The sequence below is a fragment of the Pseudomonas sp. WC2401 genome (genome assembly GCF_041200115.1).
Classification (GTDB): domain Bacteria; phylum Pseudomonadota; class Gammaproteobacteria; order Pseudomonadales; family Pseudomonadaceae; genus Aquipseudomonas; species Aquipseudomonas fragi.
Genome location: NZ_CP165623.1, coordinates 2032768 through 2146033, shown reverse-complemented (window position 1 = coordinate 2146033; position 113266 = coordinate 2032768). Strand labels below are relative to the sequence as shown.

109 protein-coding genes, 1 tRNA gene and 2 pseudogenes (2 of these 112 running past the window's edge) are annotated in these 113266 nt (G+C 58.1%); 37 read left to right on the top strand and 75 right to left on the bottom strand.

Going from position 1 to position 113266, the window contains the following annotated elements:
* The 3 genes from fadA to AB3G35_RS09840 all read right to left on the bottom strand — a co-directional run.
* Positions 1-199 carry the 5' portion of an acetyl-CoA C-acyltransferase FadA gene (gene fadA, locus AB3G35_RS09850; protein WP_086796108.1) on the bottom strand. It extends 977 nt beyond the left edge of the window, so the window shows 199 of its 1176 coding nt (coding positions 1-199); it begins with the start codon at positions 197-199; the stop codon falls past the left edge of the window.
* Between the two features lie 27 nt (positions 200-226).
* On the bottom strand, positions 227-2374 hold the full coding sequence (gene fadB / locus AB3G35_RS09845; RefSeq protein ID WP_016780046.1) for a fatty acid oxidation complex subunit alpha FadB: 2148 nt from the start codon (positions 2372-2374) through the stop codon (positions 227-229).
* A 406-nt stretch (positions 2375-2780) separates the two neighbouring features.
* A complete protein-coding gene (locus tag AB3G35_RS09840) occupies positions 2781-3218 on the bottom strand; it encodes a hypothetical protein (protein WP_095041340.1) in 438 nt (145 codons plus the stop codon).
* Positions 3219-3321: 103 nt separating this feature from the next.
* On the opposite strand from AB3G35_RS09840, the gene AB3G35_RS09835 reads away from it, so the two are divergent.
* Positions 3322-3762, top strand: coding sequence for a universal stress protein (locus AB3G35_RS09835; protein ID WP_016780044.1), 441 nt, complete (start codon positions 3322-3324; stop codon positions 3760-3762).
* Between the two features lie 76 nt (positions 3763-3838).
* On the opposite strand, the gene AB3G35_RS09830 is transcribed toward AB3G35_RS09835, so the two are convergent.
* On the bottom strand, positions 3839-5755 hold the full coding sequence (locus tag AB3G35_RS09830; protein ID WP_016780043.1) for an ATP-binding cassette domain-containing protein: 1917 nt from the start codon (positions 5753-5755) through the stop codon (positions 3839-3841).
* A 215-nt stretch (positions 5756-5970) separates the two neighbouring features.
* Here AB3G35_RS09830 and AB3G35_RS09825 point away from each other — a divergent pair, with 215 nt between their 5' ends.
* Positions 5971-7899 (top strand): transglycosylase SLT domain-containing protein, encoded by a 1929-nt coding sequence (locus AB3G35_RS09825; RefSeq protein ID WP_086796106.1) that lies wholly within the window; start codon positions 5971-5973, stop codon positions 7897-7899.
* A 117-nt stretch (positions 7900-8016) separates the two neighbouring features.
* Here the strand turns inward: AB3G35_RS09825 and AB3G35_RS09820 are convergent, their stop codons facing one another.
* The 3 genes from AB3G35_RS09820 to yegS all read right to left on the bottom strand — a co-directional run bounded on the left by AB3G35_RS09820 (position 8017) and on the right by yegS (position 10818).
* On the bottom strand, positions 8017-8823 hold the full coding sequence (locus tag AB3G35_RS09820) for an MOSC domain-containing protein (protein ID WP_106117170.1): 807 nt from the start codon (positions 8821-8823) through the stop codon (positions 8017-8019).
* 70 nt (positions 8824-8893) lie between these two features.
* Positions 8894-9829 carry a chemotaxis protein CheV gene (locus tag AB3G35_RS09815; protein WP_016780041.1) on the bottom strand — a complete coding sequence of 312 codons (936 nt, stop codon included), beginning with the start codon at positions 9827-9829 and terminating at the stop codon, positions 8894-8896.
* 95 nt (positions 9830-9924) lie between these two features.
* Positions 9925-10818 carry a lipid kinase YegS gene (yegS, locus tag AB3G35_RS09810; RefSeq protein ID WP_086796104.1) on the bottom strand — a complete coding sequence of 298 codons (894 nt, stop codon included), beginning with the start codon at positions 10816-10818 and terminating at the stop codon, positions 9925-9927.
* 158 nt (positions 10819-10976) lie between these two features.
* On the opposite strand from yegS, the gene AB3G35_RS09805 reads away from it, so the two are divergent.
* Complete coding sequence (locus AB3G35_RS09805) at positions 10977-12419, top strand: mannose-1-phosphate guanylyltransferase/mannose-6-phosphate isomerase (protein ID WP_134051088.1); 1443 nt, start codon at positions 10977-10979, stop codon at positions 12417-12419.
* A 111-nt stretch (positions 12420-12530) separates the two neighbouring features.
* On the opposite strand, the gene glp is transcribed toward AB3G35_RS09805, so the two are convergent.
* Together glp and moaB are read right to left on the bottom strand one after the other, a co-directional pair.
* The gene (gene glp, locus AB3G35_RS09800) at positions 12531-13757 is read right to left on the bottom strand and encodes a gephyrin-like molybdotransferase Glp (protein ID WP_369782585.1); all 1227 of its coding nucleotides are present in this window, start codon (positions 13755-13757) and stop codon (positions 12531-12533) included.
* Positions 13741-14280, bottom strand: coding sequence for a molybdenum cofactor biosynthesis protein B (gene moaB / locus AB3G35_RS09795; protein ID WP_016780037.1), 540 nt, complete (start codon positions 14278-14280; stop codon positions 13741-13743). The genes glp and moaB overlap by 17 nt, the downstream gene beginning before the upstream one ends.
* Before the next feature lie 78 nt (positions 14281-14358).
* On the opposite strand from moaB, the gene mobA reads away from it, so the two are divergent.
* Both mobA and AB3G35_RS09785 read left to right on the top strand, forming a co-directional pair.
* A complete protein-coding gene (mobA, locus tag AB3G35_RS09790) occupies positions 14359-14928 on the top strand; it encodes a molybdenum cofactor guanylyltransferase MobA (protein WP_369782584.1) in 570 nt (189 codons plus the stop codon).
* 104 nt (positions 14929-15032) lie between these two features.
* Positions 15033-15254 (top strand): YgdI/YgdR family lipoprotein, encoded by a 222-nt coding sequence (locus AB3G35_RS09785; protein WP_016780035.1) that lies wholly within the window; start codon positions 15033-15035, stop codon positions 15252-15254.
* A gap of 134 nt (positions 15255-15388) precedes the next feature.
* On the opposite strand, the gene AB3G35_RS09780 is transcribed toward AB3G35_RS09785, so the two are convergent.
* The 3 genes from AB3G35_RS09780 to AB3G35_RS09770 form a co-directional block, all read right to left on the bottom strand.
* Positions 15389-16675 (bottom strand): OmpP1/FadL family transporter, encoded by a 1287-nt coding sequence (locus AB3G35_RS09780; RefSeq protein ID WP_106117174.1) that lies wholly within the window; start codon positions 16673-16675, stop codon positions 15389-15391.
* 191 nt (positions 16676-16866) lie between these two features.
* Positions 16867-17757 (bottom strand): pseudouridine synthase, encoded by an 891-nt coding sequence (locus tag AB3G35_RS09775; RefSeq protein WP_369782583.1) that lies wholly within the window; start codon positions 17755-17757, stop codon positions 16867-16869.
* 42 nt (positions 17758-17799) lie between these two features.
* Positions 17800-18036 (bottom strand): glutaredoxin family protein, encoded by a 237-nt coding sequence (locus AB3G35_RS09770; protein ID WP_016780032.1) that lies wholly within the window; start codon positions 18034-18036, stop codon positions 17800-17802.
* 196 nt (positions 18037-18232) lie between these two features.
* On the opposite strand from AB3G35_RS09770, the gene AB3G35_RS09765 reads away from it, so the two are divergent.
* The 8 genes from AB3G35_RS09765 (at position 18233) to AB3G35_RS09730 (ending at position 30351) form a co-directional block, all read left to right on the top strand.
* Positions 18233-19966: a monovalent cation:proton antiporter-2 (CPA2) family protein gene (locus AB3G35_RS09765; RefSeq protein WP_029611306.1), complete on the top strand. Its 1734-nt coding sequence runs from the start codon at positions 18233-18235 to the stop codon at positions 19964-19966.
* A 142-nt stretch (positions 19967-20108) separates the two neighbouring features.
* The gene (locus tag AB3G35_RS09760; RefSeq protein WP_016780030.1) at positions 20109-20423 is read left to right on the top strand and encodes a YqjD family protein; all 315 of its coding nucleotides are present in this window, start codon (positions 20109-20111) and stop codon (positions 20421-20423) included.
* Position 20424: 1 nt separating this feature from the next.
* A complete protein-coding gene (locus AB3G35_RS09755) occupies positions 20425-20799 on the top strand; it encodes a phage holin family protein (protein ID WP_016780029.1) in 375 nt (124 codons plus the stop codon).
* Positions 20796-21134: a hypothetical protein gene (locus AB3G35_RS09750; protein ID WP_016780028.1), complete on the top strand. Its 339-nt coding sequence runs from the start codon at positions 20796-20798 to the stop codon at positions 21132-21134. The genes AB3G35_RS09755 and AB3G35_RS09750 overlap by 4 nt, the downstream gene beginning before the upstream one ends.
* Positions 21135-21323: 189 nt before the next feature.
* The gene (locus AB3G35_RS09745; RefSeq protein ID WP_169846358.1) at positions 21324-22655 is read left to right on the top strand and encodes a deoxyguanosinetriphosphate triphosphohydrolase; all 1332 of its coding nucleotides are present in this window, start codon (positions 21324-21326) and stop codon (positions 22653-22655) included.
* A 385-nt stretch (positions 22656-23040) separates the two neighbouring features.
* Positions 23041-23667 (top strand): response regulator transcription factor, encoded by a 627-nt coding sequence (locus tag AB3G35_RS09740; protein ID WP_086796098.1) that lies wholly within the window; start codon positions 23041-23043, stop codon positions 23665-23667.
* Between the two features lie 8 nt (positions 23668-23675).
* A complete protein-coding gene (locus tag AB3G35_RS09735) occupies positions 23676-27299 on the top strand; it encodes a transporter substrate-binding domain-containing protein (RefSeq protein ID WP_369782582.1) in 3624 nt (1207 codons plus the stop codon).
* Positions 27300-27396: 97 nt separating this feature from the next.
* Positions 27397-30351, top strand: a complete 2955-nt coding sequence (locus tag AB3G35_RS09730; RefSeq protein ID WP_369782581.1) for an HD domain-containing phosphohydrolase — start codon at positions 27397-27399, stop codon at positions 30349-30351.
* Positions 30352-30356: 5 nt separating this feature from the next.
* Here the strand turns inward: AB3G35_RS09730 and AB3G35_RS09725 are convergent, their stop codons facing one another.
* Positions 30357-30839 (bottom strand): GAF domain-containing protein, encoded by a 483-nt coding sequence (locus AB3G35_RS09725; RefSeq protein ID WP_086796095.1) that lies wholly within the window; start codon positions 30837-30839, stop codon positions 30357-30359.
* Complete coding sequence (locus AB3G35_RS09720) at positions 30832-31761, bottom strand: ATP-binding protein (protein ID WP_186349443.1); 930 nt, start codon at positions 31759-31761, stop codon at positions 30832-30834. Before AB3G35_RS09720 ends, AB3G35_RS09725 begins: the two co-directional genes overlap by 8 nt.
* A 138-nt stretch (positions 31762-31899) precedes the next feature.
* Here AB3G35_RS09720 and AB3G35_RS09715 point away from each other — a divergent pair, with 138 nt between their 5' ends.
* Positions 31900-34215: a response regulator gene (locus AB3G35_RS09715; RefSeq protein WP_016780014.1), complete on the top strand. Its 2316-nt coding sequence runs from the start codon at positions 31900-31902 to the stop codon at positions 34213-34215.
* A gap of 173 nt (positions 34216-34388) precedes the next feature.
* Here the strand turns inward: AB3G35_RS09715 and AB3G35_RS09710 are convergent, their stop codons facing one another.
* Together AB3G35_RS09710 and msrB are read right to left on the bottom strand one after the other, a co-directional pair.
* Complete coding sequence (locus tag AB3G35_RS09710; RefSeq protein WP_315250498.1) at positions 34389-34886, bottom strand: glutathione peroxidase; 498 nt, start codon at positions 34884-34886, stop codon at positions 34389-34391.
* A 17-nt stretch (positions 34887-34903) separates the two neighbouring features.
* Positions 34904-35299 carry a peptide-methionine (R)-S-oxide reductase MsrB gene (msrB, locus tag AB3G35_RS09705; protein ID WP_016780012.1) on the bottom strand — a complete coding sequence of 132 codons (396 nt, stop codon included), beginning with the start codon at positions 35297-35299 and terminating at the stop codon, positions 34904-34906.
* 222 nt (positions 35300-35521) lie between these two features.
* Between msrB and AB3G35_RS09700 the strand changes: the two genes are divergently transcribed.
* Complete coding sequence (locus tag AB3G35_RS09700; RefSeq protein WP_016780011.1) at positions 35522-36733, top strand: pyridoxal phosphate-dependent aminotransferase; 1212 nt, start codon at positions 35522-35524, stop codon at positions 36731-36733.
* Positions 36734-37046: 313 nt separating this feature from the next.
* Positions 37047-37934, top strand: a complete 888-nt coding sequence (htpX, locus tag AB3G35_RS09695) for a protease HtpX (RefSeq protein WP_016780010.1) — start codon at positions 37047-37049, stop codon at positions 37932-37934.
* Between the two features lie 60 nt (positions 37935-37994).
* Here the strand turns inward: htpX and AB3G35_RS09690 are convergent, their stop codons facing one another.
* Positions 37995-38654 carry a thiopurine S-methyltransferase gene (locus AB3G35_RS09690; protein WP_016780009.1) on the bottom strand — a complete coding sequence of 220 codons (660 nt, stop codon included), beginning with the start codon at positions 38652-38654 and terminating at the stop codon, positions 37995-37997.
* Between the two features lie 101 nt (positions 38655-38755).
* Here AB3G35_RS09690 and AB3G35_RS09685 point away from each other — a divergent pair, with 101 nt between their 5' ends.
* Positions 38756-39523, top strand: coding sequence for a class III extradiol ring-cleavage dioxygenase (locus AB3G35_RS09685; RefSeq protein WP_315250493.1), 768 nt, complete (start codon positions 38756-38758; stop codon positions 39521-39523).
* A 183-nt stretch (positions 39524-39706) separates the two neighbouring features.
* Here the strand turns inward: AB3G35_RS09685 and AB3G35_RS09680 are convergent, their stop codons facing one another.
* Both AB3G35_RS09680 and AB3G35_RS09675 read right to left on the bottom strand, forming a co-directional pair.
* Positions 39707-41377, bottom strand: a complete 1671-nt coding sequence (locus tag AB3G35_RS09680) for a DEAD/DEAH box helicase (protein ID WP_016780007.1) — start codon at positions 41375-41377, stop codon at positions 39707-39709.
* Between the two features lie 371 nt (positions 41378-41748).
* Entirely contained in the window at positions 41749-42504 is a 756-nt protein-coding gene (locus tag AB3G35_RS09675; protein WP_016780006.1) for a spermidine synthase, read from the bottom strand.
* 157 nt (positions 42505-42661) lie between these two features.
* On the opposite strand from AB3G35_RS09675, the gene AB3G35_RS09670 reads away from it, so the two are divergent.
* Positions 42662-44008, top strand: coding sequence for a class II 3-deoxy-7-phosphoheptulonate synthase (locus tag AB3G35_RS09670; protein ID WP_016780005.1), 1347 nt, complete (start codon positions 42662-42664; stop codon positions 44006-44008).
* 135 nt (positions 44009-44143) lie between these two features.
* Here the strand turns inward: AB3G35_RS09670 and AB3G35_RS09665 are convergent, their stop codons facing one another.
* Positions 44144-44323 carry a DUF1127 domain-containing protein gene (locus tag AB3G35_RS09665; RefSeq protein WP_016780004.1) on the bottom strand — a complete coding sequence of 60 codons (180 nt, stop codon included), beginning with the start codon at positions 44321-44323 and terminating at the stop codon, positions 44144-44146.
* A gap of 95 nt (positions 44324-44418) precedes the next feature.
* Between AB3G35_RS09665 and AB3G35_RS09660 the strand changes: the two genes are divergently transcribed.
* Complete coding sequence (locus AB3G35_RS09660) at positions 44419-45276, top strand: LysR substrate-binding domain-containing protein (RefSeq protein WP_016780003.1); 858 nt, start codon at positions 44419-44421, stop codon at positions 45274-45276.
* Here AB3G35_RS09660 and AB3G35_RS09655 read toward each other — a convergent pair.
* The 3 genes from AB3G35_RS09655 to earP form a co-directional block, all read right to left on the bottom strand.
* Complete coding sequence (locus AB3G35_RS09655) at positions 45266-46018, bottom strand: sulfite exporter TauE/SafE family protein (RefSeq protein ID WP_095040366.1); 753 nt, start codon at positions 46016-46018, stop codon at positions 45266-45268. The two genes, AB3G35_RS09660 and AB3G35_RS09655, sit on opposite strands and share 11 nt — an antisense overlap.
* A gap of 133 nt (positions 46019-46151) precedes the next feature.
* Positions 46152-46724, bottom strand: coding sequence for an elongation factor P (locus AB3G35_RS09650; RefSeq protein WP_016780001.1), 573 nt, complete (start codon positions 46722-46724; stop codon positions 46152-46154).
* A gap of 49 nt (positions 46725-46773) precedes the next feature.
* Positions 46774-47907 (bottom strand): elongation factor P maturation arginine rhamnosyltransferase EarP, encoded by a 1134-nt coding sequence (gene earP, locus AB3G35_RS09645; protein ID WP_369782580.1) that lies wholly within the window; start codon positions 47905-47907, stop codon positions 46774-46776.
* Between the two features lie 125 nt (positions 47908-48032).
* Between earP and AB3G35_RS09640 the strand changes: the two genes are divergently transcribed.
* Positions 48033-48515 (top strand): transcription elongation factor GreAB, encoded by a 483-nt coding sequence (locus AB3G35_RS09640; protein WP_369782579.1) that lies wholly within the window; start codon positions 48033-48035, stop codon positions 48513-48515.
* Positions 48516-48629: 114 nt separating this feature from the next.
* On the opposite strand, the gene AB3G35_RS09635 is transcribed toward AB3G35_RS09640, so the two are convergent.
* Complete coding sequence (locus tag AB3G35_RS09635; protein ID WP_016779998.1) at positions 48630-48884, bottom strand: hypothetical protein; 255 nt, start codon at positions 48882-48884, stop codon at positions 48630-48632.
* 166 nt (positions 48885-49050) lie between these two features.
* Here AB3G35_RS09635 and AB3G35_RS09630 point away from each other — a divergent pair, with 166 nt between their 5' ends.
* From AB3G35_RS09630 to AB3G35_RS09620, 3 genes are all read left to right on the top strand, one after another.
* Positions 49051-49368 (top strand): YqjD family protein, encoded by a 318-nt coding sequence (locus AB3G35_RS09630; protein WP_016779997.1) that lies wholly within the window; start codon positions 49051-49053, stop codon positions 49366-49368.
* A gap of 149 nt (positions 49369-49517) precedes the next feature.
* A complete protein-coding gene (locus AB3G35_RS09625; protein WP_134051106.1) occupies positions 49518-50720 on the top strand; it encodes an MFS transporter in 1203 nt (400 codons plus the stop codon).
* 76 nt (positions 50721-50796) lie between these two features.
* Positions 50797-51093 (top strand): DUF6388 family protein, encoded by a 297-nt coding sequence (locus tag AB3G35_RS09620; protein WP_016779995.1) that lies wholly within the window; start codon positions 50797-50799, stop codon positions 51091-51093.
* A gap of 64 nt (positions 51094-51157) precedes the next feature.
* On the opposite strand, the gene AB3G35_RS09615 is transcribed toward AB3G35_RS09620, so the two are convergent.
* Positions 51158-51676 carry a DUF4142 domain-containing protein gene (locus AB3G35_RS09615; protein WP_169908734.1) on the bottom strand — a complete coding sequence of 173 codons (519 nt, stop codon included), beginning with the start codon at positions 51674-51676 and terminating at the stop codon, positions 51158-51160.
* A 169-nt stretch (positions 51677-51845) separates the two neighbouring features.
* On the opposite strand from AB3G35_RS09615, the gene AB3G35_RS09610 reads away from it, so the two are divergent.
* The 5 genes and pseudogenes from AB3G35_RS09610 to AB3G35_RS09590 all read left to right on the top strand — a co-directional run bounded on the left by AB3G35_RS09610 (position 51846) and on the right by AB3G35_RS09590 (position 59207).
* Positions 51846-52187: a hypothetical protein gene (locus AB3G35_RS09610; protein ID WP_095040362.1), complete on the top strand. Its 342-nt coding sequence runs from the start codon at positions 51846-51848 to the stop codon at positions 52185-52187.
* 327 nt (positions 52188-52514) lie between these two features.
* Positions 52515-53570 carry a fatty acid desaturase gene (locus AB3G35_RS09605; protein WP_369782577.1) on the top strand — a complete coding sequence of 352 codons (1056 nt, stop codon included), beginning with the start codon at positions 52515-52517 and terminating at the stop codon, positions 53568-53570.
* A gap of 182 nt (positions 53571-53752) precedes the next feature.
* Positions 53753-54899: pseudogene (locus tag AB3G35_RS09600) on the top strand (serine hydrolase domain-containing protein).
* Positions 54900-56172: 1273 nt separating this feature from the next.
* Positions 56173-57102: a DUF1837 domain-containing protein gene (locus AB3G35_RS09595; RefSeq protein WP_369782575.1), complete on the top strand. Its 930-nt coding sequence runs from the start codon at positions 56173-56175 to the stop codon at positions 57100-57102.
* A 2-nt stretch (positions 57103-57104) separates the two neighbouring features.
* Positions 57105-59207, top strand: a complete 2103-nt coding sequence (locus tag AB3G35_RS09590; RefSeq protein ID WP_369782574.1) for a DEAD/DEAH box helicase — start codon at positions 57105-57107, stop codon at positions 59205-59207.
* A 212-nt stretch (positions 59208-59419) separates the two neighbouring features.
* Here the strand turns inward: AB3G35_RS09590 and AB3G35_RS09585 are convergent, their stop codons facing one another.
* The 3 genes and pseudogenes from AB3G35_RS09585 to AB3G35_RS09575 all read right to left on the bottom strand — a co-directional run.
* Positions 59420-60214, bottom strand: coding sequence for a DNA adenine methylase (locus AB3G35_RS09585; RefSeq protein ID WP_369782573.1), 795 nt, complete (start codon positions 60212-60214; stop codon positions 59420-59422).
* Between the two features lie 156 nt (positions 60215-60370).
* Positions 60371-61372, bottom strand: coding sequence for a phage portal protein (locus tag AB3G35_RS09580; protein ID WP_369782572.1), 1002 nt, complete (start codon positions 61370-61372; stop codon positions 60371-60373).
* Positions 61372-62007, bottom strand: a pseudogene (locus AB3G35_RS09575) (terminase); the annotation flags it as partial. The pseudogene AB3G35_RS09575 and the gene AB3G35_RS09580, both read right to left, overlap by 1 nt.
* A 29-nt stretch (positions 62008-62036) precedes the next feature.
* Between AB3G35_RS09575 and AB3G35_RS09570 the strand changes: the two are divergent.
* Positions 62037-62186, top strand: coding sequence for a hypothetical protein (locus AB3G35_RS09570; protein WP_369782571.1), 150 nt, complete (start codon positions 62037-62039; stop codon positions 62184-62186).
* 101 nt (positions 62187-62287) lie between these two features.
* On the opposite strand, the gene moeB is transcribed toward AB3G35_RS09570, so the two are convergent.
* The 6 genes from moeB to AB3G35_RS09540 all read right to left on the bottom strand — a co-directional run bounded on the left by moeB (position 62288) and on the right by AB3G35_RS09540 (position 67009).
* On the bottom strand, positions 62288-63499 hold the full coding sequence (moeB, locus tag AB3G35_RS09565; protein ID WP_369782570.1) for a molybdopterin-synthase adenylyltransferase MoeB: 1212 nt from the start codon (positions 63497-63499) through the stop codon (positions 62288-62290).
* A 64-nt stretch (positions 63500-63563) separates the two neighbouring features.
* Positions 63564-64397, bottom strand: a complete 834-nt coding sequence (locus AB3G35_RS09560; protein WP_369782569.1) for a hypothetical protein — start codon at positions 64395-64397, stop codon at positions 63564-63566.
* A 4-nt stretch (positions 64398-64401) separates the two neighbouring features.
* Positions 64402-64677 (bottom strand): MoaD/ThiS family protein, encoded by a 276-nt coding sequence (locus AB3G35_RS09555; RefSeq protein WP_369782568.1) that lies wholly within the window; start codon positions 64675-64677, stop codon positions 64402-64404.
* A 2-nt stretch (positions 64678-64679) separates the two neighbouring features.
* Positions 64680-65855 carry an acyl-CoA dehydrogenase family protein gene (locus tag AB3G35_RS09550; RefSeq protein ID WP_369782567.1) on the bottom strand — a complete coding sequence of 392 codons (1176 nt, stop codon included), beginning with the start codon at positions 65853-65855 and terminating at the stop codon, positions 64680-64682.
* 363 nt (positions 65856-66218) lie between these two features.
* Positions 66219-66647 carry a hypothetical protein gene (locus AB3G35_RS09545; RefSeq protein WP_369782565.1) on the bottom strand — a complete coding sequence of 143 codons (429 nt, stop codon included), beginning with the start codon at positions 66645-66647 and terminating at the stop codon, positions 66219-66221.
* 272 nt (positions 66648-66919) lie between these two features.
* Positions 66920-67009, bottom strand: a tRNA-Ser gene (locus tag AB3G35_RS09540).
* 307 nt (positions 67010-67316) lie between these two features.
* Between AB3G35_RS09540 and AB3G35_RS09535 the strand changes: the two genes are divergently transcribed.
* From AB3G35_RS09535 to AB3G35_RS09525, 3 genes are all read left to right on the top strand, one after another.
* The gene (locus tag AB3G35_RS09535; RefSeq protein WP_016779980.1) at positions 67317-68006 is read left to right on the top strand and encodes a crotonase/enoyl-CoA hydratase family protein; all 690 of its coding nucleotides are present in this window, start codon (positions 67317-67319) and stop codon (positions 68004-68006) included.
* Between the two features lie 224 nt (positions 68007-68230).
* Positions 68231-69013 carry a 1-acyl-sn-glycerol-3-phosphate acyltransferase gene (locus tag AB3G35_RS09530; protein WP_086796081.1) on the top strand — a complete coding sequence of 261 codons (783 nt, stop codon included), beginning with the start codon at positions 68231-68233 and terminating at the stop codon, positions 69011-69013.
* Positions 69014-69096: 83 nt separating this feature from the next.
* Positions 69097-70068 carry a magnesium and cobalt transport protein CorA gene (locus AB3G35_RS09525; protein ID WP_016779978.1) on the top strand — a complete coding sequence of 324 codons (972 nt, stop codon included), beginning with the start codon at positions 69097-69099 and terminating at the stop codon, positions 70066-70068.
* 54 nt (positions 70069-70122) lie between these two features.
* On the opposite strand, the gene AB3G35_RS09520 is transcribed toward AB3G35_RS09525, so the two are convergent.
* The 11 genes from AB3G35_RS09520 to AB3G35_RS09470 all read right to left on the bottom strand — a co-directional run bounded on the left by AB3G35_RS09520 (position 70123) and on the right by AB3G35_RS09470 (position 79328).
* Positions 70123-70845 carry an amidotransferase gene (locus AB3G35_RS09520; protein WP_134051114.1) on the bottom strand — a complete coding sequence of 241 codons (723 nt, stop codon included), beginning with the start codon at positions 70843-70845 and terminating at the stop codon, positions 70123-70125.
* Between the two features lie 627 nt (positions 70846-71472).
* On the bottom strand, positions 71473-71814 hold the full coding sequence (locus AB3G35_RS09515; RefSeq protein WP_016779973.1) for a ribonuclease E inhibitor RraB: 342 nt from the start codon (positions 71812-71814) through the stop codon (positions 71473-71475).
* A gap of 265 nt (positions 71815-72079) precedes the next feature.
* Positions 72080-72688, bottom strand: coding sequence for an START domain-containing protein (locus tag AB3G35_RS09510; RefSeq protein WP_016779972.1), 609 nt, complete (start codon positions 72686-72688; stop codon positions 72080-72082).
* A 47-nt stretch (positions 72689-72735) separates the two neighbouring features.
* Complete coding sequence (locus tag AB3G35_RS09505; protein WP_016779971.1) at positions 72736-72990, bottom strand: YkgJ family cysteine cluster protein; 255 nt, start codon at positions 72988-72990, stop codon at positions 72736-72738.
* 153 nt (positions 72991-73143) lie between these two features.
* Positions 73144-73617, bottom strand: a complete 474-nt coding sequence (locus tag AB3G35_RS09500; protein WP_029611298.1) for a hypothetical protein — start codon at positions 73615-73617, stop codon at positions 73144-73146.
* A gap of 70 nt (positions 73618-73687) precedes the next feature.
* The gene (locus AB3G35_RS09495; protein WP_016779969.1) at positions 73688-75157 is read right to left on the bottom strand and encodes a PLP-dependent aminotransferase family protein; all 1470 of its coding nucleotides are present in this window, start codon (positions 75155-75157) and stop codon (positions 73688-73690) included.
* Positions 75158-75522: 365 nt separating this feature from the next.
* The gene (locus tag AB3G35_RS09490) at positions 75523-76329 is read right to left on the bottom strand and encodes an OmpA family protein (protein ID WP_029611297.1); all 807 of its coding nucleotides are present in this window, start codon (positions 76327-76329) and stop codon (positions 75523-75525) included.
* Entirely contained in the window at positions 76326-76682 is a 357-nt protein-coding gene (locus AB3G35_RS09485; protein WP_016779967.1) for a DUF4398 domain-containing protein, read from the bottom strand. Before AB3G35_RS09485 ends, AB3G35_RS09490 begins: the two co-directional genes overlap by 4 nt.
* 9 nt (positions 76683-76691) lie before the next feature.
* Positions 76692-77510: an ABC transporter substrate-binding protein gene (locus AB3G35_RS09480; protein WP_016779966.1), complete on the bottom strand. Its 819-nt coding sequence runs from the start codon at positions 77508-77510 to the stop codon at positions 76692-76694.
* Positions 77511-77646: 136 nt separating this feature from the next.
* Positions 77647-78576, bottom strand: coding sequence for an electron transfer flavoprotein subunit alpha/FixB family protein (locus AB3G35_RS09475; protein WP_016779965.1), 930 nt, complete (start codon positions 78574-78576; stop codon positions 77647-77649).
* Positions 78577-78578: 2 nt separating this feature from the next.
* A complete protein-coding gene (locus AB3G35_RS09470; RefSeq protein WP_369782562.1) occupies positions 78579-79328 on the bottom strand; it encodes an electron transfer flavoprotein subunit beta/FixA family protein in 750 nt (249 codons plus the stop codon).
* A gap of 546 nt (positions 79329-79874) precedes the next feature.
* Here AB3G35_RS09470 and AB3G35_RS09465 point away from each other — a divergent pair.
* Positions 79875-81539, top strand: coding sequence for an electron transfer flavoprotein-ubiquinone oxidoreductase (locus AB3G35_RS09465; protein WP_086796076.1), 1665 nt, complete (start codon positions 79875-79877; stop codon positions 81537-81539).
* 155 nt (positions 81540-81694) lie between these two features.
* On the opposite strand, the gene AB3G35_RS09460 is transcribed toward AB3G35_RS09465, so the two are convergent.
* Positions 81695-82588 (bottom strand): AraC family transcriptional regulator, encoded by an 894-nt coding sequence (locus AB3G35_RS09460; protein ID WP_086796075.1) that lies wholly within the window; start codon positions 82586-82588, stop codon positions 81695-81697.
* A 179-nt stretch (positions 82589-82767) separates the two neighbouring features.
* Here AB3G35_RS09460 and AB3G35_RS09455 point away from each other — a divergent pair, with 179 nt between their 5' ends.
* On the top strand, positions 82768-83832 hold the full coding sequence (locus tag AB3G35_RS09455) for an NAD(P)-dependent alcohol dehydrogenase (protein ID WP_016779962.1): 1065 nt from the start codon (positions 82768-82770) through the stop codon (positions 83830-83832).
* Between the two features lie 44 nt (positions 83833-83876).
* On the opposite strand, the gene AB3G35_RS09450 is transcribed toward AB3G35_RS09455, so the two are convergent.
* The 16 genes from AB3G35_RS09450 to AB3G35_RS09375 all read right to left on the bottom strand — a co-directional run bounded on the left by AB3G35_RS09450 (position 83877) and on the right by AB3G35_RS09375 (position 97178).
* Entirely contained in the window at positions 83877-84440 is a 564-nt protein-coding gene (locus AB3G35_RS09450) for a DUF1285 domain-containing protein (protein WP_016779961.1), read from the bottom strand.
* A gap of 15 nt (positions 84441-84455) precedes the next feature.
* Positions 84456-85061, bottom strand: coding sequence for a DUF4823 domain-containing protein (locus AB3G35_RS09445; RefSeq protein ID WP_203304188.1), 606 nt, complete (start codon positions 85059-85061; stop codon positions 84456-84458).
* 232 nt (positions 85062-85293) lie between these two features.
* Complete coding sequence (locus AB3G35_RS09440; RefSeq protein WP_106117496.1) at positions 85294-86262, bottom strand: GTP 3',8-cyclase MoaA; 969 nt, start codon at positions 86260-86262, stop codon at positions 85294-85296.
* Between the two features lie 125 nt (positions 86263-86387).
* A complete protein-coding gene (locus AB3G35_RS09435; protein WP_016779958.1) occupies positions 86388-87029 on the bottom strand; it encodes a TetR/AcrR family transcriptional regulator in 642 nt (213 codons plus the stop codon).
* A 446-nt stretch (positions 87030-87475) separates the two neighbouring features.
* A complete protein-coding gene (locus tag AB3G35_RS09430; RefSeq protein ID WP_086796071.1) occupies positions 87476-88258 on the bottom strand; it encodes a TatD family hydrolase in 783 nt (260 codons plus the stop codon).
* Between the two features lie 32 nt (positions 88259-88290).
* Positions 88291-89277, bottom strand: a complete 987-nt coding sequence (locus tag AB3G35_RS09425; protein ID WP_340057033.1) for a DNA polymerase III subunit delta' — start codon at positions 89275-89277, stop codon at positions 88291-88293.
* Positions 89270-89902, bottom strand: coding sequence for a dTMP kinase (tmk, locus tag AB3G35_RS09420; RefSeq protein ID WP_016779956.1), 633 nt, complete (start codon positions 89900-89902; stop codon positions 89270-89272). Before tmk ends, AB3G35_RS09425 begins: the two co-directional genes overlap by 8 nt.
* A gap of 12 nt (positions 89903-89914) precedes the next feature.
* Complete coding sequence (mltG, locus tag AB3G35_RS09415) at positions 89915-91009, bottom strand: endolytic transglycosylase MltG (RefSeq protein ID WP_016779955.1); 1095 nt, start codon at positions 91007-91009, stop codon at positions 89915-89917.
* 3 nt (positions 91010-91012) lie between these two features.
* A complete protein-coding gene (gene pabC / locus AB3G35_RS09410) occupies positions 91013-91831 on the bottom strand; it encodes an aminodeoxychorismate lyase (RefSeq protein WP_016779954.1) in 819 nt (272 codons plus the stop codon).
* Positions 91831-93075 (bottom strand): beta-ketoacyl-ACP synthase II, encoded by a 1245-nt coding sequence (gene fabF / locus AB3G35_RS09405; RefSeq protein WP_029611296.1) that lies wholly within the window; start codon positions 93073-93075, stop codon positions 91831-91833. The genes pabC and fabF overlap by 1 nt, the downstream gene beginning before the upstream one ends.
* A 111-nt stretch (positions 93076-93186) precedes the next feature.
* A complete protein-coding gene (acpP, locus tag AB3G35_RS09400) occupies positions 93187-93423 on the bottom strand; it encodes an acyl carrier protein (protein WP_016779952.1) in 237 nt (78 codons plus the stop codon).
* A 191-nt stretch (positions 93424-93614) separates the two neighbouring features.
* A complete protein-coding gene (fabG, locus tag AB3G35_RS09395) occupies positions 93615-94358 on the bottom strand; it encodes a 3-oxoacyl-ACP reductase FabG (RefSeq protein ID WP_016779951.1) in 744 nt (247 codons plus the stop codon).
* Between the two features lie 16 nt (positions 94359-94374).
* Positions 94375-95313, bottom strand: coding sequence for an ACP S-malonyltransferase (gene fabD / locus AB3G35_RS09390; RefSeq protein WP_029611295.1), 939 nt, complete (start codon positions 95311-95313; stop codon positions 94375-94377).
* A 126-nt stretch (positions 95314-95439) separates the two neighbouring features.
* Positions 95440-96450, bottom strand: a complete 1011-nt coding sequence (gene plsX / locus AB3G35_RS09385; protein WP_086796068.1) for a phosphate acyltransferase PlsX — start codon at positions 96448-96450, stop codon at positions 95440-95442.
* Between the two features lie 4 nt (positions 96451-96454).
* On the bottom strand, positions 96455-96637 hold the full coding sequence (gene rpmF / locus AB3G35_RS09380; RefSeq protein WP_003442519.1) for a 50S ribosomal protein L32: 183 nt from the start codon (positions 96635-96637) through the stop codon (positions 96455-96457).
* A gap of 13 nt (positions 96638-96650) precedes the next feature.
* Positions 96651-97178, bottom strand: coding sequence for a YceD family protein (locus tag AB3G35_RS09375; protein ID WP_016779948.1), 528 nt, complete (start codon positions 97176-97178; stop codon positions 96651-96653).
* A 105-nt stretch (positions 97179-97283) separates the two neighbouring features.
* Between AB3G35_RS09375 and AB3G35_RS09370 the strand changes: the two genes are divergently transcribed.
* Positions 97284-97862, top strand: a complete 579-nt coding sequence (locus AB3G35_RS09370) for a nucleoside triphosphate pyrophosphatase (RefSeq protein WP_086796067.1) — start codon at positions 97284-97286, stop codon at positions 97860-97862.
* 140 nt (positions 97863-98002) lie between these two features.
* Here AB3G35_RS09370 and AB3G35_RS09365 read toward each other — a convergent pair whose 3' ends face one another.
* Genes AB3G35_RS09365 through rluC form a run of 3 tightly spaced genes read right to left on the bottom strand, consistent with a single transcriptional unit; the run spans position 98003 to position 100627 of the window.
* Positions 98003-98992: a S49 family peptidase gene (locus AB3G35_RS09365; protein ID WP_016779946.1), complete on the bottom strand. Its 990-nt coding sequence runs from the start codon at positions 98990-98992 to the stop codon at positions 98003-98005.
* Between the two features lie 20 nt (positions 98993-99012).
* Entirely contained in the window at positions 99013-99678 is a 666-nt protein-coding gene (locus tag AB3G35_RS09360) for an HAD-IA family hydrolase (protein ID WP_016779945.1), read from the bottom strand.
* Positions 99665-100627, bottom strand: a complete 963-nt coding sequence (rluC, locus tag AB3G35_RS09355; protein ID WP_016779944.1) for a 23S rRNA pseudouridine(955/2504/2580) synthase RluC — start codon at positions 100625-100627, stop codon at positions 99665-99667. Before rluC ends, AB3G35_RS09360 begins: the two co-directional genes overlap by 14 nt.
* A gap of 721 nt (positions 100628-101348) precedes the next feature.
* Here rluC and rne point away from each other — a divergent pair.
* Entirely contained in the window at positions 101349-104612 is a 3264-nt protein-coding gene (gene rne, locus AB3G35_RS09350; RefSeq protein WP_169846341.1) for a ribonuclease E, read from the top strand.
* An 81-nt stretch (positions 104613-104693) separates the two neighbouring features.
* Here the strand turns inward: rne and AB3G35_RS09345 are convergent, their stop codons facing one another.
* The 8 genes from AB3G35_RS09345 to AB3G35_RS09310 are packed head-to-tail and all read right to left on the bottom strand — an operon-like array spanning position 104694 to position 111640.
* Positions 104694-105305: a hypothetical protein gene (locus AB3G35_RS09345; protein WP_169844637.1), complete on the bottom strand. Its 612-nt coding sequence runs from the start codon at positions 105303-105305 to the stop codon at positions 104694-104696.
* 15 nt (positions 105306-105320) lie between these two features.
* Positions 105321-106340 carry a UDP-N-acetylmuramate dehydrogenase gene (gene murB, locus AB3G35_RS09340; protein ID WP_369782557.1) on the bottom strand — a complete coding sequence of 340 codons (1020 nt, stop codon included), beginning with the start codon at positions 106338-106340 and terminating at the stop codon, positions 105321-105323.
* Positions 106337-107101, bottom strand: coding sequence for a 3-deoxy-manno-octulosonate cytidylyltransferase (kdsB, locus tag AB3G35_RS09335; protein WP_369782556.1), 765 nt, complete (start codon positions 107099-107101; stop codon positions 106337-106339). The genes murB and kdsB overlap by 4 nt, the downstream gene beginning before the upstream one ends.
* Entirely contained in the window at positions 107098-107283 is a 186-nt protein-coding gene (locus AB3G35_RS09330) for a Trm112 family protein (RefSeq protein WP_086796064.1), read from the bottom strand. The genes kdsB and AB3G35_RS09330 overlap by 4 nt, the downstream gene beginning before the upstream one ends.
* 21 nt (positions 107284-107304) lie before the next feature.
* Positions 107305-108315 carry a tetraacyldisaccharide 4'-kinase gene (lpxK, locus tag AB3G35_RS09325; RefSeq protein WP_095005484.1) on the bottom strand — a complete coding sequence of 337 codons (1011 nt, stop codon included), beginning with the start codon at positions 108313-108315 and terminating at the stop codon, positions 107305-107307.
* Positions 108315-108743, bottom strand: coding sequence for a biopolymer transporter ExbD (locus tag AB3G35_RS09320; protein ID WP_016779937.1), 429 nt, complete (start codon positions 108741-108743; stop codon positions 108315-108317). Before AB3G35_RS09320 ends, lpxK begins: the two co-directional genes overlap by 1 nt.
* Complete coding sequence (locus AB3G35_RS09315; protein WP_029611293.1) at positions 108740-109375, bottom strand: MotA/TolQ/ExbB proton channel family protein; 636 nt, start codon at positions 109373-109375, stop codon at positions 108740-108742. Before AB3G35_RS09315 ends, AB3G35_RS09320 begins: the two co-directional genes overlap by 4 nt.
* Before the next feature lie 48 nt (positions 109376-109423).
* The gene (locus AB3G35_RS09310; protein WP_369782554.1) at positions 109424-111640 is read right to left on the bottom strand and encodes a DNA internalization-related competence protein ComEC/Rec2; all 2217 of its coding nucleotides are present in this window, start codon (positions 111638-111640) and stop codon (positions 109424-109426) included.
* A 134-nt stretch (positions 111641-111774) separates the two neighbouring features.
* Here AB3G35_RS09310 and AB3G35_RS09305 point away from each other — a divergent pair, with 134 nt between their 5' ends.
* On the top strand, positions 111775-112290 hold the full coding sequence (locus AB3G35_RS09305) for a DUF2062 domain-containing protein (protein ID WP_016779933.1): 516 nt from the start codon (positions 111775-111777) through the stop codon (positions 112288-112290).
* A 44-nt stretch (positions 112291-112334) separates the two neighbouring features.
* Here the strand turns inward: AB3G35_RS09305 and AB3G35_RS09300 are convergent, their stop codons facing one another.
* Positions 112335-113114: an ABC transporter permease gene (locus AB3G35_RS09300; protein ID WP_016779932.1), complete on the bottom strand. Its 780-nt coding sequence runs from the start codon at positions 113112-113114 to the stop codon at positions 112335-112337.
* A protein-coding gene (locus AB3G35_RS09295) for an ABC transporter ATP-binding protein (protein WP_016779931.1) crosses the window boundary here: on the bottom strand, positions 113111-113266 show its 3' end. Its footprint extends 777 nt past the window's final position; the window shows 156 of its 933 coding nt (coding positions 778-933); its start codon lies off the right edge, out of view — the gene reads right to left on this strand; the stop codon is at positions 113111-113113. Before AB3G35_RS09295 ends, AB3G35_RS09300 begins: the two co-directional genes overlap by 4 nt.

The window sequence follows — 113266 nt, the reverse complement described above, 5'->3', positions numbered from 1 at the left end:
CCAGGGTCTGGTTGACACAGCCCCAGATCACGTCTTCCACTTCGCCAGGGTCAACCTTGCTGTTGCGCTCCAGCACTTTGCTGATCAGGTGCGCGGACATGTCTTCAGCACGGGTGTTGCGGTGCATGCCACCCTTGGAGCGGCCCATCGGGGTGCGACCGAAGTCTACAATCACCACGTCTCTAGGATTCAAGCTCATAATTTCACTCTCACTCTAATGGGGCGCTTAACCGAAGAAGCTCTGGCCGTTCTTGGCCATCTCACGCAGCTTCGCAGTCGGGTGGTACAGCGCGCCCAGTTCAGCGTACTGATCGGCCAGGGCGACGAACTCTGCAACACCGATCGAATCGATGTAGCGCAGCGCGCCACCACGGAACAGCGGGAAGCCAATGCCGTAGACCAGGCCCATATCGGCCTCGGCTGCAGTTTCAACGATACCGTCTTCCAGGCAACGCACGGTTTCCAGGCACAGCGGGATCATCATCCAGTTGATGATGTCTTCGTCGGTCACGTCGCGCTGCTCGTAAACGATTGGCTTGAGCACTTCAAGCACGCTCGAATCAACCAGTTTCTTCTGCTTGCCCTTTTTGTCAGCCTCGTAGGCGTAGAAGCCCTTGCCGTTCTTCTGACCCAGGCGTTTGGCCTCGTACAGCGCATCGATCGCCGAGCGGCGGTCGTCTTTCATGCGGTCCGGGAAGCCTTCAGCCATCACGTCGCGACCGTGGTGGCCAGTGTCGATACCGACCACGTCCATCAGGTACGCCGGGCCCATCGGCCAGCCGAATTTTTCCATCACTTTGTCGATACGCACAAAGTCGACACCGGCGCTGACCAGCTTGGCGAAACCGCCGAAGTACGGGAACAGTACGCGGTTGACCAGGAAGCCCGGGCAGTCGTTGACCACGATCGGGTTCTTGCCCATTTTCTTGGCGTAGGCAACGGTGGTGGCCACGGCCAGGTCGCTGGACTTCTCGCCACGGATCACTTCAACCAGCGGCATCATGTGTACCGGGTTGAAGAAGTGCATGCCGACGAAGTTTTCCGGACGCTTGAGGGCCTTGGCCAGCAAGCTGATGGAAATGGTCGAGGTGTTGGAAGCGAGGATGGCGTCTTCGCGAACGTGGTTTTCCACTTCCGCCAACACGGCTTGCTTGACCTTCGGGTTCTCGACAACCGCTTCGACCACCAGGTCGACGTTGCCGAAATCGCCGTAGGACAGAGTAGGACGAATGCCGTTCAGCACTTCAGCCATTTTTGCCGGGGTCATGCGACCTTTATCAACGCGACCTACCAGCAGCTTGGCGGCTTCAGCCAGGCCCTGCTCGATACCGTGCTCGTTGATGTCCTTCATCAGGATCGGCGTGCCTTTGGACGCCGACTGATAGGCAATGCCGCCGCCCATGATGCCTGCGCCCAGAACGGCCGCCTGCTTCACGTCCTTGGCGATCTTGTCGTAGACCTTGGCCTTTTTCTTCAGTTCCTGATCGTTCAGGAACAGGCCGATCAGGCAGTTCGAGGCGCTGGTTTTGGCCAGCTTGGCGAAACCTGCAGCTTCCACTTCCAGGGCTTTGTCACGACCGAAGTTCGCGGCTTTCTGGATGGTCTTGATCGCTTCAACCGGGGCCGGGTAGTTCGGGCCGGCCTGGCCAGCCACGAAACCTTTGGCGGTTTCGAAAGCCATCATTTGTTCGATAGCGTTGAGCTTGAGTTTTTCCAGCTTCGGCTGACGCTTGGCCTTGTAGTCCAATTCGCCACTGATGGCGCGCTTGATCAGGTCCAGGGCAGCTGCGCCCAGCTTGTCAGCAGTGACCACAGCATCAACGGCGCTGACTTTCAGAGCGTCTTCTGCGCGGTTTTCCTTGCCGGAGGCAATCCACTCAACCGCGTTATCAACACCGATCAGGCGTGGCAGACGTACGGTGCCGCCAAAGCCCGGGTAGATGCCCAGTTTGACTTCCGGCAGGCCGATCTTGGCGCTGTCGGCCATGACCCGGAAGTCGGCTGCCAGGCACATTTCCAGGCCACCGCCCAACGCGATGCCATTGATGGCTGCGACGGTGGGTACATTGAGGTCTTCAAAATCGCTGAAGATCTTGTTGGCTTCGAGGTTGCCAGCAATCAGCTCGGCATCCGGCAACTTGAAGTTTTCGACGAATTCGGTGATGTCGGCGCCGACGATAAATACGTCTTTACCGCTGGAAACGATGACACCCTTGACCGAAGCGTCGGCCTTGATCGCATCTACCGCCTGACGCAATTCGTTCAGGGTTAGACGGTTGAATTTGTTGACGGACTCACCCTTGAGGTCGAACTTCAGTTCGACGATGCCACTTTCAAGAGCCGTAACCGTGATGGCTTTACCTTCGTAAATCATCAACTGATCTCCAGGATATGGAAGCTGAACAGTACACGTCAGAAGCTAGCGTCTGGCTGTCACTGACCTTTGCGTCAATGCTGTTGCCAATCCGCCAGGCACACCCGCCAACGCGATAATCGGGATTGAACAAGCATCGTCTTATATGACAAACACTCAATTCATACGCCCGTTTGATTTGGGTGTCGACACCTTCACGGAAAAGCGATCGATTGTCAATTGTCCAAAACAATGATGACAAAACGACCCGGCAGTCAGTTTAGACACCTGCGGTATGAGCGCCCGAAACCTTTGAGGCGCCTTGCAGGCGAAAAGTGTGGGAGCGGGCTTGCCCGCGATTCAGACGACGCGATTTGTCTGCCACACCCCGCCGACTCCATCGCGAGCAAGCCCGCTCCCATAAGGGTCAAGCCAGGGCCTTGAGCACCTCGTCAATGGCCTTGAGTACCTGGGCCTCGCCCCGCTCGCCCCAGACCAGCACGATCATTTGTTTATCCGCCTCAACCTTGTAGACATTGGCCGGCAGCTTGCGAAACTGCGCCAGCAGGCGCTCGTCCTCGCATTCTTCCTGCCAGCGATTGAGCCATTTCCCAGGTGCCGATTGCCAATAGCACCAAATATCAGGCTTAGTACTGCGGCGCGGGCGGTGGTACTGCGCGCAGGAACCGGGGGGTTGCGGCTCAAGCCAGTGCGGCCACTCCTGGGGCGCCAGCTGCATGGACAAACCCATGCGCCGCGCCTCCATGCGCAGGTCCATGCGACCACTTTGCCCCCGGGATGGACGCAACCACGCCAGGGGGCTCAGAACCAGTGCCAGGATTGACACCACTATCCATACCGTCATATCTGTACTCTCATTACTTGATAAACGCGTGACCCAGACTTGAACCAAGGCTCTGGAAAAGGGCCATACTCATAATTAATCGCCATCTACAGGAGCACCCCACATGCCCTACGAACATATCCTGGTCGCCGTAGACCTGACCGACGAATGCGACCCCGTAATCAACCGCGCCAGTGAAAGCGCCAAGGCCAACGGCGCCAAATTGTCGCTGATACACATCGTCGAACCGATGGCGATGGCGTTCGGCGGCGACGTGCCGATGGATCTTTCGCAATTGCAGCAGCAACAGTTCGACCAGGCCAAAGAGCGCCTTGAGCGGCTGATCGCCAAGTACCCGCAACTGCACAAGGACTACTGCCACCTCAACTACGGCCAGCCGCGCCAGGAAATCCATGCCCTGGCCAAGGCGCAAAACTGCGACCTGATCGTGGTTGGCAGCCACGGCCGCCACGGCCTCGCCCTGCTGCTGGGTTCCACCGCCAACGACGTACTGCATGGCGCACCGTGCGACGTGCTGGCCGTCAGCCTGAAAAAACCTGATTAAGTTTATCTGCATGTAACAACAAAAAAGCCCGGCACCTTGTTAAAGGGCCGGGCTTTTCAGTTCAGCACGCGATCAATCAGGCATCCAGCTCAGCCCAACGCTCGACCAGTTGCTCAAGCTCGGCTTGCAATGTTTCAAGCTTGGCAATCACTTCTGCGGTTTTGGCCGCAGGCAGTTGATAGAAACCAGCGTCAGCCATTTCTGCTTCAACCGCGGCAATTGCCTGTTCTTTGGCGTCGATATCAGCAGGCAAGGCTTCCAGCTCACGCTGCAGCTTGTAGCTGAGTTTCTTTTTCGCTGCAGGAGCAGGCTGTGCAGCCACAGGCGCCGGGGCAGCCTCGACCACCGCAGAGTTCAGGTCGGCTTTGCCGGACTTGCTCTCGGTCACGCCCAGCAGGCGCGGCGAGCCGCCCTGACGCAGCCAGTCCTGATAACCGCCCACGTACTCGCGAACCTTGCCTTCGCCCTGGAAAACCAGAGTGCTGGTCACCACGTTGTCGAGGAATGCCCGGTCGTGACTGACCATCAACACGGTGCCCTTGAAGGTCAGCAACACCTCTTCAAGCAGCTCCAGGGTTTCAACGTCCAGGTCGTTGGTTGGCTCATCGAGCACCAGCAGGTTGGCCGGCTTGCTGAACAGCTTGGCCAGCAACAGACGCGCACGCTCACCACCCGACAGTGCCTTGACTGGCGTACGGGCACGCTGAGGGCTGAACAGGAAGTCGCCCAGGTAGCTGAGCACGTGGCGGCTCTGGCCGTCGATATCGATAAAGTCGCGGCCTTCGGCCACGTTGTCGATCACGGTTTTTTCCAGATCCAGCTGATGGCGCAGCTGATCGAAGTAAGCCACGTCGATACGCGTGCCCTCTTCAACCGTACCTTCGGTTGGCACCAGGCCGCCCAGCATCAGCTTGAGCAGCGTGGTTTTACCGGTACCGTTGGCACCCAGCAGGCCGATACGGTCGCCGCGCTGCAGGACCATCGAGAAGTCCTTGAGCAGGAACGGACCACCCGGGTGAGCGAAGCTGACGTTTTCCAGCACCATCACTTGCTTGCCGGACTTGTCTGCCGTATCCAGCTGGATATTCGCCTTGCCGGTACGCTCGCGACGCTCGCTGCGCTCTACGCGCAGTTCTTTCAAGGCGCGTACACGGCCTTCGTTACGGGTACGACGGGCCTTGATGCCCTGGCGGATCCACACTTCTTCCTGGGCCAGGCGCTTGTCAAACAGCGCGTTGGCGGTTTCTTCCGCGGCCAGGGTAGCTTCCTTGTGAACCAGGAAGCTGGCGTAGTCGCCGTTCCAGTCGATCAGGCCGCCACGGTCCAGTTCCAGAATCCGGGTGGCCAGGTTCTGCAGGAATGAACGGTCGTGGGTAATAAACAGAACCGCGCCCTGGAAGTCCTTGAGGGCCTCTTCCAGCCACGCGATTGCGCCGATGTCCAGGTGGTTGGTCGGTTCGTCGAGCAGCAGCAAGTCCGGTTCGGAAACCAGTGCTTGGGCCAGCAGGACGCGTCGACGCCAGCCGCCGGACAATTCGGCGAGGGTTTTGTCGGCCGGCAACTGCAGACGGCTCAGGGTGCTGTCTACCAGTTGCTGCAAGCGCCAGCCATCACGGGCTTCGAGGTCTTGCTGAACGTGCATCAGCTTGTCCAGGTCAGCATCGGTGACGATGTTCTGGCTCAGGTGATGGTACTGGGCCAGCAGTTCGCCAACACCGTCCAGGCCTTCGGCCACAACGTCGAATACGGTCCGCTCGTCGGCTACCGGCAACTCTTGCGGCAATTCGCCAATCTTGAGGCCGGGCGCGCGCCAAACAGAGCCGTCATCGGGTTTTTGATCACCTTTGACCAGCTTCATCATGCTGGACTTGCCGGTACCGTTGCGGCCGATGATGCACACCCGCTCTCCACGGGCGATCTGCCAGGACACCTTGTCCAACAACGGCATAGAGCCGAAAGCAAGGGACACATCGCTGAATTTGAGCAGGGTCATGAGCTTCTCCAAAAACTGGGCGCGCATTCTACCTGATTTAACCCCTCGGGCGGCCGGGTATTTCGTGTACGGTGCCGACTTGCCTTCATTTAGTGCCAAGTTGCTGCGCTTGGCCGGCAAGACGTTCACGCGTCGCTGGCAAAAGGCTAAGCTACGAAATAATCAGCGCAGGCCCGGTCTGCGCTCGTCGCGTTTTTTATCAGTACGGAAGCCTCATGCGCAGTCGTCTCTTCAACTTTTTATCCTGCCTGCTTCTCACCAGTTGCGCCGTGCAAGCCGCCCACGGCGCAGACCTGACTCAACAACGCCAACTGTACGACCAGGCCAAGCGCGCCCTGGCCAAAGGCGATTCCGGCCCATATTTCCAGAATGCTGCAGCCCTGCGCAGCTACCCGCTCACGCCGTACCTGGCCTATGACGAGCTGACCGCTCGCCTGAAGTCGGCCAGCAACACTGAAATTGAACAGTTTTTAGCCGAGCACGGCGACCTGCCCCAAGCCAACTGGATGAAACTGCGCTGGTTGCGTTGGCTGGCAGACCGTGGCGACTGGGCCACTTTCGAAAAATACTACGACCCCAAGCTCAATTTCACCGAGCTGGACTGCCTCAATGGCCAATATGAGCTGCAACACAACCGCAAGGCCGAGGGTTATGCCAGCGCAGAAAAACTGTGGATGGTCGGCAAAGCGCAACCTGCCGCCTGCGACGCCCTGTTCAGCCAGTGGGCCGCCGCCGGCCAGCTGACCGAGCAAAAGCGCTGGCAGCGGGTCAAGCTGGCTGCTGAAGCACGCAATTACGCCCTGGCCACGCAACTGGCCAACGGCCTCAATACCCTGGGCCCGCAAGCCCGGTTGATGATCGAGGTGGCGCAAAAGCCCGATATGCTCAGCCAGCCGTCGCGCTTTGCCCCGGCCAGCGAAGCCATGTCTGACGCCGTAGGCCTGGGCCTGCGCCGCCTGGCGCGCCAGGACCCGGAAAAAGCCGCATCCCTGCTCGACACCTACGCCACCAACATGCACTTTTCCCGCGATGAAAAAGTCGCCATCGCCCGGGAAATCGGCCTGACGTTCGCCCGCCGCTACGACAGTCGCGGCCTGGCCATCATGACCCAGTACGATCCCGAGCTGCGCGACAACACCGTCACCGAATGGCGCCTGCGCCTGTTGCTGCGCCTGGGCCGCTGGGAAGACGCTTATCAGCTGACCCGCAAGCTGCCCCAGGACCTGGCAACCACCAGCCGCTGGCGGTACTGGCAGGCGCGCAGCCTGGAGCTGGCCGAGCCGAAAAACCCGCAAGCCCAGGTACTGTTCAAAAAAGTCGCCAATGAGCGTGATTTCTATGGCTTCCTCGCCGCCGACCGGGCCCAGACGCCTTACCAACTGAACAACCGGCCGCTGGTGCTGAGCCCGCAACTGATCAAGAAAGTACGCAATACGCCGGGGGTACAGCGCGCCCTGGAGTTCCATGATCGCGGCCAGGTGGTCGATGGACGCCGCGAGTGGTACTACGTCAGCCGCTTGTTCAGCCGTGATGAAATGGTCGCCCAGGCCAAGCTGGCCTACGACCTGAAGTGGTATTTCCCGGCTATTCGTACCATCAGTCAGGCCCAGTACTGGGATGACCTGGACATTCGCTTCCCGATGGCCCACCGCGACACCCTGGTGCGTGAAGCCAAACTGCGCGGCCTGCATTCCAGCTGGGTATTCGCTATTACCCGTCAGGAAAGCGCCTTTATGGATGATGCCCGCTCCGGCGTTGGTGCCAGCGGCCTGATGCAGTTGATGCCAGCCACGGCCAAAGAGACCGCACGAAAATTCAGCATTCCGCTGGCCTCACCGCAGCAAGTGTTGAACCCCGACAAAAACATTCAGTTGGGCGCAGCCTATCTGAGCCAGGTGCATGGCCAGTTCAATGGCAACCGGGTGCTGGCTTCGGCGGCTTACAACGCCGGGCCAGGGCGCGTACGCCAATGGCTCAAGGGCGCCAACCACCTGGGCTTCGACGTATGGATCGAGAGCATCCCGTTCGACGAAACCCGCCAATACGTGCAGAACGTGCTGTCTTATTCGGTGATCTACGGCCAGAAGCTCAATGCACCACAGCCTGTGGTGGACTGGCATGAGCGCTATTTTGATGATCAGTGACAGCTGAAGATGCCTGCTCCCTGTGGGAGCTGGCTTGCCTGCGATAGCATTGACGCGGTTTGCCTGCCAGACCCCGTTGCCCACATCGCGAGCAAGCCCGCTCCCACAGAGACGGTATTACTCCAGGATGGTTACCGGCATGCCAACTTCCAGTACGCCGTTACCATCATTCACCAGGTTCTGACCGAACATGGTGCCGTTTTCCTGCTTGCGATAGGTCATCAAGGTTGCCAGCGGCTCACGCTGCTCATCGCGTATGCCGGTATGCGGATCGACTGTGGTGAGGATGCAGCGCGAGCAGGACTTGACCACACGAAACTCCACGTCGCCAATGCGGATACGCTTCCAGCCGTCTTCGGCAAAGGCTTCGCTGCCTTCGATCACCAGGTTGGGACGAAAGCGCAGCATATCCAGAGGTCGCCCGACCTTATGCGAAATGTCATCCAGAGAAGCCTGACCAATCAGCAAAAGCGGGTAACCATCGGCGAACGCCACCTGATCATCATCCCGACCGTAGCCCGCTTCAGTGGTGCGCGCCCTGGGGAGTGGCACATGCACCAGGCGCACCGGTTTTTCGACAAAACGGCTCAGCCAGTCGGCAGCGGCATCGCCTGCATCCGGCACACGCAGGGTGTCACGCCAGATCGTTACGCCACGCAGGTCCGTGTCAGGATCAGGCACCGCCACGTCCAGTGCCTCGAAGCCTTGGGCGCTCAAGGTCAAGCCACCGGTGGCATTCCACAAGGCCGACAACTGGCTCATTTTGGGGTCGGCACGCTGGGTCAGAAAACGCCCGCTGGCTTCGTCCACCAACATCCAGCGGCGATCACCTTCCAGCCCCAGCTTGTCCAGCCGGGCCTGGGGCAGGCTTTCACCCTTGCCGGACTTGAGTGGGAAACGATAAAGCGCACTTAGATGCAGCATGACTCTGGCTCCCTGCGAGGTAAAAAAGCCACAGTATACGAGCCGATCACGGATGCAAAGATGGGAGACCTCAGGCAGGTACCTGGTCGAGTATCAAACGCTGACGTACGACATCCACCAGCTTGTCCGGCTGAAACTTGGACAGGAAATTGTCGCAACCGACCTTTTTCACCATTGATTCGTTGAAGCTGCCGGACAACGAGGTGTGCAGCACCACATACAGGCTGCGCAGGCGCGGGTCATTGCGGATTTCCGTGGTCAACCGGTAGCCGTCCATTTCCGGCATTTCAGCATCAGTGAAGATCATCAGCAGCTTGTCGGTCATGACCTGACCGGTATCGGCCCAGGCCTTGAGCATGTTTAGCGCCTTTAGGCCATCGCTGGCGATGTGCATCTTGATCCCCAACTGGGAAAGGGTTTCACGCAGTTGTGCCAGGGCCACGCTGGAGTCGTCGACCAGCAGCACTTCCCGCCCGCGCACTTGCTCAAAGATCGGGTCGGCCAGCTTCTCGCGCGAGACCTTGGCGTTGTACGGCACAATTTCAGCCAGGACTTTTTCCACGTCGATGATCTCGACCAGTTGTTCCTCGACCTTGCTGATGGCAGTCAGGTAATGGCTGCGCCCGGCACTGGCAGGTGGCGGCAGGATGGCCTCCCAGTTCATGTTGACGATGCGATCCACCCCGCCCACTAGAAAGGCCTGCACCGAGCGGTTGTACTCGGTGACGATAATGGTGCTGTCAGGCCCAGGCACCAGCGCACGCATGCCGATGGCCTGGGACAGGTCGATCACCGGCAGGGTCTTGCCGCGCAGGTTGACCACGCCACACACATGGGGATGGCGGTGTGGCATCAGGGTCAGTTTTGGCAGTTGCAGGACTTCTTGCACCTTGAACACGTTGATCGCAAACAGCTGCCGACCGGCCAGGCGAAACATAAGAAGTTCCAGTCGGTTTTCACCGACCAGTTGGGTGCGCTGGTCTACCGTGTCGAGAATGCCGGCCATAAGTAACTCCTGAGCGTAGGTGCTTGATGCCTGACCTTATCGGCCGGTTTTCCCGGAGCTTGATATCGGTTAGCCATCAATTAACCCGCCCGCGATTACTGGCCCAGCAAAGGCGAGCCCGGCGGCAAGTGAACCTTCAGCGCGCCCTTGCGCACGGCAAAACGCACGGCATCGCCGGCAAGGGGTTCGCCATCGAGGTTGATTGCCAGCCCTTCGGCAGTCTTGATTTCAACCCAGGGCAATCGCGCGCGGACAAACAGGTTATCCAGCCCCCAGCCTTCGGCCATCAGGCTTTTGAGGGTGCCGACGATTTCCTGGGGCGCAGGCAAAATACTGATATCCAGCAAACCATCATCCACCAGCGCCTCGGGGCACAGCACTTGCCCGCCCCCGGCCTGGCGACCGTTGCCGATGCCCAGCGCCAGCAGCTCGCCTTTCCAGTGGAAGTCCGGCCCCTGCAATTCGGCGTAGGCGGCATGCAGTTCGCTGAAGCGGGACAATCCGGTAAACAGGTAAGCCGCGCCGCCCAGCACCTTCTTCAGGTCTTCGGAGGTATTGGCGGTGACCTGGCTGCCAAAACCGCCCGTGGCCATATTCAAAAACAACTTGCCGTCAGCTTCACCCAGGTCGATGGCCCGGGCTGGCGCGTCCAGCAGGGCCAGGGCCGGGCCGGGTTCAAGGGGAACCCCCGCGGCCCGCGCAAAGTCATTGGCGGTGCCCAGCGGCAACAAGACCAGGCTGGCCTCGGTATCGGCCAGGGCCATCGCCTCGCAAATATCGCGCAAGGTGCCATCACCACCGCCGGCAATCAGTTGGCTGTAACCGCCCTCCAGGGCCTCGCGCACCAGGCGCTGGGCATCGCCGGCCTCCCAAGTCAGGCGCACCGCCAGTTCCCGGCCCGCCGCACGCTGTTGCTCGACGGCGGCGCGCACGTCTTCGTTAAGCGCCTGCTTGCCGTGCAAAATCAAAAACGCCTTGCCTGCACTCATGTTCCATCCCTCAACATAATCGGTCTGACTGCTTGGACAACAGCCAGGCCAGAAAGACCCATGCACGGATGATTTAACCTTCGCGGGTCGATCAAAACCGCAGAACCCGTCAGACTTCAGCCCCTGACAGCAGTCCCATGATTCTAGAGGCGTTTTCCATGAGCACACTGGTCCCCTGCATCATCGCCGGTGGCGCGGGTACCCGGCTGTGGCCCGTGTCGCGCGAGGCCATGCCCAAGCCCTTCATGCGCCTGCCCGACGGCCAGAGCCTGCTGCAAAAGACCTTTACCCGCGCCGCGAACCTGCCTGATGTGGCGCAATTGCTGACCGTGACCAACCGGGAGGTGTTTTTTCGCACGCTGGATGATTACCGTGCACTGAACACTGCCGCCACCGAACTGGGCTTTATCCTCGAACCTTTTGGCCGCAACACCGCCCCGGCGATTGCCGCAGCTGCCTTGCAGGTGGCGCAGCGCTACGGCGGCGATGCGCAGCTGTTGGTGCTGCCCGCCGACCACCTGATCACCGATATTGCCGCCTTCGCTCAGGCCGTCGACAGCGCCCGGCAACTGGCCGAACAGGGCTGGCTGGTGACCTTCGGCATCCTGCCGACCCGGGCCGAAACCGGTTTTGGCTACATCGAAAAAGGCCCGGCACTTAACGCTGACAGCTTTAAAGTGGCGCAATTTGTAGAAAAGCCTGACGCCCTGACGGCCCAAGGCTACCTGGACGGTGGCCTGCATCTGTGGAACAGCGGCATGTTCTGCATGCGCGCCGACAGTGTGCTGCGAGAACTCAAGGCCCATGCGCCCCAGGTGCTGGATGCGGTGAGTCACTGCCTGGAGCACAGTCAGATATTTGAGGGCCAGCAACAACGTCATCTCGAACTGGATAGCGCAAGCTTCGCCCGGGTGCCTGATATCTCCATCGACTACGCCGTGATGGAGCGCTCGCAACACGTGGCCGTGGTGCCTTGCCAACTGGGCTGGAGTGATATCGGCTCATGGCAGGCGGTGCGCGAACTGACCCGGGCTGACGAGAATGGCAACCAGTGTACGGGCGAAAACGTACTGCACGATGTGCATAACTGCTACATCGATTCGCCGAAACGCCTTGTGGGCGCGGTCGGACTCAACGACCTGATCATTATCGACACGCCGGATGCACTGCTTGTGGCAGACGCCCGGCGCAGCCAGGACGTCAGGCACATCGCCCAAGCGCTCAAGCGCCAGGGCCACGATGCCTACCGCCTGCACCGCACCGTCACCCGCCCGTGGGGCACTTACACCGTGCTGGAGGAAGGCCCCGGGTTCAAGATCAAGCGCATCGTGGTCAAGCCCGGGGCCGCGCTGTCTCTGCAGGTACACCAGCGGCGCAGCGAGCACTGGATCGTGGTCAGCGGCGCTGCACAGGTCACCAATGGCGACCGTGATTTGCGGCTCGACACCAACGAATCGACCTTTATCCAGCCCGGCACTCCCCACCGGCTGGGCAACACCGGGGAAGCCGAGCTGGTCATGATCGAAGTGCAAAGCGGCGAGTATGTGGGCGAAGACGACATCGTGCGCCTGACTGATATCTATGGGCGCGTGCCTGTTTGAGTTCATTGTGGTGGGAGCGGGCTTGCTCGCGATGGGATCACCGCGATTGAACTGAAAGAGCGGGTCGCCTGCATCGCAGGCAAGCCAGCTCCCACAGATGGAGCAACAGTGCTAAACCAGTACTTCACTCAAGGGAATAAACCCCACCCAGTCGCCTTCAACCAGGGTGCGCTCTTCCAGCACTTCCACCAGCCCTTCGGCCCAGGCCGCGCTGCGCAGCACGCCCGAACTCTGGTTTTTGTAGATCACCGCCCGCCCCTGCTCCAGGCGCCCGCGCAAGTACTCGCGGCGATTGCCCGGCTTGGGCCAGACAAATCCCGCAGGCACCTGGAACTTCAGCGGCGCCACCGCTTGCACGCCCTGACGGCGCAGCAGGTATGGCCGCGCCAGCAGCGCGAACGTCACCAGGGTCGACGCCGGGTTACCCGGCAAGCCGATCACCGGCACACCGCGAAAGTGCCCGCAGGTCAGCGGCTTGCCCGGCTTGATGGCGAGTTTCCATAGCGCCAGCTCGCCTTCTTCGCGCAGCGCGATGCCCAAAAAGTCTGCCTCGCCCACCGACACGCCCCCCGTGGACAAAATCAGGTCAACCGCCCCCAACTCACCCAGGCGTTGACGGGTGGCCGGCAGATCATCAGGCAAAATCCCCCCATCAACCACCTCACAGCCCATGCGCGTCAGCCAGCTGCACAACACGACACGGTTGCTGTTGTAGATTTGCCCCGGCCCCAGTGGTTGTCCGGGTTCGATCAACTCATCGCCGGTCGACAATACTGCCACCTTGATCCGCCGAACCACCTGCAGTTCGGCACAGCCCAAGGACGCAGCCAGCCCTTGCTCAATCGGCCCCAGGCGCGTGCCCGCAGGCAAGACAACCTCACCAACGGTGGTTTCCTGCCCTTGAGGACGAATATTCTGACCTGCGTGCAGGGGGTGGCTAAACACCACACGCCCGTCGGCCTGCACCTCGGCGTTTTCCTGCATTTCTACGCAGTCCGCCCCGGCAGGGACGGGGGCGCCGGTAAAAATTCTGGCACAGGTACCCGGTGCCAGCGGCTCGGGGGCCGTGCCAGCGAAAATACGCTGGCTGACCGTTAACGGCTCCCCCGACCAATCGGCCAGATTTAGGGCGTAACCGTCCATTGCGCTGTTGGGCCAGGGCGGCAGATCAAGGCTGGAAACCAGATCATGGGCCAGTACACGGCCATCACTTGCGCCCACCAGCACCGATTCGCTGTCAAGGATCGGCGCTGCGTCAGCCAGGTCCAGCAGACGCTCCAGGGCCTCTTCAACCGGCATCAGCGCGCCACTGCGGCCCGGCTTACCCACGGCTGTCACAGGCCGCTGCCTGCTTCAAATGGGCGACGAAGTTGCACGGGCGATGGCGAGAATCCAGTTGCTCGGCCAAAATCCCGTCCCAACCGGTGCGTACCGCGTTGGTCGAACCCGGCAGGCAGCACACCAGCGTACCGTTGGCCAGGCCGGCCAGGGCACGGGACTGCACGGTCGAGGTACCAATATCAGCCACTGATATCTGGCGGAACAGTTCGCCAAAGCCATCCACCTGCTTGTCCAGCAGGCAGCTCACCGCTTCAGGTGTGCTGTCGCGTGCGGTAAAGCCGGTGCCGCCGGTAATCAGCACCACTTGCACCGTATCGTCGGCGATCCAGTTGGCAACCTGGGCGCGGATTTTATACAGGTCATCCTTGAGCAACACCCGTGCCGCCAGGGTGTGCCCGGCATCACGCAGACGGTCGACAAAGACCTGGCCCGAGGTATCGGTTTCCAGGGTTCGGGTATCACTGACGGTAAGAACGGCGATATTCAGAGGTACGAAAGGTGCATCAACCTTGGCTTTCATAGGCGAGGTCCAGTTGTCGGAGAAACAGCCCGGTGTTATATCACAGCGCTTCTTTTGCCTGGTTGCACGGAGTGCCTCATGAGCCTGATTCAATGCTCCATCTTGTTGCTGGCGGGCGGCCGCGGCCAACGCATGGGCGGACAGGACAAGGGTCTGGTGACCTGGCAGGGCCAGCCGCTGATAGCCTATGTGCAGCGCGTTGCCCGCCCGCTGACCGATGACCTGATCATTTCCTGTAATCGCAACCCCGATCAGTACGCCCGCTTCGCCGATCAACTGGTCAGCGATGGCAATGATGACTTTGCCGGGCCGCTGGCGGGGATCCGCGCAGGGCTGGCTGCGGCCCGCCATGCACACCTGCTGGTGTTGCCCTGCGACGTGCCCAATATTGACCGCGACCTGCTCCTCGCCCTGCTGGGCACCGCCGCCGAACACCCTGAGCGACCGCTGATGGTGCGCCACGGCGAGCACTGGGAGCCCTTGCTATGTGTTATCCCCTGCGCCTTGCAGGAGGCCTTCGACACCGCCTGGCAGGCCGGCGAACGCAGCCCGCGCAAGATCATGCTCCAGCTCAATGCACAGGCCTGGCAATGCGCCGAGAATGACGTGCGACTGACCAATTTCAATACGGCGGATTTGCTGAAATAATCCGCGCCAGTGCCTGCCCGGGACTAGCAATGGAACTTGCAGCCGATGTATACGTCTCAGGGACAGTAATCATTAACAGTACATTCACTAGTTGGAGATACACCATGACTCACCGGACTCTCGCCGCCCTGATGCTCGCTGCTGGCATGGCCGCCCTTGCCGGCTGCTCCTCGCCTTCGGTGATCACACTCAACGACGGTCGCGAAATCCAGACTGTTGACGCGCCTAAATACGATGACAACTCAGGCTTCTACCAGTTCAAGCAACTGGACGGTAAAGAAACCCGCATCAACAAAGACCAGATTCGTACCGTTAAAGAGCTGTAATACCGCTCTCTGGCCTTAAAACAAAACCCGCCTTGTGCGGGTTTTGTTGTTTCAGGATGCGATAACGCTTGTAGCGCGATGGCAACGGCGTCAAGACGCTGCTGCCTGCGAACCAACCCGGTAAACACACGCGATCAAAAGCGGTACGTTACCGAACCACCAAAGCCGTTGGCGCTGTTTTCATACTTGGCATCGTAGGTCAGACCCAATGCTGGCTGGTTATCACGGACCTTGATCGGCTCCTCCTTAAGATAGGAATAGGCAACGTCCAGGGTCAGGTTATCGACTGGCGTCCACCCGGCACCCAGGCTGAAGACCGTGCGATCCCCTGTAGGAATACGAACCGAACGATCCGTATTGTTGGTGGGCGTTTCGTCCACCGAGAAGCCGGTGCGTAAAACCAGTTGCTGGTTGACCCGGTACGACGCGCCGATCGCGTGCGACCAGGTGTCATGCCAGTGCTGTTCTTCGGTGATGGCATTCAGGCCGGCCAGCGCGACAGCAGCGTCAGACACCCCCGCGTTGTTGACCGTGATTTTCTTCAACTGGCTCCAGCGCGTGTAGGTACTGCCCGCGTATAGCGTCCAGTCATCGTTGAGCTGGTGGGTGACGGAGAAATCCACCGACGACGGCGTGGTGATATTCAGCTTGGCGTCATAACGCTGCGGCCCACCATCCACCAGATCGGTAAGAAAACCCGAGGCGCTGGTGTCACCACTGAGGTGATAAACCACTTGCGAGTGGTAGGTCACGCCAAGGCGAGTGCTGGCCAGCGCCTGCACCAACAGGCCGGCGTTGAAACCGGTGGCCGTGTCGTCACCCTTGATCTTGACGTTTTCCGTGCCCAGGCCAAACGCCGGCACTTTAGAACCCAGCTCGCCGCTGATACGGTTGAACGTCGGACCGAAACCTGCCGAAACCTTGTCGTTGAACGCATAGCTGACCGTCGGCTGGACCGTGATGACTTGAACCTTGCTTTTATTGCCAAAGCCGTTGCCCTGGAAGCTGTGTTCATAGTCGGTGACCAGACCAAACGGGGCATAAACGCCCAGGCCGAACGCCCAGTGTTCGTCGATCGGGGTCACCAGGTAGCCAAACGGCACGCCAATCCCGGGCACCATGTCGCCCTTGTTGGTGCCCGGGTTATCGGCACCAAACTGCGTAGAACTGGCGTCCTTGATAGTGGATTTGGCATCGAGGTAGGTGGCGCCGAAGCTGACTTCGTTGTGCTTGAGGCGGGACATGCCGGCGGGGTTGCCATACACCGTGCTGGCATCGTCGGCAGAAGAGGACCGGCCGGCAAAACCGGTACCCATACTGCTGACACTTTGTTCGTTGAGGGCAAAACCACCGGCGAACAGTTGCGTGGAAACAAAGGTAACGGACAGCGCCAGCGTGCTTTTGAGCAGTTTTTTATTCATTATTAGGACTCGAATTATTGGACAGCGCCAAGAAAGCTATCAATGTTCGAGCCGGCTGTTTGTGAAGAGTTTTTCACCTTCGATCTTGTCCGACGTTACTTGTATTTTCTCCGACCTTAGCCTTGTTTTCGACACCAAACCCGACCCTGAAACCCGAATTTGACTGCCTGGTCCGATGAAGAATACGGCCACTACCAGTCGAGCTGAATCCGACTCTCGAAGCAGCGTTCTTGCCCCGTCACCGGATCCACAAAACGCAAGCTCTGGGCCAGCAGCTTCAGCGGGTTGGCATAGTCATCCACGGCGTCCCTGATCACCTCAGGGTAGAACGGGTCATTGCATATCCCTGCCCCCAACGCTGCCATATGTACCCGCAGCTGATGCTTTTTCCCGGTAACGGGGTACAGCGCATAACGCCACAACTCCCCGTTTTTCTCGCACACGTCGACCAGCGTTTCGGTATTGCTGGCGCCCTGCCCTTCTTTCATGCGGAAAAACGGCTCGCCTTCCACCAGCCGGCTTTTATGCACCCGCGGCAGCTCAAGCTCAGGCAGGGCACGAGCGATAGCCTCGTAGCGCTTTTCGATCTTGCGCGTGGGAAACAGCGACTGATACGCCGAGCGAGTGTCCGGATTGGCAGAAAACAGCACCAGGCCCGCCGTGTGCCGGTCGATACGGTGCAGGGGCACCAGATGGGGGTTGCCCAGGGTGCGGATCAGGCGGCGCAACAGTGTTTGCTCGACATACTCACCGCCCGGGGTCACTGGCAGGAAGTGCGGCTTGTCCGCCACCACCAGATGCTCATCGGCATACAGGATGGTTTCCTGCACCGGGATGGGCGTTTCATTGGGCACTTCGCGAAAGTAATGAATGCGCAGGCCTTCCCTGTACGCCAGCTGCACGCTGATCGGCGCGCCGTCGGCGTCCAGCACCCGGCCACGGGCGATACGGTCAAGCCACTGCTCGCGGCTGATGGCACTGAAGTGTTCAGTCAGACAGTCGAGCACCGTCGGCCACTTGCCTGGCGGCAGGTGCAAGGTACTGGCTTGATGCTCGGCGGCGATGAAAGGCTGGGACGACATAAGGGAACTCGAGCGGAATATGCAGCCGGTGATTATGCAGGTTTATCCGAGAAAATTGACCACCTGCGCAGTATCAAACGGCCAGCCCAGTTCCTGGCCTGTGTCGACCCTGCGCAGCACCGGAATAAGCAAACCGTAGCGCTCAAACAACCCATCGCTGTCGGCAATATCGACCAGTTCGACCATCAGCCCGTGTTCCACCAAAGGCATCAGCATCGCTTCGGCCAACTCACACAGGTGACACCCCAGGGTGCCGAACAATTGGCATTCGGGAGGCATAAATTACGACCTGAGAACTAAAGCGTTTATTTTAAGAGCCTGGCCCGCTGCCGTCGACCCGCAGCCGGACGAATGATTTGCCACTACCATCGCTCTATTGCGCTGCTTGCGACTACGCTTGACCCACATCAGCGACAGCCTTTCGCATTTGCCGGATGCTCGCGACTTTTTTCTCGACCTGCCAAGGAAGCCTTTTGTGTTTGCCAACCTGTTAATCATCCTTGCCTCGTCACTGGTGGTCATCGCCCTGTTCCGGCGCCTGAAGCTGCCGCCGGTGCTGGGTTATCTGTGTGTCGGCCTGTTCGTTGGCCCCACCGCCCTGGACTGGATCAACGACAGCCCCGACCTGCCGGACCTGGCCGAGCTTGGGGTGGTATTTTTGCTGTTTTCCCTGGGGCTGGAATTCTCGCTGCCCAAGATGCTCAAGCTGCGCCGGGTGGTATTTGGCCTGGGCAGCCTGCAAGTGCTGTGTTCAGCCGTGGCCCTGGGCGGCCTGTTATATGCTTTTGGCATGAGCCTTAACGGCGCCTTCCTGCTGGGTGCCGGGCTCGCCCTGTCATCCACGGCGATCGTGAGTAAAGAGCTGACCAGCCTGGGGGAAATCTTCAGTCGTCATGGTCAGAATGCTATCGGCGTACTGCTGTTTCAGGACGTGGTCGCGGTACTGCTGCTGACCCTGGTGCCGGTATTCGCCGGCAGCAGCGACCAGGCCTGGTATTGGGCCTTGCCGGTGACCTTGGGCAAGACTGTGATCCTGTTCTTGGGGCTGCTGTTTGCCAGCCGCTTCCTGCTGCCGCGCCTGTTCCACGAAGTCGCCGCGTCGCGTTCGGCCGAACTGTTCGTGTTGCTGGCGCTGGTGATCGTACTGCTCACCGCCTGGCTCACCCACCTGCTGGGCCTGTCCCCCGCGCTGGGGGCCTTCCTGGCCGGCATGCTGCTGGGTGAAAGCCACTATCGGCATCAGATTGAAGCCGATATCCGCCCCTTCCGGGACATCCTGCTGGGGCTGTTTTTCGTCAGCATTGGCATGCTGATCGACCTGCAGCTTTTCGTTCACCACGGCTTCCTGATCCTGGGCCTGACCCTGGCCCTGATGCTGATCAAGGGCGCCGTGGTCGCACTACTGGTCAAGTTGCGTGGCAGCGACGGAGAAACCGCCTGGCGCAGCGGCCTGGCCCTGGCCCAGGGCGGTGAGTTCTGCTTTGCCCTGATGGCGCAGATGCAGAGCAATTCGCTGATCCCGGCGGATATGGCTGCCTACCTGCTGGCCGCCACGTTCTGCTCGATGCTGCTGACCCCCCTGCTGCTGCGCGCCGCGCCACTGATCGCCGCCAGCCTGCACCGCCAATCCTATGAAGAGGCAGAGCTGGAAGAAATCGCCACTCAAAACGCGGAACTCCAGGGGCATGTGGTGATGTGCGGCTATGGCCGCGTGGGCCAGTCCATCGGCCGCTTCCTGCGCAGCGAACACAAGGACTTTGTCGCGCTGGACTACGACCCCGACCGCATTGAGGAAGCCGCAAAAGCGGACAGCTGCGTACACTACGGCGACGCCCGCCGCGGCGATCTGCTGCGTGCTGTAGGCCTGGATCGTGCGCAACTGCTGGTGATTGCCGTGGACAACACCGAGGTGGCCATGAGCGTGCTCAAGGAAGCCCGCCTGATCACCCTCGAAGTGCCCATTCTGGTCAGGACCCGCGATGACAGCCAGCTCACCGAGCTCAAGGCCGCAGGCGCCACCGAGGTGGTGCCGGAATTACTCGAGTCGAGCCTTATGCTAGCCTCCCATGCCTTGATCTTGCTGGGCCTGTCCGAAAAAACCGTACAGCGCCGGGTCGATCAGGTACGTCATGACCGCTATCACTTGCTCGAAGGCTGTTTTGAAAGCGAAGACGCGCTGGAAGCTGCAATCACCCGCGAAAACGACTGATTTAAGGTAAGGTTTTGCCTTGGTAAACCTAAGATAGCTCTGGCATTGCCTGACTAAAAGCGTGAGCAATGCCAGGGAAACGAGTGAACCTTCGCCGAAGGCCTACACTCGAACGATCATCAAGCCACTAATGGAGTGAATCATGGCCCGTAAAACAGCAAAGAATGCTCAAGAAATTCTGATGGCCGATTTCCAGACGCTGGTACTCGACGCCGAAAAACTGCTGGAACACACCGCGTCCCTGGCCGGCGACCAGGCTGAAGAACTGCGCGCCCAGATCAAGGACAGCCTGTTCAAAGCCCGCGCAACCCTGGAAGAAACCAAGGAGTCGTTGAAGGACCGCAGCCAGGCCGCCGTAGTGGCCACCGAAGATTATGTGCAGGCAAACCCCTGGCAGTCCGTGGGCATCGCGGCGGGTGTCGGCTTTGTTCTGGGCCTGCTGGCAACGCGGCGCTGATATGACAGACGAATCCGGCTCCCCCCGTTCCTCACCGCGGCGCCTGGGTGCCGCGTTCCTGGGTCTGTTGCACAGCCATGTCGAATTGCTGGGCATCGAACTGCAAGAGCAGAAGGCGCGCACCGTCAGCCTGTTGTTGTTTGCCGGGCTGGCACTGGTGTTCGCCCTGTTGCTGCTGATCGGCCTGTCGGCGCTGGTGATGATCCTGCTCTGGGACAGCTACCGCATCCCGGGCCTTATCGGGCTGTGTGTGTTTTATACGCTGGCCGCCGTGTTCTGCGGGCTGCGTCTCAAGGCCGCGATCTTCGATGAGTCCTCACCTTTCAACGCCACGCTTGAAGAGCTGGCCAAAGACCGCGAGCGTTTGTTGCCATGAGCCTGCCTGAACTGCCGCAAAACGCATCACGCCAGGAGTTGCGCAAAACCCTGATTCGCCTGCGCATGGAAATGCACCGCCAGGAGATTCGTCATGAATCGCAACAGTTGCTGCAACCCCTGCAAAAAATGCGCGGGATGACCAGCAACTGGCAAGAAACCCTGGGGATCAAGCACGCGCCGTTGTGGGGCGTGGGGATTGTTACCCTGCTCGGGTTCCTGACGGGCAGAGGCGCCAAAAGCAAGAATACCGAGGGTACGTCCCGCTGGATCGGACTGACCACCGGGCTGATACCGCTGATCAAGATGGTCATCCAGGCCACGCGCAAGCCCTGAGCAGCCCCCCCCATCTGTGGGAGCGGGCTTGCTCGCGATGCAGGCGGCGCGGTGTTTCAGTCGAACCGCGTCGACGCTATCGCGAGCAAGCCCGCTCCCACAATGCGGCGTTCCTGATCATGGCGCCACTTGCGTCATCCGCCATGAAGCGAGAAGCTGGGTAATCAGTCACTAACGGAGCATTGCGCCTTGGATTGGCAAACCCTGCTTAACCGCGAACGCCTCGGCAAACCTCACCACAGCCCGGAAGAGCTCGGGCGCAGCCCTTTTCACAAAGACCACGACCGCATCATCTTCTCGGGCGCGTTTCGCCGCCTGGGGCGCAAGACCCAGGTCCATCCGGTCAACAGCAACGATCATATCCATACCCGCCTCACCCACTCGCTCGAAGTTAGCTGCGTCGGCCGCTCCCTGGGCATGCGCGTGGGCGAAACGATCCGCAGTGCCCTGCCCGAATGGTGCGATCCCGCCGATCTGGGCATGGTGGTGCAATCGGCCTGCCTGGCCCACGACATTGGCAATCCGCCGTTTGGTCACTCCGGTGAAGACGCCATTCGCAACTGGTTCGAGCAGGCCGCCAAGCGCGGCTGGCTGGATGACATGAGCGATGTCGAGCGTAACGACTTCTTGAGCTTTGAAGGCAATGCACAGGGCTTTCGGGTGCTGACGCAGCTGGAATACCACCAGTTCGACGGTGGCACGCGCCTGACCCACGCCACCCTGGGCACCTTTCTCAAATACCCGTGGACCGCGCGGCATGCCGACTCGCTGGGTTACAAGAAGCACAAGTTCGGCTGTTACCAGAGCGAATTGCACCTGCTTGAAGGCATCGCCCACAAACTGGGCCTGCCGCAGCTGGAAGAGCAGCGCTGGGCACGCCACCCGCTGGTCTACCTGATGGAGGCGGCCGATGACATTTGCTACGCCCTGATCGACCTGGAAGACGGCCTGGAAATGGACCTGCTGCAGTACAGCGAGGTCGAGTCGTTGCTGTTGAACCTGGTGGGCGATGACTTGCCCGAGACGTATCGCCTGCTGGGCCCCAATGACTCCCGGCGGCGCAAACTGGCCATACTGCGTGGCAAGGCCATCGAGCACCTGACCAATGCGGCGGCCAGGGCCTTTGTGGAGCAACAGGATGCCCTGCTGGCAGGCACATTGCCGGGTGATCTGGTCGAACATATGCACGGCCCGGCCAAACGCTGCGTGCTTGACGCCAAGGACATGGCACGCAAGAGGATCTTTCAGGACAAGCGCAAAACCCTGCATGAAATAGGGGCCTATACGTCCCTGGAAATCCTCCTCAATGCCTTTTGTGGCGCAGCGCTGGAGCAACACGGTGGGCGCACCCCATCGTTCAAGAACCGCCGTATCCTCGACTTGCTGGGCAACAATGCCCCGGATCCGGACTGGCCATTGCATCGCTCGTTTATGCGCATTATCGACTTTATCGCCGGCATGACCGACAGCTATGCCACGGAAATGGCAAAAGCCATGACCGGGCACTCCACCCCCATTTGATAGCCCCGGCCCGCCCTTGCACAAAAGGGCGGGCACAGGCCCGGGTGCCCTATTTGGCATTGCACCCCAAGCCGCTTTTTCAAGCATGCCTGTCGAGCAACATACACACCGTAAAAAGCCACACGCAAAGTAGAAAAAAAGAACAAAACTGTAGGACCATTCTCAATATAATCGACAACAACAAACCAAAACGACTCTTTGCATTAAACATCCGTTCAATTACCCGACAAGTCCGGACATACCACTCAAATAATTCGTAAGTTCACGCCTTATTTAACGTAGGAATATTCCCATACTACGTTTGTAGGCGACCTGATTCGTGCCCCCGCACTTATATCTGAGCTAAGGTGCGCTCTTTCTATACAGCACATTATGGGGAGCCAATATGAACAGCGTTTTTATTGTCGATGATCACCCGGTTATCCGCCTGGCAATTCGCATGTTGTTAGAACATGAAGGCTATGAAATAGTCGGGGAAACTGACAACGGCGTCGATGCCATGCAAATGATCCGTGAATGCGTGCCCGATTTGATCATTCTCGATATCAGCATTCCAAAACTCGATGGCCTGGAAGTCCTGTCGCGCTTCAATTCGATGAATTCAACCCTCAAAACCCTGGTCCTAACCGCCCAGTCGCCCAAGCTCTTCGCCATGCGCTGCATGCAGTCAGGTGCTGCCGGCTATGTGTGCAAACAGGAAGAACTCAGCGAACTTGTGAGTGCAATAAAAGCTGTATTTTCTGGCTACAATTACTTCCCCAGCCAGGCATTGACGCCTGACAAAAATGAAAACGACAACTTTTCCGAAATCGAGCTATTCAAGCAAGTTAATGACCGGGAGCTCATGGTTCTCAAGCTCTTCGCGCAAGGCAAAACAAACAAGGAAATTGCTGCCGGCATGTTTCTGAGCAACAAGACCGTGAGCACTTACAAAAAACGGCTCATGCAAAAACTAAAAGCCCACTCATTGGTTGAACTTATCGAAATGGCCAAACGTAACGGCCTGGTGTGAGAAACAGAATGCCCACGCGGTTAAACAAGTATTTATCACTGCTCACTGCTTTAGTGCTGTGCACCTGCGTGTCCGCCGAACCCGCCCGCACTGAAACCCTTTCATTGCTCAGCCGCTCGGCCACCTCTGGCGTGGAAGTTGCGCTGGATAACGCGCAGCGTTCCTGGCTGGAGCACAAGCGCGAGCTTCGGGTGGGTACTTCAACTACCGATTACCCGCCCTTCGACATGACCGACAGCGGTCAGGACTACGAAGGGCTCACCGCCGATTACGTCGGCATCCTGGCCAAAACCCTCGATGTATCAATAAAAGTTGAGCGCTTTGCATCCAGAGACGCTGCCATCAAGGCCCTTGAAGAGGGCCAGATCGACCTGCTCGGTACGTCCAATGGTTTTGAAGCCGCCAACCGCAACCTGCTGCTTTCTGCGCCATACGCCATCGACCAGCCCGTACTGGTGACCCGCGAGGGCGAAACGCGGTCGCTTTCACAAGGCCTTGAAGGCTTGCGCCTGAGCATGGTTTACCACTACCTGCCCCTGGATGAGATCAAGGCGCTCTACCCCAAGGCCATCATCCAGTCATATCCGTCTTATCAAAACGCACTCAATGCCGTGGCTTTCGATCAGGCGGATGTATTCCTGGGGGACACGGTCTCAACCCATTACATGATCAACAAGGGCTATCTGAAGAACATCAAGATGGCCAACTTTGGCAGGCACGAAGCCCAAGGGTTCAGCTTTGCAGTACGCCATGACAATGCGCAACTGCTCGCTATCATCAACGCCACGCTCAAGGCCGTACCCGACAGCGAGCAGGAGCGCATCGCCAAGCGCTGGAGCGCGGGCAGTGACATATTGCTCTCCGATAACAAGCTGCAATTGACCGGGCGCGAAGAACAATGGCTGGCCCAGCACCCGGTGGTCAGAGTCGTGGTCAGTGAAACCCTGGCACCGCTGACCTTCTTTGACGCCCACGGCAACTTCAGGGGCATCACCGCGGACCTGCTGGAAATGATCCGCCTGAGTACCGGCCTGCGCTTCGAGATACAGCGCGCCCACGGCCTCAATACCATGATACAGAGGGTCAAGCAGGGCGAAACCGACATTATCTCGGCCATCAGTCCGACCGCTTCGCGAGAAAGCACCCTGAAGTTCACTCGCCCTTACCTGGTCAACTCGTTTGTCCTGCTCACGGCCAAGGGGCGCCAGGCACCTGCAAGCCTCGAACAACTGGCGGGCAAGAAACTGGCCTTGAGCCAGGGCAACCCCCTGACCGACTACCTGCGCAGCCAGTACCCGCGGATAACACTGGTCGAAACAGAGAGTATTTACCGAGCAACAGAGTTACTGGCAGAGGGTGAAGTACAAGGCGCCGTCAATACCCTGGTGATTGCCAACTACCTGCTCGCCTCGCAAATGTTTCGGGATCGTTTGCAAATCAGCGCCACCCTCGGCACCCAGCCTGCAACCTTTACCCTCGCCACTGCCCGGGATGCCACCCAGTTGCACTCAATCCTCAACAAGGCCCTGCTGAGCATTGCGCCGGATGAACTGGGCATCATCAACAGCCGCTGGCGCGGCTATGCCCCGGCATCCGATAGCTACTGGCGCAACTATCATCGCCTGATTTACCAGATCATCATTGGCACCAGCCTGTTGCTGTTGCTGTCCCTGGTATGGAATGCCTACATGCGCCGCCAGATCCGTCATCGAAAAATGGCCGAGCGAGCCCTCAGCGATCAATTTGAATTCATGCGGGCAATGGTCAATGGCACGCCTCATCCCATTTATGTCCGCGATCGCGAAGGCATTCTGAAAACCTGCAATGACAGCTACCTGCAGGCCTTTTCAGCCCGGCGTGAAGACGTCATTGGCAAAACGGTGATGCAGGCCTGCGGCTTGCTGAGCAATGAGTGCGAAGCCCACGATTATCAGGCCGACTACTTGCGCGTCATGGCTGAGGGCACCCCGCTGGTCCTGGATCGCCCGCTCAATATCGGCGGTAAAACCTTCACCATCTATCACTGGATCCTGCCCTTCCGCGACTCTCTGGGCGAGGTCCAGGGCATTATCGGAGGCTGGATCGACATCAGTGAACGGCGCCACCTTATGGATGAGCTGCGCGCAGCCAAAGAACTGGCCGACGACGCCAACCGTGCCAAAAGCACCTTTCTGGCCACCATGAGCCATGAAATCCGTACACCGATGAATGCCGTGATCGGTTTGCTGGAACTCACCCTAAAACGCGCCGATCAGGGGCATCTCGACCGCCCTTCCATTGAGGTGGCCTACCACTCGGCCAAGGACCTGCTGGAGTTGATCGGCGATATTCTCGATATTGCCCGGATCGAATCAGGCCGCCTGAACCTGTCCCCGGAGCGCGTCAACCTGCGCAACCTCGCCCATTCGGTGATCAGGGTGTTTGACGGCCTGGCCAGGCAAAAAAACCTCACGCTCTCCCTGCAGTTCCATCCCCGGAGCGATGCGCCCGATGTGCTGATCGACCCGCTGCGTTTCAAGCAAATCCTGACCAACCTGGTCAGCAATGCGATCAAGTTCACCCGCCAGGGCCAGGTCACCCTGGCGATCAACCTGCTGCCTGCCAGCCCCCCCGACCATACCGAACTGCAACTGAGTGTCCAGGACACAGGTATCGGTATCAGTGATCGCGATCAGGCCCGTCTGTTCGAACCCTTCGCCCAGGCCGAAAACAGCGGGCAACTGGCCCTCAACGGTGCAGGCCTTGGCCTGCTGATCTGCCGCAGCCTGTGCGAAATGATGGGGGGCACGCTGGAACTGAGCAGCCAGGTAAACGTGGGCACCCTGGTTGAGATAAAGCTCAGGCTGCCCACCTTGCCGCCCTGCCTGAGCAGCGCCGCGCATGAACCGGTAATCAACCCTGCGGCGCACCGTTTGAACGTGCTGGTGGTGGACGATCATCCTGCCAATCGACTGCTGATGTGCCAGCAACTGGGGTACCTGGGGCATCGTTTTACCACTGAGCACGATGGCGCGGCCGGCTTCAAAACCTGGAAAGAAGGCACATTCGACCTGGTCATTGCCGACTGCAACATGCCCGTCATGAACGGTTATGACCTCACCAGGGCCATACGCCAGTACGAGCAGGCGTCGCAGCAACGGCCATGCACCGTGCTGGGCTTTACTGCCAACGCCCAGCCTGAGGAGCGCCAGCGCTGCGCAATGGCCGGGATGGACGACTGCCTGTTCAAACCCATCAGCCTGACCCTGCTCAGCCAGCACCTGGCAGCCCTGGTACCGCTCGACACTGGCAACGAGGCCTTCAACCTGGAATCCCTCAACGCGCTTTCGGGCGGTGATAACGAACGCAAACAACGCTTGCTGGAGGAGCTGCTGCGCAGCAATGGCCAGGATCTCAAGGCCCTGATGCACCTGCCCGACAACGGGGACTTGAAGCCATTTGCCGACATTGCTCACCGGATCAAAGGCGCGGCCCGCATCGTCGGCGCCGCGCAGCTGATCAAACACTGCGAAATACTGGAGCACGCCAGCCCGTCCAACCTCATCCAGGCGCGCAATGACGTACAAGCCTCCATGCAGGCCCTGGAGCAGGTACTGGCCCGTCAACTTCAAAAGTTGGCCAGCGGCACCTGAGCGCCAACCGCAAAACCGGCCAATGGCTGAGCAGGTTGGCCCGGTTTCACTATGCTTAAAGGCATCGGCAGGTGAACCAATCGCGGAGTAACTGCACATGCGCAATGTTGCGCAATCCCGGAAGCGCCAACTGCCGCTGCATGTTCACATTAGTGCGATGTTTACATGTTTGCTGCTCCTGCTGGGCCTGGTGCTGGGTGTGTTCAACTACCAGCAAACCACCCAGATCATTCTCGGCAGCAGCCAGAAACTGTTCGGTTACCTGGAGCAGGATGTTCAACGCGACCTGCTCGACGCCTACCAACCCATCAGGCATGCCCTGAACCTGTTGACCCTCAACCCTGACGCCGTGACCGACCGGCCCGAGCGGCGAACGGGGTTGCTGCTGCCTTTCGTGCAAACACTCGAAGACAACCACAGTTTGTCAGCACTGTATCTGGGGGATGACAACGGCAATCTGTTTCTCGTCAGGCCGTTGCGCAACGAGGCCATCAGGCTCCAGCTCCAGGCCCCAGCCCAAGCCCGCTACGAAGTCTGGTCGATAACCCGCTCGGCACGACAAGGTGGCGTTGAGTCGAAAAAAATATACCTGGATGCATCCCTGGCCGAGCTGGCACAGCGAACTATTGCCAATGAAACCTATGACCCCCGCAGCCGAAAATGGTTTATCCCGGCACATGCCGAGCACGATCAAACCACCACCAACCCTTACCTGTTTTTTTCCACCCACGAAGTTGGCACAACACTGGCCAAACGCAGCGCTGGCAACACGGTGCTGGGTGCCGACGTGACCCTGTCGCAACTGTCCGCCACCCTGGCGGCGCATCAGGTAACACCCGGCACGCAAATCGTGTTGTACGGCGCCGATGGCCGCGCCATCGCCTACCCGGACTTCAGCAAGCTGCTCACCGCTCAGGACCCGGAAAAGCTGCCAAAAATCGCGGAATTGAACCCGGCCCTGGGCTACCTGGTCAGCCAGGGCCCGGACGCCCAGCGGCGCCTGTACGACGGCCAGCGCCAATGGGTCGTGACACGGTTCAACGTAGAGGATGGCGGAGCCAATGGCTTGCAATTAGCCATGATGGTGCCGGAAGACGAATTGCTGGCCGATGCCTATCGGCTCAGATGGCAGGGAGCCCTGGTGACACTGGCGGCCCTGCTGCTTTGCCTGCCGATGGGCTGGGTGACCTCACGCTTGCTGGTCAAGCCCTTGCAGGCGCTGGTCCGCGAAGCCGATGCCATTCGGCGGTTCGATTTCAACTACCCCCTGAAGCAGAAATCGATCGTGCTTGAAATCGACCAGCTGGAGGGGTCGATGTCACGCATGAAAGAAACCCTCGCCAGTTTTTTTGAAATCACCTCCAGCCTCTCGGCCCACACCCGTTTTGAGCCATTGCTGCAGTCGGTTTTGCTGGAAACGATCAAGATTGCCCAGGCACAGGCCGGCCTGATCTACCTGACGCAAAACGACAGCCGTCAACTGGAGTTGAAGGGACTGATCATCAATGGCCAGCCCCAGGACCTGACTACCCAACCACAGCCGGATATAGACCCTGACAGCAATGACAATCCGCCGTGGCTACAAGGGCTGTTCCAGGGCCATGACAGCGTCGCCCATTCGCTCAGCCTTGAGCAGGCGGGGGATTTGCAGCCAATCATGGCGCAACTGGGCAGCCAGAGTATCCACCTGATCGGTATTCGCCTGCACAACCGCCACGGCGAAACCGTGGGCATTTTGCTGCTGGTGTTGAACGACAGTGGTTCCAGTGACGACCAGGACCACTTGCGGGCTGATCGCATCGCCTTTATCCAGGCCGTCTCCGGCACCGCGGCCGTGTCGATCGAAAGCCAGCGCCTGCAAGCACGTCAGAAGCAGCTGCTGGATGCCTTGATACAACTGCTGGCGGGCGCCATCGACGCCAAAAGCCCGTATACCGCCAGCCATTGCCAACGGGTGCCGACCCTCACCCTGATGCTGGCCCAGGCAGCGGCCGCCAGCCAGCAGCCCGAATTCGAGCAGTACAACCCCTCGCAAGAACAGTGGGAAGCCCTGCGCATCGCGGCCTGGCTACATGACTGCGGCAAGGTCACAACCCCCGAGTATGTGGTCGACAAGGCCACCAAGCTTGAAACCCTGTACGACCGCATCCACGAAATCCGCACCCGCTTTGAAGTGCTCAAGCGCGATACCTGGGTCGACTACTGGCAAGCCCGGGCCCTGGGTGGCGATGACGCGCAATTGAGTGAACGACGCGAAGCCAGCCTGGCGGCGCTGGACCAGGACTTCGCCTTTGTCGCGCAATGCAACCTGGGCGGCGAGGCCATGCAGGAGGCCGACCTTGAGCGCTTGAACGCCATCGCCCGGCGTACCTGGAGGCGAACCCTGGATGATCGGTTGGGGGTGTCCTGGGAGGAGAACAAGCGCCAGTCAACCCGTGAGGAGCACGACTTGCCGGTAACCGAACAGCTGCTGGCCGACAAGCCCGAGCACCTGTTCATTCGCCCTGAAGCCGACCTGATTGACCCTGAAAACCCCTGGGGCTTCAAGCTCGAGGTGCCACAGTACAAGTTCAACCGGGGTGAACTGTACAACCTGAGCACCCGGCGCGGCACCTTGACCAACGAGGAACGCTACATCATCAACAACCACATCGTGCAGACCATCCTGATGCTCAGCAGCCTGCCCCTGCCCGCCTACTTGAGCAACATTGCCGAAATCGCCGGCGGGCATCACGAAAAAATGGACGGAACCGGCTATCCAAAACGCCTGAAACGCGAAGAGATGAGCCTGGAGTCACGGATGATGGCTATTGCCGATATTTTCGAGGCGTTGACCGCCTCGGACCGCCCCTATAAACGCAGCAAGACGTTAAGCGAAGCCCTGAGCATCATGGCCACCATGTGCCACGATGCGCATATTGACCCACAACTGTTCGCGCTTTTTATGCGCGAACAGGTGTTTATGCAGTATGCCCGGCAGTTTCTCGACCCGGAGCAAATCGACCCGGTCGATATCGACGCCCTGATGCTCAAGGCCGGGCTAAGCGGCTAGCGGCCTCAGCACTCGCTCAAACGCAAGAAGATCGCAGCCAGGGCTTCAATGCCCTGCTGGTCCTGCTCGCTGAAGCGCCCGATGCTCGGGCTGTCCAGATCCAGCACGCCAATCAGGCGGCCATCCTTGATCAAGGGCACCACCAACTCACTGTTGGAAGCACTGTCACACGCAATATGCCCGGCAAATGCATGCACATCTTCAACCCGCTGGGTCTGCCGGCTCGCCGCCGCAGCCCCGCACACGCCCCGCCCGAACGGGATACGAACACAGGCAATCTGCCCCTGAAACGGGCCCAGTACCAGTTCTTCATTGCGGTTGAGGTAAAAACCGGCCCAGTTCAGATCATCAAGCTGGTGATACAAAAACGCCGAGAACTGTGCAGCATTGGCAATAAAGTCACGCTCATCTGCCAACAACGACTCCAACTGAGCCTGCAACAGGGTGTAGCCGTTCAGGCCTGCACCTGTGGCGTTCAAATCAATCATTCACTTGCTCCAACAATTTCAAACCCACCCAATAACGCGCGAACTGATAGGCGCAACGGCCGTTGCGGTTGCCACGCCCGGTCGCCCAGCGCACGGCCAGAATATCCAGTGCCTCGTCGCGTTGCCACTGCAAACCGGCTTTGCGGGCCAATACCTCGATCCAGTGCTCGACCACACTCAAAAAATGATCCTGGGTAAAGGGATAGAATGACAGCCACAGGCCAAAGCGGTCAGACAAGGCGATCTTGTCTTCCACGGCCTCATTGGGGTGCAACTCACCGTCAACGTTCTTCCAGTTCTCGTTGTCGCTTTCCTTTTCCGGCACCAGGTGGCGACGGTTCGAAGTGGCATATAGCAGCACGTTATCCGGCGCTTGCTCCAGCGAGCCGTCCAGCACACTTTTCAGCACCCGGTAATCACTCTCGCCAGCTTCAAACGACAGGTCATCGCAAAACAGCACAAAGCGCTGGGGCAAGCCCTGCAACTGCTCAACCACGCGCGGCAGGTCGGCCAGGTGATCGCGTTCGATCTCGATCAGACGCAGCCCCGCATGGCCATACTCGGCCAGCAAGGCCCGAATGATTGAAGACTTGCCGGTGCCCCGTGAGCCCCAGAGCAGGGCATGGTTGGCAGGCAAGCCGTCGAGAAACTGTTTGGTGTTGCGCCCCAGCTGGTCACGCTGGTTATCCACCCCGATCAAGTCCGAAAGGCGCATTTCAAGGCTGACTTGCAACGGCATCAGATAGCCTGAGCGACCTTCACGCTGCCACCTGGCTGCCAGGCACTGGTCCCACTCGATCGATTCGCGCTGCGCCGGCAGCAAAGGTTCAAGACGTGCAAGGACCGCTTCGGCCCGTTCCAGAAAGGCATCCAGTTTAGAATTCACAACATTTCCTCGGACTGATACACAATGATGGCACATTGCCATTGCCAGAATTCGACAGCCATCCGCAAAATGACTCGCTCGGCTAACCGCAGGCAGCTCAATCAGGCTGCCGATTGACCTACTAATCGACTACTCTTGCACCCCGCAAGAAATGGAAACAGGTGCTGCACCCCAATGGATACAAAACTCACCCATCGCCTGTCTTTCAAGCAAGCCAAGCTGACTGTGCTGGTTGGGCTGGTGCTCGGGGCCATGCTGAGCCTGCTGCAAATCGGCATCGATTATGCCAGTGAAAACGCCGCCATCAATCGCGAAATCCAGTCACTGCTTGAGATCAGCCACAACCCGGCATCGCGCATCGCCTACAACCTTGACGCCGAGCTGGCCCAGGAACTGTTGCAGGGCCTGTTGCGCTCACCGGCGATCATCGGTGCGCAACTGGTCGATAGCGACGGCGTAGTCCTTTCGGCGGTGCAGGATCAACCCGAAAGCGGGCGCTACCGGGCCCTTAGCGACTTTCTGTTTGGTGCCAACCGCTCGTTTGACGAGCGCCTGTACTTCAACCACCTGCCTGAAATGAGCATGGGCATGCTGCACCTGGAAGTGGACACCTACCCTTTCGGCAAACGATTTTTGCAGCGTGCAGAAGTTACCTTGCTCAGCGGCTTTATCCGCAGCTTCATCCTGACGTTTATCCTGATGGGGCTGTTTTATGTGATGCTGACCAAGCCGCTGGTGCGGGTGATTCGCGAACTCAGCCAGCGCAAGCCCGGCCACCCTGGTCAATCACGGATGCACTGCCCTCCCGGTCACGAAGACGACGAAATTGGCGTATTGGTCAACGCTGCCAACCAGCAGTTCGAAGCCATGACCCTGGAGATGGAACACCGCCGCCGTGCCGAAAACAGCCTCACCGACTACCTGGCCCGGCTGGAAACCATCGTTTCACAGCGCACCCAAGAGCTGGAAACAATCAACGAGCAACTGCGTCACTCCAATGAAGAGCTGGAAGCTGCGCGCAGCACGGCACTGGAAATGGCCCAGGCCCGCGCGGCATTCCTGGCCAATATGAGCCACGAAATCCGCACCCCGCTCAATGGCCTGCTGGGCATGCTGGCGCTGTGCCTGGACAGCCCGCTGAATGCCGAGCAATACCAGCAACTGTCTATTGCCCACGACTCGGGCAAGGTCCTGGTCGAACTGCTCAACGACATTCTCGACCTGTCCAAATTCGATGCAGGCCAACTGGAGCTGGAGCATATTGCTTTCGATCTGGGTACGTTGATCGAAGACACCGCCAACCTGTTGTCACAAAACGCCGCGCCCAGTGTGGAGCTGACGTGCCTGATCGACCCGGATTTCCCGGCATTGGTACTCGGCGACCCGACCCGGGTCCGCCAGATTGTCAGCAACCTGCTGTCCAACGCCCTGAAATTCACCCGCTTCGGCCGGGTGGATGTGCGCCTCAGTGCGCAAAGCGACCAAGTGCGTATCGAAGTGTGCGACACCGGTATCGGCATCGCCCAGGAAGCACAAGCGAGAATTTTCCGCCCCTTTACCCAGGCAGGGGCAGGCATCACCCGCCAGTTTGGCGGCACCGGGTTAGGCCTGGCACTGACCAACAGCCTGTGTGAAGTGATGCACGGGCGGCTGACCATCAGCTCGGAAGTCGGCTTTGGCAGCCAGTTTTGCGCCGAACTCCCACTGCCCTGCCATACCCCGGCGATCAAGCAAAAGACGCTGTGCGGGCGGGTGATTGGCGTCAGCGCGGCGAGCAGTGGCTTGAGCGAACTGCTCAGCAGCTATTTGCCACTTTGGGGGCTGGACTACAAACGCTATTCCCTGAACGACTCCCTGGCGGGTACCGATCCTGACCTGCTGATCACCGACTGCCCCGAGTGCCTGTTTGGCCTGCGGCCTGCCATCAACGCGCCCATTCTGTTGGTGACCGCCTATGGCAACTTCATGCCCGGCGATCAAGTCAATGCATTGGCCCCCCTGCAACAAAAAGCCCGGCCGCTTTCGCGTTATGCGCTGTATAAAACCTTGCAGCATCTGCTGCTCAAAGATGACGACGTAAACCCTGGCGCGCGCCGCGACAGCGCCCCTGCCCAGCGCCGGGCACGGATTCTTCTGGTTGAAGACAACCCGGTCAACCAGTTGGTGGCCAAGGGCATGCTGAGCAAACTGGGCTGTGATGTGAGGGTGGCGGCGCATGGTGGCGAAGCCCTGAGCCTGCTGGAACAGAAGACCTTTGATCTGGTGTTGATGGACTGCAATATGCCGGTGATGGATGGCTACGAGGCCACCCGGCAAATTCGCCAGCGCGGGCGCTGGCCAAAACTGCCCATCGTGGCCCTGACGGCCAATGCCATGCCCGAAGAGCGCGAGCGCTGTCGCTCGGCGGGCATGAACGACTACCTGGCCAAACCGTTTCGACGTGAAGAGCTGGCGACGCTGATTGACGTGTGGGTGCCGCAAAAAGCCTGAAAGAGGCAGGTTTGTGTAGCCGCTGACGAGTAGAACGAGGCTGCGATCGAGCGCGAAGCGGTCGCTAAATCACACGCAACGGTGCGCCAGTCAGATCCGGACTCAGGATTTGCGACGTCTGCGCCGCCGTTCGCAGCCTCGTTCTACTCGTCAGCGGCTACAGATAAATCGTCTTACCATTTAATCGATCGCAGCAGCGCCTCGATATCGGCCTTGAGCGCCTCGGGCTTGGTAGTCGGGGCATAACGCTTGACGCTCTGGCCATCGCCACTGACCAGGAACTTGGTGAAGTTCCACTTGATTCCCTGCGACCCCAGCAACCCCGGCGCACGCTTCTTGAGCTGGACAAACAAGGGGTGGGCCTTGGTGCCATTGACGTCAACCTTCTTGAACAGCGGGAAGCTTACGCCAAAGTTCAGCTCGCAAAACTCGGAAATGGCCGCTTCGTCACCCGGCTCCTGCTGGCCAAACTGGTTGCATGGAAACCCCAGGATCACCAACCCCTGGTCGCGATACTGCTGCCACAGCGCCTCTAGCCCCTTGTACTGCGGGGTAAAACCACACTTGCTGGCCGTATTGACCACCAACACGGCTTTGCCCTGGAAATCCGCCAGGGTTTTCGGCTCGCCGCCAAGAGTGGTGCATGGGATATCGAACAGGTTGTCGTTCATGACGGCGCCTCAAAAGGTCAGTTGCGGGGAACCAGGTCCAGGCACACCGAGTTGATGCAGTAGCGCAACCCGGTGGGTGGCGGACCGTCAGGGAACACATGGCCCAGGTGCGCATCACATTTGGCGCAGACCACTTCGGTACGCACCATGCCGTGGCTCACGTCACGGATCTCGACCATCGCACTGTCGCCAATGGGCTGGTAAAAGCTCGGCCAGCCACAGCCGGAATCAAATTTGGCGCTGGAATCGAACAATGGCGCGTTGCAGCAAATGCAGTGATAAACGCCGTCGGTTTTGGTGCCGTTGTATTTGCCCGAAAACGGCCGTTCGGTGCCTTTGAGCCGGCACACGTTGTATTGCTCCGGATCGAGCATGGCCTTCCATTCGTCCAGGGTTTTGTTCAACTTTTCCATGCTTATGCCTCTGCAACTGAAAAACCCCGACCAGTGGCTTTTCCAGGGGTCGGGTGGCACGTATGATTGCGCCTCGTTAAACACCAGTCTGGCACCCGCCCCAACTGCATTCAAACGGATTCTTGAAGCAAAGCGGTGTTAGCCACTGTGTGCAAACACAGAATTTCCCAGTGCCGTGGTCATCACAGCGCCTGGATCGTTCATTTTCGGGATCACATCGCCATGCAGGTCAGCAAATCAAACAAGCTCGCCAACGTCTGTTATGACATTCGCGGCCCGGTGCTCAAGCACGCCAAGCGTCTGGAGGAGGAAGGCCAGCGCATCCTCAAGCTGAATATCGGCAACCCCGCACCCTTTGGATTTGAAGCGCCGGACGAAATCCTCCAGGACGTGATCCGCAACCTGCCGACTGCCCAGGGCTACAGCGACTCCAAGGGCCTGTTCAGCGCCCGCAAGGCCGTGATGCAGTACTACCAGCAAAAACAGGTGGAAGGGGTCGGCATCGAAGACATCTACCTGGGCAACGGTGTGTCCGAGCTGATCGTGATGTCGCTGCAAGCGCTGCTCAACAATGGCGACGAAGTGCTGGTACCTGCACCCGATTACCCGCTGTGGACTGCAGCCGTGACCCTGGCCGGCGGCCACCCGGTACACTACCTGTGTGACGAGCAAGCCAACTGGTGGCCTGATCTTGAGGATATAAAAGCCAAGATCACCCCCAACACCAAGGCGATGGTCATCATCAACCCGAACAACCCTACCGGTGCGGTGTATTCCAAGGAAGTGCTGCTGGGCATGCTGGAAATTGCCCGCCAACACAACCTGGTGGTGTTCTCGGACGAAATTTACGACAAGATCCTCTACGACGACGCCGTGCATATCTGCACCGCGTCCCTGGCCCCGGACGTGCTGTGCCTGACCTTCAACGGCCTGTCCAAGTCGTACCGGGTGGCCGGTTTCCGCTCAGGCTGGATTGCCATCTCCGGGCCCAAGCAAAACGCCCAGGGCTATATCGAAGGCATCGATATGCTGGCCAACATGCGCCTGTGCGCCAACGTGCCCAGCCAGCACGCCATCCAGACTGCACTGGGCGGCTATCAGAGCATCAATGACCTGGTCCTGCCCAACGGCCGCTTGCTGGAGCAGCGCAACCGCACCTGGGAACTGCTCAACGACATCCCCGGGGTCAGCTGCGTGAAACCGATGGGGGCACTGTATGCGTTCCCGCGTATCGACCCGAAAGTGTGCCCGATCCTTAACGACGAAAAATTCGTGCTGGACCTGCTGCTCTCGGAAAAACTGCTGGTGGTTCAAGGCACGGCATTCAACTGGCCGTGGCCTGACCACTTCCGCGTAGTGACCCTGCCGCGTGTCGACGAGCTGGATATGGCCATCGGCCGGATCGGTAACTTCCTGAAGACCTACCGTCAGTAATTTCTGAGCATGCTGTGCGACCAATCAAAAGTCGCACAGCATGTGTCAGATGAAACATTCTTCACGCACTGCCTGCTGCCGCCCTCTTCCCCCCTCAAAAACCCCCTGCAAACGACAAAGTCCCGTGTTTATTGGCTTGAGGTGGAACTTCTGGCGCAGAAAAACGTTCCTTCATATTAGGAAATGCCCCGCATGCAACTAGAATCAGGCTGAAGGACACAGTTTGAAATAGTCACTTGGTTGAATAGCCCGGGGCAGCACCTTATATACCCGCATACGGCAACACCTTTAAGACGAGGAGATTCTTACAACCATGATGCGCATTCTGCTGTTTTTGGCCACTAACCTGGCGGTCGTGCTGATTGCCAGCATCACCTTGAGCCTGTTCGGCTTCGACGGGTTCATGGCGGCCAACGGGGTTGATCTGAACCTCAGTCAGCTGTTGGTGTTCTGTGCGGTCTTTGGTTTTGCAGGGTCTTTGTTCTCGCTGTTCATCTCCAAATGGATGGCGAAGATGAGCACCAGCACCCAGGTGATCACTCAACCTCGTACTCGTCATGAACAATGGTTGATGCAAACCGTTGAGCAATTGTCCCGCGAGGCGGGAATCAAAATGCCTGAAGTGGGGATTTTCCCTGCCTATGAGGCGAATGCCTTTGCCACAGGCTGGAACAAAAATGATGCCCTGGTCGCGGTCAGCCAGGGTTTGCTCGAGCGTTTTTCGCCCGATGAAGTCAAAGCGGTACTGGCCCACGAGATCGGCCACGTTGCCAACGGTGACATGGTCACCCTGGCACTGGTGCAGGGCGTGGTGAACACCTTCGTGATGTTCTTCGCACGGATCATCGGCAACTTTGTCGACAAGGTGGTGTTCAAGAACGATGAGGGCCGCGGCATTGCCTACTACGTCGCGACCATCTTCGCCGAACTGGTCCTGGGCTTCCTGGCCAGCGCCATCGTCATGTGGTTCTCGCGCAAGCGTGAGTTCCGGGCTGACGAAGCCGGTGCGCAGCTTGCCGGCACCACGGCCATGATCAGCGCCTTGCAGCGCTTGCGCTCCGAACAGGGCCTGCCGGTTCACATGCCGGACACCATGGCGGCTTTCGGCATCAACGGCGGCCTCAAGCAAGGCCTGGCGCGGATGTTCATGAGCCACCCGCCACTGGAAGAACGTATCGATGCTCTGCGTCGCCGCGGCTAACCCACGGCGAACACAAAAAAGGGCGACTGCGGTCGCCCTTTTTTGTGCCTGCGATTTCGCTCAGGCGGTTTTTTCCAGGCGATACACCCGCTCCACCAGCCGCGTCACACCGCTCTTGAGGAACTTCCATTCCTGATCGAGCACATCGGGTTGCTCAATGATTTCCAGCGTCCAGGCAGGTGCCAGCAGGCTCTGCACCTCGGCGTCCGGCACCGAAAACGGCGGGCCGTTCATTTGTGACTGATCGTAATCGAGGGTTATCAACAGGCCACGGCAACCCCTCGGCAGAATCCGGTTCAGGTGCTGAGCGTAGGCTGCGCGCATTTCGGCAGGCAATGCGATAGTCGCAGCGCGGTCATACAGCCCCACACAGGAGGCCACATCGGCCTCAGTCAGGGCGAACACATCACCGCACAGGATCGTCACCGGGCCTGCCTCGTACACCTTGAAGGCGCCCTGCTGGCGAATCTGTGGTTCGACCTGCTGCTCGCTGAAAAACTGCTCCACGGCCGTCTGCGTCAGCTCCACCCCCAGCACTTCATGGCCGTTGGCCGCCAACCAGCTCATATCCAGGCTCTTGCCACACAGCGGCACCAGCACACACCCGCCCTGCTCAAGGCCCAGAGTGGGCCAAAGGCGCGGCAGGTAAGGGTTGACCTGCTGCAGGTGAAAGCCGATCTGATTGCGATCCCAGCGGTCGTGCCAAAATTCGGGCTGCATGATTCACCTTTAAATTCGATAGATAAGTACTAAAACTTATATTGGATTTAGATCAATGATCGGGATGAAGATGACGCATCTTAACTTTGAGGACATCGTTCATGCTCCCCAGCCTGTTTATTTCCCACGGCTCCCCCATGCTAGCACTGGAACCGGGCGCCAGTGGCCCGGCGCTCAAACGCCTGGCGGCCGAACTGCCACGACCAACAGCCATCGTGCTGGTGTCCGCGCATTGGGAAAGCCCCGACCTGCGGGTCGCCAGCAACCCGGCGCCCGAGACCTGGCACGACTTCGGCGGCTTCCCGCCAGCCTTGTTTGCCGTGCAATACCCGGCGCCCGGCGAGCCGGCGCTGGCGGCGCGGATTGCCGCGTTGCTGGCAGACAACGGCCTGCCGGCCCGACTGGACGCCAGACGGCCTTTTGACCACGGTGCCTGGGTGCCACTGTCATTAATGTACCCGGACGCAGATATTCCGGTGGTGCAGGTGTCGCTGCCCAGCCAGCTTGGCCCGGCCGGCCAGACCAGAGTCGGGCATGCACTGGCGGCCCTGCGCAGCGAGGGCGTGCTGATCATCGGCTCGGGCAGCATCACCCACAACCTGCGCGAACTGGACTGGCACGCAGGCCCTGAGAGCATCGAGCCCTGGGCCAAGGCTTTCCGTGACTGGATGATCGACAAACTGGCTGCTGATGACGAAACCGCACTGCATGCTTATCGCACACACGCGCCTTTCGCCGCCAAAAACCACCCCAGCGACGAGCACCTGCTGCCGTTGTATTTTGCCCGCGCCGCAGGCGGCCCGTTCAGCATTGCCCACCAGGGCTGGACGCTGGGCGCGCTGGGCATGGATATCTACCGGTTTGGCTAGCGCCCCATATCCTGTGGGAGCGGGCTTGCTCGCGATGATGGCGGCGCGGCAGTGCAGTTGAAGGGCGTCGATGCCATCGCGAGCAAGCCCGCTCCCACAAAGGCCAGCCAGTACAAATGACGGACAAAAAAAATCCCCGCACCAGGCGGGGATTTTTTTAGCGATCAATCACTGCAACAGTGATTAATCTTCGCGGTAGCGACGCAGTTTCAACTGCTTGCCAGCAACGCGGGTGTCTTTCAGTTTGGCCAGCAAACCTTCCAGACCGGCTTCCGGCAGTTCTACCAGGCTGAAGCTGTCACGCACCTGGATGCGACCGATCGCTTCACGCGCCAGGCCACCCTCGTTGAGGATAGCGCCCAGCAGGTTCTTGGCAGCGATACCGTCACGCGCACCCAGCGCGGTACGGCAACGAGCACGGCCTTCGGCCAATGGAACCGGAGCACGACGCTCACGATCACCACGATCCGGACGGTCACCCGAACGCTCGGAACGCTCACGCGGTGCGCTGTTCGGCACCAGTGGACGCTCACGCTCGATGGCAGCCAGGGTCAGGGCCTGACCGTTGGTGGCCTTGCGCAGCAGAGCTGCGGCCAAGGCACGCGGGCTGCAACCGATATCAGCAATCAGGCGATCCAGCAGATCACCGTGAGTGGCTTCAGCGTCAGCAACCAGCGGCGTCAGGCTGTTGGTCAACTTCTTGATGCGAGCATCCAGAACAGCCTGGGCATCCGGCAGGCGGACTTCCGCAACCTTCTGACCAGTTACACGCTCGATCACTTGCAGCATGCGGCGCTCACGCGGAGTCACCAGCAGCAGTGCGCGACCTTCGCGACCGGCACGGCCAGTACGGCCGATACGGTGAACGTAGGACTCTGGATCGTAAGGCATGTCAACGTTGAACACGTGAGTGATACGTGGAACATCGAGACCACGAGCAGCAACGTCGGTCGCCACAACGATGTCCAGACGGCCATCCTTGAGGGAGTCGATCACGCGCTCACGCTGGTTCTGGGCGATGTCGCCGTTCAGTGCAGCAGCCTTGTAGCCTTTGGCTTCAAGGGCGCTGGCCAGGTCCAGGGTCGCTTGCTTGGTGCGAACGAACATGATCAGGGCGTCGAAATCTTCAACTTCCAGCAGGCTCAATACAGCCGAGGTCTTCTGGTCAGCGTGAACCAACAGGTGAGCCTGTTCGATCGCGGTAACGGTCTGAGTCTTGGTCTGGATCTTCACGTGTTGCGGATCGCGCAGATGGCGTTCGGCAATGGCACGGATCGACTGCGGCAAGGTTGCCGAGAACAATACGGTCTGACGGGTTGGCGGAAGTGCCTTGAAGATAACTTCAAGATCGTCCATGAAACCCAGTTTCAACATTTCGTCAGCTTCGTCCAGAACCAGGTGGTTCACGGTCGACAGCACTTTTTCGTCACGACGCAGGTGGTCGCACAGACGGCCCGGAGTGGCGACAACGATCTGTGCGCCATTACGGATTGCTTTCAGTTGTGGACCCATAGGGGCGCCGCCGTAAACGGCCACAACGGTAACGCCCGGCATTTGCTTGGCGTAGGTTTCGAAAGCGGTTGCTACTTGCAGCGCCAACTCACGGGTTGGCGCCAGGATCAGGGCTTGCGGCTCGCGCTTAGCAGGATCGATGCGGTGCAGGATCGGCAGGGCGAACGCGGCGGTTTTACCCGTACCGGTTTGCGCCTGACCAATCATGTCGTGACCGGCCATGATGATCGGGATCGATTGCTGCTGAATAGCCGAAGGTTCTTCGTAGCCAGTCGCAATGACAGCAGAAAGAATGTTCGGGTTAAGATTAAAAGCGGCGAAGCCGCCGGTTTCCTGGGTCATGGGTCTGCCTCTAAGTGCATCCGCAAAGACCCATGCTCCAAAGCTGCGCATGCCGTGTAAGACTCAAGAGTCGCCCTGGCTGCTTTGTCGGCGGGGATTTGCGAAAACGTTAAATGAATGGAGCGTTCAGGGGTTGTCCGCGAAACGGACGAGCAGCCGAAGCGTGCTTCGGGAAATGCGACACCTAAACGTGGCCCGGCTAAAGGCCGGCGCGCACTATACCGGATTTATCAAAAAAAAGAAGGGGTTTTTTACTGTAAAAACGCCTGTACCCCTCTGTAGACCGGGCTTTAACGATTTTTTCGTCCCTGAAAAAGCGTTTCGTGCCGGGCCACCCTGGGGCAAACGCTAAAACGTTTCACCGTCGGGCATCAGGTTGCCGGGCGAATTGCCTTGATCAGCGACTCCAGCGAATAGCCCAGACGCGGTGCCAGGGCTTGCGCACGAACGGTCAGCGCGTCGATGTCCAGGGTCTGTTCCAGATCGGCAGGCACCATCAGGATCACGTTACCCTCCTTGACCGGCAGCTCCCAATAATGGCGGTGATACAGGCCGCGCAACAGGGCAGCACCTAGCGGCTTGCCATCATCGGTGGCCCACTGGTTGATGATCAGCCAGCCGTTGGGGGCCAGTTTTTTCTGGCAGCTTTCAAGGAAGGTCCAGGCCAGGTGCCCCGCAGCCGGACCCAGGTCGTTGTACAGATCGACAAAAATCAGGTCCGCCGGCTCGGCACTGTCCAAAAGTTCAAGCGCATCGCCAATGCGTATAAATAACCGCGGATCATCGTCCAGGCCCAGGTATTCAATGGCCAGGCGTGGCACATCAGGGCGCAGCTCGATGGCTTCGACATCTTCCAGGGGCAAGAATTTCAGGCAGGCCTGGGTCAGGGTTCCGGCGCCCAGCCCCAGGAACAACGCGCTTTCCGGGGCGTCATGGCACAGCGCACCGATCAGCATGGCACGGGTGTAATCGTACTCCAGCCAGCTGGGGTCAGCGGTGAACACGCAACTTTGCTCGATTGCATCGCCAAATTCGAGGAAACGGTAGTCAGCCACCTCCAGTACCCGAATCATGCCGAAGTCATCGTGAACTTCGGCGAGCAGACGCTCTACGCGCTCCTCAGACATTTCCACTCCTTGCCGCGCTCCGGCACTACCCGCAACGCTGAAAAAACAGCCACTCGATAGCGAGCGCAAAGGCGCGATTGTCGGCCATTGCAGCGCAACAGGTCACGCACTAATTGCTGCTAACATGGGCCACCCCCAACAAATACTAGAGTCTGCGATGAGCCCAATCTGGACCCCTGACAGCTGGCGCGCCCTGCCGATCCAGCAACAACCCCACTACCCGGACGCTGCACACCTGCTGCGCGTCGAGCAAAGCCTGGCCAGTTACCCGCCGCTGGTGTTTGCCGGGGAAGCCCGCGAGCTGCGCCGCCAGTTTGCCGAAGTCACTCAAGGTCGGGCGTTTCTGCTTCAGGGCGGCGATTGCGCTGAAAGTTTTGCCGAATTTTCGGCGGCGAAGATTCGCGACACCTTCAAGGTGTTGCTGCAAATGGCCATTGTCATGACCTTCGCGGCAGGTTGCCCGGTGGTCAAGGTCGGTCGCATGGCCGGGCAATTCGCCAAGCCGCGCTCGGCCAATGATGAAACCATCAACGGCGTGACCCTGCCCGCCTACCGTGGCGATATCGTCAACGGCATCGGCTTTGATGAAAAAAGCCGCGTGCCGGACCCGGAGCGCCTGCTGCAGTCCTATCACCAGTCCACCGCCACCCTGAACCTGCTGCGCGCCTTTGCCCAGGGCGGTTTTGCCGACCTGCATCAGGTGCACAAGTGGAACCTGGACTTTATCGCCAACTCGGCGCTGGCGGCAAAATACAGCCAACTGGCCGACCGCATCGACGAGACCCTGGCGTTTATGCGCGCCTGCGGCATGGACAGCTCGCCGCAACTGCGTGAAACCAGCTTCTTTACCGCCCACGAAGCGCTGCTGCTCAACTACGAAGAAGCCTTTGTACGGCGCGACAGCCTGACCAACGATTACTACGATTGCTCGGCACATATGCTGTGGATCGGCGACCGCACGCGCCAGCTGGACGGCGCCCATGTCGAGTTCCTGCGCGGGGTCAACAACCCGATCGGGGTCAAGGTTGGCCCGAGCATGAACAACGAAGACCTGATCCGCCTGATCGATATCCTCAACCCGGACAACGACCCGGGCCGTCTCAACCTGATCGTACGCATGGGTGCCGACAAGGTCGGCGATCACCTGCCGCAACTGATCCGCGCCGTGGAAGGTGAAGGCAAGCAAGTGCTATGGAGCTGCGACCCGATGCACGCCAACACGATCAAGGCCAGCAGCGGCTACAAGACCCGCGACTTTGCGCAGATCCTGGGTGAGGTGAAGCAGTTCTTCCAGGTGCATGAGGCAGAAGGCAGCTATGCCGGCGGCATTCATATCGAGATGACCGGGCAAAACGTCACCGAATGCATCGGTGGCGCCAACCCGATTACCGAAGACGGCCTGTCGGACCGCTATCACACCCACTGCGACCCGCGCATGAACGCCGATCAGTCGCTGGAACTGGCATTTTTGATTGCCGAGACGCTCAAGCAGGTCAAGCGCTGACCCACACACTGTGTGCATGCCGATCTTGTGGGAGCGGGCTTGCTCGCGATGCGGACACCCCGGTGTCTCAGGCAAAGCCGGGGGATACCATCGCGAGCAAGCCCGCTCCCACAGAGGGGTTGAGGCAAGCTCGCCTCACTTGTTAAACGGATCATCCCAAAAAGCCCGGTGGCTTTCGGTTTCGATATCCGCCCTGCTCAACCCAAGGTCCTTGAGCGCCGCATCGCTGATCTGCCGCAAGCAGGCCCTCTCCCGCGACAATTGATACCAGCGCGAAATCCGGGCCATCCACACCCTGCCTATTTGACCTTTCATCACTTGAGCCTCCTGGGGTATGGCTCAAGTGTCGGCGCGGGCATAAGATCAATCCAACGAATGTTTCTTATGCGACACATCTGCGAGATTGATCAATGGCTGAATTCCCCAGCATCGACACCGACCTGCTGCGTACCTTTGCCGCAATCGCCGATCACGGCGGTTTTACCCGGGCGGCCGAAGTGGTCAATCGCACCCAGTCGGCGGTCAGCATGCAAATGAAACGCCTGGAAGAAGACGTACTGAAATGTGCGCTATTCCAGCGCGAGGGGCGCAATGTCAGCCTGACCCAGGAAGGCATCGTGCTGCTCGGCTATGCGCGGCGCATCCTCAAGTTGCACAGCGAGGTGTTCAACACCCTGCGCCAGCCACAGATGGTGGGCACGGTAAAGATCGGCTCGCCGGATGATTATGTGATGCGCTTTTTACCCGGGGTGCTGTCGCGTTTTGCCCAGGACTACCCGCTGATCAATGTCGAGGTGCATTGCGAGCCGTCATCGCAGCTGTTGCAGCGCAACGACCTGGACCTGACCATCGTCACCCGCAAACCCGGCACCGAAATGGGCCAGATCCTGCGCCAGGAGCGTTTTGTCTGGATGGTGGCCCAGGGCTTCTCGCCCCACGAGCAAACGCCCCTGCCGCTGGCAATGTTCAATACCGACTGTTTTTGCCGAACCTGGGCCTGCAATGCGCTGGATATTCAGCAACGTGAATACCGGGTGGCCTACACCAGCGCCAGCCTGGCGGCGATCAACGCCGTGGTGAGCACCGGGCTGGCCGTGACCGCACAGCTGCAAAGCCTGCTGACGCCCGACCTGCGCATTATCGGCGAGGCCGAGAACCTGCCCGTGCTGCCCTCCGCCAGTATCGTGCTGCTGCGCAAAGCCAACAGCGCTTCGTCGCCCATTATCGAGTGCTTTGCCGAGTACATCGTTGAAGGCTTCAAGCCTTGATTGCCAGCAACCCCGCGCACAGCAGCAAAAAGGCGCAATACAAGCCGCGCAGCATGCGCTCCGGCAGGGCGTGGGCCAGCCTGACGCCCCAGCTGATGCTCAACAGGCCGCCAATGGCCATCGGCACGCCCATGACCCAGTTGACCTCGTCATGCACCGCATACGTCAGCAGGGTAACCGCAGTACTTGGCGCAGCCAGGGCCAGCGACAGGCCCTGAGCCACCACCTGTGTGGTGCCGAACACGCTGGTCAGCACAGGGGCCGCCACCACGGCCCCGCCCACCCCAAACAACCCGCCGGTCGTGCCCGCTACGGCCCCCAGCACCCCGAACCACGGCCAGCCGTAGCGTGAACCGGTTATTGAGGGGGGCGCCGAAGTGTACATTTTGATCAGGTTGTAGAGGGTGATCGCCAGTAAAAAGGCGATAAAGCCCCAGCGAATAACCCCTGCATCCACCCCGACCGCGAACATTGCCCCCAGCCAGGCGAAGCAAAAACTCATCAGCACCAGCGGCAATGCCTGACGCAGATTGATCCGGTTGCGCTGCTGATAGCGGTACAGCGCCAAAAACACATTGGGCACCGACATGGCCAGGGCCGTGCCTTGCGCCAATTGCTGATCCAGACCGAACCACAACCCCAGCACCGGAATGGCGATCAAGCCCCCACCAATCCCGAACAACCCGCCCAGCGCGCCCATTGCGACGCCCAAGGCTGCATACATTAAAAAATCGATCAGCATTACCGCCCCTCTTGGTAAGCGCCCATGCTACCCAGTCCCCGGCCCCGGGCAAAGCACCAGGCCGGGGCTTTTGCCGGGCAAAAAAAAGCCCGACCAACAGGCCGGGCTTTTTATCGTACGGTTAACGCAAGGTTTAAACCTTGGCGCGGCCCTTGTAGGAACCACCGTCACGGGTATCGATTTCGATCCAGTCGCCGATTTCAACGAAATCAGCAACGCTCAGCTCGGTACCGTTTTTCAGTTTGGCAGGCTTCATCACCTTGCCCGAAGTGTCGCCGCGAGCGGAACCTTCGGTGTAGTCAACCTGACGCACGATAGTGGTCGGCAGCTCTACGGAAACCAGACGGTCTTCGAAGAAGATGGCTTCGCAAACGTCGGTCATGCCTTCTTCAACGAATGGCAGAACGGCTTCGATATCTTCAGCGTTCAGCTCGTACATGGTGTAGTCAGTGGTGTCCATGAACGTGTAGGTGTCGCCGCTGATGAAGGACAGGGTCGCTTCTTTGCGATCCAGGATCACGTCTTCCAGCTTGTCGTCAGCGCTGTATACGATTTCGGTCTTGTAGCCAGTCAGCAGGTTTTTCAGCTTGGTCTTCATGATCGCGCTGTTACGACCGGACTTGGTGAATTCAGCTTTCTGAACCAACCAAGGGTCGTTTTCGAGCTTGATGACTGTACCGGGTTTAAGCTCTTTACCAGTTTTCATTACGAATATCCGAATTTGGATTGAGATTTACAAAAATCTAGGTCGCGTATCATATCCAATTTCTATAAAACAGTACTAGCGCTTGCGCAAGATCGGCCTGTAATGACTGTTCCAGACACCAACGCTCGGCGTGCACGGTGATCTCGGGCCAGTGTTCCAGCAGCGAATTCCAGCTTTGCGCCATATCGGCACCCGCATTCCAGGCATGCCAAAGCCCGGCAAATGCCTGGGCAGCCGGCGGCGAAAGGCCTTTGACGTACAAATCAAGGAAGGCATTGAGCTTGACCCAGTGCGCGTCTTCTTCCTGCTCATAGATGTGCCACAGCAGGGGGCGCCCCGCCCATTGCGCCCGCACAAACGAGTCTTCACCGCGTACCGCGTTGAAATCACAGCTCCATAACAACAGGTCGTAGTCCTGCTGACGGACGAACGGTAAGGTCTGCACGGTCAAGGCCCCGCGTTGCTGCACCTGCCCCACCGCCAGTTGTTCAACCCCAAGCCAGCGCAGCAGATCACCCATAATCCGTCCCTGAGGCACCAGCAGATGGGTCGGCACACTGCCCGCTGCCATTGCGTCCAGCCAGCTGGCAAGCCCGGTATTTTCATAGGCAAACAATGAAATCAACCGCGCATCGCTTGCCGGTGTAACCCCCAGCCCCTGCAAAAAAGCCTGTTTGGCTTGCGGATCCTGCTCAAAGGCACGGCGACGCTGCAACAGGTCGGCCTCACGCAGCAACCCGCCGGTATCCGGGGTAAACCCTGGAAAGAAAAACATCCGCTTCAGGCCGTCGGGGCGCAAGGAGGGCAAACCATGACAGCCACTGACCCAGTCTTCCGCGCTCAGGTACTCCAGATTGATCCACAGCGCCGGAGCCGGGCGCGCTTTCATCGCCTGCAAGTAACCTTCAGGCAACTTGCAGCCAAATGCCTCGACCACCACATCAGCGACATCGGCCGGTTGCCACTGTTGAGGCCACTGGCAAACTTCGACCCCCTGCTGCCATTGCCGAGCCGCCTGCACATCCGCCTCGGGGCACAACGGCACAAAGGCCCGCAGATCATCGACCCACAACCGCACACCCTGCTGATGCTCGGCCACCAACTGCCGGGCCAGGCGCCAGGTCACACCAATGTCGCCGTAGTTATCGACCACACTGCAAAAAATATCCCAGGAGGCTTTCATTCCGGGCTCCAACATTCAAAGGGGTGATTGTCCGCATAATTTCACGCGTACAGAAGGCTTGATGCGGATTAATCTGCGCAGCACTCGTGCGACAATCGCTGCTCGTTTCCTGCAAGCCATGAGCCATGAACAAGACCGCAGTCCACTTGCTGATGCTGGAAAAGCTCGCCATCGACCTCGACGTGCTCCAGCGGGCAGCGCAAACCGCCTATGAAGCGGCGACCCACGCGGAAAATATCGCCGAAAACAAATACGACACCCTTGGCCTTGAAGCCTCGTATCTGGCCACGGGGCAGGCACGCCGGGTTGAAGAAATCCGCCAGGCGCTGAAAAACTGCCGGGCCATGCCCCTGGCGCCATACGACGCGGCAAGCGGCATACAGATCGGGGCGCTGATTCAACTGGAGGCTGACAACGGCAGTGCGCAGTGGCTGTTTCTCGCCCCCGATGCCGCCGGGCTCAAGCTCGAACACGGCGGACAGACGGTCACTGTGATCACCCCGCGCTCACCGCTGGGCGCTGCCTTGCTGGGCAAGCAGCTCGATGACGAAGTGCAGATCAATGTGGGCGGCGCGGTGCAGGTGTCCAGCGTTTGCGAAACGCTCTAGGCAACTGTGGGAGCGGGCTTGCTCGCGATAGCATCGCCCCGGTTACTCAGATAAATCGCGGCGCCTGAATCGCGAGCAAGCCCGCTCCCACAGACAGTAGTTTTTGCGTATGAATTACTTGGCCGCAGCCATCATGCGGTTCACTTCGCTGCGCACCATGTTGGCGTATTCGGGCGGCGACATGGCGTCCAGTTCCGAACGTACCCATTCAGCCCACTTGCCCTTGCGCTTGGCGCGCTCACCGAACAAACGCGCCGCATCGCCTTTGGCCTTGCCCAGGTTGCTCTGCCAGAGGTCATACAAACGGGATTTTTCATCTTCAAGCGCTGCACGCTCTGCGAGAGGCTTGTTGGCGAGGTTGAAGCTCATGGGAATTTCCTGCGGCGTAAATTAGGTGACATCTTACACCCTACAAAGAAGTGTCTCAGTCTGGTTTTTGACTACTCTGTCAGCTCAGGCGCAAATCAGATGCAACTTTTTAGCATTGGGTTGACTCCATTACTTATCACCCCTTTAACCTGCAAGGAGTACCGCAATGGCTCGAAAAAATGCCGTACAAGCTGAAGATCAAATCAAGGATCAAGCGTTCAGCGAGCTGCAAGACCTGATTGCCGAATCTGAAAAGCTGCTCAAGGACAGCGCGTCCCTGATCGGTGAAGAAGGCGAAACCCTGCGTGCGCAGGTCAGCCTCAAGCTCAAGCAGGCACTGGACTCAGTGACTAATGTGCGTGAGCGCACCAAACCGGTGGTCGACGCCACTGAAAGCTACATCGGCGGCCATCCGTGGCAGACCGTGGCTATCTCGGCCGGTTTTGGTCTGGTCGTAGGCCTGCTGCTGGGCCGTCGCAACTAAAAATTGGCGGCAACGGCTGCAAGCAAAGCCCCTGGTGTTTATCGCCAGGGGCTTTGTGGTTTATAAATTAAAATTACCGACATATTCAGTGACATTCTTCGCTGGCATTCCAATACTTCGTCGCATACCCCATGCCAACGAGACAGCCAATGTCCGCGTCTACTACTGCAACAAAGCCTCTTAGCACTGCCCTGATCCTGCTGATGGCCACCGCCACCGGCCTGGCTGTTGCCAGCAACTATTATGCCCAGCCCTTGCTGCACACCATCGCCCAGGAACTGGGCTTGAGCATGGGCAGCGCCGGCACCGTGGTCATCACGGCCCAACTCAGCTATGGCGCTGGCCTGTTGCTGCTGGTGCCGCTGGGTGATCTGTTTGAACAACGCCGCCTGATCGTCACCATGACCGTGCTCAGCGCCCTGGGTCTTCTGCTCAGCGCGTTCGCCCCTTCGTTGACCTGGCTGTTGATCGGCACGGCAATGACCGGGCTGTTTTCGGTATCGGCCCAGGTGCTGGTGCCGATGGCGGCCAGCCTGACCGACCCGCAAAGCCGTGGTCGAGTAGTCGGCACCCTGATGAGCGGGCTGTTACTGGGCATATTGCTGGCGCGCACCGTGGCGGGCGCACTGTCGTCGGCAGGTGACTGGCGCACCATTTATCTGGTGGCCGCCGCGCTGATGCTGGTCAGTGCCATCGCCCTGTTCCGTGCCCTGCCCAACCATCACCAGAGCGCAGGCCTGAGCTACCCGAAACTGCTGAAGTCGGTATTTACCCTGTTTGTCGAAGAGCCAGTACTGCGCCTGCGCGCCCTGCTGGGCCTGCTGACGTTCTCGCTGTTCGCCCTGTTCTGGACACCCCTGGCCTTTTTGCTGGCCGTACCGCCCTACAGTTTCTCGGACGCCGTGATCGGCCTGTTCGGCCTGGCCGGTGCAGTGGGTGCGGTGGCAGCCAACTGGGCCGGGCGCATGGCTGATCGTGGCAAGGGGCAACAGGCGACCACCGCCGGCCTGCTGGTGCTGCTGGCGTGCTGGCTGCCGATGGCATTTGCCGGGCACTCATTGATCGCTTTGCTGATCGGCGTACTGGCCCTGGATTTTGCCGTGCAGCTGGTCCATGTGAGCAACCAGAACGCGGTATTCAAAGTCCGCCCGGCCGCACGCAACCGCCTGAATGCCGGTTATATCACCTGCTATTTTATTGGCGGCGCTTTGGGCTCGCTGGTAGGTGCGCAAACCTACCCGGCCTATGGCTGGGACGGCATTGTCGTGGTCGGCGCAGTGGTCGCGACACTGGCCCTGGCGGTGTGGGCTTATAGCCTGCAGCGTGAAAGCAAGCTGCAACCGGTCGGCTAGGCAGCTATACGGCGCTTTTCATCGTAATGCGAACTCGCTAGCATGCGAAAAAAGCCCTGACCATCCGAGACGCCATATGATCCCTAAAGAATCCCGTAACGAACTGGCCCTGGATACTTTTATCAAGGCGCACCCTGAACTGATCGAAGAAATGAAAGAGCTGAGCGCCGAGGACCGCCAGCAACAGATTTTGTGGGCCTTTGAAGACGAAGCCGAAAGCCGCGGCCTGGAAGCCTGGGAACTGGCTCTGGAGCTGATCGCGCGCTCCCCTGAAGAACTCAAGAGCATGCGCCTTGAAGTGCATCAGGAAGTCGCCGAAGCCCTGGACATGAGCTGGGAAGAGTATTGCGGTTTCAACGAAATCGCGGTCTGAACCACGCCCCGCTGCACAACACGCCCGGTCGATCACTCACCGGGCGTTTTTGCATCTCAAAAGCTCAGGACTTGTGGTGAGCATCCACCAGTTTTTGCGCCATCAGCAGATGCATTTCCAGCTTGGGCAGATACTTTTCGGCAAACGCCTGCAACTCCGGTGACTCGGGGTTTTGCGCCTGCTCCTTGTACAACTTGATGGCCTGCTCATGGGCCTTGACCTGATTGGCCGCATAAGCCGCATCAAACGAGCCCCCCTCCTGCACTTGCAGCATCAGTTTTTTCGCCTTGTCGAGTATCTGCTCGTCGCTGGACACCTGCAGGCCCAGTCGGCTGGCAAGATCCTTCAAGTCCCGGTTGGCGTTGGTATGGTCCTTGATGGCCTCCACGGCATAGCTTTCTATATCGGTGGATGACGTTTTACTGATCGCCATACGGCTGGTTTCGATCTCCGCAATCCCTGCTGCGTGGGCCTCATCAACAAAGTCTGCCGGACTGGCTGCGACGGCTGTGGCGGCCACGATCAGGGAACAGACCAGGGCACAACCTGCCACGAAGCGTTTGGGGCCAATCAGGTGTTTCATAACGTCCTCCAGAAAAAGGCAGGTTTATTCCCTGCACAGAATCTGAAGGCAGGTGATGGCAAAGGTTTAGATCAAAGCTGTTTTTTCTGACGGGTGGCAACTAAAAGCACGTCAGCGAACCGTGAGCCATACTGTCCAGCAGCACTTGCCGCCAAACAGGAGAAGCCATATGGACGCCTTCAGGGCCATGCTCGACAACTGGGAATCCAGATCTCAGGAGTCCAGTGAGCGGGTTGAATACAGCCTTTCACTGCACAAGCGTGATCTGGTCAAAATCAAGGCTTTCGCCCAAGCCTACGGCCTGGATGAGGCCACCATTACCCAAAGCCTGATTCATTGCGCCCTTGAACAAGCAGAACAGGCCATGCCCTATGTAAAGGGTTCTGAAGTCATCCGGGTTGAAGAAGGCGAGGAGATTTATGCCGATGCTGGCAAGACACCAGCATTCGTGAAAGCAGAACAAGCAATCTCCAGGGCGCTGGAGGTAAACAGTCCGTCTTCCTCAAGCTAGCCTTAGGCAGTGACCGGGCAGCGCTGCGCCCGGTCGTCCCTGATGATTGCCAGGCCCGCAGAGTAACCCTTCAATCCCGGCAACCCGGTGGAGCATGCACAACAATGCGGTTCAGGCAGTTATATGGCATACGCCATTAGTTGGCCGGGCGGTATTTAATCCGGCGCAATAGTTAGTCCAAAACTGCAAAGTTATTGTCAGACAATACAACGATATATATCCACTCGTCCGACCAACTCGCCATAAAAACTTTAAAACTTGCCCAATAAAATAAATGTGCTTTTCTAGAGGAGCATTCCCGACCCATCGTCTTCAAAGGATGAAGTGATGAATACTGCTAATCAAGCACCCCGCACACCCCTGCCAAAAACCGAGCAGGATTTAATTAACGACGTTACTCAAAAAATCACCCAGCACAGTAATGAGCTGCGTAAACGCTATCGCATACTGGCTTTCCAGAACACCCTCGGCGCCAGCGTGATGGCCGTTTCAATTATTGGCATGATCGCCACAGGCACACTGTATATAAAAGGTCTTATTCCCGGCTGGCTGTGTATTTTAATCAATGCGTTATTGACGTCATTTATTCATGAACTTGAGCACGACTTGATTCATCGCCTGTATTTCCGCAAACAACCCGTGGCGCACAACCTGATGATGCTGTTGTGCTGGATAGCCCGCCCCGGCATGCCCAGCCCCTGGCTGCGCCGTGAACTGCACTTTCATCATCATAAAGAGTCTGGCACCCAAACCGATGTTGAAGCCTGGATTACCACCAGCGGCAGCCAGTGGGGCGCCAAGCGCTTTTTAAAACTCATCGACGGCTTTGTCTTTGGCATTGTAAATGCCTTGTTCGCATCTACATGGAAAGAAAAAATCAGGCTGACCGTCAAGGTGCTTCGCTTGAATGCGCCCATGGGGCTTCTGTACTGGGGCTGCTGGTATATATTCCTGGGTTACCACCTGTACACATGGGTGAACTCGTTGATGGGCCACACCGTTGAGCTCTCGGCTGGCGCAGCACTGCTGATGCAGGTGGTCAATGCTGCAGTGGTGATTATCGTCGCGCCCAATATCATCCGCCAGTTCTGCCTGTTTTTTATCAGCTCCAACATTCACTACTTCGGCGACGTCATGCCGCGTAACCCCTTACAACAAACCCAGGTGATGAACCGGTGGTGGCTGTGGCCATTCCAGTTGTTTTGCTTCAACTTCGGAAGTACCCACTGCATTCATCACTTTGTGGTGAAGGACCCGTTCTACCTGCGCCAAATGACCGCACCCTTCGCCCATAAAGTTTTAGCGGACGCCGGTGTCAGATTCAATGACTTTGGCACTTACAAGCGCTCAAACCGTTACAACTTTTCGCAACCCGAAGTTTGATCAGGCCACACTCTTTTATTTAAATCACCTCACCCTAAAACAGCGCCACTGAACTCCACCACATCCAGTGACCTTCAGAGCGCGTTACGCCTTTTTCAACGGCATCTTTTAGTGCAGGGCATCGACCCTGCCCTCTATATATGCCGTTAATAAATACTGGTTTACTGCATGGAGCATTACGCATGGAAGCAAAAGGACTATGTACCCCCGAATTCGAAGCCGTCAAAAGCGCTTTTGAAGCCATCTTTAATGACCCGCAAGAACGAGGCGCAGGGCTATGCATTAACGTTGGCGGCACGACGGTTGTGGACCTATGGGCAGGTTCGTCGGACCTCGACGGAAACATACCCTGGAACAAACACACATTGGCGAATACATTTTGCACGGTAAAACCGTTCGCTGCGGTGGCTGCATTAATGCTGGTCGAGAAAGGAAAACTGGAGCTGGATATCCCGGTGGCTGATTACTGGCCTGAGTTCGCGCAGGGCGGTAAATGCCAGGTGACCTTGCGCCATGTCATGAGCCATACCTCTGGCATTCCGGCATTAAGACTCCCGGACCGCAACCCTGCGATGTATGACTGGGAGCAGATGGTCAAGACACTGGCTGCCGAGCCATTATGGTGGCAACCAGGAACTGCGCTGGGGTATGGCACCACAACATACGGCTGGATAATCGGCGAGCTGATCAGGCGAACGGACGGGCGCAACCCTTGCACCTTTATCCACGAGGAAATAACCCGACCCAACGGGCTAGAGGTTCATCTTGGCGTAGAAGAGCAGGAATTTTACCGCATCGCCCGTTATGACTCGGCCAGAGGGCGAGTGGGCGACCCCTACTCTAAGCACTTGCGTGATGTGGTTACTGGTCATTCAGAAGACATTTCGACGCTTGCATTTACTAACCCGGGAATATCCCCCGGGCGTACATCCGATCGTAAATGGTGGGCTTTTCAACAGCCCGGAGCATGCTCGCACAGTACGGCAGCCGGGTTGGCCGGTTTCTACAGCGCCCTGCTGGCCGGGCGCTTGATCGGCACAGAGATGCTCAATGAGTTCACCAAAGAGCACAGCAACGGCCTGGATCGAATCTGGAAAAGACCAATGCGCTATGGCCTGGGCTGCATGATGGAGCAAAAAGCCGATCCGGACGCTTTCACACTGCATGGGGCCCAACACTTTCGGCCATATAGGGCTTGGTGGCCCAATTGCCTTTGCCGATGCAGAGCGTGACGTGAGCTTCAGCTTTGTGACAACCACATCAGGTCGCCACATGATGATCGATCCACGCGCCCAGAACCTTGCGGCGCTTGCCTACGCGGTGATTTAAAGCTGCACGGATCAGCAGGATGCCTGCACACACAACAAGCAATAACGCGCCTGAGGTAAATCAGGCGCGTGCTGCATCAGTGCATCACTGTACCGCAAGCTGGATTGGGGCGGATCGCGAACTGGCCTGCAGCCGTATTCCCACGAATGCTCCCATACCGCCCTTTTCCAGACGCCAGAAACCACAAACCCCCGACTTTCTCTAGGAAAATCAGGGGTTTGTGTTTACTTAATGTGGCGGTGAAGGAGAGATTCGAAACCGCCCGTCCCCGCTTTTTCAAATCACGGCCCCCGGTTTATAAGGGCTGTAGAGGATCTGCTTGCGAACGAGCGGCCCCATGACAGCCCCATGAATTTGTACGTCAACCTGTGAATCTGCCACCTAATAGGGAATGTGTATTTTTTTGGGGAACGCCATCGGAAAAAGGTAAGAACGGTAAGCGCTTGGGAAAAACGTCTGTAACGCACGGATCCAAAGGGCTACAGCAGATACGGTGCAGGTAATGTCTGAGTAACTTATAAGTAATCTAATTACTCTTTTATTAAGTAATTACCTATAAGCATCAGATCCTTACAAATCAATGACTTACGATAAAATTACCTTGCGCATCACTTAAAATAACTTCTCTGTGTAATACGCCAAAGCCAATAAATATGGGGCTTTCAGTACCGTTTCGAGGCACTGGCCGAACGAATTACCTGTTTCCGGCAACGTCCCTGAGAATCCGTACCGAAACGTTCTGCCCCCATCACCGTCGCTCCAGAAGACCTTTGCCATAAAAGCACTCCCCGTGCAGGGATTCGCAGGCCTTTCACACCCCAACATCCTCAGGCCAGCCCACAGCCCAGCACGCTGTCAGCCTGGTGCAGAAGTGCGGAAAAAAAGACCTATATAGCCCGCAGGCGAGGTGGGGGGACGACGGCGCGCGCCAGGGCATGAAATGAATTCTAATCATGCATCAGCACATACGACGATTTGTCTAGTGATGTGGAAACGTTACGAGGCTATGATGCTATAGAATCATAGCATTACGACATCACGGATTGATTGGGGATTTGAATGTGAGTGGACTCAAAAAAAAGAGCCTTGAAGAAAAAAACAAAAATCACATTCGAGCCAATAGTGACCTTCACACTCTGCCATTACAGTTCAACTGGATGAATATAAATATCTCATACCAGAAAACCAGCTCCAATAAAAACCGAACACCGATACAATTAATATTGGCCGACACAATAATCTCTTCAAAAGATTCGCCAAGAATGAGCGCAATATGACTCGAAACAATACAAAACTTAGTTTTGAAGTAATCATTGACGACCTTTTTGAAAAAGTTAATCTAGACAAAGGTCTAGCCCCAATCCACAACAAAAAAATCCTCAGCCTCTTAAACAATTTTGAAGATGGCAAATGGCGCTTCTCAAAATTCCAGAGTTTTATATGGGACAACATTGCAGAAACAGCACTTTCAAAAAGTGAACGCGACAGCTTAGTTAATCACTCACTCCTAACCTCATCAGCAAAAAACCTTAGACTTACTGACAAGAAAGATAAAATAGGTGCAGGAAGCGAGCTAGCCGAGATAGTTCTATATGGGATAATGAAACACCACTTTTCAGCACTTCCTGTAGTCCCAAAAATATTTTACAAACAAAACCCCCAAGACAATGCAAAAGGGGCTGACAGTGTACACATCGTAGTTTCAGACAACGACTTCACAATCTGGTTTGGCGAAGCGAAATTCTACACAAGCATTGAAGACGTAAGCTTGGGGAAAATTGTAGAATCAGTTGCAAATTCTATAAAAACAGACAAGCTTAAAAAAGAAAACGCAATAATAATAAACGTGAACGACATAGATCTTATAATCCCTGACGAAGTTATGCGATCCAACATAAAGAAAGCACTATCGCCCCAAGAATCCATTGACACAATAAAACACAAAATCAACATTCCGATTCTGCTACTTCACGAATGCGCCATCACTAAATCTCAAAGTGAAATGAGCCAGGACTATAAAGATGATATATCCAACTACCATACCGAAAGAGCAACTTCATACTTCAAAAAACAGTTAAAAAAAATAAATCAACTTCACAAGTATAATGAAATAAAATTTCACATAATCTTATTTCCCGTACCCTGCAAAAAGACCATTTTTGACAAGTTTTTATCCAATGTAAAACATTATAAGGAGCAATAAAAATGGACATCTTTGCTAGCTGCTCCAAAATAAATGATCTGCTAAACTTAAAGCGCGATAACGAAGCTCGCAACGTATTGATAAAGCTTTTAGCGCACCACGAATCCAACAACATCAATTACACCCCGTTAGTCAACCATTTGATAAGGTCTGCTGGACTGTATCCATACATACAACAAGACACTGCAGACTGGCAGGATCGCTTCGTACATGAAGCATTTAAAGTCGACACTGGCGCTACTGAACCGCTGACTTTGCATAGAGAACAATCAATTCTGTTAAAGGCTCTATTAGAAGGAGAAAGCCTAGCCATTAGTGCTCCGACCAGCTTTGGAAAGAGTTTTGTTATCGACTCCTTTATTTCAATAAAAAAACCTAACAACGTGGTAATTATTGTTCCAACAATTGCTCTTACTGATGAAACTCGCCGCCGCCTTTATCCGAAATTCTCAGACACTTATAAAATAATAACTACGACTGAAGCTGTACCAGGCAAAAAAAACATATTCATTTTCCCTCAAGAGCGAGCGATCACTTACATCCCAAAATTAAAAGAAATTGACATCCTTGTTGTAGATGAGTTTTATAAAGCAAGCGAAGCCTTTGACAAAGAGAGATCAAGCGCACTAATAAAATCAATAATAAAGCTCGGAGCAATGTCGAAACAACGATATTTTTTAGCGCCCAATATATCTAAACTGAATGAAAACCCATTTACAAAAGGCATGCGTTTCATTTCTTTAGACTTCAATACTGTTTTTCTAGAAAAACATAGCCTATATGAGAAAATCGAAAATGAAGAGCAGAAAAATACAGCTCTCACTAAAATACTGACTGAGACTAGTGGCAAAACTCTTATATATGCTGGAACTTATGCAGACATAGATAGAGTATCCAATCTTGCAACAAGAGTCTTGGATAACACAGAAAGCTTTTTACTTCAACAATTCTCAAAATGGGTTTCAAAAAACTACTCAAGCACTTGGCCGCTCGTAAATCTTATCAATAAATCAACCGGCATCCACAATGGCCAACTGCATAGATCGCTGAGTCAAATCCAGATAAAGTTATTCGAAGAACCTTCCGGCTTGAAAAACATAATTTCCACGTCATCAATTATCGAAGGTGTAAATACATCGGCAGAAAACGTAGTGATTTGGAGAAACAAAAATGGAAGATCAAAACTAAATGATTTTACTTACAAAAACATCATTGGTCGTAGCGGACGAATGTTTAAACATTTCATTGGGCACGTGTATATCCTTGAGAAACCACCAGAATCTACAGACACCTCTTTGAACTTAATCTTGCCGGACGCTTTACTCAGCGACATTAACGAGCAAGACTATAAAGGCGAGCTTTCAAAAGAGCAAATCGGGAAAATAATTGCTTATCGAGAAGAACTTTCCGAAATAATCGGAATATCCAACTTTGATAAATTTCAAAAAGAAAACTCTCTGCAATGTGATGGTGCTGTAGTAAAAGCAATAGCAACTGAACTCCAAGAAAACCCTGAATACTGGAGAGGACTATCCTATTTAAATTCAAATGACACACAACATTGGGAAACCTATTTATACAAAATAATAAAATTTCAACGCGGCGCCTGGGATATAGAATACAGTCGCTTTGTTGCGTTTGTAAAAATCCTTTCGAACAATTGGAGCAAGAGCGTACCAGAACTTTTATCCGAGTTAAAAAAACACGAAATCGATGTCAACACCTTCTTCAAACTAGAAAAGAACACAACATTCAAGCTCTCTTCATTGCTCAAAGACGTCAACACCCTGCAAAAAGTCATCTTTAGAAAAACAAGTCTAGACATCTCGCCTTTCGCAACTAAGGTTGCGCATGCATTTTTGCCTTCTATCGTTTATCAACTGGAAGAATACGGTCTTCCAAGAATGATCTCCAAAAAACTACACAAAAGTAACGTTATAAATTTCGAAACTCAAGAACTCACCATCCATCAAGCAATAGATAAATTCAACAGCATTGGATTAAATAATATCAAACGACAAACTGAAAATTTAACTTTTTTCGATATTTATATATTAGGATATTTTTTTGAAGGTATCAAAAAAAATAAGCCCAACTCCAGATAGAGGCAAAAAAATCTACGGGGCTACCCCCCCCGTAGAAAAAATACACAACCAAATACTATGACTTAAGCATACGCCTAACAAAATTAAAAGCTTCATCCTCTCTAAGGATCTGATACTGAAGCACCGATTTAATCTTATCCAGGTTAGGTTTTTTCACGACTTACTAGCGCCTACCCACACGATTATTCCGAAATAACATACTCGCCATAAAATTAAAATAACATTCCCAAAGCCTCCGGCACCCAATTCATAATCACCAACTCCCCACTGACCTCAGCCTTCCCCTGCCGCTGATTTGCAGTGCTATACCGAATATCCACCGTCTCAAAGTGAAAGCCCTCAAACACCCGCCTGAGATCCGGATGATCGTTGATGCTGACCATCACCTTCCCTTTGCAGCGGCGCATGAAATCGGCCATCCGTTCGTAGTTCTCAAACGCAAAGTCCACCCCATACCCTGCCGTCTGCCAATACGGCGGGTCCATATAGTGGAATGTGTGTGGCCGGTCATACCGTTCAGCACACTCAAGCCAGGGCAAGTTCTCCACATAAGTGCCCGACAGGCGTTGCCAAGCCGCTGACAGGTTTTCCTCAATCCGCAGCAGGTTGATGGCTGGCCCAGTGGTCGCCGTGCCAAATGACTGCCCAGTAACCTTGCCGGCAAAGGCATGGTGCTGCAGATAGAAAAACCGGGCCGCCCGCTGAATATCCGTCAGGGTTTCGGGCCGGGTCATTTTCTGCCATTCAAATATCTGCCGCGAGCTGAGCGCCCACTTGAATTGACGCACGAATTCTTCCAGGTGGTTCTGCACCACGCGGTACAGCGTCACCAGATCACCGTTGATATCATTGAGGACTTCAACCGGCGCAGCCTGGGGCCGCATAAAGTACAGTGCGGCGCCGCCGGCAAAGACCTCGACGTAACATTCGTGCGGTGGCAATAGTGGAATCAGGCGATCTGCCAGGCGGCGCTTGCCGCCCATCCACGGGATTATTGGGGTGCTCATAAGTGATCCTTGTTTAGACAATTGGATTCGCTTAGGCTTCGTCCCCCCTGCGCAGTGGGGCGAGGCCTTGGTTGGAGCACTCGGCTAGATCGAGTGTTTCGGCGTCGAGCCCGGTGTTAGCGCACCGGATCGTCGCCTCGTTTACTGCGCGGGGCTTTATTCCCCCCCGGCGATGTCATACGGCTTGAACCTCACGACCTCTTCCCCCACCCACTCATTCAACTGCGCTATCCGCGCCTGAACCGGCTCCAACTCATTCGCTACATAAATCTCGGCAGCCTCCCGAATCGAGCCAAACCCACCCGCGTTCTGCGGCACGATCCCCATCAACTGCGGCGGTATCCGCAGGCTCGCTAACACGTCATCTCGGGTCTGATTTTTGATCGAACTGAACTCATCCTTGGCAGCGACCTCACTGACCGGGATCAGCTGAATGCCGTCCTTTTTGCCATTGGGCGAGTACACAAACAGGTTGCGAAAGTTGCCCGGCCCCTTGGAGTCCTTCAGAGCTTTGCGCAAGGCATCGACGTCGGATTCGTTCTGCGCGGGGTCGGTCATGTAGAGGATGAAACCCGCATGACTGCCGTTTTCGTAGTACTTGCGACGAAACAAAGTCGCCGACTCGTTGAGCAACGCCGACTGCAGCGCACTGATCCAGTCCGGCAGGCCGTACACCTCCTGGTGCAGGTCAGCTTCGCGCAGATGAAAGATGCTGCCCACGTCGAATTCGTGCTCTTCCTTCCACCCCTGAACCAGAAAATAGCGACCGTCCTGCCCTGCCCGCATGTACTTGGCCAGCGCCGGTTTCAGTTGAAAGGTCGACCCCAACATCGAGCGCCGCGCCTCGATATAGCCGTTGCCCAAACTGAGAAAATCCAGCGCAAACTGCTCAAACGCAGCCCGCGACAGCAGCCGGTGCGGGATAAAAGTCTTGCTCAGCAAGTTACGCTTGAAGGTCAGGCCCGAGTGCAAATGCACGCTGGAACCCACCGAGCGCGACAACCCGTCCAGCGACAACGGCGGCTCATACCAACGCCCGTTAAACCAGCACTCCAGATAATCAAACACCGCCCGACCGCCCAGTACCGGGGTTGGCTCACCAAAGCTGAACGCCTGAATGGACTGATTAACTCTGCCCTCTACCTGCTGATCATTCATCAAAATATCTCCATCCGCCCGGTGTTGGCAGCGGTCTGCCCCTCAAGCGGTTCGTTGTGCAATGCGTGGAAGAGCGCCCAGGCCAGGTCGGCGTGGCCGGTGGTGTCGTTGCGCCCTGCGGTGTAGGTGTATTGGCGACCGCCTGCAGTGACGGTTTTTCGGATGGCCATTAGCGACTGGGCCATGTCGGTCCAACCGGCGTCGAACTCCAGCCGGCCGTTGTGGATCACGTCGTAGGCTTTGAGTACCAGGCGGGTTTTGACTTCCGGCGAATAGCTGAAGGTAGTCACGTTGGGGAAGAACTGGCGCACCAGCTGCGCCACGCCGCTGCCCAAACCGGTGACATCGATGCCGATGTAGGTCACCCAGTAGCGGTCGCAGACACTTTTGATAAAGGCTGCCTGCGCTGCGAAGTCCATGCCTCGGAACTGATGGCGCTCCAATACGCGGAATTTGCCGCCCGGTACCAATGGCGGTGCGCACACCACCAACCCAGAGCAGTCCCCCGTCTCGGCCGGGTCGTAGCCGATCCACTCCTGCCGGTCACCGAATGGCCGTGAGGCAAAGGGCTTGGAGTCCTCGGCCCACTCCACCCAGCTATCGACCATGCACGTCTGCAGCACGGCCAGCGGAAAGTTGCGCCCTTGAACAGGCAGAACAAGCCATGCCCTATGTAAAGGGTTCTGAGGTCATCCGGATTGAAGAAGGCGAGGAGATTTATGCCGATACTTGCAATACGCCAGCATTCATCGAGGCAGAGCAAGCTGTTTCCAGGGATCTGGATATCAATGGCCCGCATTCCTCATCGCTCTGAAAACGACCCTGTGGGAGCAGGCTAGCTCACGATTGCCTCGAGACTGAATGCCAGAACATCCACTTCATCTGCATCGCAAACAAGCCTGACCCACAGGTTCTTTACACGCGAGCCTGATGGCTCATGGGACATTTGCAGAACACCAGTTCAGCCATTATCTGCGCATAGGTATCTGCGCCCAAAAACGCGCTCAAGCCGCCTTTCAAACTGAAAATCGGTGACCGGAGTGCTTGCTGCGCGAGGATTCTCGCCACCTTATGGCTGCGCACACCCGACTGGCAGTAAAGCACGATTGGCCTGTCGCTCAGGCACTGTGCGACCCGCTCGCCCACCTGCTCCAACGGGACATGTTCGCCACCGATCGAAACCTGTTCGCGCTCATGCCCTTCACGCACATCAATCAGATGGATCGATGTCTCACTGATCAGCTCGGCAAAGTCTTCAATGCTCAGCATAAAGTCATCGGTGACACCTGGCGCGCTACAGACTTGCGCCATTTCTTCCAGCACTGGCTGGCGCAGCGGGTCCCTGAGGGGGTTATCGCCGACAGGCGAAAAAACGATCTCCCGGCTCGTGGCCTCAAGGGCGTCGTAGACCATCAGGCGGTTGACCAGCGGCCGCCCGATCCCGGTAATCAGTTTGATCACTTCATTGGCCTGAAAGCAGCCGATCATGCCAGGCAGCACCCCCAGCACCCCGGCTTCCGCGCAGTTGGGCGCCAACGCAGCATCAGGCGGACCATCGTAGAGATCACGATAATTGGCGCCACGACGGCCTTGCTCATCCAGCGCGTTAAACACCGTGACGTGCCCCTCGAACTGCATGATGGCGCCATACACCAGCGGCTTGCCGCCATAGAAACAGGCATCGTTGATCAAGTACTTGGCGGTAAAGTTGTCAGTGCCATCGACAATGATGTCGTAATCAGCCACAAGCGCCTGGGCATTGTCGAGGTTGAAGCGCTCAATCCAGGTTTCGATCTCGATATAGGGATTGAGTTTTTGCAAACGCCGCTTGGCGACATCGACCTTGTTCTGACCTTTATCGGTGATGCGAAACAGCACCTGGCGGTGCACATTGGACACATTGATCTGGTCGGCATCGATAATTCCCAGCCGCCCCACCCCGGCAGCCGCCAGATAAAGCAGCGCCGGGCACCCCAGGCCGCCAGCACCAATCATTAAAACACTGGCATTTTTCAATGCCAGTTGACCTTTGATGCCGATCGCGGGGATCAGCAAATGACGGGAGTACATCCCCATCTCACCCGCGGTAAGTTGCTCATGCTCGATCGCATCACCCTCCCTGCTCATGGCGTTGCTCCCTTCACTTTTCTAGGATCGGATTGACGAGACAGATAAAAAACCTGAGTCGAATTTAAAACGCTTCAATCACGATCGCTGCCAATGTATTGGCGCGCGTCAGGTTGAAAACATGATGAGCGAAATACAGCTTGCCCTGCAGCCGATAAGCCTGCGTTTTAATACGGCCCTTTTCGAAAAGATAAAAAGGGCAACGCCACTCCATGTAAATATCATTCAGGGCCAGGCCCAGCGAACTGGAAAGTTCGTCAGGATCATCTTGCAAGGCATCAATTAATGACTGCCTGCTTTCCGCAGCCAGTGTGGGTAATTCAAAGAACACCCATTGATCGGCCACTTCACAACGATGCCGAAACAGGGTGAAGTCATATTCAAACTCGGCACCGAGCTGCCCATGCTCTTTCAAGCTATCCAGTTGCGCCAGCAAAGGCCGCTCAACCCGTGAAAAGTCAACTTCTTCGGGAAGAAACTTCTGCAGTAAAGCAGGCCGAATAACCCCAGGCGTTGCGGACAGTGCTTCATCACCATCCAGCTCCAGCAGTTTCCAGCGAACCTTGACCCTGGCAACCACAATGCCCTGGGCACGAACCAGGTGCAGCACTTGAAACACAGAGTTGCCCTGGCGCACCTTGAACTCATCGACCGACACCGAAAACTCATCGACCGAGAACATCTCAAAAGGTTCGACATATTCAACTTCGGCACCCACGGCCACCATGCTTTGGTGATGCTCTTTGATCATCCCCGGAAAGGACACTGACAGATAGGTACTACACCAGGACCACATCAAACTGTAACTCATCAACATCAGCGAGCGCGCATGAAACTGGAAAGGACCAAACAGCGTTGGCTCTATCGGATGCGTAACCCTTATTGTTCTGCTTTGCATAGCCTCAACCCCCGGCTATCGCAGTAAAAATATCAAGACAGTCACCCTCACCGCTTGCACTTACTTTAACTGCTGCGTCAACTTTTTCGCCATTCAAAGAAATCAAATAGCCTTTTTTAACGCTGTGATCCTTATCAAAAATAATATCTTTCAATACCGGATAATTCACCACCAACGCGTGCAACGCATCGCCTACGGTCTGAATACCATCGCCCTCCAGTTTCAACTCTTTTTTATAGTTAACAAAACGTGCCAAATTGCCTGACAACTTGATCTTCATATTCAACTCTCCTTTTTTGAAGAACGTCGGGACATCATGTCCAGGTCGTGCACCATCCGAATGCCCATATCAACCTTGAGCTTCTCCTGCGGATCAGCCCCTGCCACCAGCGCCGCAAAGTCGCGCTGCGCCCGACCGATACCGCTGCTTTCGGTATAGCCCCAGCTACCCGTCAGGTTCAGGGCTTTGAAGGCGATTTTGTTGACATCCTCCACCGCCTGGTACTTGGCCATTGAAGCGACTGCATCCCAGTACAGGTCAGACTCTTGCCTGACCTGACGCTCCAGTGAGTAATGGACCAAGGTGCGGGATGACTCAAGCGCCATATACATTTCACCAATACAGGCCTGCACATGCTGCATATCGATCAATTGCTGATCGTAGCGCACAGTGTTTTGCAAATACGCCACAGTGGTTTCAATCACGGCGCGGGCGCGCCCTAAAAACAAGGTGGTTTGCAATGAGCGCCTGCAATTAAGGAAATAACGCTGCGCAAAACTCAGACCGTCCGTGGCCAGCAACAAGCGGTGTTTATCCAGGCGCACATCTGTCAATGTTAAACAGGCAATCCCTGTAGAACGACAGCCATGCATCACGCTAGGTGTCACCACAACACCCGGATCGTCGGCGTGCACAAGAAAGACTTGCATATCAGCGGTATCACCATGGACAAACAGCAAAAAATAATTCGCTGTCTCACCGCCGGTGACGATCTTTTTCACGGCATTCACCGTATAGGCTTTTCCGTCCGCAGTGGGCACTGCACGGGAGACAAAAGAAAAAGCATCGGCATCTTCTGTATAAGCAAATGCACCACCTGTTTTACCCTCAATCAGGTGAACCAGGTATTCGTTATTTATATCTTCCCGCCCCACTGCAATCAGAAATGAAATAAATGACATCCTTACGGATATCAAAAAGGGAAACGATAAGTCCGTAGATAAATACCCGAGCTTTTCCAGCACACGGCCCCACTGGGCATAACCAACTTCCTGACCGCCCCACACGGCGGGCAAGTTGTATTTATACAACCCCAGTCGTGCAAACTTTTCTATCAGCGCATTGGAGATAGGAATAGAGAGACGATCACGTTCTTCGACGGTGCAATTAAGCTCCTTGTCGATCAGCGTGCCAAAAATAGCCTGAATATCACCCGCACCTTGCCAGTCAACATTCATCGTAGTTCCTTCTACGTCAAACAATTGGATAGCAAGCGCGAAAGAAAACCGGTCATGGAATCGTGTCGTGCTGCTTAGTGCGAACAAATATTAGATCAGAACTAAAAACATGCAAGGCGCCTTAGCACAAATAAACCCGACTCGTTAAATATGACACCACTCATACTCTTCTAAGTTACCGATAACGCTCACTATTAAATATGAGACTGTTTGCATCATTACCCTGACCCGCTGGCGCGGCGATCACATATCCAGTCATTCGGGTTTATCGGGTGCCTTGCAGCAGCGAATTGTGCGACGACTGCGTCGGCGGACGCAGCCTCACGCCGCTTGTCAGCGACTACAGGTCCTTGCCTGCAACAATCAACGCGCCTTAAACGGCAACTTGTCCAAAGCACAGTCGTTCTTGAGCGTTGACGGTTCGAGCATCAGCAGAGGGGCTCCGGTGTCCTCGTTAAAGATTTTGACCTGGCAAGAATCGTAAGTCTCGGGGTCCTCGACAATGCCTCCCTTAATGACATAAAGGGCACCCGTGGCGAACACGCTGACAAACTCGATCTTGCATCTGCGGCCGGCATTAGCCGCGCCATCCACTACCAAATGGACGGGTTTTTCCGCTTCTACCGGGATGACGCCTGCTGGCCAGGATGTCTTGTCCCGCACGGCGAACAATTGTCGACCCGGTTTCACCGGCACTGTTCTGCCGTACTTGCAGCCCACAATCGGCGCCTCGGTCAGGATCAGGGTCAGGGTCAGGGTCAGGTAGTTGCGATAATTGCTCAAGGCGTCCATTTCGCTGCGAATCTGCGCCTAGGGTACACCAGGAGGGGGCGTGTACTGCTGGACCTGGACGCAACCTGCAGTCAGCAACAACAGCACACCAACGGGGAGCACTTTCATAACAGTCTAAATCCATTTAGGTTCGAAGAAGAGCATTCAAGCAGAACACCGGCAGTTCAGCGGTCGTGCTCCCATATTGTTCCCATACCGCCCTTTTCCAGACGCCAGAAACCACAAACCCCCGACTTTCTCTAGGAAAATCAGGGGTTTGTGTTTACTTAATGTGGCGGTGAAGGAGAGATTCGAACTCTCGATACAATTTCTTGTATACACACTTTCCAGGCGTGCTCCTTAAGCCACTCGGACACTTCACCGTATCTCTTCAAACAAGTTCTGTCTGTCGAGGCGCGCTAATGTAGTCGAAAGCTTTCGATATGACAAATGTTTTTTTCAGAATTTTCATGTGCTTACGAAAATAGTCCTTTTGGGCGTAGGCCCCAGGGGGGTGTTTCTGCCAAATTCCGGCACCGCAACGTTGCTCGCTCCAGCGCAACCCCTGCTGCGCTGCCCTCTATATAGAAGGCGAAGGCCAATTGCATGACTCACCAGTCAGTCATGGCCCTTTACCTGCGCCACAGGGCTGGGTAACGTCTGACCCACTTCATAACAAGGATTTGCGCCATGAGTGACTTGATTGCCTACCACCTGGAAGACGGTATCGCCACGCTGACCTTGAGCAATGGCAAGGTCAATGCCATCTCCCCGGATGTGATCTCTGCGTTCAATGCCGCGCTGGACCAGGCCGAGCAGGATCGCGCGGTGGTCATTATTACCGGGCAACCGGGTATTCTCTCTGGTGGCTATGACTTGAAGGTGATGACCGCCAGCCCCGAGCAAGCCATTGAGCTGGTCAGGCAGGGCTCAACCCTGGCCCGGCGCATGCTTGCACACCCTTTCCCGGTGGTGATCGCCTGCTCCGGCCATGCGGTGGCCAAGGGTGCCTTCCTGTTGCTGTCGGTGGATTACCGCATCGGTGTGGAAGGCCCGTTCAGTATCGGTCTGAACGAGGTGCAGATCGGCATGACCATGCACCACGCCGGCATCGAGCTGGCCCGCGACCGTCTGCGCAAATCGGCATTCCATCGTTCGGTGATCAACGGCGAGATGTTCAACCCGCTCACCGCCGTAGATGCAGGCTTTCTCGACAAGGTGGTCAAGCCTGAAGAGCTGCACGCCGCAGCCCTGGAAGTGGCCCGCCAGTTGAAGAAGATCAATATGAAGGCTCACAGGAACACCAAGCTCAAAGTGCGCAAGGAGCTGCTGGAGACCCTGGACAAGGCCATCGAAGAAGATCAGCACCACCCGCTCTGACCCTCCTCCCTCCGCAAACCCGGTTCCGACCGCAACCTGCGGTCGGGATTGTGCCTGCGCAACACCCCCCCACCTGACATTCTTGAACACCTCTGGCCCGCTTCTTACAGCGCTTGCTGAAACAAATGCTAAAACTTCAGCTATCTCCTACTTGTATCGGGGTAATTGCTGAAGACAGTGCACATCCGTACACTGCGCCGACTTTTGTTTTGGCGAGCCTGTAAATGCTACTTTCGATGCGTATGTTGTTGATGTTTTTGCATTTTATGCTCGCAGGCGTACTGGGTGTCTTACTGGGCATGTGCCGCCCCTTCAATCCGGACAACAGCCGCCTGTGCGCGCGCCTGTATGCCTGGCCATCGCGCTGGATCCTGGGCTACCGGCTCAAGGCCGAAGTCGGACCACTGATGGACAAGCCGCAAAGCTGTGTGGTGATTGCCAATCATCAGTCCAACTACGACCTGTTTGTATTCGGCAACGTAGTGCCGCGCCGCACGGTGTGCATCGGCAAAAAAAGCCTCAAGTGGGTGCCTTTGTTCGGCCAGCTGTTCTGGTTGGCGGGTAATGTGCTGATCGATCGCGGCAATGCCCAGAAAGCGCGCAAGTCGATGTTGACGACAACGCGCACCCTGCAAGAGAAGGACACATCGATCTGGGTGTTCCCGGAGGGCACGCGCAACCTGGGCAAAACCCTGCTGCCCTTCAAGAAAGGGGCATTTCAGATGGCAATCACTGCCGGGGTGCCGATTGTGCCGGTGTGTGTCAGCACTTATAGCCGGCATCTGCAGCTCAACCGCTGGCACAGTGCCGATATCCTGATCCGCTCGTTACCGGCCATCCCGACCGCCGGCCTGACCCTGGATGACATCCCGCACCTGATGGAGCTGTGCCATACGCAGATGCGCGAATGCATCGAGTCTATGGATCGCGAGCTGCTGAGCCCGCAAAACCGTCACTTGCCGCCCCTGGCCAAGGGCAATTCGACAGTGTCCAACCCGAACCTCTGAGCCTTTGGCGACTCAAAGTGGTCAATAGCGCGCTAAGCTGCATCTTCGTGCCATAACCCTTTGAAGAAGAAGCGATTAGAACTATGGGGAGAGTTGTTGCTGCTGCGGTTTACAACGCAGGCAAGAAGGTCACCAATATCACGCTGGACGAAGGCATTGAGTGGGCGAAAAAGCCCGGTCACTTCGTCTGGATCGGTCTGGAGCAACCTGACGCGCAAGAGCTGGCCAACTTGCAACGCCAGTTCAACCTGCATGAACTGGCCATCGAGGACGCCCTTGAGCAGCACAGCCGGCCCAAGCTCGAAACCTTCGGCGATGCGCTGTTTATCGTGATCTATTCGCCGATTCGCCATGAAGGCAAATTGGAGTTTGTCGAAACCCATATCTTTGCCGGCAACGGGTACATCATCACCAGCCGCAACGGCCATTCGGCCTCGTACAAGGCCGTGCGCCAGCGTTGCGAAGCTCGGCCGCTGCTGCTGGAGCATGGCGAAGACTTTGTGCTGTATGCCCTGCTCGACTTCGTCACCGAGAGCTATCAGCCGGTCAGCGAGGCCATCCACGCCGAAATCGAACAGCTCGAGCAAAGCATCATGGGCAACGCCCTGAATGAGGCCGACATTGTCCACCTGCATGGCCTGCGCCGCGATGTACTGCGCCTGCGCCGTTATGTGGCGCCGATGGTCGAGATCAGCGAAGAACTGCAGCGCCTGACCTTTCCCTTTATCGACAAAAACATGCGCCCGTACTTTCGCGATGTGCAGATTCACGTCACCCGGCAGATGGAAGACCTCACCAACCTGCGCGATGCCGCCACCCAGACCATTGAGATCGTGGTGTTGCTGGAATCTTCACGCCAGAGCAACGTGCAGCGCAAATTCGCCGCCTGGGCCGCCATCCTCGCCTTCCCCACTGCCGTGGCGGGTATTTACGGGATGAACTTCCAGAACATGCCGGAATTGACCTGGCATTACGGCTATTTCGGCGTGCTGGGGTTTATTGCGCTGGGCGTGACCGGCCTGTGGACCAGCTTCAAGCGCTCTGGCTGGCTATAACCCCCCACCCTGTGGGAGCGGGCTTGCTCGCTCCCACAGGTATCGAGCCGGATATCAGGCGGTCTGCGGCTTGTGCGAAACGAAGCGCATCATCCACTCGGCAACGGTGCGACCATGATGGTCCTGGCCCAGGCTGGCAACACCGGTGCTGTAGACCTGCTCGCCCAGATGCTCCTGACGCAGGTCGAGCAAGGCCCGCGAATAATCGTGGATAAACTCGGGGTGGCCCTGGAAGCACAGCACCTGATCATTGATATGGTAGGCGGCATACGGGCAGAAATCGCTGGAGGCAATGACCGTGGCGTTCTGCGGCAGGGCTGTGACCTGATCCTGATGACTGATCAGCAGGGTCAGGTCCTCGACCACGGGGCTCATCCACGGCGCCCTGGCCGCCAGTTTGTACTGATGGGTGCCCACGCCCCAACCCTGGGTGGCGCGCTCGCTCTTGCCACCGAGCAGCAGCGCCAGCAATTGATGGCCAAAGCACACACCCAGCAACTTGTCGCCGCGCTCGTAGCGGCTCAGCAAGTAGGTTTTGAGGGTTTCAATCCACGGATCGGTGCCAAATGAATCCGCCTTGCTGCCGGTAACCAGGTAAGCATCAAAAGCCTGGTCATCAGACGGGTACTCGCCTTGCATCACGTTAAAAACACTGAACTGTGCCGCAATAGGCTGCGTGGAGAACAGGCGCACGAACATTTGCCCGTAACCCTGATATTGGTCAACAAACTCTGGACGCAAAATGTCGGTTTCCAGAATGCAGATGTGTAGCGACATAAAAGTACCTGGCACGATAAAGGCGAAAGTAATGATGACTGCTCGCCAGAGCCTGCCTTGAAAGGGTATTTCATGGCAAGCACTGAAGCGGGTGATTGCCCTCCAGCCCCTGAAAATCGTGGGCTTTTGTAGGACAAAACAAACAGGAACCGGACGCACTGACGAACGGTAGGTGGCTAAGAATATGCCCTGCCCACAAGCCCGTTGCGTCTAGCTGCGGGGCGGCAGGTCAGGCGCAATAAACCTAATAGCGTTTTAGAAACTTACTGCACTTGAATGATGTGAAAGGGTTCTAAGCCATGTCTTATGAGGGCTCTACTGTTAAGCCTGTCGCCGGGGCCGCTTTCTTTCCAAGGCATGGTGCCCTTGGCGCAGGCATTGTCGTTCGGAAAAAACAAAAAAAGGCAGATAGCCATGTTCAAACATACGAAAGTACGTCAAGCCGGTCTTATCCTCTTTGCTACCACCTTGCTGCTGATCTTGCCGAACCTGACCAAGGTTATCGGTTAAAGACACGCCACTGTGCCGAAGACGTGCAGCCCCTGCGCGTCTTCGCGGGCCTGGGTACCCGGCGCAAAAAGCAGAACGGCCAGCCCTGAGGCCAGCCGCTTATCCATCAAACGCCGTTCAATTGAGCAGGCCACGCACCTCCTGCTTGACGCCCCAGCCTTCGATAATCCCGCCCAGCGGCACCACAACAGCTTCAAAGTCCTGCTCGAAATCACCGATACCACCATAGGTGGCATACATCACCTTGCTCAATTCCAGATGCCAGGCCCCGTCATCACGCACATTGATCTGCGCATTGAGGGATTCACCGCAAAATTTTTGTGCAGCCCTGCGCGCCCGCTCCTCGTCCGGGAAGATTGCGTAAAACTCGATGGGATGGATGCGTGAAAAATCAAAACCGCCTTCTTTCATGCGGCGCAGCACATAGCTGCTGAGGTCTTCTTGATGGGCTGTGCTCATGAAACGTCCTCCTCGCAATGGATAGACATTCAGCGCTTCCCTCTGGCCGCATTCGGGCCGTGACAGGGGAAGAAATAAGCATGTAGCGAACAAGATCAGAGCCAGTCGATTACTTCGCTGGTCTGGATCCAGAGTAGACCCGGGGGGCGGCCTCTGCCAAGGGGGCAAGCCATGAATTTCAACAGTTTTTTACCCCACTCCGGGTAAACCTCGCCCGGTACCCGGACAGATGCGCTGTCCAGGACCCGGCTTGCACAGCTGTGGGTTACGGCTTTTCAGCGCGTTCTTTCAGCCCCTTGAGGGTATTGAACGGAGCATCGACCACAAACTTGTTGGCCAGCCACGAAGGCACGCTGCCGCCCGGCTCGGTGTGCACCTGGTAAGTCACTTCGGTCAGGTTGTCGCCTTTGGGCACCAGTTTCCAGAAGCCGTTGACCTGGGCAACCCGTACAAAGCCCTTTTCTTCCGGGATGTAGGTCGGCATGCCCTTGAGCGTGCGGGTCAGACTGCCATCGGCACCCTGGGCCGTGGTCACCTGCAGCACCGAATCACGCGGGGTGACCGGCCACGGGGTCTTGAACTGGGTGTAAGTCCAGCTCTGGTCGCCTTCATGCTTGAGCAATTTTTGCGACTGACACTCATGGATCCAGGCGCAAGCGCTGGCCACGTCTTCCTGCAGCTTGCTGATTTTGGCCAGTGGCGCCTTGATGGTGGTCACGCCCTGGTACGCCTTGTACTGGGAACCGGCGACCTCACTCAGCGACACCTTGATGCCGTCCTGATCCTTGGCAACCTTCCAGTCTTCAGCCTGGGCCACACCCACCAGCAGCGCGCTCAAACCACATACCAATGCCACTCTATGCAACGAACCCATTGTCTTGTTCCTTATTGTTGAAGGTTTGTTCACTGGACACCAACACACTACGCCGCAGTCACCTGCTCCCACCAGCCGATCAGGTTGATGGCTTCTTCCCGATTGCTGCCGCACACCTCGATATCGGCCTTGAAATCACCGCACACCGCAGGGCGTTGCGGCTGGCCAAACAAACCACACAGGTAGTCGACAGACAGATGCAGGCAGCGTTCCCCGGCCGGCTTGCCATTGGGCATGCCGGGCAGCGGTGTACTGATGGAAGGGGCTATGCAGCAAGCGCCACAGCCTTCACGGCAATTCATGACGTCAGCTCCTCGTTCGGGGCAAAGTGTGTAGATGACAAGGGATAGTACTCGCTGGAACAGGTGTTTGAAATTGACCGTTCAGCAGAATGTGCCGATAACTGACGGTGACTGATTAGTCAGTTTAGAAGCCTGTTTTTCAACGTTCGGCACTTATTGCTTGAACTCGAAATCCAGCGCCGCACCTTCGATTTCATTGCGCCGATATTCATTGCGCAATTGCAGGTCCATTTCATTGCTGAGCAAACGCCCATTGAGTTGAAACGGACTTTCTTCGACCGACTTTTCGCCAAACATGTTGGGCAACAGCGGCTTATGGGCAGGCATGGGGACCGTACCCAGGGGGCGCAATTGCCTGACCATTTCGGGCGGCAGGTGCAAGTCCAGCTTGGCAGAAGGCAAACGCTTTTTGGCGATGTCATGGGCCGACCTGGATTTGGAGGCAATCGGCTCACGCTTTTTGACGGGCGCTTTTTTCTCGCTGGCGGCAGGTTGGGCCGCTGAATGGACAGATGGCGTCTGCGCAGAAGTGGATGCAGGCTGCACCGGGTCTGCTGTTGCAACGACTGCATTGAGCGCACCCAAAACACCCATCAACACAAGACTTGCACAATATGTCGCTTTCATAACTCCACAGCTTTAACGGTTCAGGTGCGTATGCTCGCGCTTTACGCACAGGCGAACAAGGTAATTATAGTCAAAATGCCATCCCGGCTGTTGCCGAGCCGCCATACAGACCTGCCGCTTCCTGGCAGAGCTGCTTGGCAAGCATGCCAAGTGTCATCAGGGCCCGTTCGGCTTCCCGATTCCAGGGCGTGCCGCAGTTTAGCCGGATGCAATGATTGAACTGCTCGGTATTACTGAAAATCAGCCCCGGCGCGATACTGATGCCCTGCTGCAGCGCCCGCACATGCAGCTCCTGGGTATTGACCCGGCCCGGCAAACTGACCCACAGGATAAAACCGCCGCTGGGGCGTGACATCTGTGTGCCTTCCGGGAAATGCTGCTGTACGGCCAACTGGAATGCACTGAGGTTTTTTCTGTATTCCTGGCGGATGTAACGTAAATGGCGGTCGTAACCACCATTTTCAAGGTAAGCCGCCACGCCCATTTGGGTCACGCTGCACGCCGAATGGGTGGTAAAGGTTTGCAGACGCTGGATTTCCTGCTGAAATTTACCCGCAATCATCCAGCCGATACGCACACCGGGTGACAGGGTTTTGGAAAAGCTCGAACAGTAGATCACCCGATCCAGGCGGTCATAGGCTTTCAGGGCCTTGGTGCGCCCGACCTCGAACATCAATTCGCCGTAGATGTCATCTTCGACGATCTGGATATCAAAGTCTGAAGCCAGGCGCAGCAGTTGCTTTTGCCGCTCTTCAGGCATGGTCCCGCCCAGCGGGTTGCTCAGGCGCGTGGTCAGTACCAGGGCCTTGATCGACCATTGGTTGGCGGCCAGCTGCAGGGCCTCAAGGCTCATGCCGGTGGCTGGGTCACTGGGGATTTCAATGACTTTCAAACCCAGCAGATCGGCCAGTTGCAACAAGCCGTAGTAAGTCGGCGACTCTGCCGCAATCAGGTCACCGGGGCGGGTCAGCACCCGTAGTGACATTTGCAGGGCATCGACACAGCCGTGGGTGATGATGACCTCGGACGGATCAACCACCACCCCGGCGTCGCGCATGCGGATGGCCACCTGTCGGCGCAGGGGTTCGAAGCCGGGGCTGAACATATAGCTGAACGCCCGCGGGCTGTGAAAGCGCGTGACCTTGGCCAATTGCTGGTGCAGCGCCCGCACAGGCAGGTAATCGACACTGGGCACTGCCGCGCCCAGCGGGAATACGCCTTCGCGGCGGGACTCGACCAAAACTTGCTGGATTATGCTGCTGCGGGTGACCAGCCCCGGGCGCTCGACACGGGCGATATCCGGAGTGGGCGCGGTGAGGGCCGGGGTCTGGTGAACGTAGTAGCCGGACTGTGGCCGCGCCCGGATCAGCCCCTGGTCTTCAAGATTGGCGTAAGCCTGCAACACCGTGGCATGGCTGACGTTGAGCTGCGAGCTCATCTTGCGCACCGAAGGCACGCGCTCGCCGGGCTGATAAACGCCACGCCGGATATCTTCAGCCAGCTGCTGAGCGATACGTTGGTAAAGCAAAAGGTTGGTCATGGCGCCGCACTCGATGTTCAGGCTTTATTTTTGTGGGAACAATACCGGAACAGTTTAGAAGTGTACGGGCACAGTTGTCACTTATCTCAGCCGTACAGCCCGAGTGCGGGGCAAACTGTATGGGTGCGGATCGGAACTTCCCCTGCAGCTGCCGAAGGGACGAGACTGCTGCTACACGCTGGGGGAAAAGTGATGGCTGAAAGCCCCTCACTCCAACCCTCTCCCAGAGGGAGAGGGGGTTGATCTGTGGAGATTTTGAGGCCGCGTGCGGTCAGTCCCCTCTCCCTCCGGGAGAGGGCTAGGGTGAGGGGCTTTTGGTTGGGCTTGACCTGCAACAGAGTATCTACAGGGTTCGGGTAAAACGTTTAGCGCGCAGCGCCCAACTGGCCTTTTTCGTCAGAAAAGACGATTTCAACACGACGGTTCTGGGCCCGCCCGCGTTCACTTGCGTTTACATCCACCGGGTACTGGTCGCCATAACCTTCCACCTGGATGCGTTTTTCATCGATTCCCAGATCAATCAGCACATCCGCCACGGCCTGGGCACGGGCCAGGGACAACTTGAGGTTATCCTCCGTGCCGCCGGTGCTGTCGGTGTAACCCTCGATTCGCACTATGCGCTTGGGATTGAGTTGCAGAAACTGCACCAGCTTGAGCACCGTGCGGTTGGCCGAATTCTTCAAGTCGGCTTCGCCGGTATCAAACAGCACGTCGCCCAGGGTCATGACCAGGCCTCGATCGGTCTGGGTCGTGGCCAGGCTGATGATTTGCTCTTCCAACCATTGGCCCTGCTGCTGAACACTCAACAGCTTGGCTTCGCGCAAGGCCAGTTGCAGGCGCTGACGCTCCAGTTCGAGCTTGGCAGCACGTTCTTCATTCAGCACTTGCTGGGTATGCTCACGGGCGATTTCGCTGTAGCGCTGACTCAAGTAAGCGTAATGCGCTACATCTTCGCCGCTGCCCCAGTAGCTGGACAACCGGTCGGCTCGCGCCAGGGACTCACCGGAACGGATCACATCCTTGGGAGCGATGCGCAGCACATTGGTATCTTCCTTGACGGCCTGGAAGTCCGTGCTGGCCTGCTGCAAGGCTTGTTCGCTGTTGTGATGACCGGCGCAACCGCTCAGGCCGACCACCAGCGCACCCATGCAAGCTAAGGGTTTGAGGCTCATTGCGCCTCCGCCAGTTGTTTGCGCAAGCGCGCGATACGGGTATTGAGCACGTTCAATTGTTCCTGGCTTTTTTGCGTCAGCACACGCGCTTCGGCCAACCGGGCGTCAAGCTCGGCCTGCTCGGCGTGCATACGGGCGTCTTTGTAGGATTCATCAGCCATATCGGCCAGCGCTTGGGCCAGCTTGTCTTCGGCTTGTTTTAGCTCAGCCAGATCATCGGCCTTGGCACCCACCGCCCTGGCTTGTTCCAGGGCCTGTTCGGTCAAACGCAATTGTTCATTCGGCGCAGGATCGGCTGCACAACCCGCCAGAGCCACAACGGCCAGGGCAGCGAAAAGAGGTCGAATTGTCACTAGGGATTCCTACTGTTTTGGGGCGCTGAGCGGTTGTTGCAGCTGGGTTTTCCACCGCTCCAGGTTGCGTTGCACTACCGCCTCGGTCAGGCCGGAGGCGGGCAATTCTGTCATCTTTTTGGCGAGCTGTCCGCGCAACCACGGCTCATTGCAGGCAGAGTCGTGGGAAACCGCCAAAAACAGCCCTGGCTGATCGACCGGTTGCGGGTGCGCCAGCAAGTCGTCGGCAATACCCAGGGTCTGTGCTGTAGCCATACCGGCGTAGCGCCCGGCCAATACGTATTCGGCCTGCCCCAGCAGCAGCTTCTGAAAAGCCTGGGTCAACCCGGGCTGGAGCTCGAGTGTCAGTTGATGCTGGGCAAACTCGTTAAAGGTCTCGCTTAAACGGGCCTTTTGCGAGACAGCCCCCTTGTGCCCATGCAAATCTGCGGGCGTTTCGTAGATCAGGGGCGAGTCCTTGCGCGTCCACACCAGGTAATCGTTGCGTACCAGCGGCGGGTGGATGTAATCAAAAGACGAAAGCCCGGCTACCGTCAGCGGCGCATCGAGCAGCATGTCCATGCGTCCGGTGCGCACTTCGTCCTGGGCCTGGGCGCGCTTGCCGCCATACAGCACTTCAACCTTGATCCCCAGCTCCTGCCCCGCCTGCTGGATCAGGTCGGCGCTGGCACCGATCAAATGCGCCGGGTCGGCCGGGTCGCGCCACAGGTAAGGCGGCGCATCGGGGCTGCCGGTGACAATCAGGCGTTCGCACTTGCCCGCCGCCTCGGCCAGCAATGGCAACAATGCCAGCCCCGCCAGCAGCCTGCTGATCTGACGCATATCCATACCCCTCACGCTCCCTCCACAATTGACAGGCATAAAAAAGCCCGGTTACCCGGGCGGTGAAAGCAGGCAAAACACTGAGTGCCCTGCCCTTCCCCACGCCCCGGTCACCGGGCTCTTTATAAGTGAAGCGACTGGATTAAACCAGCTTCTCCAGCTCAGGTACTGCTTCGAACAAGTCCGCTACCAGGCCGTAATCAGCCACCTGGAAGATCGGCGCTTCTTCGTCCTTGTTGATCGCAACGATCACCTTAGAGTCTTTCATGCCGGCCAGATGCTGGATCGCGCCGGAAATGCCCACCGCGATGTACAGCTGTGGCGCAACGATTTTACCGGTCTGACCGACCTGCATGTCGTTGGGGACAAAGCCTGCGTCCACAGCGGCACGCGATGCGCCAACCGCAGCACCCAGCTTGTCGGCCAGGGTGTAAAGCAGTTTGAAGTTGTCGCCGTTCTGCATGCCACGACCGCCGGAAACCACGACTTTGGCTGCGGTCAGCTCAGGACGGTCCGACTTGGCCAGTTCTTCACCCACGAACGAGGAAGTGCCAGCATCGTGAACCGCTGCAACCGCTTCAACCGCTGCCGAACCACCTTGGGCGGCAACCGGGTCGAAACCGGTGGCACGCACGGTGATCACTTTCACCGGCGCAGTGGACTGCACGGTGGCAATGGCGTTGCCGGCGTAGATCGGACGGGTGAAGGTGTCGGCGCTGACCACCGAGATGATCTCGGAGATCTGGTCTACGTCCAGCTGTGCAGCAACACGCGGCAGGATGTTTTTGCCGTTGGAGGTCGCGGCGGCCAGGATGTGGCTGTAGCCGGCACCCAGCTCTGCAACCAGCGGGGCAACGTTTTCCGGCAACTGATGGGCGTAAGCCGCGTTATCAGCAACCAGGACTTTGGCCACTCCAGCGATCTGTGCAGCGGCTTCAGCGACTGCGCCAATGCCCTGGCCTGCAACCAGAACGTGGATGTCGCCACCGATTTTAGCGGCGGCGGCTACGGTGTTCAGCGTGGCCGGAGCCAGTGCCTTGCCGTCGTGTTCTGCGATTACCAAGATAGTCATGATTAGATTACCTTCGCTTCGTTTTTCAGTTTCTCGACCAGTTCAGCCACCGACTTGACCTTGATACCCGCGCTGCGTGCAGCCGGGGCTTCAACTTTCAGGGTCTTGTTGGTCGAAACAGTCGAAACACCCAACGCGTCTGGCGTCAGCACTTCAAGCGGCTTTTTCTTGGCTTTCATGATGTTTGGCAGGGACGCATAACGCGGCTCGTTCAAACGCAGGTCGGTGGTGATGATCGCCGGCAAGCTCAGCGAAACAGTTTGCGCGCCGCCGTCGACTTCACGCGTGACGGCAACCTTGTCACCTGCCACTTCAACCTTGGACGCGAACGTACCCTGGCCGAAACCTGTCAGCGCAGCCAGCATCTGGCCAGTCTGGTTGTTGTCGCTGTCGATGGCCTGTTTGCCCAGGATCACCAGCTGAGGCTGTTCCTTGTCGACAACGGCCTTGAGCAGCTTGGCCACGGCCAGCGAGGTCAGGTCTTCGGCGGACTCGACGAGAATGGCGCGATCTGCACCCAGAGCCAGCGCGGTACGCAGCTGTTCCTGAGCAGTGGTCGGGCCGATGGAGACGACGACGATTTCAGTCGCAACACCTTTTTCTTTCAGGCGTACGGCTTCTTCCACGGCGATTTCGCAGAAGGGGTTCATCGACATCTTGACGTTGGCGAGGTCAACGCCGGAGTTGTCCGCCTTGACGCGCACTTTAACGTTGTAATCGACCACTCGTTTGACAGCTACAAGAACCTTCATGGATTCCTCGTTACTCTCCGGTGAAAAGAAAGTCGCCTAGGCGAACCTGGCGGTTGATGCTCGTCAGCACAAGGGCACCTCCAAAGATCGTTGCCTTATTAATAGACGGGTACCAGCGACTGCCCCTGCGACCGTCTGTCCGATGTGACTAACAAGTCATCCACCAAAAGGACGTGTAAACTCCGCTGCAAAAATGGCAGGCTCCCACTGGCGTGTGCCTGTGCCCTGTCTTTAGAGGTGCTCTTGAAACCGACAATCAGCCTACGGCGAGCGCAAAACCGCCCGTATCTTGACCGGAACACCATTTGCGGTCAATACAGCAAATGGGCCAGTTTCAAGCCGCGCGTCTTTGATTTGTCTGGCTTGCAGTGAATTCAAACAAACGTTTGTATTGGACCCTGCCAGTGGTGTAGATATAATGCCCGGCCTTATAGAGAGAGCGGCGCCTCATCCATTGCGTCCTTGGCCTGCGCCGAGGGAATAATGGATGAAACGCCAAACCTCCAATTAGAAAAATACCGTTGAGCCTTGAGTAGGAGAGAACCTGTGGAACGCGAATACATGGAATTCGACGTGGTCATCGTCGGCGCCGGCCCTGCCGGTTTGTCCGCCGCCTGCCGCCTGAAGCAGAAGGCCGCCGAAGCCGGTAAAGAAATCAGCGTCTGCGTGGTTGAAAAAGGCTCCGAAGTCGGTGCTCACATCCTGTCCGGTGCGGTATTCGAACCCCGCGCCCTGAACGAATTGTTCCCGGACTGGAAAGAGCTTGGCGCTCCGCTCAATACTCCGGTCACCCGCGACGATATCTATGTACTGCGCAGCGACAGCACCGCGACCAAGGTGCCAGACCTGTTTGTGCCCAAAACCATGCACAACGAAGGCAACTACATCATCTCCCTGGGCAACCTGTGCCGCTGGCTGGCACAGCAGGCCGAAAACCTGGGCGTAGAAATCTACCCGGGCTTTGCTGCTCAAGAAGTGCTGTTCGACGAAAACAATGTGGTGCGCGGGATCATCACCGGCGACCTGGGCGTTGACCGCGAAGGCAACCCCAAGGAAGGCCTGTACACCCCGGGCATGGAACTGCGCGGCAAGTACACCCTGTTTGCCGAAGGCTGCCGTGGCCACCTGGGCAAGCAACTGATCGAGCGCTTCAAGCTCGACAGCGAAGCCGACGCCCAGCACTACGGCATCGGCTTGAAGGAAATCTGGGAAATCGATCCGGCCAAGCACCAGCCAGGCTTGGTGGTGCACACTGCAGGCTGGCCGCTGGACATCGTCAGCAGCGAAAACACCGGGGGTTCGTTCCTGTATCACCTGGAAAACAACCAGGTGGTTGTCGGCCTGATCGTTGACCTGTCCTACAGCAACACCTTCCTGTCGCCATTCGACGAATTCCAGCGCCTCAAGCATCACCCGGTGCTCAAGCAGTACCTGGAAGGCGGCAAGCGCATCAGCTACGGCGCCCGCGCCATTTGCAAGGGCGGCCTGAACTCGCTGCCGAAAATGATCTTCAACGGCGGTGCATTGATCGGTTGCGACCTGGGCACCCTGAACTTCTCCAAGATCAAAGGCAGCCACACCGCCATGAAGTCCGGCATGCTCGCAGCTGAGGCCGTGGCTGACTCGTTGCTCGCCGACTCCGAAGGGGGTGATGCACTCAACACCTACGTTGAGGCCTTCAAGGCCAGCTGGCTGTTCGACGAGCTGTTCGCCAGCCGCAACTTCGGCCCGGCACTGCACAAGTTCGGCCCAATCGTAGGCGGTGGTTTCAACTGGCTCGACCAGAACATCTTTGGCGGCAAGATGCCGTTTACCCTGCACGACACCAAGCCGGACTACGCGTGTCTGAAACAGGCCAAGGACTGCAAGAAGATCGAGTACCCGAAACCCGACGGCAAGCTCAGCTTCGACAAGCTCAGCTCGGTGTTTATCTCCAGCACCAACCATGAAGAAGAGCAGCCGTGCCACCTCAAGCTGCGTGACGCGAGCATCCCGATCAGCGTTAACCTGCCGCTCTACGACGAGCCTGCGCAGCGTTATTGCCCGGCGGGTGTGTACGAAGTGATCACCCAGGAAAGCGGCGAGAAGCGCTTCCAGATCAACGCGCAAAACTGCGTGCACTGCAAGACCTGTGACATCAAGGACCCTTCGCAGAACATCACCTGGGTCACCCCGGAAGGTGGCGGCGGGCCGACTTACCCGAACATGTAAGTCAAAAGGCTCCTTCGGGAGCCTTTTTATTGCCCCCCGGCTTTTTTGTGGGAGCGGGCTTGCTCGCGATGGGATCGCCCAGCCTTGCCTGACAGCCTGCGCTGCCCGCATCGCGAGCAAGCCCGCTCCCACAACACGCCTGTCACACCGATTGACTAGCACCCCACCCCTTCATGCCCCGGGCTGCGTTCGAAGTAACGCTTGTACTCGCGACTGAACTGCGAAGTACTTTGATAACCCACCCGCTCCGCCACCTGCGCCACTCCCAAGCCCTCGCTCAGCAGCAACTGCTGCGCGCGCAACAATCGCAACCGCTTGAGGTACTGCACCGGCGACAACAACGTGCTGCGCTTGAAATGCTCATGAAAAGTGGACGCGCTCATGTTTGCGCAACGGGCCAGGGTCTCGACATTCAGCGGCCGGGCAAAGTGCTCGTGCAAATAGCTTAACGACGCCGCAACCCGGGCAAACTGCCCTTGCTGCTCAACCAAAGCCCGCAACACCCCCGCCTGCGGCCCGCGCAGCGCGGCAAACAACACCTCGCGCAAACGCGCCTGACCCATGATCCGGCACTCCAGCGGATCATGCAGGCAACGCAGCAAGCGCTCCACCGCCTCGCGCATGTCGTCATCCAGTACCGCCGAGGTCATGGACTCCGGTGTCTGCGCCACGGCATTGCGATCCGCTGTCAGGCCCATTGCCAGCACCAACTCACCCAGTACCGCACGATCAATACTGATGGCCACCCCCAGCAGCGGCATGTCTTCACTGGCGAAGGTTTCGCACTCGAACGGCACCGCCAGCGCCTGCACCAGATAATGCCCGGCGCCGTATTCCAGGGTGCGCTGGCCCAGATAGGCCAATTTACTGCCCTGGGCGATCACCATCAGGCTAGGCTCATAGATCTGCGGCATCCGGGCCACCACCCGGCACGCAGAAACCACCCGAACTTCAGGCAAAAGGGTCGACACAAAACCGGTCTGTGTTGCCAAGGGTTCGATCAGAGACACCAGCGCGGCATTCTCGTCGCGATGACGGGTCAAAAACATGGATAAAGGTTCACAGGAGGAATAGACAGCCGCATCTTCGCAGAATTGGTCAATAAAGCGACAGCCGGCCCGACACTCCGGAGTAATAGGCATGACAGGCGGAGGAATCGTCATAGTCCTGCAAAGCTACCAGGCGCAAAATCGCCCCCTTTCCACAGTTAACGTTTCGCGAGGTTCACATGTCCACAGTCACTTACAACGCTATCGGTTATGCCGCCCAGAATGCCAAGGCACCTCTGGCGCCCATGCAGTTCAACCGTCGCGCCCCACGACCGGACGACGTTGCCATCGAAGTGCTGTACTGCGGCGTTTGCCACTCCGACATCCACCAGGCGCGCAATGACTGGGGCTTCGCCACTTACCCGCTGATGCCGGGCCACGAAATCATCGGCAAGGTCACGGCCATTGGCGACAAAGTCACCAAGCACAAGGTCGGCGATCTGGTCGGCGTGGGCTGCATGGTCGATTCGTGCCGCACCTGCTCAGCGTGCAAGGAAGACCTGGAGCAATACTGCCTGGAAGGCATGACCCAGACCTACGCCAGCCCGGACCGCATCGACGGCACCCTGACCATGGGCGGTTACTCGGACAAGATGGTCGTCAGCGAACACTTCGTGCTGAGCATCCCGAAAAACCTCGACCCGGCCAGCGCCGCACCTCTGCTGTGCGCCGGTATCACCACCTACTCGCCACTGGTTCACTACGGCGTGGAAGCGGGCGACAAGGTCGGGATTCTGGGCATGGGCGGCCTGGGCCACATGGGTATCAAGTTCGCCAAGGCCCTGGGCGCTGAAGTGACCCTGTTCACCCGCTCCGAAGCCAAGGCTGAAGAAGCCCGTCGCCAGGGCGCCGACCATGTGATCGTGTCCACCGATCCCGAGCAGATGAAAGCCGCTGCCGGACACTTCGACTTCCTGCTGGACACCATTCCGGTGCCGCACGACCTGAACCCGTACCTGGAAACCCTGACCTTTGACGGCGTACACATTCTGGTGGGCCTGATCGAGCCGGTTGAGCCAGCACTGAATGCCTTCAACCTGGTGTTCAAGCGCCGCGTACTGGCCGGTTCGCTGATCGGTGGCATTGCCGAAACCCAGGAAATGCTCGATTTCAGCGCCGAGCACGGGATTACCTGCGATATCGAAATGCTCGACATCAAAAACATCAACGAAGCCTTTGAGCGCGTGGTCAAAGGCGATGTGAAATACCGCTTTGTGATCGACATGAAAACCTTGAAAGCCTAAAAGCGTCTTTGTGGGAGCGGATTGCCCGCTCCCACAACCCCCTCTCAGGGTTCAAGCCCTATCGGGAAGAACACTCCCGCACTCCACACACCCAGCCAGTTTTGCCCATCGATTTCACGCACTACCGCCAGCTCTATCAACTGATAGAACACATTGCGGTGGATCAGCGCTTCAAGATTGCGCCGCACATGCAGGTATGGCGCAGGCTCCTGGGTCTGGGGATCAATGACGAAACGCAGCGGATGCTCGCGACCGGCACTGATCGACTCGTCGACATTGGTAGTAAAGCGCAGCACTTGCTGCTCGCCCGCCCCTTCCACGTCCAGCGTTACGGCGACAAAAGGCGCGTCATCGACCTTGATACCGACCTTTTCAACCGGGGTGATCAGGAAATAATCATCGCCATCGCGGCGGATGATGGTGGAGAACAATTTGACCATCGGTTTGCGGCCGATCGGCGTGCCCATGTAGTACCAGGTGCCATCACGGGCGATGCGCATATCGATGTCACCGCAAAACGCCGTATCCCACAAGTGAACGGGCGGCAGGCCCTTGTCGGCCCTGGGGATTTGCGCCAGCAGGTTGCTGACGTCTACCGGCTCGCTCATGGTGCACTCCTCGACTTATTGATCGCTCAAGCCTATCAAGCTGCGGGCGTATTTAGCCAGCGGCGGACCGATCAGGTCGGCAGGCTTGTTGTCATGGAACGTCAGCAAACCGCCGCGGCTGCGGATAGTGGCGGTGTCGATCAGGTACTGGGTGCTGGTTTCGATCAACATCACCTGGATCACGCCGCTGTCGATGCCCAGGCGGCTGATTTCTTCCTGATCGAGCCATTCGTCGCTGTTGCTGATGCGGTCATCGGCCCGGGCAAAGCGGGTGTACAGTAAATAGTGAGCGCCAAAATTACGCGCTTCGGTCATCGCCTGGTCGAGCCCGACCGGCGCTTTGGCGCGGCGCACCATAGGGAAGTATTCGACAAAGCCGTTGAAGGCTTCCTCGGCAACGATATTGGGCCGCACATAGGGGTCGCCGATCGGTGCAAACGGGCCTTGGGCGATATAGATAAAGGAATCCGGTTGAATGCGCAGCGAATTGCTGCGTCGCGTATTGCTGTGATCGAGCAGACCGGCGTCGCTCATTTGATAGCGTGCGCCTTCACCCAGATCGCTGACGGTCATGCAGCCGCCCAGTGTCAAAAAAGCCAGCAATACCCACAGACTGCGCATCCCGTTCTCCCAAAGCCGATGACAAAAAACCGGCGAATAGCCCCGGGATGCAGATTGCGCGCCAGTTTGCGCAACATATCAATTGCGTAGCAGCTGCCGAGGAACGAGGCTGCGTTCGGCGGCGAAGCCGTCGTAATACCTAAGCACTCAATAAAACTGACGCACCGAGGCGCCTGAATTACGACGGCTTCGCCGCCGGACGCAGCCTTCGTTCCTCGGCAGCTGCTACAGATTAGCCGCCGATGATTTTCATCACGGTAGCGCCGCCCGAGAAGGCAATGTCCTGCTTGTCGCCCAGAGCTTTCATCAGCAGGCCTTGCAGCGCTGGCAACGCCTCGTGCCGCGGCTTGTTCAACAGGTCGCCCACATAGTGCCGGTTACTCGACGACAGACAACCATGCAGCCACCCCGTCGAAGACAGCCGCAACCGCGAGCAGGTCCGGCAAAACGGCACGCTTTCGTTGGCAATGACCCCGAAATAGCCGTGCCCGGGAATCTGGTAACGCACCGCCGTGGCGTCGATGGGCGCATCGGCCTGCAAGTACTCATGACGCTCGCCAATCAGCGCCAACAGCTGTTGCAAACTGACGAACTGCTGAAGAAAGGCATTACCGTCACTGGCCAGATGCCCCATGCGCATAAGCTCGATAAAACGCAGCTCGTAGCCACGCTCCAGGCAATACTCCAGCAACGGCATGACCTGGTCCAAGTTCTGCCCGCGCAGCGGCACCATATTGACCTTGATCTTGATCCCGGCCTCGCGCGCCCGCTGCATGCCGTCGAGCACGGTCGCCAGGTCGCCGCCACGGGCAATGCGGCGGAATGCTTCAGGGTCGAGGGTATCCAGGGAAACGTTGATGCGAGCGATGCCCGCGCCCAGCAACAGCGGCAGTTTGCGCGCAAGCAACTGGCCATTGGTCGTCAGGCTGATATCGTTCAGACCGAGCTGACCGACCTCACCCATGAACGTTTCGAGCTTGGGGCTGATCAGCGGCTCGCCGCCGGTAATGCGCAGGCGCTCGATGCCTGCCGCTTCGATCAGGTAAGCCACCCCGCGCACCATCGCTTCAGCCGACAGCTCATTCTGCGCCGCCACCAGCCGTTTGCCGTTGGGCACACAGTAAGTGCAGGCGTAGTTACAGGCAGACGTCAGACTGATACGCAAATTGCGAAAACGTCTGCCTTGGCGATCAACGATCATGGATGACTCCGGCGCGGGGGAAAAGGGCCGCTGCAAAACCTGACTCATAAATCAGGTTTTGGCAAGACCCAAGCCTGAGTATAAGCCTCAAGGCCATCTGCCATGAAGGCAAATACGGTCCGTGATTACTCTACCGCCGGGGTGTCGCTGTCACGCTTGCGCTTGTTGCCCATGCGCACGCCGATGTCCATCAGGAACTGGAAGAAGCCTTCCTGATCTTCCAGCACATTGCTCCAGAACGGCGAGTGGTACAGCGCTACCGCGCCATGTACCAGGGCCCAGGCCGCGCAGTAATGGAAGTATGGCGGTACGTCTTCGAGCTTGCCTTCACTGATGCGCCCCTTGATCAGCAGGGTCAGGCGCTCAAAGTTGGAAGCGCGGATCTTGTGCAGTTCTTCGACCAGTTCCGGCACCTGGTTGCCCTTGACCACCTTCTCTTCGAGGCGGTCGAACAGCCGGTAGCGCTGCGGGTCGCGCATGCGGAACTCAAAGTAGGCACGCGACAGCGCCTCCTTGTCCTTGTCCACGTCAGCAGAGTGCAGTAGCTCGTTCAAATCGCGCTCGTAGTCGAGCATCAGGCGCAGGTAGATCTCGGCCTTGGACTTGAAGTGCTTGTAGATCGTGCCTTTGCCGATACCCACGGCATCAGCAATCATCTCGACGGTGACACTGTCTTCACCCAGGTCGAGGAACAGCTTGAGCGCGGTATCGAGAATTTCTTGCTCGCGGCGACGAAACTCACGGACCTTACGGGGTTCTTTGTGCATAAGAAAAGGTCTGTTCGGGTCAAAATCGAAGCGGAGTATTATGCATTAGTCACGCTAAATTGCACGGATCATCCTGCATATCGATGGGGTCAAACGATTTACCCGCGATTCGATGAGCACTCAAGCGAAGCTGGGGTATTCCAAATCTGTTTAAAAAACGATCAACCACGGCTGGACGTTCGACAAAGCTGACCAATACTTAACATGTCGGTGCGACATCCCCCCCAAAGTGTGGCGCCGATATTGGCCGCAATGGAATGTGCGCCTTTGTTTTACTCCTAATGGTCTTAACCCGAATTCCCCAGAGTTCGGGTTTTTTTTGCCTGCTGTTCAGTAAAACGCGAAACCTGTGGCAGCGGGCTTGCTCGCGATACAGGCAACCCGGTTTAACAGACACACCGTAGCGATCCCATCGCGAGCAAGCCCGCTCCCACAAAGCCACGCAATTATCTGACCCGGGCCAGCGGGAACAGCCGCTTGAAGTTTTCAGTAGTTTGCTCGGCGAAGCGCTCGTAGGACTCACCGCGCAACATGGCCAGGAATTCCGCCACTTCCCGCACATATTGCGGCAGGTTCGGCTTGCCGCGATGAGGGATCGGGGCGAGGTAAGGCGAGTCAGTCTCGACCAGCAAGCGGTCGGCAGGCACCTGGCGGGCTACATCGCGCAGCGCGTCAGCATTACGGAAGGTCACGATACCCGAGAGCGAAATGTAATAGCCCATGTCCAGGGCCGCCCTGGCCATGTCCCAGTCTTCGGTAAAGCAATGCAGCACGCCAGCCTGGGGCAAGGCCGCCTCGCGCAGCATCGCCAGGGTATCGGCGCGAGCCCCGCGGGTGTGGATCACCACCGGCTTGCCGGTCTGTTGTGCCGCTTCCAGATGCACCCGAAACGACAGCTGCTGCAGGTCGGCGGCTTCAGGCTCGTAGTGGTAGTCCAGGCCGGTTTCGCCAATGGCCACTACCTGCGGGTGATTCAATTCGCCCAACAACCAGTCCAGCGCCGGCGCTGCACCAGGCTGCACGTCCAGCGGGTGGACGCCCACCGAACAGTCGACATCGGCATAGCGCTCGGTCAGGGCTTTGACATCCGCCGCATTGTCGGCGCTGACACCAATACACAGAAAATGCCCGACGCCGCGCTGACGCGCTGCCTCAAGGGCGGCATCCAGCGAGCCGTCATGGGCGCTCAGATCAAGACGATCGAGATGGCAATGGGAGTCAACCAGCATACAAAAATTACCTGTTTATCAATTCAGTCAAATCAGCGCTGGCCGGGCAGGCCAGCCCACTGCACCAGCAGCGCTTCGAGCAACAAGTCACGATTAAGGTTGGCCTTGCTCAAGACCTTCTGGCGCTGGGCAAGAATCCAGTCCTGGATAGTCAGCACTTTGTCCTGGGGTGTCTTTTGTGCCAGGTATTGCAGGACTTTGCGCATGTCTTCCAGGCCAAGGCCGGCTTCGTCCTGGGTCAATTGATAGCGCAGGATCAGGCTCGACCAGTCGCAGAACCAGTCAAACAGCAGCAACAGCGGAGTGGCTTTCCAGCTTTCAGCCAACTGACTGGCCGACAGCTCACGCTTGAGCAACTTCTTGACGCCCTCCACCACCGCTGCGCGCTGCTCGCGCACACCCTGGGCCTGCAGCTTGACCGCCACCAGGGGCGAACCTGCGGCCAGGGTCAGCAACTCGACGCGCTCGGCTTCGGCGAGGTCGGGCAGCGCACTGGCCAGCCACTCCAGGCTCAGCGCTTCACTGGGCAGCGGGCAGGCCTGCTGCACGCAACGGCTGCGAATGGTCGGTAGCAACCGGCTCGATTGATGGCTGACCAACAGCAAGATGGTGTTGCCCGACGGTTCTTCAAGGCTTTTGAGCAAGGCGTTGGCGGCGTTGATATTCATCGCTTCCACCGGCTCGACCAGCACCACCTTGCGCCCGCCCAGCTGGGCGGTCTGCACCACAAAGCTGACCAGCTCGCGCACCTGGTCGACCTTGATCGCCTTGTCGGCCTCTTCCGGCTCAAGAATGTAGTTGTCGGGGTGGCTGCCCGCCGCCAGCAGCGAACAAGACTTGCACACACCGCACGCCTCAAGCCCCACCGGCTGCTTGCACAGCAGGCTGGCCATCAAGCGCTCGGCCAGCGCCCGCTTGCCGATGCCCGCCGGGCCGTGCAGCAGGTAGGCGTGGGCATGCTGTGCGCGCCCGGCCATCTGCTGCCACAGGTTGTCTTGCCACGGATAGGCCTCAGCCACGGTGCATGCCCAGCAATTGCGGCAACAGCGCGTCGAGCTGGCCTTGCACCTGATCCAGGGTTTGCCCTGCATCGATCAGGCGATAGCGCCCGGGCTCGGCCCTGGCGCGATCAAGGTAGGTGCTGCGCACGGCATCGAAAAATGTGCGGCCTTCCTGCTCAAAGCGGTCCAGTCGACCGCGAGCGCTGGCACGGGCCATGCCGACTTCAATCGGCAGGTCGAATACCAGGGTCAGGTCTGGGCGCAACGCGCCCTGAACAAAGGTCTCAAGGGTGGCGATACGCTCATGGGACAAGCCCCGGCCGCCGCCCTGATAGGCATAGGTGGCATCGGTAAAGCGATCACACAGCACCACCGCGCCACGGGCCAGTGCCGGGCGAATGACTTCGGCCAGATGCTGGGCGCGGGCGGCGAAGACCAGCAGCAGTTCGGTGTCGGCACACATGGCGTCATCGCTGGGCGTGAGCAGCAGCTCGCGGATACGCTCGGCCAACGGCGTGCCGCCGGGTTCGCGGGTCAGCACCACGTCAATGCCTTCGGCGCGCAAGCGCTCTGCCAGGTATTCGCGGTTGGTGCTTTTGCCCGCGCCTTCGGGGCCTTCCAGGGTAATAAACAAGCCAGTCACAGGCAGCAATCCTTAATCAGTGTCTGTCGGGCCTTGCGGCTCGACCGGGGAAGTCTGCGGTTCAGCCGCCGGGGCCGGCGCGGGGCTCGAACGGTAATCGGCACGGCGCTTGATCTGGAATTCGCGCACAGCGGAATTGTGCGCATCCAGATCATCGGAAAACGTGTGGCTGCCATCGCCCTTGGCCACAAAATACAGGCTGGTGCCATCTGCCGGGTGCAGCGCGGCGTGAATGGCCTCGCGCCCCACCATCGCAATCGGCGTCGGCGGCAAGCCGGGGATGGTGTAGGTATTGTAGGGCGTAGGCTCGCGTAAATGGGCGCGGGTCAGTTTGCCGGTGTAGCGCTCACCCAGACCGTAGATCACCGTAGGATCGGTTTGCAGCGGCATGCCGATTTTCATCCGGCGTACAAAAACCCCGGCAATCTGCCCACGCTCTTGCGGCACACCGGTTTCTTTTTCCACCAGGGAGGCCATGATCAGCGCCTGATACGGCGTGGCATAGGGCACAGCAGGGTCACGCTGCTCCCATTCCTGGGCGAGTACTTTATCCAGACGATCGTAGGCTTTTTCCAGCAGCTGGGCATCGGTCATGCCGCGCACAAAACGGTAGGTGTCCGGGAAAAACCGCCCTTCCGGGAATACGCCTTCGTGCCCGAGTTTGGCCATGACTTCGCTGTCGCTCAGGCCGTCGAGGGTCTGTTCGATTTTTTCGTGTTTGGCCAGGGCGCTACGCACCTGGCGAAAGTTCCAGCCTTCAACCAGGGTCAGGCTGTATTGCACCACCTCACCCCGCTGCCACACACCGATCAGGTCCTGAGCGGTCATGCCCGGCGTCATGCGGTATTCGCCGCTGTGCAGGGGCTGGCCTTCAAGGTTGAAGCGCCAGTACAGGCGCAGCCAGAAAGCGTCGTCCAGCGTGCCGTCTGCTTCCAGGCGATTGAACGTACCGGTGGGCGTGGCGCCGGCGGGCACATCGAGCATTTGTTCTTGCGTCAGGTTGAGCGGTTGCTCCAGCGCCGAATTGAGCTTCCAGGCGCTTGCGCCCAGCACCAAGCCCGCCAGCACCAGACCCATCTGCAGCAGCACCAAGATTTTACGTTTCACGAATCAGACATCCAGTAGGGTGCGAGCAATGCCTTGCAGTTTACGGGTGAGTGGCCCCACCGGCCAGCTCAGGTCTGCAAAAGCGCGCACGGGCCAAATGCCATACACACTGTTGCAGAGGAAGAGTTCATCGGCCTGCTGCAGTTGCGCAAGGCTGATGTCGGTGACATGACACGGGATACCCAGGCGCCCGGCCTCAGCCAGCAGTGCCGCGCGCATCACGCCGGCCACGCCACAGCGGCTCAGGTCGGCGGTCAGCAAAACCCCGTCACGCACTATAAACAGATTACTGAACACACCTTCAATCACCCGCCCCGAGGTATCGCGCATCAAGCCCTCGGCACAGGCCGGGTCTTGCCATTCGGAGCGCGCAATGACCTGTTCAAGTCGATTGAGGTGTTTGAGCCCGGCCAATAGCGGTTGCTCGGCCAGACGTGTGGCACAGTCGAACAACTGTATACCCTGCAACGCATTGGCTTCAGGGTAAGCAGCCGTCGGGCTGGCCTGCAGAATTCTTCGAGGCAAGGCCCCGGGAGATGCGCCATAACCGCGCTGGCTGTCGCCGCGGGTCAGGATCAGCTTGAGCACGCCTTCGCCCATTGCGCGGGCGTAAGCCAGCAATTCGCTGCGGATCAGTGCTTGATCCGCAACAATCGCCAACCGGGAACAACCGAGTGCCAGGCGCTGCAGATGCAGCTCCAGCAGCAACGGCGTGCCAGCCTTGACGGCAATGGTCTCGAACAGCCCATCGCCATAAGCCAGCCCACGGTCTTTAAGCGACGCCAAGGCGCTCGCCGGCTGACCGTCGACCCAGCTTTGCATTACTCGGCGTACCGGCGGAATACCAGCGAGCCGTTGGTGCCACCAAAGCCGAACGAGTTGGACAACACCACGTCAATCGGCATTTCGCGCGGGGTATGCGGCACGAAGTCGAGGTCGCAGCCTTCATCGGGCTCGTCGAGGTTGATGGTCGGCGGGGCAATCTGGCTGTTGATGGCCAGCACGCTGAAGATCGCCTCGACCGCGCCGGCGGCACCCAACAGGTGACCGGTCATGGACTTGGTCGAACTCACGGCCAGGTTGTAGGCGTGATCGCCGAACACCGACTTGATCGCCGAAACTTCCGCCAGGTCACCGGCAGGCGTCGAGGTGCCGTGGGCGTTGATGTACTGCACCTGGTCAGGGTTGACCCGGGCATCACGCAAGGCATTGGTGATACAGCGTGCAGCACCCGCACCGTCAGCCGGAGGCGAGGTCATGTGGAAGGCGTCGCCGCTCATGCCAAAACCGATCAGCTCGGCGTAGATGGTCGCGCCACGCGCCTTGGCATGCTCAAGCTCTTCAAGCACCAGCGCGCCGGCACCGTCGGACAGCACAAAGCCGTCACGGCCCTTGTCCCACGGACGGCTGGCCCGGGTCGGGTCGTCGTTGCGGGTCGACAGCGCACGCGAAGCACCAAAGCCGCCCATGCCCAGACCGCAAGCAGCCATTTCTGCGCCACCTGCAATCATCACATCTGCTTCGCCGTAGGCAATGTTGCGCGCCGCCATGCCAATACAGTGCGTACCGGTGGTACAGGCTGTGGCGATGGCGTAGTTAGGCCCCTGTGTACCCAGGTGGATAGACAGAAAGCCGGAAATCATGTTGATGATCGAGCCAGGCACAAAGAACGGAGAAATCCGTCGCGGGCCTTGCTCGTGCAGGGTACGGCTGGTTTCTTCGATATTGGTCAGACCGCCAATACCCGAACCCATTGCCACACCGATGCGCTCACGATTGGCGTCGGTAACTTCCAGGCCGGAATTGCGCACAGCCTGAAACCCGGCTGCCAGACCGTATTGAATAAACAGGTCAAGTTTTCGGGCTTCTTTGACGGAGAGGTAATCCTCAACGTTAAAGCCCTGTACCGAGCCGCCAAAACGGGTGGAATAGGCAGAAAGATCCGTGTGTTCGATCAGACCAATGCCACTACGGCCTGCCAGAATGCCTTGCCAGGTGCTCGGAACATCCGCACCCAGTGGCGACAACATCCCCATACCGGTGACTACGACGCGTCTACGCGACACAGCACTCTCCTTTATTCTATTGACGACACTTTGCATCACACCTAAAGAAAAAACCGCACGCCAGAGCGGCAGTGCGGTTTTTCCATGACAGCGAGCAACGATTACAAACTATTACGCCTGGTGGCTAGTAACGTAGTCGATTGCTGCTTGTACAGTAGTGATCTTTTCAGCTTCTTCGTCAGGAATCTCAGTCTCGAATTCCTCTTCCAGAGCCATCACAAGCTCAACGGTGTCAAGGGAGTCGGCACCCAGGTCTTCAACGAAGGAAGCGGCATTGGTCACTTCTTCTTCTTTAACGCCCAGTTGCTCGGCAACGATTTTCTTGACGCGCTCTTCGATGGTGCTCATACCTTGTTTTCACTCCTAATGGACAAATTCAGGCAGCTGGCCAGTGGGCAAGTGTATCGAAAGCCTTTTCGGTTTTTCAACTGAAAGCTTTGCACTCACTCCGCAACAGCCGGCTGCCTATAAAAAGATTGCAGCTTTATAACGGATTTTAGACAGCTCGTATGACATTTTTTTGAAGCAATCCGTCACATTTAACTCATGTACATCCCGCCGTTGACCGGAATTGTAGCCCCGGTCACGTAGGCTGCACCGTCGGATGCCAGGAAAGCGACCACGTTAGCGATCTCTTGAGCCTGGCCCAGACGGCCCAGCGGAATCTGCGTCTGCAAGGCTTCGCGCTGTGCTTCTGGCAGTTCACGGGTCATATCGGTGTCGATAAAGCCCGGAGCAACCGAGTTGACAGTGATCGAGCGCGAGCCCACTTCACGTGCCAGTGCACGGCCGAAACCTTCAAGGCCTGCCTTGGCGGCGGCGTAGTTTACTTGGCCTGCGTTGCCCATGGCACCCACAACAGAGCCAATATTGATAATTCGTCCCCAACGGGCCTTGGTCATGCCGCGCAAAACACCCTTGGACAGGCGATACAGACTGTTCAGGTTGGTGTCGATGACATCATGCCATTCGTCATCTTTCATGCGCATCATCAGGTTATCGCGGGTGATACCGGCATTATTGACCAGGATTGCCGGCGCGCCGAACTGTTCCTGAATGCTTGCCAGTACCGCAGCAACCGATTCGTTGCTGGTCACGTTGAGCTCCATGCCAGTGCCCTGAACACCGTTTTCTTTCAGGGTGGCAGCGATGCGCTCGGCACCCGACGCAGAAGTCGCCGTGCCAATGACAATGGCGCCCTGACGACCCAATTCCAATGCGATCGCCTGGCCAATGCCACGGCTTGCGCCTGTTACCAGTGCAACTTTACCTTGCAAGCTCATGCAGGCTTCTCCTGATTCAGACCAGAGCCAAGCGCGCAGCGGCGAAGGCATCCGGGGTATTCAAATTGTGAGTGGTAACGCCTTCGGCGCAACGCTTGCTGATGCCCACCAGGACTTTGCCCGGGCCGCATTCAACCAGGTCAACCGGGCCGTTGGCCGCCAGGGCCTGCACCGATTCAACCCAACGCACAGGCTTGTACAGCTGCTCGAGCAGATCGCGCTTGAGGGTCGGCAGATCGGCCGCCACGGCGGCGCTGACGTTCTGCACCAGGGCAATGCCCGGCATTTTCCAGTCGATCGCTTCGATGGACTCGGCAAAACGCTCGGCAGCAGGGCGCATCAGCTCGCAGTGCGACGGCACGCTCACCGGCAACGGCAAGGCACGCTTGGCGCCCTTGGCCTTGCACAGCTCCATGGCACGCTCGACAGCAGCCTTGGCCCCGGCAATCACGACCTGACCCGGCGAGTTGAAGTTGACCGCACTGACCACCTCACCTTGCGCCGCTTCTGCGCAGGCCGCCAGTACATCGGCATCTTCCAGGCCCAGGATCGCCGCCATGGCGCCCTGCCCGGCCGGTACGGCCTCTTGCATCAGCTGACCGCGACGCTCAACCAGCTTGACCGCCTCGGCCAGGGTCAGGCATTCGGCAGCCACCAGCGCGCTGTACTCGCCCAGGCTGTGGCCAGCCACGAAGTCCGGACGCTTGCCGCCTTCAGCCAGCCACAGACGCCACAGGGCAATCGAGGCGGTGAGAATGGCAGGCTGGGTAATATCAGTCTGGTTCAGCTTCTCTGCAGGGCCTTCCTGGACCAGCGCCCACAGGTCGTAACCCAGGGCAGCAGAAGCTTCTTTGAATGTTTCCAGGACCAGCGGGTGTTCCGCGCCCAGCTCGGCCAACATGCCGAGGGACTGCGAACCCTGCCCTGGAAAGACGAATGCGAGGGATGTAGACATGTAACAAGCCCCTAATGATCTTGTCGTCGGAGAATTGACGTCCTGCCGTGGCGGACGCAAGAAACTGACAGTTGGATGGCTGATTGGACCGGGCGGTCACATTTAAGCATCCACCCGGCAAAACGCCTACGGCAACAACCCTTCAAGGCGCCCATACAAACGCTTTGGCAGGTCTTCATGGATTTCAATCAGTGCGCGTTCAATTGCACTTTGAAAGCCCTGAGCACCTGCCGAACCGTGACTCTTGACCACAATGCCCTGCAAACCGAGAAAACTCGCGCCGTTGTGCCGCGCCGGTGCCAGATCGGCCTGCAGGCGCCGCATCAACGGCAATGCCAGCATACCTACGCAGCGACTGAACAGGTTGCGCCGGAACACCGCTTCAAGCCGGCTCGAAATCATGGTCGCCAGGCCTTCGCTGGACTTGAGCATGATATTGCCGACAAATCCGTCGCACACCACCACATCGGCCTCACCGCGATACACCCCGTCACCCTCGACAAAGCCGATGTAATGCAGCCCTGGTGCCGCCTGCAACAACGCCGCCGCCTCCTTGACCTGCTGGTTGCCCTTGACGTCCTCGGTGCCGACGTTGAGCAAGGCAACCCGCGGACGGGGCACGCCCAGCGCCTGCGCGGCCACCGAGCCCATCACCGCAAACTGGAACAACTGGCTGGCCGTGCAATCAACATTCGCCCCAAGGTCCAGCAACTGACAGTAGCCGGTCTGGGTCGGCACCGCCGCCACCATCGCCGGACGGTCGATACCCGGCAAGGTCTTGAGCACATGCCGGGACAAGGCCATCAGCGCACCGGTGTTGCCGGAACTGACACAAGCTTGCACCTTGCCATCACGGAGCAACTCCAGAGCAACGCGCATGGACGAGTCCGGCTTGCTGCGCAAGGCATGGGACGGCCGCTCATTCATGGCAATCACTTCAGAAGCGGGAGCAATCGACAGGCGCGAGCGATCCACAGCCGAATGGCCGGCAATCAGGGATTCAAGTATGGAGGGTTGACCGACGAGGGTCAGATGCAGCGAGGGAGTAGCAGACAGGCAGGCAATACAGGCCTGAACAATGCTGCGGGGACCGAAGTCCCCGCCCATTGCGTCGATCGCGATGACCTGAGCGGACAAGTGATTACTCGTCAGCGCCCTTGTCGATCACTTTACGACCACGGTATACGCCTTCTGGCGATACGTGGTGACGCAGGTGAATTTCACCGGTGGTTTTTTCTACAGACAGAGTGCTAGCCGAAAGAGCATCGTGCGAACGACGCATGTCACGGGCAGAGCGGGATTTTTTGTTCTGCTGAACAGCCATAATTGATTAACTCCTAAACGTTTGGGTCACGCTTTAACTGCGCCAATACACTGAACGGGTTGGACCGCGTTACCTCGTCCTCGCCTGGTTCGGGCTCATCGAGACCCGCCGGCTGCTGGCATTCTTCCGGATGATGAGCAGGCACAATGGGCAAGGCGAGCAAAAGCTCCTCCTCGATCAGTGCATGCAGATCCAATGGATCTTCGCCCAGTTCCAGCACGTCATAACCTTTCGGTAACGACTGGGTATTCGCACCCTCTTTCACCACGGCATAACTGCATTCGCTGTGGATCGGCAGGGTGACCAGCTCAAGACAACGCTGGCAAACCATCTTGACCTCGACGTCAATGGAGCTGTGTATTACCACAGATCTACGTTCGTCGCGCTCAAAAACAAATTTAGCCTGGACCGTTCCAACATCGTCGGAAAGCGGATCGCAGAGTCTCTCCAAATCAGCCAGCAACACTTCACCTTGAAGGGTAGTGCCACGATCAGCCAATTTGCGCGGGTCAACGTGAGGTGGAATCGGGTCATTCAACATAGGCGCAGCATTCTAGGGAGGACCCCTTCACGTGTCAAAGGAAATTGTGTCTGTGCGACATTGCGTACGAGCATTAGAATCGTCAACTGCCTACAGGAGTCGCGCATGCTACCTTTATTACTCGCTTCAAGCTCGGTTTATCGCCGTGATTTATTGTCTCGCCTGCGCCTGCCCTTCACTTGCAGCTCGCCGGATATCGACGAAAGCCACCATCAAGGCGAAACTGCCACCGAACTGGTCAAGCGCCTGTCACTGGAAAAAGCCCGCGCACTCGCCGCCCGCCATCCGGATCATCTGATTATCGGCTCGGATCAGGTCGCCGTTCTCGACGGACAGATCATCGGCAAACCCCACACCCACGAAAAAGCACACCAGCAACTGACCAGGGCAAGTGGCGCCAGCGTCAGCTTCCTGACGGGCCTGACCCTGCTCAACAGCCAGACCGGCCATTATCAGACCGACTGCGTGCCATTTACCGTGCATATGCGCAGCCTGAGCGCAGAGCAGATCGAGCGCTACCTGCGCGCCGAGCAACCCTACGACTGCGCAGGCAGCTTTAAAGCCGAAGGGCTTGGTGTGAGCCTGTTCCAGCGCACTGAAGGCGATGATGCCACCAGCCTGGTCGGCCTGCCACTGATCCGCCTGGTGGATATGCTGCTTGCTGAGGGCGTCGAGATTCCCTGACCCACAAAAAAACCGGCATCGCCATGCCGGTTTTTTGTTTGCAACATGCCTGTGGGAGCGGGCTTGCTCGCGATGGCATCAACACGGTGCATCTGACAGACCGCATCGCAGGCAAGCCAGCTCCCACAACAACAAAGTAATCAGCGCAGCGTCGGCCCCTGAAAGCCCATCCACATGGCCAATTGCTCAGCCACGCTGGCACCGAGCTTTTTCGAGAAGCGATCGAACGCCGATTCCTGCACCGTGAAATCCACCAGCTCCTTGGCACCGATCACGTCACGCGCCACCGAACTGGTATTGCCCAGCCCGTCGATCAAGCCCAACGGCAGTGCCTGCTGACCAGTCCAGACCAGGCCCGAGAACAGCTCCGGGTGCTCCTTGTCTTTCAGGCGATCACCACGCCCCTGCTTGACGCTGTCAATAAACTGCTGGTGCGTCACATTCAACACGCCCTGCCAGAACTTGGTCTCGTCCGGCTTCTCCGGCTCAAAAGGATCCAGGAACGCCTTGTGGTCACCCGAGGTATAGGCACGACGCTGGATCCCCAGCTTGTCCATCGCACCGACAAAGCCGAAACCTGCCGCCGTCACACCAATCGACCCGACGAGGCTGGCCTTGTCGGCGTAGATTTCGTCAGCGGCACTGGCAATGTAGTAAGCCCCGGAAGCGCCCAGATCGGAAATCACCGCATACACCTTGGTATCGGGATGCAAGCCGCGCAGACGACGGATCTCATCGTAGACATAACCCGACTGCACAGGGCTGCCGCCCGGGCTGTTGATGCGCAGCACCACGCCCTTGACCCGCGGGTCGTCAAACGCTGCCTGCAGGCTGGTGACCAGATTGTCGGCACTGGCCGGCTCTTTATCGGCAATCGGCCCGCGCACATCGATCAGCGCGGTATAGCTGGAGCCGCCGACCGCGCTGCGCTCCATGCTCACCAGCGGAGTGAACAGCAACAACACCGCAATCAGGTAGCAGAACATCAAGACCTTGAAGAAAATACCCCAGCGTCGCGAGCGGCGCTGTTCCTGAATACCTGCCAACAAGGTTTTTTCCAGCAACCGCCAGCTTTTATCATCACCAACAGTGTTTTCAGCCGCAGAGGGCGCTTTCCATTGATCGACCATGCATTACCCCAGCAAAGATCTTAATTAGCCTGACGCTCAAGCCAGGCACGCAACTCGGGAAAACTGTCAATCGCCAACCGGGGCTCGAACGTCAGCAAGCGCTCCATTGATTGAGCACCATAGCCTACCGCAACCGAGTCGATACCCGCATTGCGTGCCATCAGCAAATCAAAGGACGCATCCCCCACCATCAACGCCTGCTCCGGGCGCACAGCACAATGAGCCAGGATCTGATTAAGCATCAACGGGTCGGGCTTGCTAGCGGTCTCGTCTGCGGCACGGGTGATATCAAAGAAGTCCTCCCAGCCGTGAGCCTTGAGCACACGATCAAGGCCGCGACGCGCCTTGCCCGTGGCCACCGCCAGACGATAGCCCTGGGCACGGAAGGCTTCCAGCGATTCCCGCACCCCCGCAAACAACGGCGAGGGCTCGGCATCCATAGCGATATAGAGGTCGGCATAGTGCTGACGGAAGGCAATGACCTCTTCAGGCGTCATGTCGGGGTAAAGGGTCAGGATCGCCTCGGGCAACCCCAAGCCGATAATCCCTTTTACAGCAGGCGCATCACGCTCAGGGCGCCCCGCACGCTGCGCCGCGCCCTGCATCGCCGTGACAATCCGACCAATGGAATCGGCCAGCGTGCCATCCCAGTCAAAAATGAGCAGCTTGTACTCAGTAAGGGGCACTCAGACGCTCCACGGTTTTGGCCCACATTTCATCAACCGGGGCCTGGAATTTCATTTCAGTGCCATCGGGCATCGGCACGGTCAGCATATAGGCATGCAGAAACAGACGCTTGCCGCCCAGGTCGCGGATCTCCTTGGAGAACCCTTCATCGCCGTACTTGCTGTCGCCGGCAATGCAATGCCCGGCATGCAGGGTATGCACGCGGATCTGGTGGGTACGCCCGGTAATCGGCCGCGCTTCGACCATGGTGGCAAAGTCGCCGAAGCGGCGCAGCACCTTGAACACGGTCACCGACTCTTTGCCTTCGTCTTCGTTGACTTCAACCATGCGCTCACCCGAACGCAAGTTGCTCTTCATCAGCGGCGCACGCACCTGCTTGATGGAGGCCGCCCAGTTGCCGCGCACCAGGGCCATATAGCGCTTGTCGATACCATCGCCACGCAGGGCTTCGTGCAGGTGACGCAACATGCTGCGTTTTTTCGCGATCATCAGCAGGCCGGACGTGTCACGGTCGAGGCGGTGAACCAGTTCCAGTTCCTTGGCGTCCGGGCGCATCTGACGAAAGGCTTCAATCACGCCAAAGGTCAGGCCGCTGCCGCCATGCACGGCGATACCCGCGGGCTTGTTCAATACAATCAGCGCTTTGTCTTCATAGACAATCGCCGCCTCAAGACGCAGCAGCAAACCTTGCGCCACCGGCACCGGCTCGTCACGCTCAGGCACGCGAACCGGCGGCACGCGCACGATATCGCCAGCCTGCAGCTTGTACTCGGGCTTGATCCGGCCCTTGTTCACGCGCACTTCGCCTTTACGCAAAATGCGGTAAATCAAGGTCTTGGGAACGCCCTTGAGCCGAGCAAGAAGAAAGTTGTCGATGCGTTGGCCGGCATATTCCGGCGAGACCTCAAGCAGCTGGACGCTGGGGGTCGGGGGGGTAGTCGTCGTCATGCCGCGAATGATAACAATTTTTTATGGAATTGAAGCACTTAATCATTGCTGCTATAGTCGCGAACGCCGCCAAAAGCGGCCTGGACAGCGGATTAACGGTGAACAACCGGCCCTGACCAACGCTCTTGATCAGGACGCGAGGCCGTCCTACGGGGCTTTTGCTGGATACGCAAGACCTGGAGTTGTAACAAGCGCAGGTGACATGAGGCCTGAAGCGAGCCTGGAAAGCAGAGTGCAAACTCGCCTTTTACGCCGATATTCACGGCCAGTTCACAAAGTGCAGTCAGCCTCGGGAATTTCGAGCGAATGCTTCGGAAACAACGCCTTTATTAGCCATGATGCGTGAACTCCCCTTTTGGAGAACACGGTAAATGCCAACCCGCTGCGGATTCTGCGCGCGGCAGCACCCGAATTATCAGGGATACGTGTAGGGTGGAGATGCACAACCGCCGGACTGTGTAGCAATAGGCTTTATCAAGACGCTTCATCTCGTCCACAGCCGCCGGTTGATTCCTCCTCCTGACCAGACTTTTGCTTAAGAGGTGCTTTAGCACCACAGCAAGCAGGAAGCGTAAGTCGCGACTTCGCCCCCAAGGGTCGAACCTCGTTGTACACAGGAGTGGCCAACAACTCCTGACGCACCTGACACCGACCATGAGAAGTCGTGTGTGCCGAACGCCGTTTCCGGTAGCCCGGAAACCGACGGTACAACATGAAAAGAATGCTGATTAACGCAACTCAACCTGAAGAGTTGCGCGTTGCACTGGTAGATGGCCAACGCCTCTACGACCTGGACATCGAGTCGGGTGCTCGCGAGCAGAAGAAAGCCAATATCTACAAAGGCCGTATTACTCGCATCGAACCAAGCCTTGAGGCTGCCTTTGTCGATTTCGGCTCCGAGCGCCACGGCTTCCTGCCCCTCAAGGAAATCTCCCGCGAGTACTTCAAGAAAGCCCCTGAAGGCCGCGTCAACATCAAGGACGTCCTGAGCGAAGGCCAGGAAGTTATCGTGCAGGTCGAAAAAGAAGAACGCGGCAACAAGGGCGCAGCCCTGACCACGTTTATCAGCCTGGCGGGCCGCTACCTGGTCCTGATGCCGAACAACCCGCGTGCCGGCGGCATCTCCCGTCGCATCGAAGGCGAAGAGCGCAACGAACTGCGTGAAGCGCTGAACGGCCTGATCGCTCCTGCCGACATGGGCCTGATCGTGCGCACTGCCGGCCTTGGCCGCAGCAGCGAAGAAATGCAGTGGGACCTCGACTACCTGCTGCAGCTGTGGACCGCCATTAAAGAAGCCTCGCTGGATCGCGCCGCGCCATTCCTGATCTACCAGGAAAGCAACGTGATCATCCGCGCCATCCGCGATTACCTGCGCCAGGACATCGGCGAAGTGCTGATCGACAGCGTTGAAGCCCAGGACGAAGCCCTGACCTTCATCCGCCAGGTGATGCCGCAGTACGCCAGCAAGATCAAACTCTACGAAGACAGCGTTCCGCTGTTCAATCGTTTCCAGATCGAAAGCCAGATCGAGACCGCCTTCCAGCGCGTCGTTGAACTGCCTTCCGGCGGCTCCATCGTTATCGACCCGACCGAAGCCCTGGTGTCCATCGACATCAACTCGGCGCGCGCCACCAAAGGCAGCGATATCGAAGAAACCGCCCTGCAGACCAACCTTGAAGCGGCAGAAGAAATCGCCCGTCAGTTGCGCCTGCGCGACATCGGCGGCCTGATCGTCATCGACTTCATCGACATGACACCGGCCAAGAACCAGCGCGCCGTGGAAGAAAAAGTCCGCGAATGCCTGGAAGCCGACCGTGCCCGCGTACAAGTGGGTCGTATCTCGCGCTTCGGCCTGCTGGAAATGTCCCGTCAGCGCCTGCGTCCATCCCTGGGCGAGAGCAGCGGCATCGTTTGCCCGCGCTGCAACGGTACCGGCATCATCCGTGATGTTGAATCGCTGTCGCTGGCGATCCTGCGCCTGATCGAAGAAGAAGCCCTGAAAGACCGCACTGCCGAAGTCCGCGCCCAGGTGCCGATCCCGGTTGCAGCGTTCCTGCTCAACGAAAAACGCAACTCGATCACCAAGATCGAACTGCGCACCCGTGCCCGCATCGTCATCCTGCCGAACGATCACCTCGAAACGCCGCATTTCGAAGTTCAGCGTCTGCGTGATGACAGCCCGGAAGCCCACACCAACCAGTCCAGCTATGAAATCGCTGCCGCTGCTGCTGAAGTGGAAGAAGTTCAACCGGCTGCAGCTACCCGCACCCTGGTTCGCCAGGAAGCCGCGGTCAAGACTGCTCCGCCACGCACTTCGGCACCGGTCCCAACCGAAGCCGCTGCTGCACCGGTCGCTCCTGCACCTGCTGCCACCATCGCCGAGCCAAGCCTGTTCAAGGGCCTGGTCAAGTCGCTGGTCAGCCTGTTCGCCTCCAAGGAAGAGCCTGCTGCTCCGACCGTAGTCGAGAAGCCGGCAACCCCTGAGCGCCCTGCGCGCAACGAAGAGCGTCGCAACGGCCGTCAGCAAAGCCGTAACCGCAACGGTCGCCGTGACGAAGAACGCAAACCGCGCGAAGAGCGTGCTCCACGTGAAGAACGTGCTGCCCGCGAACCTCGTGAAGAGCGTACTGTCCGCGAAGAAACCCCGGTGGTTGCCCAGGCACCTCGCGAAGAGCGCGCACCGCGCCCACCTCGTGAAGAGCGTGCACCACGCGCACCGCGTGAAGACCGCAAGCCTCGCGGCGAACGCGAAGAACGCGTACGTGAACTGCGCGAACCTCTGGATGCAGCACCTGCTGTTGCCGCTGCCACCGCAGCCGTAGCTGAAGAGCGCGCACCACGCCCACCGCGTGAAGAACGCCAGCCGCGCGCCCCTCGCGAAGAACGCGCACCACGCGAAGAGCAGGTTGTCGCCGCTGCTGAAGACGAAGAAGTGCTGACCGCTGAAGAGCAGTCCCAGGACGAGACCCAGGACAACGCCGAAGGCGATCGCCCACGTCGTCGCTCCCGCGGCCAGCGTCGTCGCAGCAACCGTCGTGAACGTCAGCGTGACGCCAACGGCAATGTGATTGAAGGCTCGGAAGAGAACAGCGAAGAAGGCACTGCCCAAAACGCTCCTGCCAATGCACCTGAAGTCGCCGCCGCTGTAGCCGTGACTGAAGTGGTTGCCACCCAGGCCATCAGCGCTCCAGCTGAAGCCCAGGCGCACCAGCAGGCAGAACGCGCCACCGAAGCAGCCCAGGAATCGGCCCCGGCTGAAACCGTAGCGGTTGTTGAAGCCGACAAGGAAGTGCTGGTTGTTGAAGCAGCTGCTGCCCAGGCGCCGGCTGTTGAAGCCGCTGCTGAAGAAGCAACCACGGTAGAAGCAGTCGCTGCCCAGGCACCCGCCGTTGAAGCACCGGTTGTTGAAACGCCGGTTGTTGAAGCCCCTGTCGTGGAAGCCGTGACACCGATCGAAGCGGTCAAGGCACCTGAAGTTGAAGTAGCTCCGGATCAGCAAGCACAGCCTGAAGTTCAGGCCGCTGCCGAACCAGTTGCAGCAGCACCAGAGCCTGTAGTCGAAACCGAGGTGCAAGCACCTGTGGTCGAGACTGCGGTGATCGAGAAGGCACCACAGCCTGCCCGCGAAGCCCGCGTAGTACGCGAGCCCGTTGCAGAGCCTGCCGTTGCTGAAGCCGCCGCAGAGCGCGTGGCTGTCGAAGAACCGGCCGCACCTGCAGTCGTCGCCGTCGAAGCCGTGGTTGAAGCGGTGGTTGCCGCAGAGCCGGCTCCAGTCGAAGCTGTTGTGGCAACTGAAGTGGTTGAGGTCGTGGTTGCCGCCCCGGCGGTCAGCGCCCCAAGCAATGGTCGTGCACCTAACGACCCGCGTGAAGTCCGTCGTCGCAAGCGTGAAGAGGCCGCTGCTGCAGCGGCAGCTGCCGCCCAGGCAACTGCGCACGAAGGCGTAGCCCAGGAAAAGGAGCACGAGGATAAACCCCTCGCCTAATTCCAAAGGCCAATAAAAAGCCCCGCCAGTTCTGAACTGGCGGGGCTTTTTTTATTCTCCCAAGTAATGGCTTGTGGGCAATCAGAATGGCCAGAACGAGCGGCGCCCCTTCTCCAGCTCGCCACGACACTGGCCAAGCTGCGCACCATAGGTTTTGGACTGTTGCTCGACCTTGCGCGCCACCTGCATCAACCAGGGCTTGGCGCGATAGGTATTGCGACTGTATCCCCCCCTGCCCTCGTGATATGCCAGGTACTGGTTGTAGGCATCCCACTTGGAGATCCCCAATTGCCGCTGGGTTCCGGCGGTGTACCAACCGATAAACATGATGGCGTCCGCGAAATTGTCGCGCGAGCCGGAACTGCCCATGCTGGCTTCAAAGTCACGCCACGCGGGGGGCTGGGCCTGCGCATAACCGTAAGACGGGCTGACCCTGCCCCACGGAATGACCCACAGAAGATAAGCGCGAGGCGGCAGCGCGTCGGCGACGAAGCTGCTTTCCTGCTTCATGATTGCCATCGCAACATGCACAGGGGTGCCCCAGCGCTCCTGCATCGCGACCGAGTCCTTGTACCAGGCCGGGTATTGGCGATAAATGCTGCACAGGTTGTTTTGATCTTTGGGCGGAGCAGTGACACACCCGGTCAACGTCACCAGGGCCAACGCCAGCGCCGCTGCCGGTATAGGCTTCATTGATTGTCCAGACCACTAATACAGGTTGGGCTCCATCTCCAGCTGCACCGCAAAGCGCTGCTCGATATCCGCCTGAATGCGTTGCGCCAGGGCCAACAACTGCAGACCGGTGGCCGACCCATAGTTGACCAGCACCAGCGACTGCAAGCGATGCACTCCGGCATCGGCCTCGCGAAAGCCCTTCCAGCCCGCAGCTTCGATCAACCAGCCCGCGGCCAGCTTTACCTGGCCATCCGCTTGCGGATAGCCGATCAGGCCAGGATGGGCCAGTTGCAACTCAGCAGCCAGCACAGCCGACACCAATGGATTCTTGAAGAAGCTGCCAGCATTACCCAGCACCGCAGGGTCCGGCAGTTTTTCGCTGCGGATACTGCAGATGGCGCGGCTCACATCACTGGCCGTGGGTTGTTCAATGCCCTGTTCGGCCAGGCGCTGGCGCACCGGCCCATACTCCAGATGCAAGTGCATGGCCCGGCTCAGGGCAAAGCGCACCCGCAAGATCAACCAGCGCCCGGCCTGCTGCTTGAACAGGCTGTCACGATAGGCAAAGTTGCACTCGGCCAGGCTGAACTCGCGCAGCTCGCCCGTGTGCCGGTCGAGCGCCGTCAGGCCTGCAAAGACGTCCTTGATCTCAACCCCGTAGGCTCCGATATTTTGCATCGGCGCAGCGCCCACGGTGCCAGGGATCAGGCTGAGGTTTTCCAGCCCCGACAACCCCTGCTCCAGGGTCCACAACACAAAGGCATGCCAGACTTCCCCGGCCTCGGCTTCGACCACCACCTGCTCGCCGTCATCTTCCAGCAAGCGGATACCGCGACTGGCCATGCGCAAAACCAGCGCTGGCACATCGCCGGTCAACAGCAGGTTGCTGCCCCCGCCAATCACCAGCAGCGGTAATTTTTGCTCCTCGGCGCACAGCAAGGCCTGACGCACATCATCATCGTTGTGCGCCTGCGCCAACAGGCTCGCCTTTACATCCACGCCAAAGCTGTTGAACGGCTTGAGCGAGGCATTGACCTGCATGTCCAGACTCATGACTCCAGCAACCGCCGCACGCGCTCAAGGTCTTCTGCGGTATCCACACCGGCAGGCGGGGCTTCAAGCACGTCAGCCACATGAATACGTACGCCGTGCCACAGCGCTCGAAGCTGCTCAAGGCGTTCGGTGTTTTCCAGCCAGCAAGGGCCCCAACTGACGAAATCATGCAGGAAGCCTGCACGATAAGCGTAGATACCGATATGTCGACGGTAAGGCACGCCCGCTGGCAGTGCATCCGGTTGCCGGGCGAAGTCATCCCGCGCCCAGGGCAATGTAGCGCGGCTGAAGGTCAGCGCCAGCCCGTTGATGTCACTGACCACCTTGACCACATTGGGGTTGAACAGGGTCTCAACGTCGTCGATCGGCTCGGCCAGGGTCGCCATGCTTGCTTCACTGTGGGCCGCCAGGTTGACGGCAACCTGATCTATCACCTGTGGCGGAATCATGGGCTCGTCGCCCTGCACGTTGACCACGATGGCATCGCTGGCCAGGCCCAGTTGCGTGGCCACTTCGGCCAGGCGATCGGTGCCCGATTCGTGGTCGGCACGGGTCAGCAGCACCTCGGCGCCGAACGCCTTGCAGGCCTCGACAATACGCACATCGTCGGTGGCAACTACCACCCGCTGTGCGCTGCTTTTACAGGCCTGCTCCCAGACATGCTGGACCATCGGCTTGCCGGCGATCATCTGCAACGGCTTGCCCGGCAAACGGGTCGAGGCGAAGCGCGACGGGATAACGACGGTAAAAACCGGGATCATTTATCCAGACGCTCTTCGGCGGTGAGGGTGCGGGCCTCGGTTTCGAGCATTACCGGGATGCCATCACGGATCGGGTAAGCCAGGCCTGCACCCTTGCTGATCAGTTCGGTTTTATCGGCGCTGAGCTTGAGCGGGCCTTTGCAAACAGGGCAGGCGAGGATATCGAGCAGCTTGGTGTCCATAAATGTTCCCCTTGAGATGAGTTAGGGTAAAAGACGATCAGGTAAAAGACGCAGCAATTGTTGGTCAAACCACAGTACAAAGGCCTGGGAAGGCACTGCGTCAACAGCCAGATACCACCAGTCGGGCGACGCAAAGTCGCGGCACTTCACCGCGTCTTTTTCGGTCATGACCACTGGCAATGCCGGCGAGAAATTCAATATGTCGGCGCTATAGGGCGCGTGATCGGCAAAAGCATGGGCAATTGGCCGCCAGTGTAGCGTTTCAAGGGTGGTGAAGAAACGCTGGGGGTTGCCGATACCGGCGACCGCATGCAGGGCCTGCTGCGCAGGAAAAAAGTCCAGCGCCTTGCGCTCCCCGCTCAGCAGATTGACCAGTGCAGTGGGTTGCAACGCAAAGGCAAAACCGCCCTGCGGGTCGCTGACAGCGCCGTTATACAACACCGCGTCAACACTCTGCAGACGCTCCTTCGGTTCGCGCAGCGGCCCCGCCGGCAGGCAGCGGCCATTGCCCAGGCCCCTGGCATTGTCGATCAGCACCAGTTCCAGGTCCCGCGCCAGACGGTAATGCTGCATACCGTCATCGGACAGGATCAGGTCCAGCGCCTCGCTGGCCAGCAACGCCTTGACTGCCCGGCTACGGTCGGGGTCGATCATCAACGGCACACCGGTGCGCTGCACGATCAGCAAGGGTTCATCCCCTGCCTGCGCGGCGCTTTGCTCGGCGCGTACGCGCCACGGCAATTGAGGCGGGGTCGCGCCATAACCACGACTGACCACACCCACTCGCAGCCCCTTGCGCTGGCAATGCTCGATCAGCCACAGGATCAAAGGCGTCTTGCCAGTGCCGCCGACCGTGATATTGCCCACAACCACCAACGGCACCGGTGGGCGGTAGATCTGGCCCTCACCGGCAACAAAACGTGCGCGCTTGCGCTCCACGACCCGTCGATAGAGGCACTCAAGCGGTCGCAACAGGGTCAGCAGCGGGTGCCCGCTGTACCAGGCGCGCAGTAACCGATCGGACATGGCCATCAGGGCGTCGTCTGCGCTTCAACGGTGGTCATGCGCAAATGCGTGAAGCCCAGTTTGCCGGCTGCGTCCATCGCGGTGATGACCGCCTGATGTTGCGTTTTGCCATCGGCGCTGATGGACAGGGGCAAGCGAGTATCGCCGCCGGACTCTTTTTGCAAGGCGTCCATCAGGCTGGCCAGGTCATTCTTGGGCAACAGCTGGTTATTCAGCGAAAATACCCCGTCCGCGCTGATGGCGATATCCAGCTGCTTGCCGTTCTGCTCGTCGTTGGGCGAGCCGCTCACGGCCTCGGGCAGATCGACGCGCAACTGGGTTTCGCGGGTAAACGTGGTGGTCACGACAAAAAACAGCAACAGGATAAACACCACGTCAATCAATGACGCGAGGTTGATATCGACCGTTTCCCGTGGCTTGCGGCGAAATTTCACGCTTTGCTCCCGACCATGTCGACTTCACGGTCGCCCTGCACCACTTCCACCAGCTTGATTGCTTCCTGCTCCATGCCGACCACCAAGTCGTCAACGCGACGCTGCAGGAAACGATGGAAGAATACCGCCGGGATACCCACCATCAGGCCTGCAGCCGTGGTGATCAGCGCCTTGGAAATACCGCCCGCCAGGATGGCAGCATTGGTGGTCATGCCCGAGCCCATGAACGAACTGAAAATATCGATCATGCCCAGCACGGTGCCCAGCAGGCCCAGCAACGGCGCCATTGCCGCGATGGTGCCCAGGGTATTGAGGTAGCGCTCAAGCTCGTGAATGACCCGCGCGGCGGCTTCTTCGATGCACTCCTTCATGATCTCGCGACCATGACGGGAGTTGGCCAGGCCGGCAGCGAGAATCTCCCCCAGGGGGGAGTCGGCGCGCAGCTGCTTGAGTTTTTCCTTGTCCATCTGTTTGTCTTTGATCCAGACCCAGACCTGGCCGAGCAGATGCTCCGGGGTCACGCGACTGGCACGCAGGGTCCACAGGCGCTCGACAATAATGCCCAGCGCGGCAACAGAGCTCAGAATGATCGGCAGCATCATCCAGCCGCCGGATTTGACCAGTTCCCACACAGTGACAATCCCCTCGAAAAAGTGCGCCACTCTACCACAGGGGCAGCGTCAATCGCGCCAGAAGCGGCGTTGGTCACGCATGCTTTCAGCCTTGCCCGACACCCCGAGACGAAATTTCACCGCACCCTGCTCGGCGCTGTCCAGTACCTGCACCCCCAGCGCCTGATACCGGGCCATCACCTGCGGATGGGGATGACCGAAGCTATTACCATGCCCCCGGGATATCAGCACGATTTCAGGCGCCAGCGCCTTGAGAAACACCATCGACGACGAAGTCTTGCTGCCGTGGTGCGGGGCCTGCAACCAACGGGTGGGCACGGCCAACGGGCTTTTCAGCAACTCACGCTCGGCCCTGGCGTCGATATCCCCGGTCAGCAGCAACCGTTCATCGCCGGCCTGCACCTGTAGCACGCAGGACTTTTGATTACTGTCGCTCGCCCCCGCCCACTGCCAGAGTGCAAACCGCACCCCGTCCCACTCCCAGCTGTGGCCACTGACACAGGGTTGCGCCCGCAACTGCGGCGCCAGCCCAGGTACATCACCGCTGACCACCCGCGCCACGTTGATCGCGCGCTGCACTGCCAGCGCGCCACCCGCATGATCGGCGTCAGCATGGCTGAGCAGCATCAAATCCAGCGCACCAACGCCCAGAGAGCGCAAAACCGGCACCACCACCCGCTCCCCCTGATCCAGATCGCCGAACTTGGGGCCAGCGTCATACAACAGCGTGTGATTGCGGGTACGCAAAGCAATGGCCAGGCCCTGGCCGACATCCAGCTGCAGCACCTCGACCTGACCGTGGGGGATTGGCTCCCGGGGCGCGAACAGCGCCAGCAGCACCAGCGGCCAGCCCAACGGCCGCAACACCAACCCCGCTGGCAACAACAGGATCAGCACTCCACCAACACTCAACAACCAAAGGTAAACCGGCACCGATGCGGGCAACCAAGGCTTGAACACATCGGCCAGCAGACTCAACCCCTGCACCAGCACATCAATCAGGCCACCCGATAACCACAGCAGGTTTTCCCCCAGCCAGAGCACAGGCAGCAGCAAGGTCCCCAGCAGTGCCGTGGGCAACACCGCCAGGCTGATCCAGGGCACCGCCAGCAGATTGGCCAGCGGCCCGGTCAGGCTGATGGGCAAATCGAGGATCCACAGCACCGGGAACAAGCCCAGGGCTATCAGGCCCTGAGGGCGCAGCCACATGGCCCGCCACCCCCACGCCCCCAAACGGCCGCTGAAGGTGAAAAGCAGCACCGCCACGGCACCGAATGACAACCACAACCCCGCCCGCAAACTCGCCAGCGGTTCGATGATCAACACCGCATTGAGCGCCAGCAAAAAAGGCAGCCACACCCCCAGCTGGCGAAACCACAAACGCCATGCCAGCACCAGACCGAGCATCGCGCATGCCCGCTGTACTGGCACTTCAAAGCCGGCCAGCAGGCCATAGCCTGTGGCGCCGATAAACGCCAGGGCACACGCCCAGGGCAGCCACGGCAAAAAGCCCGGCCACAGCCCATAACGCGCCAGCAGGGCGACCAACCCGTAGATCAAGCCGGCAAACAGGCCGATATGCTGCCCCGAGATCACCAGCAAATGCACCGTGCCGGTCGCCTGCAGCAGCGCCCAGTCATCCCGGCTCAGGCCCGACCCGTCACCCAGGACCAGCGCTGCCAGCCAGGCGCCCCGGCCTTGGGCATCAACCCCTGACAGGCGTTGGCGCAAGCCGTCACGCCAGGCGTGGCTGGCGGCTTGCTGCAGTTGCCCCTGCTTGACCGTGCCGGTGGCTCCGATGCGCTGCGCCAGTAACCAGGCTTCAAAATCAAACCCCTGAGGGTTGAGCAAGCCCTTGGGCTTCTTGAGTTTGACCGCCAGCCGCCAGCGCTCGCCGCTGTTCACGGAGGGCCCGCCATACCAGCTCAGCCTGATGGTCGCGGGCAGCGCGCCGTGCCGCGACTTTGCCCCTTGCAACTCAAAACGAACGGACTTGCCGGACTGCTGCGGCAACCCGATAACACGCCCCTCAACCCAGAGGGTACGCCCGTCGAATGAATCCGCCAGACGATCATCCAGCGCCCTTTGCCCCTGCACGCAGGCCCAGCTCAACCCAAGCACAAAAAGCCCCAGCGGCCAGGCCCTGCAGGCCAACAGCAACAGCCCCGCCACCAGCATCAGCAGCAACCACCCGACAGACGGTAAAACCGGTAAAAAGCGCAGCGTCATCAGGCCCGCTGCCAGCGCCAACATCCCTGTGTACATGCCTATACTCAACTAACCCTTTTGACTCGGATTAGTTGGTCTCAGGCGTTCTGCGATTAAAAAAATGTCACAAAGTCTGAATAGGCATCCTGTCGAATTTGGGCATACTGCCCCCTTGCCCCAGGGAGAGGCCCATGCCAAGGCGTTTGATCAAACGTTTCATGCCAGATCCGGCCCTTATCAGGGAACACAAGTCCTTACGATTTTTGGGCACCTTGCTCCACGACCCGAACCTCTGGCACCTCAATCGTCACTCGGTGGCGCGGGCGATGGCTGTAGGCATTTTCGCGGCCTTTATCCCCATGCCCTTTCAAATGCTGCTGGCGGCCTTTCTGGCGATAAACGTGCGCAGCAATATGCCGATATCCGTGGGCCTGGTATGGCTGACCAACCCCATCACCATGCCGCCGGTGTTTTATTGCACCTACCAGCTCGGCGCCTGGCTGATGAACGTACCTGCACGCACCCTGCCCGACGAGCTGACCTGGGAATGGATCAGCGGCCAGCTGTCTACGGTATGGCAGCCATTCCTGTTGGGCTCGGTGGTTTGCGGCGTGGTGCTTGGCGCATTGGCCTATTGCCTGACCATGCTCTACTGGCGCTGGTGGGTCAGCCATAAATGGAAGGCCCGGAAAAACCGGCACCCATGAAAAAGGCCCCTTGTCGGGGCCTTTTCATGCAACGGGTATCGTGACTACTGGCGCATCCCGCGCCCGCTGACCAGCAGCCTGGCGCAGCCAAAGTACAGGACGATGGTCGCCACCACCATAAAGGTCAGCGCTACGCTGATCTTGATGTCCGAAACCCCGAGGATGCCGTAGCGAAAGGCGTTGACCATATGCAGCACCGGGTTGGCCAGCGACACGCTCTGCCAGAACGGCGGCAACAGCGTGATCGAGTAGAACACCCCGCCCAGGTAGGTCAGCGGCGTCAGCACAAAGGTCGGGATAATCGAAATATCATCGAAGTTGCGCGCAAAAACGGCGTTGATAAACCCCAGCAGCGAGAAGATCGTCGCGGTCAGTACCACCACCACAATGGTCAGGCCCAGGTGATGCACCTGCAAGTGGGTAAAGAACAGCGACAGCAGGGTCACGATCAGGCCCACGATCAAGCCACGCAAAATCCCGCCCACGGTAAAACCGATCAGGATGGTATGCGGCGAGACCGGGGACACCATCAGCTCTTCGATCGAACGCTGGAACTTGGCACCAAAGAAGCTCGATACCACGTTGCCGTAGGAGTTGGTGATCACCGACATCATGATCAAGCCCGGCACGATGTACTCCATATAGGTGAAACCACCCATATCGCCGATTTGCCGACCGATCAGGTTACCGAAGATCACAAAGTACAAGACCATGGTGATCGCAGGCGGCAGCAGCGTTTGCGGCCAGATCCGCATAAAGCGGCGAACTTCACGGTAAATAATGGTGTTCAACGCAACCAGGTTGGGACGCAGCTCCGAGCTCATACCGCCACCTTTGCCAGATTTTTCTCGACCAACGACACGAACAACTCCTCAAGGCGATTGGTTTTGTTGCGCAGGCTCACCACTTCGATGTTTTGCGCGGCCAGTTGAGTGAACAGGCCGGTAATGCCCACCACCTTGTCCACTTGCACTTC

What these genes read in the sequence shown, in the direction of transcription:
- fadB (WP_016780046.1), bottom strand. Translation starts at nt 2,374, where the DNA reads ATGATTTACGAAGGTAAAGCCATCACGGTTACGGCTCTTGAAAGTGGC.
- AB3G35_RS09840 (WP_095041340.1), bottom strand. Translation starts at nt 3,218, where the DNA reads ATGACGGTATGGATAGTGGTGTCAATCCTGGCACTGGTTCTGAGCCCC.
- AB3G35_RS09835 (WP_016780044.1), top strand. Translation starts at nt 3,322, where the DNA reads ATGCCCTACGAACATATCCTGGTCGCCGTAGACCTGACCGACGAATGC.
- AB3G35_RS09830 (WP_016780043.1), bottom strand. Translation starts at nt 5,755, where the DNA reads ATGACCCTGCTCAAATTCAGCGATGTGTCCCTTGCTTTCGGCTCTATG.
- AB3G35_RS09825 (WP_086796106.1), top strand. Translation starts at nt 5,971, where the DNA reads ATGCGCAGTCGTCTCTTCAACTTTTTATCCTGCCTGCTTCTCACCAGT.
- AB3G35_RS09820 (WP_106117170.1), bottom strand. Translation starts at nt 8,823, where the DNA reads ATGCTGCATCTAAGTGCGCTTTATCGTTTCCCACTCAAGTCCGGCAAG.
- AB3G35_RS09815 (WP_016780041.1), bottom strand. Translation starts at nt 9,829, where the DNA reads ATGGCCGGCATTCTCGACACGGTAGACCAGCGCACCCAACTGGTCGGT.
- yegS (WP_086796104.1), bottom strand. Translation starts at nt 10,818, where the DNA reads ATGAGTGCAGGCAAGGCGTTTTTGATTTTGCACGGCAAGCAGGCGCTT.
- AB3G35_RS09805 (WP_134051088.1), top strand. Translation starts at nt 10,977, where the DNA reads ATGAGCACACTGGTCCCCTGCATCATCGCCGGTGGCGCGGGTACCCGG.
- moaB (WP_016780037.1), bottom strand. Translation starts at nt 14,280, where the DNA reads ATGAAAGCCAAGGTTGATGCACCTTTCGTACCTCTGAATATCGCCGTT.
- mobA (WP_369782584.1), top strand. Translation starts at nt 14,359, where the DNA reads ATGAGCCTGATTCAATGCTCCATCTTGTTGCTGGCGGGCGGCCGCGGC.
- AB3G35_RS09785 (WP_016780035.1), top strand. Translation starts at nt 15,033, where the DNA reads ATGACTCACCGGACTCTCGCCGCCCTGATGCTCGCTGCTGGCATGGCC.
- AB3G35_RS09780 (WP_106117174.1), bottom strand. Translation starts at nt 16,675, where the DNA reads ATGAATAAAAAACTGCTCAAAAGCACGCTGGCGCTGTCCGTTACCTTT.
- AB3G35_RS09775 (WP_369782583.1), bottom strand. Translation starts at nt 17,757, where the DNA reads ATGTCGTCCCAGCCTTTCATCGCCGCCGAGCATCAAGCCAGTACCTTG.
- AB3G35_RS09770 (WP_016780032.1), bottom strand. Translation starts at nt 18,036, where the DNA reads ATGCCTCCCGAATGCCAATTGTTCGGCACCCTGGGGTGTCACCTGTGT.
- AB3G35_RS09760 (WP_016780030.1), top strand. Translation starts at nt 20,109, where the DNA reads ATGGCCCGTAAAACAGCAAAGAATGCTCAAGAAATTCTGATGGCCGAT.
- AB3G35_RS09755 (WP_016780029.1), top strand. Translation starts at nt 20,425, where the DNA reads ATGACAGACGAATCCGGCTCCCCCCGTTCCTCACCGCGGCGCCTGGGT.
- AB3G35_RS09750 (WP_016780028.1), top strand. Translation starts at nt 20,796, where the DNA reads ATGAGCCTGCCTGAACTGCCGCAAAACGCATCACGCCAGGAGTTGCGC.
- AB3G35_RS09740 (WP_086796098.1), top strand. Translation starts at nt 23,041, where the DNA reads ATGAACAGCGTTTTTATTGTCGATGATCACCCGGTTATCCGCCTGGCA.
- AB3G35_RS09735 (WP_369782582.1), top strand. Translation starts at nt 23,676, where the DNA reads ATGCCCACGCGGTTAAACAAGTATTTATCACTGCTCACTGCTTTAGTG.
- AB3G35_RS09730 (WP_369782581.1), top strand. Translation starts at nt 27,397, where the DNA reads ATGCGCAATGTTGCGCAATCCCGGAAGCGCCAACTGCCGCTGCATGTT.
- AB3G35_RS09725 (WP_086796095.1), bottom strand. Translation starts at nt 30,839, where the DNA reads ATGATTGATTTGAACGCCACAGGTGCAGGCCTGAACGGCTACACCCTG.
- AB3G35_RS09720 (WP_186349443.1), bottom strand. Translation starts at nt 31,761, where the DNA reads ATGTGCCATCATTGTGTATCAGTCCGAGGAAATGTTGTGAATTCTAAA.
- AB3G35_RS09715 (WP_016780014.1), top strand. Translation starts at nt 31,900, where the DNA reads ATGGATACAAAACTCACCCATCGCCTGTCTTTCAAGCAAGCCAAGCTG.
- AB3G35_RS09710 (WP_315250498.1), bottom strand. Translation starts at nt 34,886, where the DNA reads ATGAACGACAACCTGTTCGATATCCCATGCACCACTCTTGGCGGCGAG.
- msrB (WP_016780012.1), bottom strand. Translation starts at nt 35,299, where the DNA reads ATGGAAAAGTTGAACAAAACCCTGGACGAATGGAAGGCCATGCTCGAT.
- AB3G35_RS09700 (WP_016780011.1), top strand. Translation starts at nt 35,522, where the DNA reads ATGCAGGTCAGCAAATCAAACAAGCTCGCCAACGTCTGTTATGACATT.
- htpX (WP_016780010.1), top strand. Translation starts at nt 37,047, where the DNA reads ATGATGCGCATTCTGCTGTTTTTGGCCACTAACCTGGCGGTCGTGCTG.
- AB3G35_RS09690 (WP_016780009.1), bottom strand. Translation starts at nt 38,654, where the DNA reads ATGCAGCCCGAATTTTGGCACGACCGCTGGGATCGCAATCAGATCGGC.
- AB3G35_RS09685 (WP_315250493.1), top strand. Translation starts at nt 38,756, where the DNA reads ATGCTCCCCAGCCTGTTTATTTCCCACGGCTCCCCCATGCTAGCACTG.
- AB3G35_RS09680 (WP_016780007.1), bottom strand. Translation starts at nt 41,377, where the DNA reads ATGACCCAGGAAACCGGCGGCTTCGCCGCTTTTAATCTTAACCCGAAC.
- AB3G35_RS09675 (WP_016780006.1), bottom strand. Translation starts at nt 42,504, where the DNA reads ATGTCTGAGGAGCGCGTAGAGCGTCTGCTCGCCGAAGTTCACGATGAC.
- AB3G35_RS09670 (WP_016780005.1), top strand. Translation starts at nt 42,662, where the DNA reads ATGAGCCCAATCTGGACCCCTGACAGCTGGCGCGCCCTGCCGATCCAG.
- AB3G35_RS09665 (WP_016780004.1), bottom strand. Translation starts at nt 44,323, where the DNA reads ATGAAAGGTCAAATAGGCAGGGTGTGGATGGCCCGGATTTCGCGCTGG.
- AB3G35_RS09660 (WP_016780003.1), top strand. Translation starts at nt 44,419, where the DNA reads ATGGCTGAATTCCCCAGCATCGACACCGACCTGCTGCGTACCTTTGCC.
- AB3G35_RS09655 (WP_095040366.1), bottom strand. Translation starts at nt 46,018, where the DNA reads ATGCTGATCGATTTTTTAATGTATGCAGCCTTGGGCGTCGCAATGGGC.
- AB3G35_RS09650 (WP_016780001.1), bottom strand. Translation starts at nt 46,724, where the DNA reads ATGAAAACTGGTAAAGAGCTTAAACCCGGTACAGTCATCAAGCTCGAA.
- earP (WP_369782580.1), bottom strand. Translation starts at nt 47,907, where the DNA reads ATGAAAGCCTCCTGGGATATTTTTTGCAGTGTGGTCGATAACTACGGC.
- AB3G35_RS09640 (WP_369782579.1), top strand. Translation starts at nt 48,033, where the DNA reads ATGAACAAGACCGCAGTCCACTTGCTGATGCTGGAAAAGCTCGCCATC.
- AB3G35_RS09635 (WP_016779998.1), bottom strand. Translation starts at nt 48,884, where the DNA reads ATGAGCTTCAACCTCGCCAACAAGCCTCTCGCAGAGCGTGCAGCGCTT.
- AB3G35_RS09630 (WP_016779997.1), top strand. Translation starts at nt 49,051, where the DNA reads ATGGCTCGAAAAAATGCCGTACAAGCTGAAGATCAAATCAAGGATCAA.
- AB3G35_RS09625 (WP_134051106.1), top strand. Translation starts at nt 49,518, where the DNA reads ATGTCCGCGTCTACTACTGCAACAAAGCCTCTTAGCACTGCCCTGATC.
- AB3G35_RS09620 (WP_016779995.1), top strand. Translation starts at nt 50,797, where the DNA reads ATGATCCCTAAAGAATCCCGTAACGAACTGGCCCTGGATACTTTTATC.
- AB3G35_RS09615 (WP_169908734.1), bottom strand. Translation starts at nt 51,676, where the DNA reads ATGAAACACCTGATTGGCCCCAAACGCTTCGTGGCAGGTTGTGCCCTG.
- AB3G35_RS09610 (WP_095040362.1), top strand. Translation starts at nt 51,846, where the DNA reads ATGGACGCCTTCAGGGCCATGCTCGACAACTGGGAATCCAGATCTCAG.
- AB3G35_RS09605 (WP_369782577.1), top strand. Translation starts at nt 52,515, where the DNA reads ATGAATACTGCTAATCAAGCACCCCGCACACCCCTGCCAAAAACCGAG.
- AB3G35_RS09595 (WP_369782575.1), top strand. Translation starts at nt 56,173, where the DNA reads ATGACTCGAAACAATACAAAACTTAGTTTTGAAGTAATCATTGACGAC.
- AB3G35_RS09590 (WP_369782574.1), top strand. Translation starts at nt 57,105, where the DNA reads ATGGACATCTTTGCTAGCTGCTCCAAAATAAATGATCTGCTAAACTTA.
- AB3G35_RS09585 (WP_369782573.1), bottom strand. Translation starts at nt 60,214, where the DNA reads ATGAGCACCCCAATAATCCCGTGGATGGGCGGCAAGCGCCGCCTGGCA.
- AB3G35_RS09580 (WP_369782572.1), bottom strand. Translation starts at nt 61,372, where the DNA reads ATGAATGATCAGCAGGTAGAGGGCAGAGTTAATCAGTCCATTCAGGCG.
- AB3G35_RS09570 (WP_369782571.1), top strand. Translation starts at nt 62,037, where the DNA reads ATGCCCTATGTAAAGGGTTCTGAGGTCATCCGGATTGAAGAAGGCGAG.
- moeB (WP_369782570.1), bottom strand. Translation starts at nt 63,499, where the DNA reads ATGAGCAGGGAGGGTGATGCGATCGAGCATGAGCAACTTACCGCGGGT.
- AB3G35_RS09560 (WP_369782569.1), bottom strand. Translation starts at nt 64,397, where the DNA reads ATGCAAAGCAGAACAATAAGGGTTACGCATCCGATAGAGCCAACGCTG.
- AB3G35_RS09555 (WP_369782568.1), bottom strand. Translation starts at nt 64,677, where the DNA reads ATGAAGATCAAGTTGTCAGGCAATTTGGCACGTTTTGTTAACTATAAA.
- AB3G35_RS09550 (WP_369782567.1), bottom strand. Translation starts at nt 65,855, where the DNA reads ATGAATGTTGACTGGCAAGGTGCGGGTGATATTCAGGCTATTTTTGGC.
- AB3G35_RS09545 (WP_369782565.1), bottom strand. Translation starts at nt 66,647, where the DNA reads ATGGACGCCTTGAGCAATTATCGCAACTACCTGACCCTGACCCTGACC.
- AB3G35_RS09535 (WP_016779980.1), top strand. Translation starts at nt 67,317, where the DNA reads ATGAGTGACTTGATTGCCTACCACCTGGAAGACGGTATCGCCACGCTG.
- AB3G35_RS09530 (WP_086796081.1), top strand. Translation starts at nt 68,231, where the DNA reads ATGCTACTTTCGATGCGTATGTTGTTGATGTTTTTGCATTTTATGCTC.
- AB3G35_RS09525 (WP_016779978.1), top strand. Translation starts at nt 69,097, where the DNA reads ATGGGGAGAGTTGTTGCTGCTGCGGTTTACAACGCAGGCAAGAAGGTC.
- AB3G35_RS09520 (WP_134051114.1), bottom strand. Translation starts at nt 70,845, where the DNA reads ATGTCGCTACACATCTGCATTCTGGAAACCGACATTTTGCGTCCAGAG.
- AB3G35_RS09515 (WP_016779973.1), bottom strand. Translation starts at nt 71,814, where the DNA reads ATGAGCACAGCCCATCAAGAAGACCTCAGCAGCTATGTGCTGCGCCGC.
- AB3G35_RS09510 (WP_016779972.1), bottom strand. Translation starts at nt 72,688, where the DNA reads ATGGGTTCGTTGCATAGAGTGGCATTGGTATGTGGTTTGAGCGCGCTG.
- AB3G35_RS09505 (WP_016779971.1), bottom strand. Translation starts at nt 72,990, where the DNA reads ATGAATTGCCGTGAAGGCTGTGGCGCTTGCTGCATAGCCCCTTCCATC.
- AB3G35_RS09500 (WP_029611298.1), bottom strand. Translation starts at nt 73,617, where the DNA reads ATGAAAGCGACATATTGTGCAAGTCTTGTGTTGATGGGTGTTTTGGGT.
- AB3G35_RS09495 (WP_016779969.1), bottom strand. Translation starts at nt 75,157, where the DNA reads ATGACCAACCTTTTGCTTTACCAACGTATCGCTCAGCAGCTGGCTGAA.
- AB3G35_RS09490 (WP_029611297.1), bottom strand. Translation starts at nt 76,329, where the DNA reads ATGAGCCTCAAACCCTTAGCTTGCATGGGTGCGCTGGTGGTCGGCCTG.
- AB3G35_RS09480 (WP_016779966.1), bottom strand. Translation starts at nt 77,510, where the DNA reads ATGGATATGCGTCAGATCAGCAGGCTGCTGGCGGGGCTGGCATTGTTG.
- AB3G35_RS09475 (WP_016779965.1), bottom strand. Translation starts at nt 78,576, where the DNA reads ATGACTATCTTGGTAATCGCAGAACACGACGGCAAGGCACTGGCTCCG.
- AB3G35_RS09470 (WP_369782562.1), bottom strand. Translation starts at nt 79,328, where the DNA reads ATGAAGGTTCTTGTAGCTGTCAAACGAGTGGTCGATTACAACGTTAAA.
- AB3G35_RS09460 (WP_086796075.1), bottom strand. Translation starts at nt 82,588, where the DNA reads ATGTTTTTGACCCGTCATCGCGACGAGAATGCCGCGCTGGTGTCTCTG.
- AB3G35_RS09455 (WP_016779962.1), top strand. Translation starts at nt 82,768, where the DNA reads ATGTCCACAGTCACTTACAACGCTATCGGTTATGCCGCCCAGAATGCC.
- AB3G35_RS09450 (WP_016779961.1), bottom strand. Translation starts at nt 84,440, where the DNA reads ATGAGCGAGCCGGTAGACGTCAGCAACCTGCTGGCGCAAATCCCCAGG.
- AB3G35_RS09445 (WP_203304188.1), bottom strand. Translation starts at nt 85,061, where the DNA reads ATGCGCAGTCTGTGGGTATTGCTGGCTTTTTTGACACTGGGCGGCTGC.
- AB3G35_RS09440 (WP_106117496.1), bottom strand. Translation starts at nt 86,262, where the DNA reads ATGATCGTTGATCGCCAAGGCAGACGTTTTCGCAATTTGCGTATCAGT.
- AB3G35_RS09435 (WP_016779958.1), bottom strand. Translation starts at nt 87,029, where the DNA reads ATGCACAAAGAACCCCGTAAGGTCCGTGAGTTTCGTCGCCGCGAGCAA.
- AB3G35_RS09430 (WP_086796071.1), bottom strand. Translation starts at nt 88,258, where the DNA reads ATGCTGGTTGACTCCCATTGCCATCTCGATCGTCTTGATCTGAGCGCC.
- pabC (WP_016779954.1), bottom strand. Translation starts at nt 91,831, where the DNA reads ATGCAAAGCTGGGTCGACGGTCAGCCGGCGAGCGCCTTGGCGTCGCTT.
- acpP (WP_016779952.1), bottom strand. Translation starts at nt 93,423, where the DNA reads ATGAGCACCATCGAAGAGCGCGTCAAGAAAATCGTTGCCGAGCAACTG.
- fabG (WP_016779951.1), bottom strand. Translation starts at nt 94,358, where the DNA reads ATGAGCTTGCAAGGTAAAGTTGCACTGGTAACAGGCGCAAGCCGTGGC.
- fabD (WP_029611295.1), bottom strand. Translation starts at nt 95,313, where the DNA reads ATGTCTACATCCCTCGCATTCGTCTTTCCAGGGCAGGGTTCGCAGTCC.
- rpmF (WP_003442519.1), bottom strand. Translation starts at nt 96,637, where the DNA reads ATGGCTGTTCAGCAGAACAAAAAATCCCGCTCTGCCCGTGACATGCGT.
- AB3G35_RS09375 (WP_016779948.1), bottom strand. Translation starts at nt 97,178, where the DNA reads ATGTTGAATGACCCGATTCCACCTCACGTTGACCCGCGCAAATTGGCT.
- AB3G35_RS09370 (WP_086796067.1), top strand. Translation starts at nt 97,284, where the DNA reads ATGCTACCTTTATTACTCGCTTCAAGCTCGGTTTATCGCCGTGATTTA.
- AB3G35_RS09365 (WP_016779946.1), bottom strand. Translation starts at nt 98,992, where the DNA reads ATGGTCGATCAATGGAAAGCGCCCTCTGCGGCTGAAAACACTGTTGGT.
- rluC (WP_016779944.1), bottom strand. Translation starts at nt 100,627, where the DNA reads ATGACGACGACTACCCCCCCGACCCCCAGCGTCCAGCTGCTTGAGGTC.
- rne (WP_169846341.1), top strand. Translation starts at nt 101,349, where the DNA reads ATGCTGATTAACGCAACTCAACCTGAAGAGTTGCGCGTTGCACTGGTA.
- AB3G35_RS09345 (WP_169844637.1), bottom strand. Translation starts at nt 105,305, where the DNA reads ATGAAGCCTATACCGGCAGCGGCGCTGGCGTTGGCCCTGGTGACGTTG.
- murB (WP_369782557.1), bottom strand. Translation starts at nt 106,340, where the DNA reads ATGAGTCTGGACATGCAGGTCAATGCCTCGCTCAAGCCGTTCAACAGC.
- kdsB (WP_369782556.1), bottom strand. Translation starts at nt 107,101, where the DNA reads ATGATCCCGGTTTTTACCGTCGTTATCCCGTCGCGCTTCGCCTCGACC.
- AB3G35_RS09330 (WP_086796064.1), bottom strand. Translation starts at nt 107,283, where the DNA reads ATGGACACCAAGCTGCTCGATATCCTCGCCTGCCCTGTTTGCAAAGGC.
- lpxK (WP_095005484.1), bottom strand. Translation starts at nt 108,315, where the DNA reads ATGGCCATGTCCGATCGGTTACTGCGCGCCTGGTACAGCGGGCACCCG.
- AB3G35_RS09310 (WP_369782554.1), bottom strand. Translation starts at nt 111,640, where the DNA reads ATGTACACAGGGATGTTGGCGCTGGCAGCGGGCCTGATGACGCTGCGC.
- AB3G35_RS09305 (WP_016779933.1), top strand. Translation starts at nt 111,775, where the DNA reads ATGCCAAGGCGTTTGATCAAACGTTTCATGCCAGATCCGGCCCTTATC.
- AB3G35_RS09300 (WP_016779932.1), bottom strand. Translation starts at nt 113,114, where the DNA reads ATGAGCTCGGAGCTGCGTCCCAACCTGGTTGCGTTGAACACCATTATT.